The sequence below is a fragment of the Providencia sp. PROV174 genome, assembly GCF_028480685.1.
GTDB lineage: Bacteria > Pseudomonadota > Gammaproteobacteria > Enterobacterales > Enterobacteriaceae > Providencia > Providencia rettgeri.
The window spans coordinates 57,672-173,014 of sequence record NZ_JAMPOT010000023.1 but is presented as its reverse complement, the minus strand read 5'-3'; the positions used below and the strand labels follow the sequence as shown (position 1 = coordinate 173,014).

General features: G+C 40.7%; 97 protein-coding genes (1 of these 97 only partly in view). 48 read left to right on the top strand and 49 right to left on the bottom strand.

The window, feature by feature from the left end:
- Window positions 1-17, bottom strand: the beginning of a protein-coding gene (locus PSE60_RS18580) for a TetR/AcrR family transcriptional regulator (protein ID WP_272666401.1). It extends 523 nt beyond the left edge of the window; only the first 17 of its 540 coding nucleotides appear in the window; the start codon lies at window positions 15-17; its stop codon lies off the left edge, out of view.
- A gap of 95 nt (window positions 18-112) precedes the next feature.
- On the opposite strand from PSE60_RS18580, the gene PSE60_RS18575 reads away from it, so the two are divergent.
- Entirely contained in the window at window positions 113-1,609 is a 1,497-nt protein-coding gene (locus tag PSE60_RS18575; RefSeq protein WP_210835467.1) for an MFS transporter, read from the top strand.
- 91 nt (window positions 1,610-1,700) lie between these two features.
- Here PSE60_RS18575 and PSE60_RS18570 read toward each other — a convergent pair whose 3' ends face one another.
- Window positions 1,701-3,110 (bottom strand): MFS transporter, encoded by a 1,410-nt coding sequence (locus tag PSE60_RS18570; protein ID WP_272666400.1) that lies wholly within the window; start codon window positions 3,108-3,110, stop codon window positions 1,701-1,703.
- A gap of 74 nt (window positions 3,111-3,184) precedes the next feature.
- Between PSE60_RS18570 and PSE60_RS18565 the strand changes: the two genes are divergently transcribed.
- Window positions 3,185-3,847, top strand: coding sequence for a helix-turn-helix transcriptional regulator (locus tag PSE60_RS18565; protein ID WP_210835465.1), 663 nt, complete (start codon window positions 3,185-3,187; stop codon window positions 3,845-3,847).
- Between the two features lie 37 nt (window positions 3,848-3,884).
- Here the strand turns inward: PSE60_RS18565 and PSE60_RS18560 are convergent, their stop codons facing one another.
- The 6 genes from PSE60_RS18560 to nagK form a co-directional block, all read right to left on the bottom strand.
- Window positions 3,885-6,398, bottom strand: a complete 2,514-nt coding sequence (locus PSE60_RS18560; protein ID WP_272666399.1) for a penicillin G acylase — start codon at window positions 6,396-6,398, stop codon at window positions 3,885-3,887.
- 166 nt (window positions 6,399-6,564) lie between these two features.
- Window positions 6,565-7,140, bottom strand: a complete 576-nt coding sequence (locus PSE60_RS18555; RefSeq protein ID WP_371031640.1) for a rhomboid family intramembrane serine protease — start codon at window positions 7,138-7,140, stop codon at window positions 6,565-6,567.
- Entirely contained in the window at window positions 7,140-12,077 is a 4,938-nt protein-coding gene (locus PSE60_RS18550) for a DNA repair ATPase (RefSeq protein WP_272666398.1), read from the bottom strand. The genes PSE60_RS18555 and PSE60_RS18550 overlap by 1 nt, the downstream gene beginning before the upstream one ends.
- A gap of 81 nt (window positions 12,078-12,158) precedes the next feature.
- Window positions 12,159-14,360, bottom strand: coding sequence for a hypothetical protein (locus PSE60_RS18545; RefSeq protein ID WP_272666397.1), 2,202 nt, complete (start codon window positions 14,358-14,360; stop codon window positions 12,159-12,161).
- 75 nt (window positions 14,361-14,435) lie between these two features.
- The gene (locus PSE60_RS18540) at window positions 14,436-15,074 is read right to left on the bottom strand and encodes an OB-fold-containig protein (protein ID WP_004906782.1); all 639 of its coding nucleotides are present in this window, start codon (window positions 15,072-15,074) and stop codon (window positions 14,436-14,438) included.
- Between the two features lie 388 nt (window positions 15,075-15,462).
- Window positions 15,463-16,374, bottom strand: a complete 912-nt coding sequence (gene nagK / locus PSE60_RS18535; RefSeq protein ID WP_272666414.1) for an N-acetylglucosamine kinase — start codon at window positions 16,372-16,374, stop codon at window positions 15,463-15,465.
- Between the two features lie 248 nt (window positions 16,375-16,622).
- On the opposite strand from nagK, the gene PSE60_RS18530 reads away from it, so the two are divergent.
- The 3 genes from PSE60_RS18530 (at window position 16,623) to asd (ending at window position 18,583) form a co-directional block, all read left to right on the top strand.
- Complete coding sequence (locus PSE60_RS18530) at window positions 16,623-16,883, top strand: type B 50S ribosomal protein L31 (protein WP_272666396.1); 261 nt, start codon at window positions 16,623-16,625, stop codon at window positions 16,881-16,883.
- Between the two features lie 2 nt (window positions 16,884-16,885).
- Window positions 16,886-17,026: a type B 50S ribosomal protein L36 gene (gene ykgO, locus PSE60_RS18525; protein ID WP_004906789.1), complete on the top strand. Its 141-nt coding sequence runs from the start codon at window positions 16,886-16,888 to the stop codon at window positions 17,024-17,026.
- A 450-nt stretch (window positions 17,027-17,476) separates the two neighbouring features.
- Window positions 17,477-18,583, top strand: a complete 1,107-nt coding sequence (asd, locus tag PSE60_RS18520) for an aspartate-semialdehyde dehydrogenase (RefSeq protein WP_272666395.1) — start codon at window positions 17,477-17,479, stop codon at window positions 18,581-18,583.
- 70 nt (window positions 18,584-18,653) lie between these two features.
- Here the strand turns inward: asd and PSE60_RS18515 are convergent, their stop codons facing one another.
- The 7 genes from PSE60_RS18515 to dnaA form a co-directional block, all read right to left on the bottom strand.
- Window positions 18,654-19,001: a DUF1622 domain-containing protein gene (locus tag PSE60_RS18515; RefSeq protein ID WP_272666394.1), complete on the bottom strand. Its 348-nt coding sequence runs from the start codon at window positions 18,999-19,001 to the stop codon at window positions 18,654-18,656.
- A 74-nt stretch (window positions 19,002-19,075) separates the two neighbouring features.
- Entirely contained in the window at window positions 19,076-20,659 is a 1,584-nt protein-coding gene (locus tag PSE60_RS18510; RefSeq protein ID WP_272666393.1) for a phosphoethanolamine transferase, read from the bottom strand.
- Between the two features lie 209 nt (window positions 20,660-20,868).
- Window positions 20,869-23,766: an autotransporter domain-containing protein gene (locus PSE60_RS18505; protein WP_272666392.1), complete on the bottom strand. Its 2,898-nt coding sequence runs from the start codon at window positions 23,764-23,766 to the stop codon at window positions 20,869-20,871.
- A gap of 297 nt (window positions 23,767-24,063) precedes the next feature.
- Window positions 24,064-26,478 carry a DNA topoisomerase (ATP-hydrolyzing) subunit B gene (gyrB, locus tag PSE60_RS18500; RefSeq protein WP_210839148.1) on the bottom strand — a complete coding sequence of 805 codons (2,415 nt, stop codon included), beginning with the start codon at window positions 26,476-26,478 and terminating at the stop codon, window positions 24,064-24,066.
- A gap of 18 nt (window positions 26,479-26,496) precedes the next feature.
- Window positions 26,497-27,591, bottom strand: a complete 1,095-nt coding sequence (gene recF, locus PSE60_RS18495; protein WP_198642105.1) for a DNA replication/repair protein RecF — start codon at window positions 27,589-27,591, stop codon at window positions 26,497-26,499.
- A 9-nt stretch (window positions 27,592-27,600) separates the two neighbouring features.
- The gene (dnaN, locus tag PSE60_RS18490; protein ID WP_004906806.1) at window positions 27,601-28,701 is read right to left on the bottom strand and encodes a DNA polymerase III subunit beta; all 1,101 of its coding nucleotides are present in this window, start codon (window positions 28,699-28,701) and stop codon (window positions 27,601-27,603) included.
- 5 nt (window positions 28,702-28,706) lie between these two features.
- Entirely contained in the window at window positions 28,707-30,098 is a 1,392-nt protein-coding gene (dnaA, locus tag PSE60_RS18485; RefSeq protein ID WP_109912543.1) for a chromosomal replication initiator protein DnaA, read from the bottom strand.
- A 759-nt stretch (window positions 30,099-30,857) separates the two neighbouring features.
- Between dnaA and rpmH the strand changes: the two genes are divergently transcribed.
- The 5 genes from rpmH (at window position 30,858) to mnmE (ending at window position 34,723) form a co-directional block, all read left to right on the top strand.
- A complete protein-coding gene (gene rpmH, locus PSE60_RS18480; RefSeq protein WP_004906236.1) occupies window positions 30,858-31,001 on the top strand; it encodes a 50S ribosomal protein L34 in 144 nt (47 codons plus the stop codon).
- Between the two features lie 21 nt (window positions 31,002-31,022).
- Window positions 31,023-31,382, top strand: a complete 360-nt coding sequence (gene rnpA, locus PSE60_RS18475; protein WP_004906229.1) for a ribonuclease P protein component — start codon at window positions 31,023-31,025, stop codon at window positions 31,380-31,382.
- Window positions 31,346-31,606, top strand: a complete 261-nt coding sequence (gene yidD / locus PSE60_RS18470) for a membrane protein insertion efficiency factor YidD (protein WP_036959180.1) — start codon at window positions 31,346-31,348, stop codon at window positions 31,604-31,606. The genes rnpA and yidD overlap by 37 nt, the downstream gene beginning before the upstream one ends.
- Window positions 31,607-31,608: 2 nt before the next feature.
- Complete coding sequence (yidC, locus tag PSE60_RS18465; RefSeq protein WP_004906225.1) at window positions 31,609-33,258, top strand: membrane protein insertase YidC; 1,650 nt, start codon at window positions 31,609-31,611, stop codon at window positions 33,256-33,258.
- 100 nt (window positions 33,259-33,358) lie between these two features.
- Complete coding sequence (gene mnmE / locus PSE60_RS18460; RefSeq protein ID WP_272666391.1) at window positions 33,359-34,723, top strand: tRNA uridine-5-carboxymethylaminomethyl(34) synthesis GTPase MnmE; 1,365 nt, start codon at window positions 33,359-33,361, stop codon at window positions 34,721-34,723.
- 138 nt (window positions 34,724-34,861) lie between these two features.
- On the opposite strand, the gene fdhD is transcribed toward mnmE, so the two are convergent.
- Window positions 34,862-35,692, bottom strand: a complete 831-nt coding sequence (gene fdhD, locus PSE60_RS18455) for a formate dehydrogenase accessory sulfurtransferase FdhD (protein WP_272666390.1) — start codon at window positions 35,690-35,692, stop codon at window positions 34,862-34,864.
- 173 nt (window positions 35,693-35,865) lie between these two features.
- On the opposite strand from fdhD, the gene fdnG reads away from it, so the two are divergent.
- From fdnG to PSE60_RS18405, 10 genes are all read left to right on the top strand, one after another.
- Entirely contained in the window at window positions 35,866-38,913 is a 3,048-nt protein-coding gene (gene fdnG / locus PSE60_RS18450) for a formate dehydrogenase-N subunit alpha (RefSeq protein ID WP_272666389.1), read from the top strand.
- Window positions 38,914-38,924: 11 nt separating this feature from the next.
- A complete protein-coding gene (gene fdxH, locus PSE60_RS18445; RefSeq protein ID WP_004906826.1) occupies window positions 38,925-39,869 on the top strand; it encodes a formate dehydrogenase subunit beta in 945 nt (314 codons plus the stop codon).
- Window positions 39,866-40,522, top strand: a complete 657-nt coding sequence (gene fdoI, locus PSE60_RS18440) for a formate dehydrogenase cytochrome b556 subunit (RefSeq protein ID WP_272666388.1) — start codon at window positions 39,866-39,868, stop codon at window positions 40,520-40,522. The genes fdxH and fdoI overlap by 4 nt, the downstream gene beginning before the upstream one ends.
- Window positions 40,523-41,179: 657 nt before the next feature.
- Window positions 41,180-42,430, top strand: coding sequence for a formyl-CoA transferase (gene frc, locus PSE60_RS18435; RefSeq protein WP_004264573.1), 1,251 nt, complete (start codon window positions 41,180-41,182; stop codon window positions 42,428-42,430).
- A gap of 65 nt (window positions 42,431-42,495) precedes the next feature.
- Window positions 42,496-44,199: an oxalyl-CoA decarboxylase gene (oxc, locus tag PSE60_RS18430; protein WP_272666387.1), complete on the top strand. Its 1,704-nt coding sequence runs from the start codon at window positions 42,496-42,498 to the stop codon at window positions 44,197-44,199.
- A gap of 104 nt (window positions 44,200-44,303) precedes the next feature.
- Window positions 44,304-45,248 carry a transporter YfdV gene (yfdV, locus tag PSE60_RS18425; protein WP_004906833.1) on the top strand — a complete coding sequence of 315 codons (945 nt, stop codon included), beginning with the start codon at window positions 44,304-44,306 and terminating at the stop codon, window positions 45,246-45,248.
- A gap of 75 nt (window positions 45,249-45,323) precedes the next feature.
- Window positions 45,324-46,580 carry a formyl-CoA transferase gene (gene frc / locus PSE60_RS18420; RefSeq protein WP_210836499.1) on the top strand — a complete coding sequence of 419 codons (1,257 nt, stop codon included), beginning with the start codon at window positions 45,324-45,326 and terminating at the stop codon, window positions 46,578-46,580.
- A 223-nt stretch (window positions 46,581-46,803) separates the two neighbouring features.
- Entirely contained in the window at window positions 46,804-48,537 is a 1,734-nt protein-coding gene (locus tag PSE60_RS18415) for a nitrilase-related carbon-nitrogen hydrolase (RefSeq protein WP_272666386.1), read from the top strand.
- Between the two features lie 94 nt (window positions 48,538-48,631).
- Complete coding sequence (locus PSE60_RS18410) at window positions 48,632-49,345, top strand: potassium channel family protein (protein WP_196718927.1); 714 nt, start codon at window positions 48,632-48,634, stop codon at window positions 49,343-49,345.
- Window positions 49,342-50,055 (top strand): YoaK family protein, encoded by a 714-nt coding sequence (locus PSE60_RS18405; protein ID WP_210836497.1) that lies wholly within the window; start codon window positions 49,342-49,344, stop codon window positions 50,053-50,055. The genes PSE60_RS18410 and PSE60_RS18405 overlap by 4 nt, the downstream gene beginning before the upstream one ends.
- Window positions 50,056-50,098: 43 nt before the next feature.
- Here PSE60_RS18405 and PSE60_RS18400 read toward each other — a convergent pair whose 3' ends face one another.
- The 4 genes from PSE60_RS18400 to manD all read right to left on the bottom strand — a co-directional run bounded on the left by PSE60_RS18400 (window position 50,099) and on the right by manD (window position 55,299).
- Window positions 50,099-51,586 carry a mannitol dehydrogenase family protein gene (locus PSE60_RS18400; RefSeq protein WP_272666385.1) on the bottom strand — a complete coding sequence of 496 codons (1,488 nt, stop codon included), beginning with the start codon at window positions 51,584-51,586 and terminating at the stop codon, window positions 50,099-50,101.
- The gene (locus PSE60_RS18395; RefSeq protein WP_004906844.1) at window positions 51,567-52,976 is read right to left on the bottom strand and encodes an MFS transporter; all 1,410 of its coding nucleotides are present in this window, start codon (window positions 52,974-52,976) and stop codon (window positions 51,567-51,569) included. Before PSE60_RS18395 ends, PSE60_RS18400 begins: the two co-directional genes overlap by 20 nt.
- A gap of 61 nt (window positions 52,977-53,037) precedes the next feature.
- The gene (locus tag PSE60_RS18390; RefSeq protein ID WP_210836493.1) at window positions 53,038-54,060 is read right to left on the bottom strand and encodes a Zn-dependent oxidoreductase; all 1,023 of its coding nucleotides are present in this window, start codon (window positions 54,058-54,060) and stop codon (window positions 53,038-53,040) included.
- 24 nt (window positions 54,061-54,084) lie between these two features.
- Window positions 54,085-55,299 (bottom strand): D-mannonate dehydratase ManD, encoded by a 1,215-nt coding sequence (gene manD, locus PSE60_RS18385; RefSeq protein WP_210836491.1) that lies wholly within the window; start codon window positions 55,297-55,299, stop codon window positions 54,085-54,087.
- A gap of 282 nt (window positions 55,300-55,581) precedes the next feature.
- Here manD and PSE60_RS18380 point away from each other — a divergent pair, with 282 nt between their 5' ends.
- From PSE60_RS18380 to PSE60_RS18340, 9 genes are all read left to right on the top strand, one after another.
- A complete protein-coding gene (locus PSE60_RS18380; RefSeq protein ID WP_042851476.1) occupies window positions 55,582-56,328 on the top strand; it encodes an FCD domain-containing protein in 747 nt (248 codons plus the stop codon).
- Window positions 56,329-56,345: 17 nt separating this feature from the next.
- On the top strand, window positions 56,346-57,539 hold the full coding sequence (gene uxuA / locus PSE60_RS18375) for a mannonate dehydratase (RefSeq protein WP_272666384.1): 1,194 nt from the start codon (window positions 56,346-56,348) through the stop codon (window positions 57,537-57,539).
- Between the two features lie 604 nt (window positions 57,540-58,143).
- A complete protein-coding gene (fdhE, locus tag PSE60_RS18370; RefSeq protein ID WP_004906186.1) occupies window positions 58,144-59,079 on the top strand; it encodes a formate dehydrogenase accessory protein FdhE in 936 nt (311 codons plus the stop codon).
- 22 nt (window positions 59,080-59,101) lie between these two features.
- A complete protein-coding gene (gene selA / locus PSE60_RS18365; RefSeq protein WP_272666383.1) occupies window positions 59,102-60,493 on the top strand; it encodes an L-seryl-tRNA(Sec) selenium transferase in 1,392 nt (463 codons plus the stop codon).
- On the top strand, window positions 60,490-62,358 hold the full coding sequence (gene selB, locus PSE60_RS18360) for a selenocysteine-specific translation elongation factor (protein ID WP_272666382.1): 1,869 nt from the start codon (window positions 60,490-60,492) through the stop codon (window positions 62,356-62,358). Before selA ends, selB begins: the two co-directional genes overlap by 4 nt.
- Before the next feature lie 69 nt (window positions 62,359-62,427).
- A complete protein-coding gene (locus PSE60_RS18355; protein WP_272666381.1) occupies window positions 62,428-64,092 on the top strand; it encodes an LTA synthase family protein in 1,665 nt (554 codons plus the stop codon).
- Window positions 64,093-64,312: 220 nt separating this feature from the next.
- On the top strand, window positions 64,313-65,314 hold the full coding sequence (locus PSE60_RS18350) for an NAD-dependent epimerase (protein ID WP_272666380.1): 1,002 nt from the start codon (window positions 64,313-64,315) through the stop codon (window positions 65,312-65,314).
- 44 nt (window positions 65,315-65,358) lie between these two features.
- Window positions 65,359-66,525, top strand: a complete 1,167-nt coding sequence (locus PSE60_RS18345) for a nucleotide sugar dehydrogenase (protein WP_272666379.1) — start codon at window positions 65,359-65,361, stop codon at window positions 66,523-66,525.
- A 200-nt stretch (window positions 66,526-66,725) separates the two neighbouring features.
- Window positions 66,726-67,430 (top strand): lipopolysaccharide core heptose(II) kinase RfaY, encoded by a 705-nt coding sequence (locus tag PSE60_RS18340; RefSeq protein ID WP_272666378.1) that lies wholly within the window; start codon window positions 66,726-66,728, stop codon window positions 67,428-67,430.
- Between the two features lie 49 nt (window positions 67,431-67,479).
- Here the strand turns inward: PSE60_RS18340 and thiM are convergent, their stop codons facing one another.
- Window positions 67,480-68,250 carry a hydroxyethylthiazole kinase gene (gene thiM / locus PSE60_RS18335; RefSeq protein WP_272666377.1) on the bottom strand — a complete coding sequence of 257 codons (771 nt, stop codon included), beginning with the start codon at window positions 68,248-68,250 and terminating at the stop codon, window positions 67,480-67,482.
- A 77-nt stretch (window positions 68,251-68,327) separates the two neighbouring features.
- Window positions 68,328-69,401, bottom strand: a complete 1,074-nt coding sequence (locus PSE60_RS18330; protein ID WP_272666413.1) for an ROK family protein — start codon at window positions 69,399-69,401, stop codon at window positions 68,328-68,330.
- Between the two features lie 318 nt (window positions 69,402-69,719).
- Here PSE60_RS18330 and PSE60_RS18325 point away from each other — a divergent pair, with 318 nt between their 5' ends.
- The 3 genes from PSE60_RS18325 (at window position 69,720) to PSE60_RS18315 (ending at window position 72,776) form a co-directional block, all read left to right on the top strand.
- Window positions 69,720-70,538, top strand: a complete 819-nt coding sequence (locus tag PSE60_RS18325; RefSeq protein WP_210836471.1) for a purine-nucleoside phosphorylase — start codon at window positions 69,720-69,722, stop codon at window positions 70,536-70,538.
- 67 nt (window positions 70,539-70,605) lie between these two features.
- On the top strand, window positions 70,606-71,523 hold the full coding sequence (locus PSE60_RS18320) for a DMT family transporter (protein WP_272666376.1): 918 nt from the start codon (window positions 70,606-70,608) through the stop codon (window positions 71,521-71,523).
- Window positions 71,520-72,776, top strand: a complete 1,257-nt coding sequence (locus PSE60_RS18315) for a nucleoside permease (RefSeq protein WP_210836468.1) — start codon at window positions 71,520-71,522, stop codon at window positions 72,774-72,776. The genes PSE60_RS18320 and PSE60_RS18315 overlap by 4 nt, the downstream gene beginning before the upstream one ends.
- Window positions 72,777-72,852: 76 nt before the next feature.
- Here the strand turns inward: PSE60_RS18315 and PSE60_RS18310 are convergent, their stop codons facing one another.
- The 16 genes from PSE60_RS18310 to PSE60_RS18235 form a co-directional block, all read right to left on the bottom strand.
- Complete coding sequence (locus PSE60_RS18310) at window positions 72,853-73,476, bottom strand: GntR family transcriptional regulator (RefSeq protein WP_004906871.1); 624 nt, start codon at window positions 73,474-73,476, stop codon at window positions 72,853-72,855.
- A 162-nt stretch (window positions 73,477-73,638) separates the two neighbouring features.
- Window positions 73,639-74,430 (bottom strand): carbon-nitrogen hydrolase family protein, encoded by a 792-nt coding sequence (locus PSE60_RS18305; RefSeq protein WP_210836466.1) that lies wholly within the window; start codon window positions 74,428-74,430, stop codon window positions 73,639-73,641.
- A 9-nt stretch (window positions 74,431-74,439) separates the two neighbouring features.
- Window positions 74,440-75,087 (bottom strand): RraA family protein, encoded by a 648-nt coding sequence (locus PSE60_RS18300; RefSeq protein WP_004906874.1) that lies wholly within the window; start codon window positions 75,085-75,087, stop codon window positions 74,440-74,442.
- A gap of 44 nt (window positions 75,088-75,131) precedes the next feature.
- Window positions 75,132-76,442, bottom strand: coding sequence for an MFS transporter (locus PSE60_RS18295; RefSeq protein ID WP_117162976.1), 1,311 nt, complete (start codon window positions 76,440-76,442; stop codon window positions 75,132-75,134).
- Between the two features lie 606 nt (window positions 76,443-77,048).
- Complete coding sequence (locus tag PSE60_RS18290) at window positions 77,049-77,912, bottom strand: hypothetical protein (RefSeq protein ID WP_272666375.1); 864 nt, start codon at window positions 77,910-77,912, stop codon at window positions 77,049-77,051.
- A 636-nt stretch (window positions 77,913-78,548) separates the two neighbouring features.
- A complete protein-coding gene (locus tag PSE60_RS18285) occupies window positions 78,549-78,761 on the bottom strand; it encodes an ogr/Delta-like zinc finger family protein (protein ID WP_164528653.1) in 213 nt (70 codons plus the stop codon).
- 285 nt (window positions 78,762-79,046) lie between these two features.
- Window positions 79,047-81,767 carry a DUF927 domain-containing protein gene (locus PSE60_RS18280; protein WP_272666374.1) on the bottom strand — a complete coding sequence of 907 codons (2,721 nt, stop codon included), beginning with the start codon at window positions 81,765-81,767 and terminating at the stop codon, window positions 79,047-79,049.
- On the bottom strand, window positions 81,767-81,994 hold the full coding sequence (locus PSE60_RS18275; protein WP_210845619.1) for a hypothetical protein: 228 nt from the start codon (window positions 81,992-81,994) through the stop codon (window positions 81,767-81,769). Before PSE60_RS18275 ends, PSE60_RS18280 begins: the two co-directional genes overlap by 1 nt.
- 2 nt (window positions 81,995-81,996) lie before the next feature.
- Complete coding sequence (locus tag PSE60_RS18270; RefSeq protein WP_136134198.1) at window positions 81,997-82,509, bottom strand: host cell division inhibitor Icd-like protein; 513 nt, start codon at window positions 82,507-82,509, stop codon at window positions 81,997-81,999.
- Between the two features lie 69 nt (window positions 82,510-82,578).
- Complete coding sequence (locus tag PSE60_RS18265) at window positions 82,579-83,112, bottom strand: GPO family capsid scaffolding protein (RefSeq protein WP_272666373.1); 534 nt, start codon at window positions 83,110-83,112, stop codon at window positions 82,579-82,581.
- On the bottom strand, window positions 83,109-84,128 hold the full coding sequence (locus PSE60_RS18260; RefSeq protein ID WP_164528649.1) for a P2 family phage major capsid protein: 1,020 nt from the start codon (window positions 84,126-84,128) through the stop codon (window positions 83,109-83,111). The genes PSE60_RS18265 and PSE60_RS18260 overlap by 4 nt, the downstream gene beginning before the upstream one ends.
- 23 nt (window positions 84,129-84,151) lie before the next feature.
- A complete protein-coding gene (locus PSE60_RS18255; protein WP_272666372.1) occupies window positions 84,152-84,988 on the bottom strand; it encodes a hypothetical protein in 837 nt (278 codons plus the stop codon).
- Between the two features lie 80 nt (window positions 84,989-85,068).
- Window positions 85,069-85,314 carry a helix-turn-helix transcriptional regulator gene (locus PSE60_RS18250; RefSeq protein WP_272666371.1) on the bottom strand — a complete coding sequence of 82 codons (246 nt, stop codon included), beginning with the start codon at window positions 85,312-85,314 and terminating at the stop codon, window positions 85,069-85,071.
- Between the two features lie 107 nt (window positions 85,315-85,421).
- Window positions 85,422-86,402 carry a hypothetical protein gene (locus tag PSE60_RS18245; protein ID WP_272666370.1) on the bottom strand — a complete coding sequence of 327 codons (981 nt, stop codon included), beginning with the start codon at window positions 86,400-86,402 and terminating at the stop codon, window positions 85,422-85,424.
- Window positions 86,403-86,429: 27 nt separating this feature from the next.
- A complete protein-coding gene (locus PSE60_RS18240; protein ID WP_272666369.1) occupies window positions 86,430-87,650 on the bottom strand; it encodes a tyrosine-type recombinase/integrase in 1,221 nt (406 codons plus the stop codon).
- Between the two features lie 187 nt (window positions 87,651-87,837).
- Window positions 87,838-88,701, bottom strand: a complete 864-nt coding sequence (locus PSE60_RS18235; RefSeq protein ID WP_272666368.1) for a YicC/YloC family endoribonuclease — start codon at window positions 88,699-88,701, stop codon at window positions 87,838-87,840.
- 123 nt (window positions 88,702-88,824) lie between these two features.
- Between PSE60_RS18235 and rph the strand changes: the two genes are divergently transcribed.
- Together rph and pyrE are read left to right on the top strand one after the other, a co-directional pair.
- Window positions 88,825-89,538, top strand: coding sequence for a ribonuclease PH (rph, locus tag PSE60_RS18230; protein WP_272666367.1), 714 nt, complete (start codon window positions 88,825-88,827; stop codon window positions 89,536-89,538).
- Between the two features lie 112 nt (window positions 89,539-89,650).
- Window positions 89,651-90,295: an orotate phosphoribosyltransferase gene (gene pyrE / locus PSE60_RS18225; protein ID WP_102140560.1), complete on the top strand. Its 645-nt coding sequence runs from the start codon at window positions 89,651-89,653 to the stop codon at window positions 90,293-90,295.
- Window positions 90,296-90,345: 50 nt separating this feature from the next.
- On the opposite strand, the gene slmA is transcribed toward pyrE, so the two are convergent.
- The 3 genes from slmA to coaBC all read right to left on the bottom strand — a co-directional run bounded on the left by slmA (window position 90,346) and on the right by coaBC (window position 92,816).
- Window positions 90,346-90,945 carry a nucleoid occlusion factor SlmA gene (slmA, locus tag PSE60_RS18220; RefSeq protein WP_004906897.1) on the bottom strand — a complete coding sequence of 200 codons (600 nt, stop codon included), beginning with the start codon at window positions 90,943-90,945 and terminating at the stop codon, window positions 90,346-90,348.
- 217 nt (window positions 90,946-91,162) lie between these two features.
- Entirely contained in the window at window positions 91,163-91,618 is a 456-nt protein-coding gene (dut, locus tag PSE60_RS18215; protein WP_272666366.1) for a dUTP diphosphatase, read from the bottom strand.
- Entirely contained in the window at window positions 91,605-92,816 is a 1,212-nt protein-coding gene (gene coaBC, locus PSE60_RS18210; protein WP_272666365.1) for a bifunctional phosphopantothenoylcysteine decarboxylase/phosphopantothenate--cysteine ligase CoaBC, read from the bottom strand. The genes dut and coaBC overlap by 14 nt, the downstream gene beginning before the upstream one ends.
- Before the next feature lie 180 nt (window positions 92,817-92,996).
- On the opposite strand from coaBC, the gene radC reads away from it, so the two are divergent.
- The 7 genes from radC to PSE60_RS18175 all read left to right on the top strand — a co-directional run bounded on the left by radC (window position 92,997) and on the right by PSE60_RS18175 (window position 98,585).
- Window positions 92,997-93,665 carry a RadC family protein gene (gene radC / locus PSE60_RS18205; RefSeq protein WP_004906900.1) on the top strand — a complete coding sequence of 223 codons (669 nt, stop codon included), beginning with the start codon at window positions 92,997-92,999 and terminating at the stop codon, window positions 93,663-93,665.
- A 274-nt stretch (window positions 93,666-93,939) separates the two neighbouring features.
- On the top strand, window positions 93,940-94,176 hold the full coding sequence (gene rpmB, locus PSE60_RS18200; protein WP_004265123.1) for a 50S ribosomal protein L28: 237 nt from the start codon (window positions 93,940-93,942) through the stop codon (window positions 94,174-94,176).
- An 11-nt stretch (window positions 94,177-94,187) separates the two neighbouring features.
- Window positions 94,188-94,355, top strand: a complete 168-nt coding sequence (rpmG, locus tag PSE60_RS18195; protein WP_004265124.1) for a 50S ribosomal protein L33 — start codon at window positions 94,188-94,190, stop codon at window positions 94,353-94,355.
- A gap of 198 nt (window positions 94,356-94,553) precedes the next feature.
- The gene (gene rfaQ, locus PSE60_RS18190; protein ID WP_272666364.1) at window positions 94,554-95,618 is read left to right on the top strand and encodes a lipopolysaccharide core heptosyltransferase RfaQ; all 1,065 of its coding nucleotides are present in this window, start codon (window positions 94,554-94,556) and stop codon (window positions 95,616-95,618) included.
- A gap of 1 nt (window position 95,619) precedes the next feature.
- Complete coding sequence (locus PSE60_RS18185) at window positions 95,620-96,744, top strand: glycosyltransferase family 4 protein (RefSeq protein ID WP_272666363.1); 1,125 nt, start codon at window positions 95,620-95,622, stop codon at window positions 96,742-96,744.
- The gene (gene rfaP, locus PSE60_RS18180; protein ID WP_272666362.1) at window positions 96,737-97,534 is read left to right on the top strand and encodes a lipopolysaccharide core heptose(I) kinase RfaP; all 798 of its coding nucleotides are present in this window, start codon (window positions 96,737-96,739) and stop codon (window positions 97,532-97,534) included. Before PSE60_RS18185 ends, rfaP begins: the two co-directional genes overlap by 8 nt.
- Before the next feature lie 76 nt (window positions 97,535-97,610).
- Window positions 97,611-98,585, top strand: coding sequence for a glycosyltransferase (locus PSE60_RS18175; RefSeq protein WP_272666361.1), 975 nt, complete (start codon window positions 97,611-97,613; stop codon window positions 98,583-98,585).
- Window positions 98,586-98,640: 55 nt separating this feature from the next.
- Here PSE60_RS18175 and PSE60_RS18170 read toward each other — a convergent pair whose 3' ends face one another.
- Together PSE60_RS18170 and PSE60_RS18165 are read right to left on the bottom strand one after the other, a co-directional pair.
- A complete protein-coding gene (locus tag PSE60_RS18170; RefSeq protein ID WP_272666360.1) occupies window positions 98,641-99,879 on the bottom strand; it encodes an O-antigen ligase family protein in 1,239 nt (412 codons plus the stop codon).
- 4 nt (window positions 99,880-99,883) lie between these two features.
- Window positions 99,884-100,840 carry a glycosyltransferase family 2 protein gene (locus tag PSE60_RS18165; RefSeq protein ID WP_272666359.1) on the bottom strand — a complete coding sequence of 319 codons (957 nt, stop codon included), beginning with the start codon at window positions 100,838-100,840 and terminating at the stop codon, window positions 99,884-99,886.
- A gap of 217 nt (window positions 100,841-101,057) precedes the next feature.
- Here PSE60_RS18165 and mutM point away from each other — a divergent pair, with 217 nt between their 5' ends.
- The gene (mutM, locus tag PSE60_RS18160) at window positions 101,058-101,867 is read left to right on the top strand and encodes a bifunctional DNA-formamidopyrimidine glycosylase/DNA-(apurinic or apyrimidinic site) lyase (RefSeq protein WP_102140552.1); all 810 of its coding nucleotides are present in this window, start codon (window positions 101,058-101,060) and stop codon (window positions 101,865-101,867) included.
- Between the two features lie 10 nt (window positions 101,868-101,877).
- Here the strand turns inward: mutM and coaD are convergent, their stop codons facing one another.
- Entirely contained in the window at window positions 101,878-102,363 is a 486-nt protein-coding gene (gene coaD / locus PSE60_RS18155) for a pantetheine-phosphate adenylyltransferase (protein ID WP_004906920.1), read from the bottom strand.
- 191 nt (window positions 102,364-102,554) lie between these two features.
- Between coaD and waaA the strand changes: the two genes are divergently transcribed.
- From waaA to PSE60_RS18140, 3 genes are all read left to right on the top strand, one after another.
- Window positions 102,555-103,835, top strand: a complete 1,281-nt coding sequence (gene waaA / locus PSE60_RS18150) for a lipid IV(A) 3-deoxy-D-manno-octulosonic acid transferase (protein ID WP_102140551.1) — start codon at window positions 102,555-102,557, stop codon at window positions 103,833-103,835.
- Between the two features lie 199 nt (window positions 103,836-104,034).
- Window positions 104,035-105,498 carry a glycosyltransferase family 39 protein gene (locus tag PSE60_RS18145; protein ID WP_272666358.1) on the top strand — a complete coding sequence of 488 codons (1,464 nt, stop codon included), beginning with the start codon at window positions 104,035-104,037 and terminating at the stop codon, window positions 105,496-105,498.
- A gap of 119 nt (window positions 105,499-105,617) precedes the next feature.
- Window positions 105,618-106,595 (top strand): glycosyltransferase family 52, encoded by a 978-nt coding sequence (locus PSE60_RS18140; protein ID WP_272666357.1) that lies wholly within the window; start codon window positions 105,618-105,620, stop codon window positions 106,593-106,595.
- Here the strand turns inward: PSE60_RS18140 and rfaC are convergent.
- Genes rfaC through rfaD form a run of 3 tightly spaced genes read right to left on the bottom strand, consistent with a single transcriptional unit; the run spans window position 106,587 to window position 109,557 of the window.
- On the bottom strand, window positions 106,587-107,549 hold the full coding sequence (gene rfaC, locus PSE60_RS18135; protein WP_272666356.1) for a lipopolysaccharide heptosyltransferase RfaC: 963 nt from the start codon (window positions 107,547-107,549) through the stop codon (window positions 106,587-106,589). The genes PSE60_RS18140 and rfaC overlap by 9 nt on opposite strands.
- Window positions 107,549-108,595, bottom strand: coding sequence for an ADP-heptose--LPS heptosyltransferase RfaF (rfaF, locus tag PSE60_RS18130; RefSeq protein WP_272666355.1), 1,047 nt, complete (start codon window positions 108,593-108,595; stop codon window positions 107,549-107,551). Before rfaF ends, rfaC begins: the two co-directional genes overlap by 1 nt.
- A gap of 23 nt (window positions 108,596-108,618) precedes the next feature.
- A complete protein-coding gene (gene rfaD, locus PSE60_RS18125; protein ID WP_272666354.1) occupies window positions 108,619-109,557 on the bottom strand; it encodes an ADP-glyceromanno-heptose 6-epimerase in 939 nt (312 codons plus the stop codon).
- A 229-nt stretch (window positions 109,558-109,786) separates the two neighbouring features.
- On the opposite strand from rfaD, the gene PSE60_RS18120 reads away from it, so the two are divergent.
- Window positions 109,787-110,983, top strand: a complete 1,197-nt coding sequence (locus tag PSE60_RS18120) for a glycine C-acetyltransferase (RefSeq protein WP_272666353.1) — start codon at window positions 109,787-109,789, stop codon at window positions 110,981-110,983.
- Window positions 110,984-110,993: 10 nt separating this feature from the next.
- Window positions 110,994-112,019 carry an L-threonine 3-dehydrogenase gene (gene tdh / locus PSE60_RS18115; RefSeq protein ID WP_117162983.1) on the top strand — a complete coding sequence of 342 codons (1,026 nt, stop codon included), beginning with the start codon at window positions 110,994-110,996 and terminating at the stop codon, window positions 112,017-112,019.
- A gap of 61 nt (window positions 112,020-112,080) precedes the next feature.
- Here the strand turns inward: tdh and PSE60_RS18110 are convergent, their stop codons facing one another.
- Both PSE60_RS18110 and envC read right to left on the bottom strand, forming a co-directional pair.
- A complete protein-coding gene (locus tag PSE60_RS18110; protein WP_419182218.1) occupies window positions 112,081-113,139 on the bottom strand; it encodes a divergent polysaccharide deacetylase family protein in 1,059 nt (352 codons plus the stop codon).
- A 30-nt stretch (window positions 113,140-113,169) separates the two neighbouring features.
- Window positions 113,170-114,459 (bottom strand): murein hydrolase activator EnvC, encoded by a 1,290-nt coding sequence (gene envC / locus PSE60_RS18105; RefSeq protein WP_272666352.1) that lies wholly within the window; start codon window positions 114,457-114,459, stop codon window positions 113,170-113,172.
- A gap of 435 nt (window positions 114,460-114,894) precedes the next feature.
- On the opposite strand from envC, the gene PSE60_RS18100 reads away from it, so the two are divergent.
- Window positions 114,895-115,332: a rhodanese-like domain-containing protein gene (locus tag PSE60_RS18100; protein WP_272666351.1), complete on the top strand. Its 438-nt coding sequence runs from the start codon at window positions 114,895-114,897 to the stop codon at window positions 115,330-115,332.
- Window positions 115,333-115,343: the final 11 nt, after the last annotated feature.

The following is a 115,343-nucleotide window of genomic DNA, read 5'->3' as shown; positions in this document are numbered from 1 at the left end:
GTTCGTTGACGTCCCATTTAGAAAAACCTCTTTTCAATACGTACGTATGGATTTATATTGTAGCACGATCAGCACAAAAATCATGATCAAATAAACTCATTGAGAGAATTTTATGTTAACCGATTATAAGCGCTGGATAGTGCTTCTATTAGTTTCAAGTGTACTGTTTCTTATCGTTATTGATGTCACTGTACTATATACCGCGTTACCTAAATTAACCCATGATTTAGGCGCTACGTCATCTGAAAAACTGTGGATAATGAACGCTTACCCACTGGTGGTTGCTGGGTTATTACCTGCAGCAGGGATGCTAAGTGATAAAGTCGGCCACAAGCAAATGTTTTTATTGGGGCTACCGTTATTTGGTTTAGCCTCGTTGTGTGCTGCTTTTTCACCAACCGCAACAAGTTTGATTTTGTCTCGTGGCTTTTTAGCTGTTGGTGCAGCAGTAAGTATGCCTGCCACCCTTGCTATTGTCAGGCATGTTTTTTTAGACCCAAAAGAAAGGGCATTAGCTATTGGAATATGGTCTGCGGTTGCATCTGGTGGTGCGGCAATTGGCCCGTTGATCGGCGGTATCTTACTTAACCACTTTTGGTGGGGCTCTGTTTTTTTAATTAATGTCCCAGTCGTCTTATTGGTTATTCCGTTTGCGTGTTACTTGATCCCTAAATGTGGTGGTAACAGCGACAAAAAAATCGACATTTTCGGTTCTATTTTAGTTTTAATTGGCTTAATTGGCGTTATTTATGCGTTGAAGGAGCTCGGAAAACCTTATACAGACTGGCCTGCTGTATGGGTTTCAGGCGTTATTGGGGCTTTCTTTTTGGTGGTATTTAGAAATCGACAAATTAAATCAATATCCCCAATGATTGATTTTACGCTATTAAAGCATCCTAAATTTAATGCAGGGCTGATGATGGCTGTGTTATCTATCGTGGTTATCGTTGGTGTTGAATTATTACTAAGCCAACGTTTACAGCTGGTTTTGGGTTATACGCCATTTGAAGCGGCTTTATATATCATTCCAATTCCATTGGCTTCGGTGATAGCTGCACCATTGGCAGGTATGTACCTTCATAAATTTGGTGAGATCAAACTCACTGTTTTCGGGTTTACTTGTACGTTAATTGGTGTCGTTGGTTTAACGATGGTGTACCAAACTTCGACAGGTATTTTGTTACTTTCATTCCTCTTTCTTATTGGGTTTGGCCTTGGTGCGATATTCACGACGGCATCAACGACAGTGATGTTAAATGCTCCTGATGAAAAAGCAGGCATGGCAGCATCAATTGAAGAAATTGCTTATGAAATTGGCAGTGTCTTAGGTGTAACCTTTATGGGGGGACTAATGAGTGCAATTTATACTTTGAAACTCTCATTACCTGAAGGCTTAACAGTCAGTGATAAAGTTTATGATAGTATTGATGAGGCCTTATTAGTTTCTGAATCACTACCAGCAAATAATGCATCTGCGTTGATAAATCAGGCCAATATTGCCTTTGATCATGCCTTCTTAGGGGTGATGGTGGCAACTATTTTTGTCTTGCTGATCAGTATTATTGTTCTGCCTTATTTTTTACGCTCTAAAAAGGCATTAACGAACTAAACTAGTTTATTTTCAAAACCAATTAGACTTGCTGCTAAACATAATATGTTTGTCAGCAGTCTGAAGGGAGCTTTGGCTCCCTTATACTTTTTTATCTTATTTTGCGGATTAATACGGTTGCGAGTAATGGACTAATTGCAAATAGAGCAAATAACCAGATTGAAGCTTGCTGTGCTCCCGCGATCCCTCCGGGGCTAATTAACCCGCTATTATTGACGACGACTCCCACTAAGGCGGCAGATAGCGCGGTTGCATACAATTGAATGGTAATAATTGAAGATGATGCGAGATTTTCCTCACCCTCTGGCGCATTCTTAAAAACACGTAGTACGAGATGAGGCCAACACACGCCAATTCCTAGACCAACCCCAGCCATGGCGATGAGATAAATAACGAATAATGGCCATGATTCGATAAGCTGTTGATTATGCGTTAGAACAGCAAGTACAATTAAAGAAATAAATATGATGACCGGGCCTGTTCGAATAATTCGGATAACAATAGCCCCTGTTTTATTGGCGCTAAAGAGTGCCCCAACGGTCCAGCCCGCTGCCATTATTGCGGTTAAATAACCCGCAGTGAGCGGAGAAAACAGATGGATGGTTTGTAAGAAATAAGGGACATAAATTTCGGTTGTCATGCCACCAACTAATAAACACATGGTTAAAAATATGACGCCAAGGGGATTCTTGAGCGAATAGGCTCCTGTTGGTAATAAACGTTTGTCATTTTTACCATCGAGTAAGGCAATTGTCAGCAGTATGGCTAGGCCAATTAACAAACCAATAAGGTTCATGAATAAACTATCAGACAAACTTCCAATTGAGATAGCAAGAACGGATATCACTAACAGAGAAATCGCTAAGAATGGAATTTTACTGGTTTTTGGTGCTTGAGTTTGTTTTTTAGGGAGTTGATTGATGACAATAAGTGCTAGAAAAACCGCGACAGGCAATAAAGCCCAAAATGCCCAACGCCAGTGGCCACTTTCAGCAAAAATACCACCAATTGCTGGGCCACAGAGTGTTGCTATTCCCCACATACCTGAAACAACACCCATGGCTCGAGACCATAAGTTTTCGGTAAAAACAATGCGAATTAATGCATAGCTAAGAGCAAATAAAATACCGCCACCAAGTCCTTGTAATGCCCTCCCGCCTAGTAATACCAACATTGATGGGGAAGCTGCGCACCAAATAGACCCTAAAGAAAATAGAATAAGCGCAAATAAATAAGAAAATTTAGGCCCAAAACTGTCTAATACTTTACTAGAAAGGGCAGAACCGACAATGGATGTTGCCACAAATAAAGTGGTATTCCATGCGTAATACTCAAGACCGCCAATATCGTTAACGACACTGGGCAATATGGTTGTTACGATATAAATATTAATAGCATGTAGTGCAACACCGCCAGTTAAGGCAATAGTGAGTAATGCATTGGCGCCACTAAGTAAATCAGCCCACTTGGCTTGAGGTACGGTTGATGTTTCATTGCTCATAGAGAGACCCGCTAGACGGAATGGTGAAAAAAGAGGTATTATACAAGTAATAGCTTGGATAATAGAGTCGCATAATGATTAATGCAAGTAATTACTTTGATAATTTAAATCTAACACAGGCCGTGGATAAGGTTCTTTTTTGTATCAAAACGAAAGGGCCTATTTCTACCGCAGTGATCGCAAATGATTTAAATATGACAGGGGAAGCAGCAAGGCAACACATTCAAAAACTGACTTCGTTGGGGTTAGTTGAGGGTGCGCAGTGCTTATCGCAAACAGGGGCTGGGCGCCCTCGGCAAAATTGGGTGTTAACAGAACTAGGGCATCAACGTTTTCCGGATACTCACGCGCAACTTGCTCTTCAATTGATTGATTCTGTTCGGACTATTTTTGGTGATGAAGGTCTAGAAAAACTGATTATCCAAAGGGAAACAGAAAGCCGAGAAAAATATTTTGCTCGTTGTAAAAATTTACCGTTAGCTGAGCGGCTTGAGGCGTTGGCTGAAGTGCGTAGCGAAGAAGGGTATATGGCGAAGGTTGAACAAGATGATGACAGTTGGTTGTTTATCGAAAACCATTGTCCAATTTGTGCCGCAGCCACCGCTTGCCAAAATTTTTGTCGTTCGGAATTGGCGTTGTTCAGTGATATTGTGGGTGATGATGCTAGCATTGAGCGTGAACAGTACTTATTAAATGGCGCAGGGCGTTGTGTCTATCGTGTAAAAGTTAATAACTAAATACCAAGACACCTTGGTATTTAGTTTAGTAATAGTATTATCTCTCGATCATCAATGTTTCAGTTGACTCTATATGTGGTGCTAGCTCTTCGTTATCAAGCCATAACGGTTTCTTACCAAATTGCTGATATAACGAGAGTTGGTCTTGGTAGTGAGGTGAAGGTTTTCCTTGTGGGGAAATAAAGCCACTTTGCCCTGGCGCAACAATGTCCCATGCACCCACCCCTTTTTCGGTAAACACAATTAGGTCGTTTTCAGTTCCCCGATTATGGTATTCATTTTGATGGAAATTTTCTTGAGGTAAGGCTTGTGGCACACCAAAGAAATTATTTTCACGGAAGGTTAATGCTGTGGCGGGTGTTTGCCAATTAGCTGGGTTATCACCGTATTTTACTCTCATTTTTTGGTAGGTCGCATTCAGTGCTTTTTTAATTACATCATTTCGTGATTGCCCTGAAAATAAATCAATAGGCTGTGGTATTGGCGATTTATCTTCTAAGAGAGATTCATACAGTAATTTTGCGCCTGTACTGATATTTAACGACCCAGTAGGGCCTTCTTGTGTCGTTTCATAACCACTTGCTAGATACCATTTATCAAACGGTGCAGGGATCGTTTGGCCTAGGGTGGCTTTAAGCATTTCTTTTAACCAAATATCGAGGATTGCAGACCCTGGATGAACATAGTGTTTTCCATCACCTGATAACTGGTTTATACCATCCCACTGTTGGAGCAAGGAGACTAATTTGACGGTATTGTCATTTGACGGCAAACCTTGTGTTACTTGAGTTAAAAATGGGGTAAACAAGCGATGATTGAGGTCGACACGGCTAGTTTGCTGTAAAATCGTCCACATATCATCAGCTGTTAACTTATCATAGGCTTCAATGCGGTTATCGATTTCTGTCACTCTATCTGCACTTCCCCATAAGAAGGCAAATAAGTCGCTAGCGGGGTAATTTTTAGCTGGAGAGTTATTCCAGTTGGCGATGTAACCGGATTTGGGATTATAAACTTTAGGATTATTTGCAAAGGGCTGCATCCCTTTCCAGTCCCATTCTCCCGTACCTGATACGGGTAAACGGGGGTCATGGTTAGCTTGGCGTTCAGGGTAGTGCCCGGTATGAGCATAACCAATATTTCCGTCTTTATCCGCATAATACCAATTAATCGTCAGTGCTTGGTTTTGTGCTTGGTCTAGCCATTGCTGCCAGTTTTGCGCCTGCCCTTGTTTTACCCAAGCCATTAAGGATGTCAGCTCTTTGCCATCCCATGCGCGAGCTTTGCTGTATGCGGTGTGAGTGGTATTATCACGCTTGACCACATTACCATGCACAGTGCGGTATACTTCAAAAGTAATGGGTTTTTCACCTTTCACATTTAATGTCTCTTGGCGCGATAGCATTTGTTTCCACTGCCCTTGGTGGAAGTAGCTATTTGGATCTTCAGGTGAAATCTGTTCTGCAAAAATATCAACGCCGTCACCAAAACCAGCTGTAGAACCCCAAGAAATTTGCCCATTATGACCGAATAAAATAGCGGGATAAGCAAACGGTGTATTTCCAACAATATTAAACCCGGCTCCATGTAACCCTATACCGTATGTATAGGCAGGGTTAAACCAACCAAACTGTGGACCATTAAGTAAAATGGCTTTTGCGCCAGACGCTTTTGTTTTTCCAACAAGCCAAACATTACTGGTGGTTGGGTACCCTGCGAGGCCATTAGCACCGCTTTGTTCATATTGTTTAGCGATTAACGCATTATTTTCCTTGGAAGAAAGCGCTATTAATTTTCCTGTTGCATCTTTTGCCGTGCGTTCAAACATGGGAGCAGTAAGTCGGTAACCACTAATTTGATTCAATTGCGCTATATTTTTTGTTTTTTGTGAATTGGAATAGGTGAATTCTTCTGATGAGATTGTTGTCGGTGCGTTGGGGTTATTAAGCCAATTAATTTGGTTAAAAAACGCCACTCCCATTTGTTCACCATACTTATCTTTAAGCGCAGTGAGTAATGCTAGATTATCAATTTCACTATTCATATCTGAAAAGCGGTTTGCCATTGTACCGACCATTATCATCGCAACATCAAAACTCGTCCATTGGGATGGTAAAAAACCATAATCAATGAACTGTTTAGGCATTAAGTCATCTGGTTTAGCATTAATTTGTTTAATCCATGCATTCATGCCATCCGCATAACCCTGCAAAATATCTTGTTCTTGAGGGGACAGTTGTGTGATTTGTTGGTGGATGGAATCAGGCCAATAGTTATTTCTGATTTCTTTATCAAAAGAAATGTAATCTTTACCTAATACTTCGGAAACTGTTCCTTGAGTACTGCGTTTAGCCATTTCCATTTGGAATAATCGGTCTTGTGCCACAGCATAGCCATACCCATAGAAAAGGCTATAAGTATCATTCGCATAGATGTGAGGAATACCATAGTTATCTCGTTCAATTTTAATTTGAATTGACTGAGAAAATGATGGGAGTGATAGTGAACTTAAACTTAAAACAATAGCGGTAGAGATGAGGTGTTTTTTCATTTATTGAGTCTCATGTTGTTATTATTTTTTGAGACTAGCATTGTTGTATTGTTAATGAATGGTTAATTTATGGTTAATTGTTAATATGTGAATCACGATCACAGAAAAGGATACATAAATTTAAATAAATTACAAAAAATGAGTCATAATGGTCTTGGGTACTATTTTAAGGTGAGTGATTGCTGTTTTTTTGATGGTAATGATGACTTAGCCATGCATAGATAACCCCAGCAATAGCCCCAGCTATATGAGACTCTGTTGAGATGTATAAGTGAGTAGGTAACAAGCCGCTGGCCATTGTGCCAAAATAAAAGAGTACCAATAGGGCGATAGCTATATCAACCCAGTTTCGACGGAAAAAACCTTGGGCGATGAGTAAGCCCCATAACCCAAAAACCCAACCACTGGCACCTATATGAATAGCATTACGACCTAACAACCAAACAGCAAAACCCCCAATAACGATAATAAATAGTGATGCAAGCAAATAGGCCTTAATAGTACGGTGTAATAATAGAGCACTTAGTATAATAAATGGGGGTAAATTACTGAATAAGTGCCCCCAATTGCCATGGATAAATGGGGAGAAGAATATACCGATGAGCCCAGCTGTAGTGCGAGGTATAATTCCGAATGAAGTTAATCCTCCTACCATTAAGCTATTAATAAGCTGCATGACAATAAAAATTGCAACAATGCAGGCTAATAGCTTAATGCGAGGATACCCTTGTAAATAGTTCACTAGTGGTTACCCAGTGCTTGTACACTTTCAACAAGCGACGCTAGCTGGCCAACAACGCGATCACCAATATCTGCATTATCTCCACCAAGAGCCTTATTACGCATAAAGTCTTTCTTTATTTGCTGCCAACGTGCTGCATCTTTTTCGGTAAGTGTTCCTCGTAACTCAGCCAGTTTGAGTAAGTTTTCTTCTGCGCCCGTTGTGAGCAGCTGTGCTTCACCTAGGTAGTGGTCATCTAGTACTCTTTCAAGTTCATCATCATTCATAACAGAAGAGACTTTTTCGCTGAGTTTATTCATATTACGGTAGCTACCTTGCAAGCGAAATACGGGTTCTGTTCGGTATTTATCGGATTGCGCTGCGCTGGCGATATAGTGTTGGTTTACTTTCAATACAACATTCCGTAATTTGATTAATTTACTGATTACTGAAGTAATTTCATTAATTTCCGCATCAGAGTATGGGTAACTTAAGGTGTTGGTAGAGACTGATTTCCCCATTGATTTATCGACAAATAAGTACAGGTCGTTCAGGTCTCGTAATGCGAGAGGGGCTAATACTGGGTTTGATGTCAGGCTGTTTTCGATATAGCTAAGAGCAAATGCTTCATCCATACCCCCTAATACTTCACCAAGGTTATAAATATCGGCACGGTTTGCAAGCATGTCAGGAATTCGGAAAACTTCCCCTGACTCGGTATAGGGGTTACCCGCCATCACGACGCAGAATTTTTTACCCCGCATGTCATATGTTTTGGTTTTACCTTTCCAAACGCCTTCAATGCGCCTTGTCCCATCACATAAGGATATAAATTTTTGCAAAAACTCAGGATGGGTGTGTTGAATATCATCGATGTATAACATGACATTATTACCCATTTCTAAGGCGAGATTGAGTTTTTCTAATTCTTGTCTTGCTGTTGCATTAGGTGCTTGTTCAGGGTCAAGAGAGAGTACATCATGGCCAAGTGCAGGACCATTGATCTTCATAAAAATGAGCCCTAAACGGTCAGCGGCATATTCCATTAAGGTGGTTTTACCGTATCCGGGCGGCGAAATCATTAATAGCAGCCCCATGAGATCTGTGCGTTTACCTTCCCCTAAAGCGCCAATTTGCTTCGCCATGTTATCGCCAATGATAGGCAAATAGACGTCGTTTATTAGCTTGTTACGCACAAAAGAGCTTAATGGCTTTGCTTTATATTCATGCAGTTTTAAACGGCTACGTTCTTCATTAACAATCTGTTGGCGCAGGGATTGATATTGACGAAATTCAGGAATAAAACGTTTCCGTTGTCCACGCATCCGACTGAAGTAGTTATCTAAGCTCAATGATAGAGTTTGGTTTTCAATGGTCGGGTGTTCGCCGAGTAACCCGTTAACTTTAAAGTAAAGATCAGCTTCACTAAAGCGTGCTGAAGCTACTTTATCTAAGATAATAATGGCAATAGCACCCGGTATGTATGGAACTAGATGAGCAAATTCAGGGGTTGAGCACAGCCCTTGTAACCAGTTTTGAACTAATGACCAGCGCTGGCCGTAACGAGTCCCTAAATTCTGTTGTGAGCGATTAAAATCAACCCACATATGAGCTTCTTCTAAGCGACTTTGGAGTGCTAAAACTAACTCCCTCGCGTATTTGCTATAGACGAGTTCTATCGGGGTTCTTGCTAGTATAAAACTAAGGTATTCAGCAGCCTGAGTTTGCTCATAGGCTTGGCATTGAATGGGATTATCTTGTAAAAACAAGCTAATTCCAGCTTCGATTTCAGCTTGTAGATCAAGTAATGCATTGTCATTATGGAATAATTGATGAATATTCATGGCTGTTCTTGCACGTTCAGGCCATAGTGCAGGAAAATCGTCATTTTGAACTTGTTGCCAATAAATAGCTGCAATAGCGCGGGCTGTTGGGCTATATCGTAATAGATCAGCACTTTCACCGATTGGCAGTAGTTTTTTGAGTAAAGCAACAGCATCGTGGTCATGAATACCTTTTTCATAACCTTCTTTATAGCGTGGACTTGCAAAATCACGGACAATCTTTTCAAGTTTTTCCGTTGATGTTAACGCATTTTTTAGTATGCCAAAATCTAGCCCTTCTTGGCGTTTTGTTGCGGCATAGATAATTGAATAAGCAAGGTATTCGGCACGATAAACCGTATCAGATTCAGATTCTAATGAAGCGCTCCAATAAGGTTTGAGCTGTGATAGTTGTTCATTTTCTATTGGTTCTTGGAAATCAGTTCCTGTGAGATAAACCCATAGTTGTTCATTTTTCGGTAAAATGGTGAGGTCTAGCTCTTGGGTATTGACACTGAATCGGTGGCGCCCGAGTTTAATGACATTCCCACCATCTTCAAAAATATCTGTTTTATCGCGTAAAACTCGAATGGCTTGGTCTCGAGAGGATTTTAGGCGTGCGTCAATATCATCAGCTTTAACGTTATCGTTAATTTCCCTTAATTTTTCAATTATTTCACGCGTTTTAATTGCGAGAGGGTCAGAAGCAAAGAAGGCATTGAGTTCATCTTGAGACTGTAAACGAGTTGTTCGTCGTTGCAGGCTGTCTAGTAGACGATCGGCTGCAATGACTAAATTTTGTGCACGTCGTTGGCGGTCATCAATAAGAACTTGTTTATGAGATTCAAAGGTTTCGAGTAATTCTTCCCGCTTAGCCAAGATATCATCAAGAAATTCATCATGATTGCTAAATTGGCTTTCGAGCTCTTCTAACTGAACGAGTAATCTTGATAGCTGATCATCACAACGTTCTGGGTCAGTAGCAAGAGACAGTGCATTGGTAATGCCTTGGCTGAATAGCCGGAATTGAGCACCAAATTGTGCGACAGTTTCCACACTGCTTTGTGATTTTCGTTTTTGTTGTAAGCGGGCTCGGGATTGGTTCAGCTGAGCATAGATTTGCGAAATAGCATCAATAATATGAGTTTGTTGTGTGACATCATTGAAACTCAGTGAAGCCATTAGGTTTGAAAGCATATCTAAGTCAGCAGACATTTTTTCCATATCTTTCATGGGAATGTCTAGCTGGGCACTGTTTTGGGCTTTTTCTATTTGTTCTTCGAAAACAGTTAACTGTGTTTTAAAGGGGTGTAAAGCTTTATCACTAGCAAGGAAAACAGCGGTTTCTTGTGAGACATATTGTTGATTTTTCTCTATTTCAGCTTCCATTTCGCTAAGCTTTTTTAAATCCATATAGCGAAATTCACGTAGTGAAATCAAGTGCCCGCGTTGAGCACTTAGGGCATTTAAGCCATCAACAAATTGTTGAATATCGGCCCAGCTTTCAGGCAACGTAAGTGAAATCAGTGATTTTTGGCGGCTAATGGCTTCATTCATTGATTTGGCAGATTGCTGCCGTATGCTTTCGACTTTTTCGTATTCATCAAGAACGAGTTCACTGGTTTGGGTGATTTCTTTGAGCAATTTGCCAATACCAAGGCATTGCTCATCACTGAACCAGTAATAAAGATCCAGTAAATTTTTTGCTTGCTGGCTGAGTTGTTCATAGCGAGCAATAGAAATTTGGCTACCTTCTATTTCTTTGGAAACATGCAATATTTCAGAAATACCACGAACTAAATCTGCATTGCCTATACGCCCTAAAAAACCACTACGAGTCGGTTGTTGGTCGGCAAATTCTTCTGAGTAAAATGGGGTTTGCCAAACTTGCATGGGGTGAACGCGAGTCGCTTCTGCGCCTTCACCTTCAAATAGCACCATTTTTCCATCTTCAAGCATGGCGTAGCCATGGCCAATGAGTGGAATTGATAGTGTTCGTTCAATTAAATTATAATTGAATAGGGCTATGCGCCCTTGATTTGGCGAATAGAAAACATATAGAACATCCTCTCCATTCGGAGAACGACGCAAACGGCGAAAACGCATTCCATCCATAGGTTGTTCAAATGTTTTATAGTCACCATTTTGTAAGTAGTAACCACCAGGAAAAATAATACCGTGGTCTTCTGGTAATTGGATACAAGCTTGCCCGATGGCATCAATGCGTTGTACTGATTGAGATAGCGTGTTGTAAACTAAGTAACGCCAAGTTTCTTCCCGATAAGGTAATACTTTTAGGATAATTAAGCTGCCGGTTTGTGCATATTCAATTTGTGCGTCGTCTAGTGATTGGTTTTTATCAAGAACTGCTTCTCGGTAAATCCCTAAACCATCTTCAGTATTATTTTCACACTTTATGGTTAGATCACCGCCGATAGTTTCAATGAATACAGTGTCAAGAATATTGATGTGAGGGTATCGACCATTAACTGTGTCTTCTCGTGTGGTTTTTTGCCATTCAAAGTCATAGGCTGGTGGGAGGGCAATATCGCGTTCACCCCGGTTATCAATATACTCAATTTTGCGCTTGTCACTGGAGATTGACCAACGAAAAACACGCACATCCGTGATGCGATCGCCAATTTGAAAACTAGCAAGAAGTTTGCCTTCCCGTTCAACAAGTTGCAGTAACTGTGTGTTCTTATAATAGGTATAGAGTTCAGTGAAGTCTTGAACAAAGCGATTATCGCTTAAGAAAGTATCTTCATAAGGGACAGCTTCAACATCAAATTCATCGTCGTTTTCAATTAACCGATATAGTGAAAACACATCTTCGAGGTGTGTTTCTTTTTTCAGGCCGAGGAAGACGTTATAGCCAAATAAAAGCCATTCGCCTACACGGACAATATCCCTTGCTTGGCAATTATTTTCAGTACGAATGCGAATGCGGCCAATTATATCCATTTGGCTTTGGCCGAATTCATCTAACCGCATTTCATTGAGTTGTGCAGCTTTTTGATGAAGTTGTTGCCCTTGGTCGGTCAGGCGTTTGCGTAATATTTCATAAGCACCACCTTCTGCAACGGCACTATCGAGTATTTCTTGTTCGCGATCCGTATCCTGAATATCTGACATTGCGCAGCGAATTCCCTTAACTAAGACAATAAAAATGAAAAACAATAAGGGGTAGGTTCACTACCCCAATGTGCTAAAGGTTTACAGTTGGCCATCCGTTGGTGGAATCGGTTTTGATATGACAGTTTTTGCTGGCTGATTATCCCCTTTAGCTGCCATAAAACCGTTTATAAGATCTTGAACTTCAGGATTTTTCAATAATGCGGCAATATCAACTTTTTTGTCTTCTTTGTTACGATTAATGAGTTTTTCTACATTTTCTTTTGCAAAACTGCTTTTATCCATAAAACCATCAACGGCTTTGCCGAGGCTTAGTGCCTTAGAGAAAGTATTGAAGAAGCTACCATCACCGCCCACAATTTCAATGTTAGTTTTGCTAAGTGCTGCAGCCAATACATCAGCTTGCTCTCGGGCAATCTCTTTATTAGCATCAATAGATGCCATAGCTTGCTCGAACTCTTTCTCAAGGCGCATACGGAACTCTTCGTGAGAACGAGCGGTATCACTGAGGTGATCCATTGATTTAAATTTGTCAGTTAAACCATCAGCTTCAGCTTTCAGGCGTTGGCGGATAACCTCTGCTTGTGCTGAACCTAATTGGCCTTCCCCTCGAGCTTGTGCTGCCAGTTTTTCTTCCAGTACTTTCGCATCAGCCAAGCCTAGTTTTTCTTTGGCATTGGCTTGTTGTTCTTCACCGCGAGCTTGGGCTGCTAATTTTTCTTCAAGGATTTTTGCTTCAGCAAACCCTTGTTGTTGTTCTGCTTTGGCTTTAGCTTCCATTACTTGAGCTTCTGTTAAGCCTTTTTCTTTCAGCCCACGAGCTTCTGCTAACAGTTTCTCAGCCGTAATATTGGCAAGAACAAGCCCTTCTTTTTCTTCTGCCTCTGCGGTAGCTTGGCGAACTCGAGCTTCTGCTAAACCTAATGCCGCGTGTTCGGCTTCAACTCCTTCAGCTAAGCGTTTTTTGGCTTCAGCTTGTTTTGCCGATGCTTCTAACTCTGCTTGTGCCATGGTGCTTATTTCTTCTGCACGGTGCTTAGCACTGGCCTCATCCGCTTCGGCTTTTTTCACTTGGCGAACTAATGATTCTTCGGCTTCTGCTTGTGCGTTAATCACGGTGACTTGGCGCATGCGTTCAGCTTCAGATATTTCACGAACTTCTTTGATTCGTTCTTCTTCTTGTGCCACGGTTTTTTCGACGGCTACACGTTCACGTATAACATTGGAGATATTTTTGCGTTCTTCTTCGAGGGCTTTTTCTTTTTCTATACGCTGTAATTCAACTTCTCTTTCACGGGCAACAATTTCGAGCTCACGTGCGCGGCTCACTCGTTCTTCTTCGATGGCTACAGCTCGAGTACGGTTTTGTTGGGCGACTTCAACTTCGCGCATGCGGTTTTCTTCACGAATTTCAATTTCTTGCTGAGTTTGGATTCGAGCTTGTTCTGATTTTAGGCGCTCTTCTTCTTGAACACGTAAGGTTTCAGCTTGTTCGCGTGCGCGAATATTATCTATTTCACGTTTTTGGCGTGCTTCAGCATCGGCTTGTTGGCGTTCTAAAGCCAAGCTAGCCTCACGGGTTTCAACATTTTTCTTTTGAATAGCCAGCTCTTGGTCACGTTCTTTTTGGTTGGTTTCAATATTGTGAATCGCTGTAATTTCAGTAATTTTACGAATACCTTCGGAGTCAAAGATATTATTTGGGTCTAAGGCTGATTTTGGTGTTTGTTCTAGGTAGTCAATCGCCACATCTTCAAGTGCATAACCGTTAAGATCTTTTCCTATCACATCAACAATGCGATCACGGAAATCTTGTCGGTTTTCAAATAAGGTTGCTAAATCCAGTTGTTTACCTACTGTTTTTAAGGCTTCAGAGAACTTTGCGCTGAATAAAGCACTGACTGCTTGATGGTCTGATGCTCGGTCAACACCGATAGCTTTTGCAACTTTTAGGACATCTTCCGTCGTTTCGTTTACACGCAAATAGAAAGCAACCGTGATATCAGCACGTAAGTTATCGTGGCAAATCAAGCCATCTTTACCTCGACGGTCAACTTCAAGTGTTAACAATGAAATGCGCATGAATTCTTTTTTGTAGATGACAGGGTAAACTAATGCCCCTGTAAAATGCACTTTAGGCTGTGATGACATGTCATTGACAATCAAAGCAGTACCTTGTGGAACTTTGATATAGAAGGCTTTGAATAACCCAAAGAACCCTAAAATAACTAGGATGATCCCCCCGATAATTGTTAAAAAGGGCATTAGTGCAGCCAAGTCCATATTGATTCTCCATTGGTTCTGACGATGACGTCATTTCGATTATGCAAGCAAGATATTTATTTTAAAAAAAAGAAGTTATCCGTGGCGAAATTCATTTTCACTGACAACTTGATAACTGTGCGATGCTGCGTCATAGCTAATGATGACAACATGATCACCGCGTTTTAACTGTTCGGAGGACGGGGCTCGTATTTGTAAAATTAACCCAGCTCCACCATCTTCTAATAGCGCCTCACCATTTTGTTCACTTACTGTTCCCGAACGTACAGTGGCGTATTTGCCGATAAGCTGCTGTACTGTTTTGGGTTTATTGAGACTCACCAATTTTTTGCGCACAGGTTTTAAGCACAAAGCGGTTAAATGAAGAGAGATAAATAGGGTGATCGCAAAAACGGCGAAGCTAACGAGATAGCGTAATAAATCAGTATCAATGAAGCGAATGAAGACATGTACGCTGAAATAACTGATTATCCAACCAAAAAGAGTAAATAACGTGACAATAATGGTGACAGGGATTCCGGCTAAGCCAAGCTTGGTTAACCAGCCAGCAAAACCCGTTGCATCAATACCGGCATCAAATTCGGTATCAAGATTAAATACGTCGATATCCAATAAGCCAAAAGCGGCACATAACCAATAAAATAAAACAATGATTAGCAAACCACTAAAGATAATTGTCGGGAACATCAAACTGTTATGGAAAAACAAACTCATAGGGTTTTCTCTTTATTATTAATGGATTATTGAGCTTTCGTAAAAAGGAACGTTTGTTTAATTTATCACCATAAAATAATTTAATTTAATAATATCTTTTTTAATTAATAGCAGTATCAGACTAGTCTATAAGCACTTTTAATTTTTTGAAGTCTCTTATAGTACTGGTTGTTTATCCAGCCTTATTTGATGAAGTTATTCCTAAAGTGTTATCGATAACAGTAAGACATTAATGAGATAGGATTTTACCATTAATAACTAAGTTGATGATAATCATTCTCAACTATAATAAGCGTGTTTAAAGTACAAAATGGGGAAAAAAATAAGATTAAAGTGATAAATTCGCGCTTCATGGATGAAAACCGTTATGAAGCGCAAAAAAGTAAGATTAGTCTATTAAGTTGAGGAATGCGGCACCTCTTGCGCCTCCAGAGTCACCATAACGTGCTTTTTCGATTGCAGGTAATGTCGCTATGCCATAGAGATATTGTGGAAGCACTTCTGGTAGTTGTTTATAGATCTCTTCAAACTGCGATAATCCTCCGCCAATCACCACTAAATCAGGGTCAAAAACAGTGACAATTTGCCCCATAAACATCGCAAGTAATGACATATAGCGGTTAACATGTTCTTTTGCTTGAATATCGCCTTGTTTATATTGCTCGATAATTTCGATAGCTGAACGTTTTTCATTGGTGAATGAGGAGTAAATACGCTCAAAGCCTGGGCCTGATAGGTAAGTCTCAAAGCAAGCAGTTTGGCCACATCCACAAGTTATTTCAAGGACGTTTTCTCCTAACAATTTGGCTCCACGAACGCTGAGGTTCATGTGGCCTATTTCCCCTGCAATTCCATTTTTACCGGATAAAACCTTACCATTTATAATGAACCCACCGCCTACACCAGTCCCTAAAATTAAGCCAAGTACAGTTGGATAGCGTTTAAAATCTGGGTCCCAAGCTTCTGATAATGCAAAGCAATTGGCATCATTTTCCACTTTCACTGGACGCTGCAATATATTAGCAAGATCATAAATTAAAGGTTTATATTGTGCGGTAGGGACGTTGGTTGTAAAAACGGTTCCTTCAGCATGGTTTACGATACCCGGAACACCAACACCCACTTTTCCTTGGCAGTTAAATTTTTCATCTGCTTCGCGCGTGAGTTTGAGAAACGTATTTAAGAGCGTTTGGTAATCATCTTTAGGTGTGGGGACACGTTTTTGCCAGACCTGATTTAGTTCGTTGTCAAAGACGGCAAGTTCAATTTTTGTCCCACCCATGTCAAAGCCGTAATACATTTTCATCTTCCCCTAATGGTTTATTTATTAAAAAGATAATGTATCTATTTGATAAATAATAAATGATGGAATCTACTAATCTAATTATACAAAAGTTCATTGGAGGATAAATTACTGTTTTGGTATTTATTTTTTATGTGAAATTTTTTCATTGCTTTTCGTCTTAAATATTCTTGAATAAAAAATAATTGCACCACTATTTAAAATGCGTTATTGTTATATTATAACATTACATTTAAGTGGTTATTATGAAACAGGGGATCCATCCACAATACCGTACCGTGGTTTTTCATGACACAAGTGCAGATGCCTATTTCAAAGTAGGATCAACAATAAAGACTGAAAAAACAATTGAATATGAAGGTGAGATATTTCCATATGTCACGCTTGATGTTTCTTCTCAGTCACATCCGTTTTATACCGGTAAACAGAAAATGATTTCTCAGGAAGGTAAAACGGCACAGTTCCAGAAGCGTTTTGGTCGGTTTTTACAGCCAGAGGGTAAATAAAGATGAAAGTACTGAGTTCATTAAAAACGGCAAAAACCCGTCATCCAGATTGCCAAGTTGTTCGCCGCCGTGGCCGAGTGTATGTGATATGCAAAACAAACCCGCGCTTTAAAGCGGTGCAAGGCTGTAAGAAAAAACGCTAGTTATTTAATTCACACATAATTATAAAATTTTTCCTGTATCGCTTTATATTTTATTTGCTTAGCCATTGCAGATTATTGCTCTCTGCCGTGGCTTTTTTTATTTGTTTTTTATCCATTGATTTCTTCGATTATTAGCATGATTACTAATCTTCTTATTATTAGTGATGAAATTCACTTGCGCACTGGTGCATATTTTGTCAAGTTTATACTTATCATCCTTCAAGTTGCATGGGTGTTGACTACGCTCAGACTGACGAATCACATACACATGTATGCTCATCGGATTCTCTTCACTTGTCACTTACCTGCAACTCGAATGATATAACGCAAGATACATCCGAAAAATTTCTAGTTTCAATTTGGGTGAATGATAAAAATGACAGTATCCATGTTGTAAAGTCGGAACTGGAAATTTTTTGGTTGAAATTTAAACGAACAGGGTGAGTAAAAATGAAAAATGTCGGATTTGTTGGCTGGCGAGGAATGGTCGGCTCAGTATTGATGCAAAGAATGGTAGAAGAACGTGATTTTGATGCGATCCATCCCGTTTTCTTTACTACATCACAACAGGGGGAAGAAGCCCCTGTTTATGGTGGCCATCGTGGTGTTTTACAGGATGCTTTTGATATTGATGCGCTAAAGGCATTGGATATCATTATTAGCTGCCAAGGTGGCGATTACACCAACGAAGTTTATCCTAAACTTCGTGAATCAGGTTGGAATGGCTATTGGATTGATGCGGCGTCTTCATTACGTATGAAAGATGATGCGATTATTATTCTTGATCCCGTGAACAACCAACATATCCAAGACGGTTTAAATAAAGGCATTAAGACCTTTGTCGGTGGAAATTGTACGGTAAGTTTAATGTTAATGTCTTTAGGTGGGCTGTTCACTAATAATTTAGTGGAATGGGCATCTGTGGCAACGTATCAAGCGGCATCAGGGGCTGGGGCACGTAATATGCGTGAGCTTCTGGCACAAATGGGGTCTTTGCACACACAAGTTGCTAAAGAACTCCAAGACCCGGCTTCTGCTATTTTAGATATCGAGAAAAAAGTTACAGACTTCACTCGTAGTGGCACAATGCCAACGGATGCATTCGGCGTACCATTAGCGGGTAGCCTGATCCCATGGATTGATAAAGCATTAGAAAACGGCCAAAGCCGCGAAGAGTGGAAAGGCCAAGCAGAAACTAACAAAATTCTTGCGACAGGGAATAATATTATTCCTGTTGATGGTTTATGTGTACGTATTGGTGCGTTGCGCTGTCATAGCCAAGCTTTCACATTGAAGCTGAAAAAAGATATTCCGTTGAATGAAGTTGAGCAATTGCTTGCCTCGCATAATGATTGGGTGAAAGTGGTTCCTAATGACCGTGAAATCACTATGCGTGAGTTAACACCTGCGGCAGTCACAGGTACGCTTAGCACCCCTGTTGGTCGCTTACGTAAACTGAATATGGGCCCTGAATATTTATCTGCCTTTACTGTTGGTGACCAATTACTGTGGGGCGCCGCTGAGCCGCTTCGTCGTATGTTACGTATTTTGCTATAGTTTCTGAACTGTAATCAGTAATTTTATATTAACCTGCACACTAAAATGTACAGGTTTTTTTGTGCCTAAATTAATGACGAGCGGGGTCATTCTGCGGAGGCTGATGTTCTAACTCTTTTGCTAAGAAGTAGTTTAAGAAGGTACGGATCACGGCAATGATACCTAATTTGATAAGGCTATCTAAATCTGGGTCGACGGTCGTTGCTAAAATATCAGCAGCGAGCTGGAACTCTAATGCAGTTGCTAACCAATCACCAAAACAATAACGAGCCTTACGTGATTTCTGGGTGTGCACCCAGACGATCAGGGTTTTTACTAGCCCAATTACCACGCAGATGACTGAAATAGCTTCTAAAAGTAACTGGAGTACGTGAACACTAGACACCAGTAATTCACGTAAAAAAACTAAATCAAACATTAAGACCTCGACTCGATAAGTAAGCTGGATTCATATTGATTAACTATGAGCAAATATTGGCAAAATATCGAGTTTTATTGTGGGTCTATGGTTTCTGAAGGTAATTGACTAATAGATAAAATGTTTCGATTGCCATCAATTACCTGAATGTTTTTATTGGATTGATAACATTTACGTAAAGGCGATAAACAAGCTTGCTGTGCGCCTTGTTGTATATTAAGCCAATCACTGATTAGCCAATAATTATTCGCTGTAGAATAGGGGGACTGCAAATTTTCTGGGTTGATACTTGGTTTACTCGCACTTTGGCTGTACCAAATCAGCAAGGGGATTTCATAGGCTTCTTTTCTTGGGTTGTTAACACCATGATGGTAGTGAATATTGTTATCACTGTCTAAGCGTTGCAATGCGTGATCTGAATAGTACATCAAAGTCGCAGGCTTACTTTCGAGTTGCTGCATAAGGTTTTCGATAAATTTATCGGTATAAGCAATTGAACTGTCGTAGCAATCGTCATCTTCTTGGCCACTAAATGTTTTTAGTTCAGCTTCAGGAAAGCGGTTACAGGCAGGTTCATGGCTACCATATGTATGTAAAACAATGAGTTTTTTCTTATCAGTGGGGTCATTGATAGCGTTATTGAAGTCATCTTGCAGCTCTTCATCATAGCCGACAAATTCGTTCCACGCTTTCTTTTGCGACATAGAGGCAATAGCAGAAATAATACTGGTACGTTTATTGGTTTTGCCTTGGTTGCTGATCCAGTAGGTTTTAAAGCCCGCATGATTGGCTAATGAAATGATATTGTCTGAATAGTGTGATTTATCCTGCATTTGCTCAAAGCGAATATTAGACAGTGAAATAGGAACCGACAAGATAGTCACCGGTGCCGGAGAATACGCTTGTTGAAACGCCAATATTTGTGATTTTCGCTGATTTAAATTAGGCGTTGTATCATATTGATAGCCGTAAAAGCTCATATGGTCACGGCGTAATGATTCACCGATGACAAGTACATAGATTTCAGTATCAGAGGTTTTTTTCTGGTAATTAAAAGCAACCTTTTGTGATGATATTTTTTTTATTCCCCGGTTTTCATATAAATTTTTTACTAAAGCCGCAGCATTGTAGAAGGGGGTATTTAAGAAGTATTTTTCTGTGATCAATAACACGCTATCTGGCTTGCTAAGTAATGATGCATAATAGGCTGGAATGGCTAATAGATAGCCACAAAGTAGCGCCATGCTTATCGCTGTGATACGGCGATTCATGTATTTTGCGCATTGATGAATACAGACTAAATAAGCTGAAAAAACAAACAGATAAAATATAACATAACCAATGTTATAGGAAAGCATTCCTACCGTTTCACTGCTATTGGTATTGATAAAAGTTTCTGCAATCGAAGAAGAAAAGCGGATATCGTGTTTTTGATAAAAGAAAAATGAAACAGATAAATTGAGAGCCCATAGGAGTGAAACAAACACCGTGAAAATTTTGCCAAGCAAAAAACGATAAATGCCCGCACATAACAGTATTATCAGCGCTCCTGAAATTACGATGGCAATATCAGCAATAATGCTAACATCTCCACTGAAAAATACAGGGGTGATAGATATCAATAATGCATAAATTAAAATAATAATTTGGCGTATCATAGTGTTATTTTACGTATTTTTGACCTTACCTGAGGTTATAGAGGCAATTAAAAATAATAAGTTAACATCTAATTAACTTAAGATGTTATTCGTTTATAACATAAAAAAAGGTAAGGTAATCAAAATAATGGCGTAAAAAACTGTAAAATCTCGTGATGTTTAGTCATGACCTGCCCCTCACAACTTGCGAGGGGAGGTGAGATATTGATTTAGAAAGTTACCGCAATTTTGGCATCAATATTGTTATCACTATAATTTTTTGATAAAAATTTATTATAATTAATTGATAGCTTAGCATTTTCTTTTATATTGATATCGGTACCGACTTTTAATGCCATTCCATGGCGTGATGTAGGAACACTTTGTGTCATAAATGAGCTCGTGGTATCGGAAAAATTCATTTTTATACCTCTATTCAAATTCCCATATTGATATTGCCAGTTAAGCTCACCATGCAAACCAATATTTGATGTTTTACCTAGTTTCCATTGATTATCAAGACGTAATCCAACAGTTGAAAGCGTTGTATTGATGCGTTGTTTACGCGCCTGCAGTGATGTGCTGCTGATATTTTCATTAATTGCATGGTTCATCGCGCTGATATAAGTGAGATTGGTAAATGGCTCAATATTCATCCAATTTGAGTTGATTGGATAGGCCAGCTCCATAAATGCCTGATGGGTATTGGTGTAATAGCTTGCAGAGTGACTCGTACCATTACTGATCGAACGTTCAGTATGAATGAGGTGTGAAGTGTGACTAAGCCCTGCACGAACCGCAAGCGGCTGCCATAAAGCGCTACCATAAATGGCTGCATGGTAGTTATTACTATTGCCATGGCCAAGATGGCTAGATAAGTCACTTTGGCTAAAGCCTGCGGCGATACCGAAAGTCATTTTGTCGTTAATAAAACGTCGATTTGCCCCAAGCAATAGACCATAATTTGATGATTGATACCCAGTGGCATTGTTATCGCCAGTTGTTTTATCCCAATCATAGAGCATTTTGACCCACACATTGCCTTTGTTTTCGCTACTCCATGACTCAGACAAGCGAGCTTGTTCAAGGAGTGATTCTTTAATCTGACGGCTATTATTTATTTGGTTGGATAATACGTCTGCATATATTTGCCCAGTGACATCATGAAATATTGCTCGGGCTTGTTGTTTTGTTTGGCTTTTCAATGTACGGTCATAAAGCGTATGGTACGTAGGAAGCGTTTCAATCGCCTTAGCCACGGCGATTTGGTTTTGCGTTGCTGCTGCACTAGAAAATGCCGTGTTATTACGCCCTATTTTAAGAGTGACCTCTTTGGGGGCGTAATTTAGTGTCGTTCCAATAAACTGGTAATTAGGCACAACGGCATCAAATTGGCCATCAACCCCTTTTTGAGCACTTAATATTGTATATTGTGTATTAAATAAGCGGTTGATATCTTGCTTAGAGAGCGGGTTATTTTGATTTTCAAGAGTGACACTGACGGTACCGCCTTTTAATGAGGCTGAGCCTTGGCTGATGACCTTATCGTTTTGACCTGCTGGATTGATTTCAACCACATAATGGCTGCCTGGAGTAAAAGTCACAGAATCAACAATGTTAATTGTGCCAATTGAGTGGCCGGGTGCAACGACGGCACCTTGGTTGGCGGTTAATTGTCGAATGCTTCCATTACCCGTTAGTAAGCCGTGGTGGTTAATATTAACAGAAGCACCGATTTTTCCGCCATCTAGAACCAATATCCCTTTTTGGATATCAACTGCGGAGTTTAAGTGCTTTTTAAGGGTAACTGTTCCGCCATTAATATCGGATTTTTGCGAATATTTATTTTCGCCGGTTAAGACTAAATGGCCTTGATTTACTGTGAAGCCAGCAAAGGTATTATTACCTGACAATACTAATGTCCCTTGGCTTTGTTTCGTTAACTTTCCAGTCCCTTGAATATTATTTTTCCATTCATCTAACTTTCCAAAATTGGCAATATCAAAGTCATTAGTATCTTGATTAATGATAAAGTTTTCATATAAATAAGAGGGACCCTGATAAGCCGCAGGTAAGTTAATTAATCCCCAATAGGAGTTCGGATCATTTTCTTTGATATTCCAACCTGCAATTGATTGGCTTGGATATGCGGTACTGGCTAAAATATGATCCCATTGTGTATTATTCAAGTAAGGGAAACGTAATCGAAGTAAATAACCTGCTGTTTTAGGTATATTTTTAGGCTCGATCATTGATGTATTTTGTATTTCTTTTTTTCCATAATAACCCATGTGGTCATTGGTTATAGGAGTAGAAGCTGTTAGGCAATTTAGTATATTATCTGAACATGATGATGAAATATCATTACGAATATTTTTTGCTGAATCAACAATGAATTTGGTATTTTTCTCATCGGATAGGAGTTGTGACAATAAATAATAATTACCTACACGAGAAGCGATTGTATCAGTGGCAAAGTGTGCGCCAACAATCACGCGGCTTTCACCATATTCAATAGCTCGATTGAACGTTTCACTGCCCTTTTCAGGAAAAATCATCGCCAATACCGCAGCTTGCTTAAAACCATTCCACGTATGACCGCTAGGGTAAGATGAGCCCTGTATTTGTGAATAGCCTGCAATATAGTGACCTTCGTCATCCAATACTTGGTAAGGACGACCGCGTTTAAAATGGTCTTTTAGAATAAAATCAATTGATCTAGTACGCTGTTTTTTTTCATCATAGGCACGAGTACTTGTATCATGTAATAAGCTGATTTCTTTATATTGGTTATGGTCTCTTAGATTAATATCATGTTCGCCAAACAGTATTGTTTGATAACTGTTAAATAAATAACCTGAGTTCTGGGACTTATCTGCGAGTGCTAAACTTTCCCGCTCACCAGTGATATTGATGTATTCGTTACTAATAAGCCTATCTTGCTCAGCAACTTCGCTGCCTTCTTTAGGTGTATTATTAATAATATTATTTTTAATATCTTCAAGCCACGCACCTCTTGTATCAATAATATTTTTCTCTAATTCTAAAATATTAGTTTTTGCTGTTAGAGTATTCATGAATATGAATGGCAATAAAGTCATTGATGCTGAAATAAAAGTTTTTCTCATTATAATTCCGCCGATGCTATTGGTAAAAATTTCATTTTGCGGAGTTTATTTATAATATATTTATTTTTTATGACAGTTATGAAAATAAAAAATCATTATTAATTAAAGCGTTAAGGTTTATTTTTAATTGTTTTATTCTTTGTAAAGTGATTTTGTATTGATTGGTTTAGTTTTTTTGTTTTTTTATTATTGGTTTAATTAAATCGTGAAAATAAGATAATAATTATAGAAAAAATCAAAAAAATAACCCCAAACTTTCGGATGGGGTTATTAAACACTATTTAGTTAGCTGAATAATTAGATATCAATATTCGCTGCTTTTAAGGCATTTTCTTCGATAAATGCGCGACGTGGCTCAACAGCATCACCCATTAACGTGGTGAATAGTAAGTCTGTCGCAATCGCATCTTTCACCGTTACACGCATCATACGACGCGTTTCTGGGTTCATGGTGGTTTCCCAAAGTTGTTCTGGGTTCATTTCACCAAGACCTTTATAACGCTGTACGTATAGGCCACGACGAGACTCACGTGTTAACCAAGCCAGAGCTTCTTCAAAATTACTGATATCTTGGCGACGTTCACCGCGCTTGATATAAGCACCTTCTTCAATTAAGCCGCTGATTAAGTCGCCTAAATGAGTGATACGGCGGTATTCGCTGCCATGAACAAAGTCAAAATCGAGGTTATAGTCGGTATCAACACCATGGGTGCGAATGCGGATCGTTGGCTCGAATAACTGACGTTCACGGTTTTCGTTAATCGTATAGCTATAAGTGCTACCGAATTGTTCGTTATCTTCTAAGCGCTTAACCAGCGTTTTAGCCCATTCCTCTACTTTTTCACTGGTTTTTAAATCATCTTCAGTCAAGGTTGACTGATAAACCAGGCTATTAAGTAGGGCTTGAGGGTAAAGGCGCTCAAGGCGACGAATAATACGATGTGCGGCATTATATTCGACAACCAGTTTTTCGAGTTCTTCACCTTTCATGGCTGGGGCTTCGGCACTTAAATGCAGTTCCGCGCCATCAAGGGCGATAGAAATCAGGTAATCGTCCATCGCATCGTCATCTTTAATGTACTGCTCTTGTTTACCACGTTTCACTTTATACAGTGGTGGTTGAGCAATAAAGATATGACCACGTTCAACGATTTCAGGCATTTGGCGATAGAAGAAGGTCAATAGTAACGTACGAATGTGCGAACCATCGACGTCAGCATCCGTCATGATAATGATACTGTGATAACGCAGTTTGTCAGGGTTGTATTCATCTCGACCAATACCACAGCCTAAAGCCGTAATCAGGGTTGCTACTTCTTGTGAAGACAGCATTTTATCGAAACGCGCTTTTTCTACGTTTAGAATTTTACCTTTTAGTGGCAAAATGGCTTGGTTCTTACGGTTACGGCCTTGTTTTGCAGAGCCGCCCGCGGAGTCCCCTTCCACAAGGTACAGTTCAGATAGCGCAGGGTCACGTTCTTGGCAGTCAGCCAGTTTACCTGGCAAGCCAGCTAAATCTAATGCGCCTTTACGACGAGTCATTTCGCGAGCTTTACGTGCCGCTTCACGTGCGCGCGCGGCATCAATGATTTTACCCACAACGATTTTTGCGTCGTTCGGGTTTTCCAGTAAATATTCAACTAGTTTTTCGTTCATCATCGTTTCAACCGCAGTTTTCACTTCGGAAGAGACCAATTTTTCTTTGGTTTGTGATGAGAATTTAGGATCGGGAACTTTTACTGAAATAACTGCAATCAGGCCTTCACGAGCATCGTCACCGGTTGCGTTGACTTTGCTTTTCTTCTGATAACCTTCTTTTTCCATGTAGTTATTCAATGTGCGTGTCATTGCTGCACGGAAACCTGCGAGGTGAGTACCTCCATCGCGCTGAGGAATGTTATTGGTGAAGCAGTATACATTTTCTTGGAACCCATCATTCCACTGCATTGAAACTTCAACGCCAATACCGTCTTTTTCAGTTGAAAAATAAAAGACAGAAGGGTGGATAGGGGTTTTATTACGGCTTAAATACTCAACAAAGGCTTTGATACCGCCTTCATAATGGAAATGGTCTTCTTTGCCATCGCGTTTATCGACGAGCTTAATCGAAACACCTGAGTTTAGGAACGATAACTCACGTAAACGTTTTGCTAAGATGTCATATTCAAACTCAGTCACACCTTTAAAGGTGTCCATGCTTGGCCAAAAACGAACGCGTGTTCCTGTTTGGTCAGTTTCACCGACAACAGTCAGAGGCCCTTGAGGCTCACCGTGTTTGTAGATTTGTTCGTGGACTTTGCCGTCGCGACGGATAACTAATTCTAATTTTTCAGATAAGGCGTTAACAACTGAAACCCCAACACCGTGTAAACCACCGGAGACTTTATAGGAGTTGTCATCAAATTTTCCGCCTGCGTGCAGAACGGTCATGATAACCTCTGCGGCAGAGACGCCTTCTTCTTCGTGGATACCTGTAGGGATACCACGTCCATCATCCTGTACGGAGATAGAGTTATCGGCATGGATAGTGATCACGATATCATCACAAAAGCCTGCGAGGGCTTCGTCGATAGCGTTGTCGACAACCTCGAAAACCATGTGATGAAGACCTGTTCCATCGTCTGTATCACCGATATACATGCCCGGGCGCTTACGCACCGCATCCAGTCCTTTTAATACCTTGATACTTGAGGAGTCATATGTATTCGACATCAACGTTTCCTGCTCTTTCTATTCCTGAGGTTGAACTTCTATTTTGCCATGTTCTACACTAAACATCTTGCTATTTGCATCTATCATATCATTAACTTGCTCAGGTGTAATGGCACTGACAAACACTTGTGCTTGTGTAGCTTTGAGGCGGGCTGCCAGTAATTGGCGACGGCCTGCATCAAGTTCAGAAGCAAAATCATCCAGTAGATACAGGCATTGTTGCCCGCTCTGATGGGTGAAAAACTCACCCTGCGCTAATCTTAATGCACACATAAGTAGCTTTAATTGACCCCGTGAAAGCATATCTTCAACAGGTGTTCCATTTGCTCGAATACGCAAATCAGCTTTATGTGGCCCTGAAGCGGTATAGGTTAGCGCTCTATCACGCTCAAATTGGCGCTCTAATTGTTCTGAATAATCAATTTCTTTATCCCAACCGCGTTGAAAGGATACTGAGAGTGAAAATTCGGGTAAAAATTGTTGGCAAGTTTGCTCGATATTTTCGGCAATACCTGCAATATAGTCATGGCGCCATTGGCTTATTTGCTCTGAAAGCGGTGCCAGTTGTTTATCCCAATGACGAATTTGCTCATAACGCGTAACTTGCCGTAAAGCGGCATTGCGTTGTTTTAATAACCGTTTTAAATCTGACCATACTGAAAAAAACAGCGGGTCATTGTGAAAACAACCCCAATCAATAAAAGCACGTCGATATTTAGGACCGCCATTTAGCAAAGTAAACCCTTCAGGGGTAATCAGTTGCATTGGCAATAATTTTGCTAGCTCTGCAATTTTATGGCCATCAGTACCGTCTATTCGAACTTTACTGTCACCATCACGGTTTTTGCTTAAACCTAGTGAAAGGTCGTTTCGCTGTTCATCTAAATGACTAAGTTTACCATGAAGAATGAATTGCTCTTGCTCATGACGAATAACCCGGTTCGCTTGAATACTGCGAAATGCACGACCATGGCCGAGTGTATATATGGCTTCCAATATACTGGTTTTACCGCTCCCATTGGGGCCAATTAAAAAATTGAACCCATTAGCAAGGGAGAGATCCGCGTTTTCAATATTTCGAAAATCACGGATCAATAAACGCGAAAGGATCATAAATACCGATTACAAACGCATTGGCATGACAACATACACCGCTGCTTTGCTATCAGCATCTTCAATCTGCACACTGGAAACGGCATCGGTTAACAGAAGTTGCACATTTTCACTTTTTAGTGCATTTAAGACATCTAAGATGTAGCTGACGTTAAAGCCAATTTCCATCTCAGTACCTTGATAGCTAACATCAACAATTTCTTCAGCTTCTTCTTGTTCTGGGTTATTGGCAGTAATACGCAGTTGGTTTTCGCTGAAATATAAACGCACACCGCGGAATTTCTCATTCGATAAAATTGCAGCACGAGAAAAGGCTTGCTTGAGTAAATCACAGCGTGCTTCTAAGGTTTTGTTTGGATTTTTCGGTAGTACTCGGCGGTAATCAGGGAAACGGCCATCAACCAATTTAGAGGTAAAGATAAAATCCCCAACGTGAGCACGAATATTATTACTGCCGATTTGCAGTTGTAGAGGGGTATCACCACCATCTAACAAGCGCATTAACTCAATTACCCCTTTACGAGGCACTATCACTGAATGAGAGGGTAGCGATTGACCAATATCCATTGCACACACGGCAAGCCTGTGACCATCAGTGGAAACGGTTCTGAGCATTTGGTCTTCGGTTTCAAATAGCATACCGTTAAGGTAATAACGGACATCTTGGTGCGCCATTGAAAACTGAGTGGCTTCAATTAAACGTTTCAGTATTGATTGCGGAAGAGAAAACTCCACTTCACTTTGCCAGTCATCCAAGTTTGGAAAGTCAGCGGCTGGCAACGTGGATAATGAAAAGCGGCTACGCCCAGAACGGACGAGCAGTCTGTCATCATTCAGCTCTACATGAATTTCAGAACCTTCAGGTAACCCACGCCAGATATCAAAAAATTTGCGTGCGGGCACGGTGGTTGCACCAATTTCGTGCTCCCCTGTTAGGGCAACATTGGCCATCATCTCCATTTCAAGGTCGGTCCCAGTGAGTTGGAGGGTGCCTTCTTTTACCTGTAATAAAAGGTTACCTAAAATAGGCAGAGTTGGACGCCCACCTAAAGGACCACTAACCTGTTGTAACGGTTTTAATAACTGCTCGCGTTCTATTGTAAATTTCATAGCAATTAAGATGATAATGTTCTGATTAAATTAGAAAAATCTTCTTTGATGTCATGGCTTTCTTCCCGTAATTGTTCAATTTTACGGCAAGCATGTAACACCGTGGTATGGTCACGGCCGCCAAAGGCATCCCCGATTTCAGGTAAACTATGGTTAGTCAGCTCTTTTGCCAGTGCCATTGCCATCTGACGCGGACGTGCGACAGAACGGGAACGACGCTTAGACAGTAAATCTGCAACCTTAATTTTATAATATTCAGCAACTGTTTTTTGAATATTATCAATAGTTACCAGCTTTTCTTGTAGTGCTAATAGGTCACGCAGTGCTTCTCTGACAAAATCGATAGTAATCGCGCGGCCAGTAAAGTTTGCGTTGGCAATCACACGATTTAACGCCCCTTCTAACTCACGAACGTTCGAGCGAAGGCGTTTGGCGATGAAAAAGGCCACTTCACCCGGAAGTTGAATCTCATTTTCATCTGCTTTTTTCATTAAAATCGCCACGCGAGTTTCTAACTCTGGTGGTTCGATTGCAACGGTTAGACCCCAACCAAAACGCGATTTTAAGCGATCTTCCACCCCGTTAATCTCTTTTGGGTAACGGTCAGAGGTCAAAATAATTTGCTGATTGCCTTCTAGTAGCGCATTAAAAGTATGGAAAAATTCTTCTTGCGAGCGCTCTTTGTTAGCAAAAAACTGGATATCATCAATGAGCAGTGCATCTACAGAACGGTAATAACGTTTGAATTCTTCAATCGCGTTGTTCTGTAGAGCTTTGACCATATCTTGAACAAAACGTTCAGAGTGCATATAAACCACGCGAGCGTTGGCTTTATGCTGCATAATACTATTGCCGACAGCATGTAATAAGTGGGTTTTACCTAGACCCGTTCCACCATAAAGAAACAATGGGTTGTAGGCACCACCTGGATTTTCTGCCACTTGCCTCGCTGCGGCGCGAGCCAATTGGTTCGATTTACCTTCAACAAAGTTATCAAAAGTGTGCTTAGGGTTTACATTAGAACGATAAGCAACCTCTGGTTGTACTTTGGCTGAGTTGTCCCAACTCGGTTTAATTGGGGCTGACGGAACGGCAAACGCAGGTACTTGTTGAGTTGTACGTGCTTGTGTTGCTGCCGGTGCGACTGTAATCGGTTTGTTGCCTACCTCAAAGTGTAGTGCAGGCGCGTCAGTTCCACAAAAGTCATTCAATAATTCATTAATATTATTGATGTACTTGTCTCTAACCCAGTCGAGAACGAAACGATTTGGGGCATAAAGTGCCAGCGTATTGTCGTTTAATTCAGCTTGAAGGGGTCGTATCCACATACTGAATTCTGTGGCAGGTAGTTCATCCTGCAATCGGGCAAGACATTGCTGCCAAAGCGAAAGTGACACGTTGGACTCCCCTAAACAAGGTCAATGGAACAAGAAGTACGGATGTAAACAAAGAGTTTCTCGGGCTCATTCTTAGTGCTATGACCCAAAAATATTTTAGATTAACGCTTACTTACTGCATATTACCGATCGATGGATCAGAAATAGACCAGCGATCATACCGCAAAATTAGTCAGAGATCTCCATTCTTTTACACAGTTTTTATGCTTTTTATCCACAGGTAAATGTGATAAGGCCCCCTCTTATAAAGAAGAAATAGACTGGGCTACCTAAATTTATCGTCATTTTTCCACATGCTGGGGATAACTTTAGACGATTTACAGTAAATATTCTGTATGATCAAAAAATATTTTTAGATCTCTTGAAGATCCTTGCGCTTTGGGTCGGAGTCCGTATAATCTTCCTCCCTGTGTACAGTACAGATGTGATTTTTACACGAAACTGAGGTAAACTTGTTGGGCTATATCGCTTTATTTTAACGTTAATGTTAGGTGGAGCGGGGCAAAAACAGGTTTTCAGCCAGTATGCGAATGTAATCATTCGTCGGCTGTCACAACATATGTCGGCAAACCGGTCAGCCAGGCTATAAATAAAAGTGGTTTGATTGCGTCATTTCATTGACGTGACCCCCTATGTTTTATTACAATCCTGCCTCTTTCTATATTGTTGCGATAGAGGCACAGGTGTAAATCAGTTTCCACTGGTTGCCAACGCGTTTACTGAATCAGTAATAAATTTAAAAGTTAGGTAGAAATCGTTATGAAACGCACTTTTCAACCGTCCGTACTGAAGCGCAACCGTTCACACGGTTTCCGTGCTCGTATGGCCACTAAAAATGGTCGTCAGGTTCTGGCTCGCCGTCGTGCTAAAGGCCGCGCTCGTCTGACCGTTTCATCTAAGTAATAAAGCTAGCCCTCTATTCAAGTGGTTACGCTCGCTTTTACCCGGGAGTTACGTTTGTTAACTCCCAGGCATTTCGATAATGTCTTTAAGCAGCCGCAGAGGGCGAGTTCCCCAGAGATAACAATCCTTGGTCGCCTAAACGAGCTGGGGCATCCCCGCATCGGTCTTACTATCGCCAAAAAAAATGTCAAACGAGCCCATGAGCGAAATCGCATTAAGCGGTTAGCGCGTGAATATTTTCGTCTGCATCAACATGAGTTGCCTTCAATGGACTTTGTGGTATTGGTAAGGAAAGGGGTCGCTAATCTCGACAATCAACAGATCACGGAAGCATTGGATAAGTTATGGCGTCGTCACCGTCGCTTGGCTCAAAAATCCTGATCATGCTGATCAGAGGCTACCAACTGGCAATTAGCCCGTTGTTAGGGCCTCGTTGTCGCTTCAATCCTACTTGTTCAAATTACGGAATTGAGGCATTGCGCAGGTTTGGTATGCTAAAAGGGAGTTGGTTAACGGCGAAACGCGTATTAAAATGCCACCCTTTACACGCTGGTGGAGATGATCCTGTCCCACCTAGAAAAACTGATGATAATAGAGAATTATAACGATGGATTCGCAACGCAATCTTCTACTCATCGCTTTGTTGTTCGTGTCGTTCTTAGTTTGGCAGGCCTGGGAGAGCGATAAAGTTGCTCAGGACGTTAAAACTGTTCAAACTTCGCAACAAGCGGATATGCCAAGCAGTGATGCTCAAGCCGTAACTGGCAGTGGGCAAGGTAAGCTCATCACAGTCAAAACTGATGTACTGGATATTCGCATCAATACTCGTGGTGGTGATATCGATGAGGCTGACCTGTTAGCCTATCCTGCGACCCTTCATTCGGAAAGCCCTTTCCGTTTACTGGAAACTAATCCAGGCTTTGTCTACCAGGCACAGAGTGGTTTGATTGGTCTTCATGGTCCAGACAACCCAGCAAATAATAATGGCGAACGTCCGCTGTATAGCGCAGATTCTACAACTTTCACATTAGAGAAAGGCCAAGACGTCTTGCGCGTACCAATGACATTTACTGATAACAACGGTGTTGTGTATCAGAAAACGTACATTGTTAAACGTGGCCAATATACTGTTGAAGTTGAATACAGTATTCAAAACCCAACCGCTCAACCACTGAGTCTCGCTTTCTTCGGTCAGTTAAAACAAACTATCGAGTTACCTAAAGAGCGTGACACTGGCAGCAGCAATTTTGCTCTGCATACCTATCGTGGTGCGGCGTATTCTTCTGATGAAAACAACTATAAAAAATATAGCTTTGGTGACATCGAAGATAAAAACCTCGACTTAACCACCAAAGGTGGCTGGGTAGCGATGTTGCAACAGTATTTTGCAACGGCGTGGATCCCGGCAAGTGCGGAAAAGAGTACTTTCTACACCATTGACCTTGATAAAAAGTCTGCCATTATTGGTTATAAAAGTGAACCAATGACCATTGCAGCTAATGGTGCAGGTACTTATTCATCAACGTTATGGGTTGGTCCTGAAATTCAGTCTGAAATGGCTGCAGTTGCACCACATTTAGACTTAACCGTTGATTATGGTTGGTTATGGTTTATCTCTCAGCCACTGTTTAAACTGCTGAAATTCATTCACGGTTTTGTGGGTAACTGGGGTATTGCCATCATCGTTATCACCTTTATCGTTCGTGGTATTATGTACCCGCTGACTAAAGCACAGTACACCTCGATGGCGAAAATGCGTTTACTGCAACCTAAACTGGCTGCAATGCGTGAGCGTATTGGTGATGATAAACAACGTATGAGCCAAGAAATGATGGCGATGTATAAAGCAGAAAAAGTAAACCCACTGGGTGGTTGTTTACCTCTGCTGATTCAAATGCCTATCTTCCTTGCACTTTACTACATGTTGATGGGTTCTGTTGAACTGCGTCACGCACCGTTCTTTGGTTGGATACAAGACTTGTCTGCACAAGACCCGTACTACATCCTGCCAGTACTGATGGGTGTGACGATGTTTGTGATTCAGAAAATGTCACCTACCGCTGTGACTGACCCAATGCAGCAGAAGATTATGACGTACATGCCAGTCGTGTTCACTATCTTCTTCCTGTGGTTCCCATCAGGTCTGGTTCTGTATTATATCGTGAGTAACTTAGTCACCATCATCCAGCAACAAGTGATTTACCGTGGTCTGGAAAAACGTGGTCTACATAGTCGCGATAAGAAAGAAAAGAAATAAATTGAATTTTAGGTGAGCCTTCTGCTCAGCTATCGATATAATATTAAGGCGGCCATTTAATGACCGCCTTAATTTTTTATAGGAATGACAGAGAAACATCATGCAAATCAACGATACTATCGTCGCACAGGCAACACCTCCCGGTCGTGGTGGTGTCGGTATTTTACGTGTATCTGGCCCGAAAGCGGCACAAGTTGCTGAAATCGTGCTAGGAAAACTTCCTAAACCACGTTATGCGGATTACTTGCCATTTCGTGATGAGGATGGTTCTGTTCTTGACCAAGGCATCGCTCTTTATTTTCCTGGCCCAAATTCATTTACGGGTGAAGATGTGCTTGAATTACAAGGACACGGTGGCCCAGTCATTCTTGATTTATTACTCAGAAGAATATTGACGATTGATGGTATTCGTATTGCCAATCCGGGTGAGTTTTCTGAGCGGGCATTTTTAAACGATAAGCTCGATTTAGCCCAAGCGGAAGCAATCGCCGATTTGATTGATGCGAGTTCTGAACAAGCAGCGCGTTCAGCGATGAATTCTTTACAGGGCGCATTTTCTTCTCATATTCACCAATTGGTGGAAGCACTCACTCACTTGCGCATCTATGTGGAAGCAGCTATCGATTTCCCAGATGAAGAAATTGACTTCCTGTCTGACGGGAAAATTGAAGCTAAACTCAACGAAGTCGTGGCAGATTTAGAACAAGTTCGCTCCCAAGCGCGCCAAGGTAGTTTATTGCGTGAAGGAATGAAAGTGGTAATTGCAGGGCGCCCAAATGCAGGAAAATCGAGCTTGCTAAATGCATTGGCGGGACGTGAGGCTGCGATTGTCACGGATATCGCGGGAACGACGCGTGATGTATTACGTGAACATATTCATATTGATGGTATGCCATTGCATATCATTGATACCGCAGGCCTACGCGAAGCCAGTGATGAAGTTGAGCGAATTGGTATTGAGCGTGCATGGAAAGAGATTGAACAAGCGGACCATGTGCTGTTTATGGTTGATAGCACCACAACCAATGCCTCGGAGCCACAAGAGATTTGGCCTGAATTTATGGCGCGCTTACCTGATGAACTTCCGGTCACCGTAATTCGTAATAAAGCAGATATGACAGGCGAACCGGTGGAATTCATCAATGATACGCGTTATCCGTTAATTCGTTTATCTGCACGCGAGGAAAAAGGCATCGATTTGCTGCGCGATCACCTGAAAGAAACCATAGGCTTTAATAGCAATACAGAAGGTGGTTTCCTTGCTCGTAGTCGCCATTTACAAGCACTGAATGCAGCCGCTGTTCACTTAGAACAGGGCTATGACCAGTTAGTGAATGCTCGCTCCGGTGAGTTATTAGCGGAAGAATTACGTTTAGCTCAGTTAGAACTCAGCGAAATTACCGGTGAATTTACCTCTGATGATTTATTAGGCCGTATTTTTTCAAGTTTTTGTATTGGGAAGTAATACGGTATCATCTAAAACCTACACGTCATACCGTGTAGGTTTGTTTTATCGGTAGTCCCCTTCATTTTTCCTGCCTTAATTCGCTATTAAGCTATTCTGACTTCTCTTAATCTAAAATGATTATCTTCAGTTGGAAAGTTAATCCCTTACCCGACTCGGATGGGTAAACACCGTCGCTTTACCTTGACGGCAAAAGCCGACTAGCGTCAAGTTGGCTTTCTCTGCTACCTCGATAGCGAGCGCGGTAGCGGCGGAAACAGCAAATAGAATTTCTGCACCGCAACTGGCGACTTTTTGTACCATCTCGTAACTGGCACGGCTGGAAACCAGTACTGCGCCGTGTTGCCATTGGTTACGATGTTTCATGCCTAACAGTTTATCAAGTGCCACATGACGGCCGACATCTTCACATCCACCGACTAATTGCCCTTCTGGTGAAATCCATGCGGCGGCATGGGTACAACCGGTCAGTGCGCCAATTTCTTGCACTTTTTTCAATTCATGTAATGCATTATCGAGGTGCGAGAGAGAGAAGGTTTGGGTGAAAGGTAAGGGGGCGATCGGTTTGAAAATTTCATCGAGTTGTTCAGTGCCACAAATACCACAGCCCGTACGCCCTGCTAAATTACGGCGACGTTCTTTGAGTTCCATAAACCGACGGCTAGATAATTCAACCTGTACTTCAATTCCGCGGTTGCAACCTTCCACGATATCAATTCCACGAATTTCATCACCTGACTGTATTATCCCTTCAGAAAGTGCGAAACCGACTGCAAAATCCTCAAGATCTTTTGGCGTTGCCATCATTACCACATGGGATATGCCATTGAAGACTAAAGCGACAGGAGATTCTTCTGCTACATAGTCATTTACGGGTAAATTCAGGTTGCCTTTTTGTTGCACAGTTGTGTGATTTAAGCCAATCATTTTGGTTAATTTGGAGTCATTTGTAGTATTTGTTTCATACATTAGATGAATTCCTAGCATTAATGATACATAATATTAATTATGGGTAAAAAGAATTTACACCATTTGCCGGGCAATGAACCTGGGACGTAAGGAAGACGTTGAATAAAAACAGTTTACCTGATTATCGCGATTGGCGTTAGGTAAACATGAGCAATGTAAATGAGGAGATCCCCATGCAAGTCAGCAGAAGGCAGTTCTTTAAGATCTGCGCTGGCGGTATGGCAGGTACGACGGCAGCGGCCTTGGGTTTTGCACCCGCCACCGCGTTAGCGTCAACGCGCCAGTATAAATTACTGCGTGCGAAAGAGACCAGAAATACCTGTACCTACTGTTCTGTCGGCTGTGGGCTGTTAATGTACAGCCTCGGTGATGGCGCGAAAAATGCAAAAGAGAGCATTTTCCATATTGAAGGGGACCCGGATCATCCGGTAAACCGTGGTGCACTTTGTCCGAAAGGTGCTGGACTTATCGATTTCATCCACAGTGAAAGCCGCTTGAAATACCCTGAAGTACGTGAGCCGGGGACTAATGAGTGGAAGCGTATCACTTGGAACGACGCATTTGATCGTATCGCTAAGTTAATGAAAGAAGACCGCGATGCGAACTTTATTGAGAAAAATAAAGACGGTGTGACGGTTAACCGTTGGCTAACCACCGGTATGCTTTGCGCATCGGCGGGAAGTAACGAAAGCGGCTTTGTAACACAAAAATTCACCCGCGCTCTCGGCATGCTTGCCGTTGATAACCAAGCGCGTGTCTGACACGGACCAACGGTAGCAAGTCTTGCTCCAACATTTGGTCGCGGTGCGATGACCAACCACTGGGTTGACATTAAAAATGCAAACCTAGTTGTCGTTATGGGTGGTAATGCGGCAGAAGCGCATCCAGTCGGTTTCCGCTGGGCGATGGAAGCTAAAATCCATAATAAAGCCAAATTAATTGTTATTGACCCACGCTTTACCCGTACTGCGGCAGTGGCGGATTTTTACACGCCTATCCGTTCTGGTACAGATATCGCGTTTTTATCAGGTGTTATCAAATACTTACTGGATAATGAAAAAATTCAGCGTGAATACGTGGAAGCGTACACCAACGCCAGTTTAGTTATTCGTGAAGATTATGGTTTTGATGACGGCCTGTTTACAGGTTATGACGAAGAAAAACGTCAATACGACAAAACCACGTGGAACTATGAGATGGATGAAAACGGCCTTGCGCTGCGCGATCCAACTCTAAAACACCCACGTTGTGTGTTAAATCTATTAAAAGAACACGTCAGCCGTTATACACCTGAAGTGGTGAATAACATCTGTGGTACGCCAATTAAAGATTTCTTGCAAGTCTGTGAGTACCTTGCAGAAACGAGTGCTAAAGATAAAACAGCATCGTTCTTATATGCATTAGGTTGGACTCAACACACCGTGGGTGCGCAAAATATTCGTACCATGGCGATGATCCAATTACTGCTGGGTAATATGGGGATGTTAGGCGGTGGTGTAAACGCACTGCGTGGTCACTCCAATATCCAAGGTTTAACTGACTTAGGTTTACTGTCGCAAAGCTTACCGGGTTATTTAACCTTACCATCAGACAAACAAACCACATTAGAAAGTTACTTAGCTGCAAACACGCCAAAAGCAACGGTTGAGGGTCAAGTTAACTATTGGGGTAACTACCCGAAATTCTTTGTCAGTTTGATGAAGACTTTCTACGGAGATAAAGCGCAGAAAGAAAATAATTGGGGTTTTGATTTATTACCTAAATGGGATCAAGGTTACGATGTATTGCGCTATTTTGAGATGATGGATAAAGGGGAAGTTAACGGCTATATCTGCCAAGGCTTTAACCCATTAGCGTCATTCCCGAATAAAAACAAAGTCGTTAAGTCGCTGTCAAAACTGAAATTTTTGATTACCGTTGACCCACTGAATACGGAAACGTCGAATTTCTGGCAAAATCACGGCGAAATGAATGATGTGAATCCGGAAGAAATCCAAACTACGGTATTCCGCCTGCCATCTTGCTGTTTTGCTGAAGAAAATGGTTCGATTGTTAACTCGGCACGTTGGTTGCAGTGGCACTGGAAAGGTGCGGATGCCCCAGGTGAAGCGATCAGTGATGGTGAAATTCTGTCTGGTATTTTCCATCGTCTACGTCAACTGTATGCCTCTGAAGGCGGTGCGGTACCTGAACAAGTTCTAAGTATGACTTGGAATTACTTCGACCGAGATAATCCAACGCCAGAAGAAGTCGCTCAAGAAAACAATGGTTATGCTTTAGTTGACTTGAAAGACGCTGATGGCAACGTTCTGGTGAAAAAAGGCGAACTGCTGAGCTCGTTTGCCCAGTTACGTGATGACGGTACCACTGCGAGTGGCTGCTGGATATTTGCAGGTAGTTGGACGCCAAAAGGCAACCAAATGGCTAACCGTGATAACTCTGACCCAACGGGTCTGGGGAACACATTAGGTTGGGCATGGGCGTGGCCTCTGAACCGCCGTGTGATTTATAACCGTGCATCAGCAGACCCAATGGGTAAACCTTGGGATCCGAAACGTCAAATCCTTGAGTGGGATGGCAGCAAGTGGATAGGGATGGATATTCCTGACTATAGCAATGCCGCACCGGGAAGTGGTGTTGGTCCGTTTATCATGCAGCCAGAAGGTATGGGACGTCTATTCGCACTGGATAAAATGGCTGAAGGCCCATTCCCAGAGCACTACGAACCAATTGAAACGCCGTTGGATACCAACCCATTACATCCAAAAGTCGTATCAAACCCTGCAGCTCGTGTGTTTAAAGATGACTGGGCGCAAATGGGTAAAGCGACAGAATTCCCTTATGTTGGAACGACTTATCGCTTGACTGAACATTTCCACTATTGGACAAAGCATGCCTTGTTAAATGCCATCATTCAGCCGCAACAGTTCATTGAAATTGGTGAACGTCTGGCGAATGAAAAAGGTATCAAACAAGGTGATACGGTGAAAGTCAGCTCTAAACGCGGTTATATCAAAGCGAAAGCTGTGGTGACCAAACGTATTCATACGCTGAAAGTGGCGGGTAAAGATATCGATACCATCGGTATCCCTATTCACTGGGGCTTTGAAGGCTTGGCGGTGAAAGGCTTTATTGCTAACACGTTAACGCCGTATGTGGGTGATGCGAATACTCAGACACCGGAATTTAAATCGTTCCTTGTCAATGTGGAAAAGGTGTAAGGAGATAAATTATGTCAATGCAATCTCAGGACATTATTCGTCGCTCTGCCACCAATTCCCTGACTCCCGCACCTCAGGTGCGGGACTATAAGGAAGAAGTTGCAAAGCTTATCGATGTGACGACCTGTATCGGCTGTAAAGCTTGTCAGGTCGCGTGTTCCGAATGGAACGATATCCGTGACAAAATCGGGACTAACGTTGGGGTATATGATAACCCAACCGATTTAACCGCTAAATCATGGACGGTAATGCGCTTCTCTGAAGTGGAAGAGAACGATAAATTTGAATGGCTGATCCGTAAAGATGGCTGTATGCACTGTGCTGACCCAGGCTGTTTGAAGGCATGCCCTTCGGAAGGCGCGATAGTACAGTACAAAAACGGTATCGTTGATTTCCAATCGGAACATTGTATTGGTTGTGGCTATTGTATTGCGGGTTGCCCGTTTGATGTACCGCGCATCAACCCAGAAGATAACCGCGCCTACAAATGTACGCTGTGTGTTGACCGTGTTGAAGTTGGTCAAGAGCCTGCGTGTGTGAAAACGTGTCCAACCGGCGCTATCCATTTTGGTAGCAAAGAAGACATGATTAACATGGCAGGTGAGCGTGTTGAAGAGCTGAAAACCCGTGGTTATGCAAACGCAGGTTTATATGACCCTGAAGGGGTTGGTGGTACGCACGTGATGTACGTTTTACACCATGCAGATAAACCGCAGTTGTATCACGGATTGCCGGAAAACCCGACAATCAGTCCTACCGTTACTTTCTGGAAAGGTATCTGGAAGCCGTTAGCAGCGGTTGGTTTTGCTGCGACATTTGCGGCGGCCATCTTCCACTATGTGGGTATTGGTCCGAACCGCGTCTCCAAAAAAGATGAAGAAGAGGCTTTAGAAGATTTGCATAATGCAATGTCATCTGACACTTCGAAATCAAAAGAAGGGGAGGATCAGAAATGATGCCAGATGATAACGACAAAATTATCCGCCATAAACCGATTGAAAGGATCAATCACTGGGCGGTTGTGATTTGCTTCTTGTTCACTGCAATCAGTGGGCTTGGGTTCTTTTTCCCATCCCTCAACTGGTTTATGAACATTTTAGGCACGCCACAACTGTCGCGAATTTTGCATCCATTTGTGGGTACGGCGATGTTCTTTCTGTTCGTATTTATGTTCTTCCGCTATTTCCACCATAACTTCATTAATAAAGAAGATATCAAGTGGGCAAAAAATATCGGTAAGGTGCTGAAAAACGAAGAAGCTGGTGATGTCGGCCAATATAACCTCGGTCAAAAAGGGGTGTATTGGGTGGTGACTATTTGCTTATTAGCGCTGGTGGTCACGGGAGTGATTATGTGGCGTCCTTATTTCGCAGATTACTTCCCAATCCCTGTTTATCGCGCAGCGATTCTTATTCACTCGCTCTCTGCGATTGCGCTGATCATTATGATTGTGGTCCACGCTTATGCCGCGATTTGGGTAAAAGGTTCAGTGCGTGCGATGGTTGAAGGTTGGGTGACTCGTGGTTGGGCTAGAAAGCACCATCCATTGTGGTACCGCCAGCTTTTGGAAAAAGAAAAACAGCAAAAACAGCAACAAGAGAAAAACTAAGTTTTATTATTATTGTTGTTATCAAACCCACAAATGACTAATGTTATTTGTGGGTTTTTTATATCTAAAAAATATAAACATTCAATTTATTTGAAAGAAAGAAAATTAGATATATTTATTAGATGACCTGTTTACGATTTATTATCATTATAGTTAATCAAAATAAGATTAATAAAAACACTCATCAAATATGGATGCTCTTATTTCGCGTATAATTTACATTATTTTTAAACCAAGAATAAACAAATAAACATTTATTCGTTTTTATTTTATGTGAAAAAAAGATGCTAACCATTCAACTTATTGATAATAAACTATTTTTATAATTGTTATTTCTTTGTGAATAGCTATTGAATATTGATATTAGATCAATAAATAGCTATCTTAAATGGGCGTTATTGATTAATTCGATATTTTGTTTCTAATTGCAAGTTTAAGTTGAATTAATATGCTGGCGTTGAGTTGTTTTAAGAATGTTATGGTTTACATATATTAATGGAATTAATTACTGGACATTGGTGATATTATTTAATAAAAATAGTCATGTAGTTAGTAATAAATATAAAAACCATCATATATATAAATATCTTTTTAACGCAGCTAAATAATTGAACCGTCTTACATTCCTTTTACGACAGCTAAATAAAGAGGTAACACATGGATCTTCCTTTACAAGGTATTAAAGTACTGGATTTCACCGGTGTACAATCAGGGCCATCTTGTACTCAAATGTTAGCGTGGTTCGGCGCGGATGTTATTAAGATTGAACGTCCGGGAGTTGGAGATGTCACGCGCAATCAATTAAGGGATATTCCTGATGTGGATGCGCTGTATTTCACAATGCTTAATAGTAATAAGCGCTCAGTAGAATTAAATACTAAAACACCAGAAGGTAAAGAGGTGATGGAGCGGCTGATTAAGCAAGCCGACGTCCTCGTTGAGAACTTTCATCCAGGTGCAATTGACCATATGGGTTTCACTTGGGAACACATTCAAGAATTAAATCCTCGTTTGATTTTCGGTTCCATCAAAGGTTTTGATGAAGACTCTCCTTATGCCGATGTTAAAGCCTACGAGAACGTTGCCCAAGCCGCAGGTGGTGCTGCCTCCACGACAGGTTTTTGGGATGGCCCACCATTAGTGAGTGCCGCAGCGTTAGGTGATAGCAATACGGGTATGCACTTGCTCATAGGCTTACTTGCAGCGCTATTACACCGCGAGAAAACAGGCAAAGGTCAGCGAGTGACTATGTCGATGCAAGATGCTGTACTCAACTTGTGCCGAGTCAAACTTCGTGACCAGCAACGATTAGAGAAAATTGGCTACCTTGAAGAATACCCGCAATATCCAAATGGTACGTTTGGTGATGCTGTTCCTCGTGGCGGTAATGCTGGTGGCGGCGGCCAGCCAGGTTGGATTTTAAAATGTAAAGGCTGGGAAACTGACCCAAATGCTTATATTTATTTTACTATCCAAGAACAGGACTGGGAGCAAACCTGTGTCGCTATTGGTAAGCCTGAATGGGCAACTGACCCTGCTTACAATACACCAAAGGCTCGTCAACCTCATATCTTTGATATTTTTGCTGAAATTGAAAAATTCTTAGCAGATAAAGATAAACATGAAGCGGTCGAATATTTGAGTAAATATGGTGTACCTTGCGCCCCTGTACTCAGTATGCGTGAAATTGCACGAGACCAATCGCTGCGTAAGAGCGGAAGTATTGTTGAAGTTGAACAGCCAAAACGCGGGACTTACTTGACGGTGGGTTGCCCGATGAAATTCTCCTCATTTACACCTGATATCAAAAGCGCGCCATTGTTGGGTGAGCACACAGATCAAGTCCTAACTGAATTAGGTTATAGCGCAGATGAAATTGCAGCAATGCGCGCGAACAAAGCGATCTAATTTTAAAAATGGGGAGTGACTTATCACTCCCTTTAATCTTTTAATCAGTTAATTATGAGGTAGACATGTCTGCTGATCAAACCCAAAACCTGACTGATGGTATGCATATTATTGTCGATGCGCTTAAAAAAAATGGCATTGATACAATCTACGGTGTTGTTGGAATTCCAGTGACTGACATGGCAAGGCATGCACAAGCTGAAGGTATTCGCTATATTGGATTTCGCCATGAACAATCCGCGGGTAATGCGGCTGCAATTAGTGGTTTTATCACCCAAAAACCGGGTATCTGCTTAACGGTTTCGGCGCCAGGTTTTTTAAATGGTATGGTGGCGCTGGCTAATGCAACCACCAACGGTTTTCCAATGATTCAAATCAGTGGTTCGAGCGACAGAGCGATAATTGATTTGCAGCAGGGTGATTACGAAGAATTAGACCAAATGAACACGGCAAAACCCTTTGTAAAAGCGTCTTACCGTGTGAATAAACCCGAAGACCTTGGTATCGCACTCGCGCGAGCAATCCGCGCTTCGGTATCAGGCCGTCCAGGTGGAGTTTATCTTGATTTAACAACGGAAGTGTTGTCTGCCGTGATGGATAAAGACGCGGCGGATAAAACCATTTTTACAGTAGAAGACCCTGCGCCAAGACAAATTCCATCACCCGATTCAGTGAATAAAGCCCTTAAGCTGCTCGCCTCAGCTAAGCGGCCATTAATTATTTTGGGTAAAGGCGCCGCTTATGCTCAAGCGGATGACAATATTCGTCAATTTATTGAAACGACGGGCATCCCTTATTTACCGATGTCAATGGCAAAAGGGCTGTTACCAGATACGCATCCTCAGTCAGCGGCATCTGCTCGCTCATATGCCTTATCCAGTGCGGATGTTGTGGTGTTAATGGGAGCTCGCCTTAATTGGTTGCTTGATCATGGTAAAGGTAAACACTGGTCACCAGAAACTCAATTCATTCAGTTAGATATTGAACCTTCTGAAATTGATAGTAACCGCCCAATAATCGCACCTGTTGTTGGTGATATTTACTCAAGTATCGAGTCTTTATTGGCAGGGCTCAAATCAATCCCCGTTAAATCTCCAACGGAATGGCTCGCTAGTATTGATGAGCACAAGAAAATTAATGTCGAGAAAATGGCAGCTAAGTTAAACACTGACACTTCTCCTATGAATTACTTTAACGCCTTACGCGCAATCCGCGATGTGCTGGTCGATCACCAAGATGTTTATGTCGTTAATGAAGGTGCTAACACGCTTGATAACGGACGAAATATTATTGATATGTACCAACCACGTAAACGCTTAGATTGTGGAACCTGGGGCGTAATGGGCGTTGGAATGGGCTATGCAGTTGGTGCAGCTGTAACCAGTGGTAAGCCTGTTGTAGCGATTGAAGGCGATAGTGCATTCGGCTTTAGTGGTATGGAAATTGAAACGATTTGTCGTTACAAATTGCCTGTCACTATTTTGATTTTCAATAATGGTGGGATTTACCGTGGTGATGGCGTAAATCTCCATGGTGACCAAGACCCTTCCCCTACAGTTTTAATGGGTGGAGCGCGTTATGACAAAATGATCGAGGCTTTTGGTGGCATTGGTTATCAAGCAACAACGCCAGCAGAGATACAGGAAGCCTTGAAGGCAGGTTTAACATCGGGTCATCCAACCTTGATAAATGTCGTTATTGACCCTGCAGTTGGAACGGAAAGTGGCCATATTGGTAATTTAAATCCGAAGTCTGTAGTGAAAAATTAACGCAGTATCACGTTAACTAACAAAGATTACCTTACGCGGCTCATTTTTAATGAGTTGCGTACGGAATCTTATTGCCAAAATAGGTGGGTCTTATGGCTGATTTTATGTATAAGATTTTTATGAGCGACCTATTACCTATCATTATTATTATGGTATTAGGTTATGTGAGTGGTAAACGAAATGTGTTTACCAGTGACCAAGCGAAAGCATTTAATAAGTTGGTATTAAATTACGCATTACCTGCTGCATTATTTGTGTCTATCGCGCGTGCTAATCGAGAAATGATATTTGCAGACGCTAAATTGACTATTATTTCATTTGTGGTCTTGCTCGTTTGTTTCTTTTTCTCTTTCTTTAGCTGTAAATATATTTTTAAACATAGTCGTGGCGAAGCTGCGGTATGTGCATTAATTGCAGGTTCTCCGACAATTGGTTTCTTAGGGTTTGCGGTTCTAGACCCTATTTATGGTGAAACCGTTTCAACGGGATTAGTTGTTGCCATTATATCCATCATCGTTAATGCCATTACAATTCCTATCGGCTTGTTCTTACTGAACCCATCTGATGCAGAAGGGAAAAAAGGCGGCGGCGGTATGGATGCATTAATCTCAGCCTTTAAAGAACCTGTCGTATGGGCTCCGGTACTCGCGACTGCACTGGTACTAGTTGGTGTGAAAATTCCAACTGTTTGGGACCCGACATTTGATTTAATTGCGAAAGCAAACTCCGGTGTTGCGGTATTTGCTGCGGGTCTGACATTAGCCGCGAATAAGTTCGAGTTCGATGGTGAGATTGTCTATAACACGTTATTAAAGCTAGTGTTAATGCCAGGGTTAATGTTGCTGGCGGGTATGATGTTTAATATGGGTACAGAGCAACTGCAAATGATGGTATTAGCCGGGGCGTTACCACCAGCGTTCTCTGGAATAATTATTGCAAGTCGCTTTAATCTGTATACCCGAACAGGAACAGCATCGCTGGCCGTGAGTGTGCTTGGTTTTATCATCGCAGCTCCAGCGTGGATCTACATCTCTCGACTTGTTTCATAGAAAGAATAAACGGGTCAAAATGAGTTGCCATGGCGTGAGAAATGACGCCATGGCTGTTTTGTAAAAAGGTGAATTATGACTTCTTCAAAACCGCTTGATGGGATACGTGTTCTTGATTTTACGGGAGTCCAGTCAGGCCCATCTTGTACACAAATGCTTGCTTGGTTCGGTGCTGATGTGATCAAAATTGAACGCCCAGGGGTTGGGGATGTGACTCGTAACCAATTACGAGATATTCCAGATGTCGATGCGTTATATTTTACGATGTTAAATAGTAATAAACGCTCTTTAGAGCTCAATACCAAAACCCCAGAGGGAAAAGCCGTGATGGAGAAATTAATACGTCAGTCTGATGTATTAATTGAAAATTTTCATCCGGGGGCTATCGACCATATGGGGTTCACATGGGAGTACATTCAAGAACTTAATCCACGGTTAATTTTTGGCTCGATTAAAGGGTTTAATGAAAATTCGCCCTATGCGAACGTTAAGGCCTATGAAAATGTTGCTCAATCTGCGGGAGGTTCCGCATCAACGACAGGCTTTCCGGATGGCCCTCCAACGGTAAGCGCTGCGGCATTGGGGGACAGTAATACGGGTATGCATTTATTGATAGGCATACTGACAGCATTATTACACCGTGAAAAAACAGGTAAAGGGCAACGTGTTACGATGTCGATGCAAGATGCGGTGCTTAATTTATGTCGTGTGAAATTACGTGATCAACAACGTTTAGAAAAACTCGGTTTCTTAGAGGAGTATCCTCAATATCCCAACGGAACATTTGGTGATGCGGTTCCCCGTGGGGGAAATGCGAGTGGGGGTGGCCAGCCGGGCACGATGCTCAAATGTAAAGGCAGTGATGTTGATCCAAATGCCTATATTTATTTTATTAATCAAGATCATAATTGGGAAAATACCTGTGATGCAATTGGGCGCCCAGAATGGAAAACTGACCCTGCTTTTGCTACTACACAGGCACGTGCAAGCCATATCCAAGATGTATGGGATGCAATCGAAGAAATCGCCAAAGACAAAGATAAACATGCACTAACCGACTATTTTGATCAGTTTGATGTGCCATGTTCCGCAGTATTAAGTATGAAAGAAATTATGGAAGACCCTTCTTTGCGTCGTAGTGGCTCAATTGTCGAGGTTCAGCAACCAAAACGAGGCTCATATTTAACGGTGGGTTGCCCAATGAAGTTTTCAGCGTTTATCCCTGAAATTAAAAGTGCTCCATTGCTAGGGGAACATAATAACGAAGTGTTAAAAGAGCTTGGTTATAGTGATGAACAAATTATGGAAATGAAAAAAAATAATGTTATTTAATTAATAACATTAAATTCGCTCTTAATATGATTCTCTAAAAAAGAAAATTAATATTAGCGGCTATATTTAGATACTCGATGTACTCAAATATAGCCGCTGCACTCAAGCTATTATTACCTAAATTATTTGGAATTATAGAAATATTCTTCCTGTTTAATATTTATTTTTATTAATAGCAAAAATTATTTATTTACTAATAAATTCTTTGAATAAGGATTATTGTATGAGTATTGCTGAAATAAAAAAAAGTAGTAAGGTGGCAGCCGTTGATTTTATTCCTGCATGGGGAGATTTAAATGGAAATATTCAACGTTTAGTTGAAGCGGCAGAAAAAGTGGCCGCTCAAGGGATAAATTATGCCGTATTTCCAGAAACGGCTGTGAGTGGTTATTTATTTTCGGACTCTACAGAATTAGCGCCTTATTTAGATACTATCCCTGGCAAAACGACCGCTGCAATACTACCCGTACTGGCTCGAACAGGAATGTATATGAGTGTGGGTATCGCGGAGCGCGATAGCGAAACTGGGCTGGCTTATAATTCAGCCGTTTTGATGGGGCCGGAAGGCATTATTGGTAAATATCGTAAAATAGGCCTAAATTCTCAAGATCAAAAAGTGTTTGCTCCGGGTAATACCGGCGTCAAAACCTTTGAAACACCGATTGGCCGTATTGCATTACTAATTTGTTATGATGATACCTACTGGCAATATGTACGTTTAGCCGCATTAGAAGGGGCACAAATCATTGGTTGGCATTCAGTATCCGACCGTATGATGCCTAACGCGAGTCCTGCTGAAATGCTTGGGGATCACTCAACCGTTGCGCATGTACAGCATATGAGTACTTTCAATGGTGTCTGGGTAATTTGTGCAACACGCAGTGGAATTGAAACTAACCCAATTACCAAAGGGCAGCTCTATTATAATGGTGGTTCGAGCGTATGGGCACCATCAGGACATAAAGTGGCTCAATCTCCAGTGCTTAGCCCATTAGAGTTAGAACCGGGATTAAATGGCATATACAGTGCGATGATTGACTTAGATGAAGCGGATAAACAGCGCGATGCATTACTGGCGAAGCGTCGGCCTGAATTATATTTCCCAATGCTTGCTTTTCATCGTAGCCCGACAGATATCAATGCCACATCAACAATAACGCAAACAACGCTGATTGCGGCGCAGTGGGAAAAATCGCTTTCTAAGCTAAACTCAGTCCTAGTGGGAGAAAATGAGTTGCTGGTTCTTCCTGAGCTTTCTGCGCTACCTTATACCAACGATCCCAACATTATTTTGTCTTATGCCGAACAACAAGGGGGCACTTTTGAGCAAACATTGAGTCAGGCGGCTCAAAAGGGGAAAGGGTATATTGTTGGAAGCTACCCTGAAATTGAAACGGATAAATTGTTCCATACGGTGGTGCTTGCAGGGCCATTAGGGGAAATATTAGCGCGCTATCGCGTTACACATCTTAATGAGCGAGATAGTGGCTGGGCAACAGCGGGTAGTTCTGTGAGTGTGACAGCAACGCCAATTGGGCGTATTGCACTGGCGGCTGCACATGAATTAGATGTTCCTGAATTAGGGGGGTTATACAGTACGTTACGCGCTGATATCCTTGCTGCACCAGCCGGTATCCCGAGTGATTTAAAAGTAGAAATTGATAGCCATCTTTTTTCGGTTGAAGAGCCGCCGACAGGACGTGCCGATTTTATCCCTTATGCCATCGCGACATTAAACCAATTATGGGTGGTTTGTGGAGGACGAAACGAACGTGATTCGACGTCAGCGGCTATTTATGGGCCAGAGCCTGTCGTGCTTACTCCAACCTTAACCGCACAACGAGGGGCTGAAGATGTACGTTTGCAAGCTCAGGTACCTGCTCCTTTTACGTGGATTAACCAAGAACGATTGGTGAGTGGCCAGCAAGCTATTTGGTTTCCCCCGTTAACACAGTAATGTTTATATTTTCCCGTTGTTGTTAGAAAAATAGCAACGGGATCTTATCATGAATAAAAGCCCTATTAATGGCTTCAATAATTAGATTATTAATATGCTGACTTTTCGACAGTTTGGTAGTCAAGAAACGTGGATTAAAACACTTCATTTTTTAGGGATTGTGGCCTCGTTGGTTTTAATAGCGAGTATTTCTATTGAAACCTTTAATCATGACCCCTTTCTCAAGCGGTCAATTTATTTTGATATTCAATTTTGGATCTGCATTTATTTTACATGTGATTTTTTTATTTTTTTATTTATTTCAAAAAACAAAAAAAAGTTTGTCAAAAAATACGCGATTATCGTTTTGTTATCTGTTCCGTATTTAACCATATTGGATTACACATCGATAAAATTTACTGAGGAGCAAATTTATCTTATTCGGTTTATCCCCTTATTTCGTGGTGGTGCAGCGTTTGTCATGCTTATGATGATGGTTGTAAAACGAAATACGACAGCATTATTTTTATCTTATATGATTTTGTTATTTTCAACGGTCTATTTTATTAGCTTAATTTTCTACATTTTCGAACGGGGTCTTAATGTTGATGTTAAAACGTATGGGGATGCCATTTGGTGGGCGGCAATGACTGTCACCACATTGGGTTCAAATATTATCCCAGTGACGAGTGCTGGTAAAGTCATTACCACTATTCTGGCGGCTACTGGTATGACGGTTTTTCCTATTTTTACGGTATACATCACCTCGATTATTAGTCGACTAAGTCAGTCAGAAAAAGAATCATCAAGACAGGTAAGTAAACTATGATTTCCTCTCCTAAAGTCCCTTTTATGCAGTTACCCACGATCGCATTTTTATTAGCTATTGCATCAGGAATGCTTGATGGGTATGCCTTTTTTACGACTAAATCATTCGCTACTTTTCAGTCAGGCAATATTATTATGTTAGGTTATGAGTTTGCTAAGCACGGCCTAACCGCAGTGATGCCTTATATTATTTCTATTATTTCCTTTGGTGCGGGAGCAATGCTGTTGGCATGGATCCGTTATCGCTATAATACTGATGAAAAAACCTGGACATTTACGTTATTGTCATTGGAAATTGTCCTTTTATTATTACTTATTATTTATATTTTCTTATTTAACGTGCAGTCAAATGGGTTTCATGCTGTTTGGGCTCTTTCTTTTATTGCGGGAATGCAAGGTAATGCGTTTCATAAGATTAATGGCATGCTATATGGCAATATTGCGGTGACCTTGAATGTGCAACTGGGCTTTAGTTCATTGGCAGAGTCTATTGCATTTAAAGGTCAAGAAAGAAAAAGTGCATTATATAAAAGTTATTGTTATTTTCTGACACTATTGGGCTTTGCTGGCGGGGCTTTCATGATGGTGTTATTAGCTGATTATGCAAAGGAATATGCTTTATTTGCCACACTAATTCCATTGTGTTTGATATTTTTCTTTGGACATCAGTTTTCGAAAGAAAATAAAGGAATGCCAATAGATTCAAACTAGTTTGGATGAAAGAGGCGGGGAAGCCCCGCCTGCTAAGATGTTGTTATAGGTCGTGCTGGTGGTTGAGCGCTTCAACTGTTTTTTTGGCACCGTTATCACGTAGTGAAAGGTAGAATGCAGTCACCTTTTCAGTAAATAACGAATTATTAACCAGTTCGTCGGTAAACAAACTGTTGAGAGAAAGCAGTGCGCGAACACGGCTTTCATCATCAGTGCTGTTTGCAACTAGCTCAGCCAATTTTACAGCCTGTGGGTCGCTGACTTGAATTTCTGCGCCATGATCATCTTTTCCGCTGACATAACGCATCCATCCCGCAACCGCTAAGGCTAAATAATCAAATGATTGGCCGTTTTTAAGATGAATTTGGATAGAGTCGAGTAAACGTTGAGATAATTTCAGCGTTCCATCCATCGCGATTTGCCAAGTACGATGTTTCAACCCCGTATTTTTGAAACGCTCAATCAGGGCATTAGCATAGGCGGGTAAATCCACATTTTTGATGGATAACGTTGGTGCTTGCTCATTGACCATCAGGTGATAAGCCGCTTTTTCATAAGCGCTATCCTGCATGCACTCATTAATGTATTGGTAACCAGCCAAATAACCTAAATATGCAAGAAATGAGTGGCTACCATTTAACATGCGCAGTTTCATTTCTTCAAATGGAATGACATCTGTCACTAATTGAGCGCCCGCTTTTTCCCACTCAGGACGGCCCGCGACAAAATTGTCTTCAATCACCCACTGGCGAAATGGCTCACAGGCAATGGCGACTTTATCGACGATAGGGCCCAGTTGAGATTGAATTTTCTCTGCAGTGTCTGGTGTCATGGCAGGTACAATTCTATCCACCATGGTAGATGGAAAAGTGACGTTGGCTTCAATCCAATTGGCCAGTGTGACATCCTGTTTTGCGGCCATCGCTAAAATGACATTTTTCGTAATATGGCCATTTTCAGGCATATTATCACAGGACATGACTGTAAATGGCGCAATACCTAGTGCTTTACGGCGTTTTAACGCCTCAACAATCAGGCCCGGCAATGATTTAGGGGTATCTGGTGAGGCTAAATCATGTGCGATAGCGGGGTTAGAAAAATCAATCGAGCCTGTCGCGGGTACATAGCAATAACCTTTTTCAGTAACAGTCATGGAAACGATGGCAATGTTAGGGTCTAACATGCGATTGATAACAGCATTAATTCCGTGAATGGTTGGGTGTAATGCTTCTTTTACCACCCCCACCGTACGGGTTTGCCAATTATCGCCTTGCATTTCAACTACGTTATAAAGGCAATCTTGAGCGAGTAAATCTTCAATTTGTTGCTCGCCACCGACTAAATTGACTTCGCAAAAACCCCAATTACTCTGCTGTTCTGTGGCTAAAATATCGGCAAAGATGGCTTGGTGGGCGCGATGGAACGCGCCGAAACCTAAGTGAAGCATTTTTACCTTTATCTGCTCCCTATCATAGCTTGGTACTTTGATAGTCGCAGGTAATTGGTTTAGGTTATTGGTTGACAGTTGCATATTTCACTTTACCTTTTTGTTGTTCAGCCTCTTCAACAGCATCCAACGTACTGGTTAAATCACGATCTTTCACTTCAGGCATAATGATGGCGCTGATTAATGAAATGGCAGAGTAAATGATGATCATGATGGCAATTGGCCACCAGCTTCCGGTGACGCTACAGAAAATACCTGCTAGAACTGGGCCTAAGCCAGAGGCAATTAAGCCACCAATTTCTTTGGCCACAGCCATACCGGTGAAGCGGTTACGTGAGTTGAACATTTCAGCCATCGTAATATTTTCTAAGGCAAATAATCCGAGTACTGAACAGTTATGAACGATAATAATACAGATGGTAATTAAGCTAACGCTGTTCGCACCATCGACGATGACAGATAACATCGGGTAGGCGAGCAACATGGCAGATAAACTAAGAATAATATAAGGAATACGACGACCAAATTTATCGGATATCAGACCAATCACAGGAATAGTTAGGAAACCGACAACGGAGCTGATCATGATCGCATCAGTTGGAATACTCTTATCAAACAATAGGCTTTGAACCAAATATCCTGCTAAGAAAGTTTGAATTAACCCAGAGTTACCTGCTTGACCGAAACGAATGCCAGTCGCTAACCAAAATGCTTTAGATTTAAACATGGCAAAGAAACTTTCCTTCGGTGGTGTTTGTACTGCAACTTTGGCTTCTTGTTCTTCCGTATTTTGCACTTTCTCAAATACAGGGCTTTCTTTCAGATTCAGTCGTAACCATACAGCAAACAGCATTACCACGAAGCTTGCCAAGAACGGTACACGCCAGCCCCAAGCCAGTAAGTCTGACTTATCTAACCAGAAGAACATGACTGCCCAAATCGCAGTTGCGCTTAATGTGCCACAGTTTGTTCCCAGACCCACTAATGAGGCCACAATACCACGGCGGCCTTTTGGTGCATATTCTGCCAGCATGGTACCTGCGCCTGAAATTTCAGCGCCTGCCCCTAAGCCTTGAATAATTCGCAAGAGAACTAATAACAGCGGTGCGAGGATACCTACCTGTGCGTAGGTTGGTAATACCCCGATTAATGTAGTACACACCCCCATCATAGTGATGGTGATAAAGAGTACTTTTTTACGACCGATTCGGTCGCCCATTTGACCAAAGAAAATCGCACCAACAATACGTGCGACATATCCGGCACCATAAGTTCCCATCGCAAGAATTAATGCCATTGAAGCGGATTGTTCAGGGAAAAATATTTCATGGAAAACAAGTGCTGCACCTAACGAGTAAAGCTGGAAATCCATAAACTCTAGAGCGGTTCCTAGCCAGCCTGAAACTGCAGCTTTGGTTAGATCGCCAGAACTGCGTTCCACTTTCCCTGATGGGTCAATTGACTGAGTATTCATATTATTATCCTATTAATCACGTAGGGTAGTATCCAAATTGGATTTATTTTTTTTAATTAAATTAAAAGGTTAAAAGAATTTTACAGCAGGTTTTCTGGTCTTTTTCAAAGGTTAAGATTGCCTCTTGTGCTTCAGTGAATGGGAACTGATGCGTCAAGATTTTCGTTGGGTCAATTTTTTTAGATTCTATCCAGCTAATCACCTCAGGGAATTTTTTGGCATTCAAACGTGAAGAAAACAATGAAATCTCTTTGCTGGTGATACTTTGCTGTGTAACGGCACTTGCTTCACTTGAAAAGCCCATAATAGAAACTCTTGCTGCGGGGGAAGCAATCAAGATGGCTTCTTGTAAGATAGCGGGATGGCAAGCGGCATCAAGTACTAACGTTGGGCGAAGCCCCAGTGCTTTGAGTTGCTCTGGTAGTGGGGTTTGTGAGTTATCAATGACAATATCAGCACCACAATCTTTTGCTCTTGCTAAACGTTCAGCCACACGGTCAACCATAATCAAGGTTTTGACTTGATAAACCCCTTTGAGAACCTGTGCGCAGGTTAACCCAATCGTACCCGCACCATAGACTAATGCGATGTCATCTTGAGTTGGGTGAACATGCGAAGTCACGTTGGCGGCAATAGAGTATGGCTCAACGGTAACGGCACATTCATCGCTGATTGAATCAGGAATAGTATAAGCATTGGCCGCAGGGACATTGACATATTCAGTGAACCCGCCATCAGTATGAACACCCAATACTTCTAGTGTTTCACACACATTTGGTTTACCAATTGAGCATGGGTAACAATGACCACAGCTAAGGACTGGGTCGATAGAGACACGTTCACCAACGCGTTTACTGTCTACGTCTGAACCCACTTTTTCAATGACACCGAAAAATTCATGGCCAATCACACGTGGATATTTTGCAAATGGGTTATGGCCACGGTAGATATGGCTGTCAGAACCACAAATACCGGCTAAGCGAACTTTTATTTGTACTTGATTTTCAGCCGGTTCAGGAACTGAACGTTCTTCAATCAATAACGTATTGGGTTCTTTAATTACTACCGATTTTACAGCTTTCATATTTGACTCCGAATAAAATAAAAATTACCAGTTCCACAACGTGCCGTCTTCGAGACGAGCGACTGGAAGATAAGCTGGGTTGTACGGGTATTTCGCTGCCAGTTTTTCATTAAAATCGATACCTAAACCGGGCTTATCACTTGGGTGCATATAACCATCGTTGAACGTCCAGTTGGTCGTAAATACGGACAACATTTCTTCTGAATAGCCCATAAACTCTTGAACGCCGAAATTGGGTACCCAAAGGTCAAAGTGTAAGGCGGCAGCATGGCAAATTGGGGATAAGTCAGATGGACCATGAGAACCAGTTCTGACTTGGTAAAGTGAAGCAAAATCAGCAATTCGGCGCATTCCCGTGATCCCACCAGCATGCGTGATTGTGGTGCGGATATAATCGATGAGTTGCTCTTCAATCAATTGTTTACAATCCCAAATGCTATTAAAAACTTCACCTACGGCGATTGGGGTGACGGTATGTTGACGAATTAATCTAAAACAAGCTTGGTTTTCCGCTGGTGTTGGGTCTTCCATCCAAAATAATCGATAATCTTCAATACTTTTACCGAAGCGAGCCGCTTCAATAGGGGTCAAGCGATGGTGCATATCGTGTAAAAGGTGCTCATTGAAGCCATATTTGTCCCGAACGGCTTCAAACAGTTTGGGCATAAAGTCCAGATATTTTTCGGTTGACCAAAGTTGTTCTTCAGGGTGATGGCCTTTTGTGGCAGGTTCATAAGCAAGGTTTTTTCCTTTACTCTGTCCATAGGTGGTTGCCATTCCTGGAATGCCACATTGCACACGGATCGCTTTAAAACCTTTTTCTTTATATTTTGCGTAGTTATCTAGTGTTTCAGCAATATCGGTACCCGTGGTGTGGCAATAAACCATCACTCCTTCACGAGAAGCGCCACCGAGTAACTGATAGACCGGAAGGTTGGCAATTTTGCCTTTAATATCCCACAGTGCCATATCAATCGCAGAAATGGCGGACATCGTAACTGGGCCTCTACGCCAGTAAGCTCCCTTATAGAAGAACTGATAAATATCTTCAATTTTATGTGGGTCACGGCCTATTAGCTGAGGACAGAGGTGATCTTGAAGATAGGATGCTACAGAGAGCTCTCTCCCGTTAAGGGTGGCATCACCTAATCCATATACGCCTTCATCGGTCGTAATTTTTAATGTGACAAAATTACGACCGGGGCTACATACAAAGACTTCTGCTTTTATGATTTTCATTTTGGCCCGAATCCCTATTACGTGTTAACCAACTGATCAACCAAATTACCGTAAAATACTCAAAGTGGTTTATTTATTGGTTGACCAAATTCTCTTTTTTTCACTCTATCAATCGGTAAATTAAAAAACAATGACTAAAAAGACGACAATAAGTGAATCTGATCACAAATTGGTTAACTAATTTTGCGGAAATAGTGGATAAATTGGTTGACCATTGTAATGAGGGACGATAATCTACAATGGAAGAACTAAATTTAATTCGACAACGCGTTGTACATATATATGAAAACTCAATACCGCTCGTACCAATACCTAGGTCAGCAGTTAAAAGAGCTCATTGCATCTGGTGAATATCCGATAGGAAGTCGTTTAATGCCAGAGCGTGAGATCGCTAAAAAATATGATGTTAGTCGCTCATTGGTACGTGAAGCACTCATCATGTTGGAAATTGAAAAATTGGTTTCTATCAAGAAAGGTTCTGGGGTTTATGTCATTAATCATCCAGACCTATTGATTGATGAAATTAAAAGTTTAGATCATGGCCCTTTTGAAATACTGCAAGCTCGCCAAGTGATTGAAAGTGCGATAGCTGCATGCGCTGCTTTGTCAGCAACAAAAGCTGATATCCAAGAGATCCGCGCATTATTAGAAGATGAGCGAATTAAAGTCGCAAATAATGAAAGTGACGATGCTAATGATCATAAGTTCCACGTGTTAATTGCTCGCGCAAGCAAGAATGACATGATGGCGAAGATTATTGATGATATCTGGGCTGTGCGGTTACAAAGCCCTATGTGGGATAAGCTTCACGAACATATTGACAACACAACTTACCGAAAGAAGTGGTTGGTTGATCATGAAAATATTTTAAATGCACTACAAAAACGTGATCCGGAGTTGGCTAAAAAAGAGATGTGGCAGCATTTAGAGAATGTCAAAAATACGCTAATGCAGCTTTCTGATTTTGATGACCCCAATTTTGATGGTTACCTATTTGAAACAATTCCTTATCAGACTATTTTTGAATAATCGAAGGAGAAGTACTCATGGAGCATACGTGGCGTTGGTACGGTCCTAATGACCCTGTTTCTTTAAGTGATGCTAGGCAAGCAGAGGCGACAGGTATCGTCTCTGCGCTCCACCATATTCCTAACGGTGAAGTTTGGAGTGTCGAGGAGATTTTAAAGCGTAAGGCTATCATTGAAGATGCTGGGTTAGTTTGGTCTGTCGTGGAAAGTATTCCTGTTCACGAAGATATTAAAACTCAACAAGGTAATTTTGATCTCTATATTCAAAATTACCAACAGAGTATTCGTAATTTAGCATCCTGTGGTATTAAGACCATTTGCTATAATTTTATGCCAATTCTAGATTGGACGCGTACTGACCTTGCTTACACGCTACCGGATGGCTCCAAAGCGTTACGGTTCGATAATATTGCTTTTGCTGCGTTTGAAATTCATATTTTAAAGCGTGAAAATGCGGCAGCGAGTTATTCAGAACAAGAAGTTAAAGAAGCAGCTGAGTATTATGCCAATATGTCATCTGATGACATTGAAAATCTGATTAAAACCATCATCGCAGGGCTACCGGGTGCGGAAGAAGGTTATACATTAGACCAATTCCGTGAGCGCTTGGCGCTGTATAATAATATTGATGAAAATCAGTTACGTGAGAATTTACGTTATTTCTTGCAGAAAATCGTTCCTGTCTGTGAAGAAGAAAATGTGGTTTTAGCTATTCACCCGGATGACCCTCCACGCCCAATTTTAGGCCTGCCACGTATTGTTTCTACCATTGAAGATATGCGGTTTATTAAGCAAAGCTGCGATAGTATTCATAATGGGTTTACTATGTGCACAGGTTCTTATGGTGTACGAGCCGATAACGACCTAGTAAAAATGATTAATGAATTTGGTGATCGCATTCATTTCACACATTTACGTTCAACAGTGAGAGAAAATAACCCAAATACCTTCCATGAAGGCAATCATATTGCAGGTGATGTTGATATGTTTGAAGTGGTCAAAGCCATTTTAGCGGTTGAACAGAAACGCTATGCTGCGGGGCTTGCACCCATTCCAATGAGACCAGACCATGGCCACCAAATTTTAGATGATTTGAAAAAAGTGACCAACCCAGGCTATTCCGCTATTGGGCGCTTAAAAGGTTTAGCGGAAGTTAGAGGTTTAGAGCTTGCAATTAAGCGTATGTATTACCCTGAATTACTGAAAATCTAAAACCTAATTCGTTGTTAACAATATTGGCTTTTTATTTGGTATTTTGATGATACCAAAGGGACTGTTATACCCCTAAAGAAGCAAAACTGTTATTTCATTGTTACGCGACCGAATAGTATTTGGTCGCGTATTCTATTGACCATAAATGCTTTTTATATTTATTTTTATCTAAAAGGTACAGTAGATATGATATTAAATATATTTATGTTTTTATTTATTTCTTATTGAAGAACGGCAATAAAAAACACCTTGAGATAAGAGTGAAATACCTATTCCTGTTGCAAATAGAAGGCTGCTTGCAGCATAAGCTTGTAGTCATAACCACTTCAAACCATAACTTCAGAATTTTTATCCTAGTGATAACAATTTATTTATATCAAATAAAACAATCATCATCCTGATTTACATTTACCTTGATCTACTCCGGGTTAATGGAAGGGATAATTCAGGGGCTAGAGTAGCCTCAAGATGACTTTTGTTTTATCCTGAACATTAGAGAACCGCTTTCGCGGATATAAATATGATGAGCAAAAACGCTTTCGAGAAAATAAATAGCCTTTTCTCGGGAATTGTCGTTATAAAAAAATAGAAAAGAGAGAACGCAATGGGTATTCGTATCGTTCCTAAAGAAGAGTTAGGACAAGAAAGATTGAAAGAAAAAGGAATTGGTTTTATTCCACCAGTTCTGTTTCCTAACTTAAAAAGCTTATATCAGCGCCGTGCTGAGCGACTTAAAGAACTTGGTGCGGGAGAACATCCTTTTGCAGATTATCTGAATTTTGCCGCTGAAGTGGCAACCGCGCAACATAATGCACAGCATGATAATCCATTAGAAATGGATATGGCATCTATCCTTGAGCGTTCAACAAATACCAATAATTCGCCATTGGATGCAAAAACATTTCCACGCACAACACATTGGCACAAATTATTGACGGCAATTATTGCCGAATTAATGCCAGTCGTGCCTGAGTCTGTACGCCCTGCGTTAGAAAACCTGAATAAAGCGTCTGAAACAGAACTCGAAGCCATGGCAACTGCGTTGCTAAATGAAGAATTTGAAAAAGTGCCTGCGGATAAATCGATGTTTATTTGGGCTGCATTATCGGTGTATTGGGCACAAATGGCAGCAAATATCCCGGGTAAAGCGCGTGCAGAGCATGGTGACCATCGTCATTTCTGTCCTGTATGTAATAGCATGCCAGTGTCGAGTATTGTGCAAATTGGTACATCACAAGGTTTACGTTATTTGCACTGTAATTTATGTGAAACTGAATGGCATATGGTGCGCGTAAAATGCAGTAACTGTGAGCAAACGGGTAAATTGAATTATTGGTCATTAGATGATGAAAATGCAGCAGTTAAAGCTGAAAGCTGTGGTGATTGTGGTAGCTATCTGAAAATCCTTTATCAAGAAAAAGAAGCTAAAGTTGAAGCTGTCGCTGATGATTTAGCGTCAATTATTTTAGATGCTCGCATGGAAGAAGAAGGTTTTGCACGTAGCAGTATTAATCCGTTCTTGTTCCCTGGTGAAAAATAAGCGGTAAAAGAGAATCGTGACTATGGCTGAATCAGACTTGGTTTTATATCGCCAACTTCCTGCGATTGATAAATTATTGCAACTCGATGAAGTGCAAATATTGATTGAACAATCAGGGGCTCACTGGGTCACTGCATGTTTACGTGAGATGCAAGAGCAAGCTCGAACCTGTATTGCACAGGCAGGGAAATTACCTGCCTGGCAGGAAGATTGGGTAAAAGAGTTAGTTCAACGCCATCAAGCTTTAGGGCAAAGTGCCCTAAAAAACGTGTTTAACTTGACCGGTACGGTGTTACATACCAATTTAGGCCGTGCGGTAATGTCGACCACAGCCGTGAATGCGGTTAGCCAAGTGATGAGTTCGCCTATCACATTAGAATATTCTCTAGATGGCGCGATGCGAGGGCATCGTGACCGTGCGATTGCTGATTTACTGTGTGAGCTTACTGGCGCAGAAGATGCGTGTATTGTTAATAATAATGCTGCTGCAGTTTTATTATTGTTAGCAACGGTTGCGAATGGCCAGCAAGTTATTGTTTCTCGTGGTGAATTAGTTGAGATTGGCGGGGCTTTTCGAGTGCCTGATGTCATGGCTCAGGCTGGCTGCCAATTAGTTGAAGTGGGAACAACAAATCGGACCCACTTACGTGACTATGAGAATGCGATTAATGATCAAACGGCACTATTAATGAAAGTGCATACCAGTAATTACAGTATTGAAGGATTTACTGCTGAAGTTGAAGGTGAAGAGCTTGCAGAGCTAGGTAGAAAGCACCAATTACCAACGGCAATTGATTTAGGCAGTGGTTCGATGATTGATATGACGGCTTATGGGCTACCCGCAGAGCCCATGCCACAAAATTATCTTTCTCAAGGCATTGATTTGGTTTCAATTTCTGGGGATAAACTTCTCGGTGGTCCACAAGCAGGGATTATTTTAGGGAAGAAGAAATGGATTGATGCAATTCAAAAACATCCATTAAAACGTGCTTTACGGGTTGATAAAATGGTTTTAGCTGCACTTGAAGCAACGCTAAAACTGTATTTAACGCCCGAAAAACTCACAACAGAATTACCCACACTACGTTGGCTAACACGAGATCCTGAAACTATTCGTGATAGCGCAGAAAGTATCGTTGTTGCCCTACAAGCCTTTTACGGGGACAAATTCATTGTTGAAGTTGAGCATTGCCTCTCACAAATAGGTAGCGGCTCACTTCCTATCGACCGTCTTCCTAGCTTTGCGGTAACCTTTACACCGTTAAATGGAAAAGGTAGCGCATTAGAGCAACTCGCTACGCAATGGCGTCAGTTACCTCAACCCGTGATTGGGCGTATGAAAGAAGGTAAATTGTGGCTTGACCTGCGCTGTCTTGATGATGAACATGCGTTATTACAGGCTTTACTTTCATGATTTTTGCGACTGCAGGCCATGTTGACCATGGTAAAACCTCATTAATTCAAGCTATTACTGGCGTAAATACCGCACACCTCCCCGAGGAAAAAAAGCGCGGAATGACCATTGACCTAGGGTATGCCTACTGGCCGCAACCAGATGGTAGCTCGATTGGTTTTATCGACGTTCCAGGACATGAAAAATTTTTAGCCAATATGTTGGCTGGGATTGGCGGCATAAATCATGCGCTTTTGGTTGTCGCTTGTGATGATGGTGTGATGGCGCAAACCCTTGAACACCTTTCTATTTTAAGACTAGCGGGCTGTGAAAATGTCAGTGTCATACTGACGAAGGCTGACCGAGTTGACCATTCGCGAATTGAGCAGGTTACGAAGCAAGTTACCTCTGAGTTGGCTCAGCAAGGTTGGCCAGATGCAAAACTATTTATTACGTCTATCGAAGATGGGCGTGGCATTGATGCGCTGCGGATATATCTGCAACAGCTTCATCAGCAAAGTGGTTCACATCCCAATATCCAACGTCGTTTTCGTTTAGCCATTGACCGCGTTTTTTTGGTTAAAGGTGCAGGGATTGTGGTGACTGGTACCGCGTTAGCGGGAAAAATTCAAGTTGGCGAATCACTTTGGGTGACTGGGGCGGATAAGCAAGTTCGTGTCAGAGGTATTCATCGGCAAAACCAACTATCTGAATTCGCTGTCGCGGGGGACCGTGTGGCTTTAAACTTGACAGGTGATATTGATAAAGAAAATATCACTCGAGGTGATTGGTTACTTGCAGAGCAACCTGCGTTTATTGCGACACGGGTTATTGTCGAATTGGAATGCGATACATTAATTAAGCACTGGCAGCCTGTGCATCTCTATCATGGTGCAAGCCATATCACTGGCCGAGTATCATTATTAGTGGAGCAAGGAGAAACCCCTGTTCTCGCAGAATTAATTTTAGATACCCCATTATGGTTAGTAGAGAATGACCGGTTAATCATTCGTGATATTAGCGCTCGCCAAACGTTAGGTGGGGCTCGAGTGATACGTTTGGTTTCCCCACGCCGAGGTAAAAGGCTCCCAGAGTTTTTGGATTGGTTATCTAAGCTTTGCCGAGAACAAGACGAACTGGCTCACTTTAAGTTACAACTTCCACAAGGTGAACTTAATTTACGGGATTACAGTTGGGCGCGGCAACTCACCCATGAAGCATTAGATAATTTATTAGCAAAAACGGATGTGGAACGGGTTGGCAATCACGTTTTATCCATGTTTAAAACGCAAATAGCGAAAGAACATATCGTTCAAACTCTTGAAAAATTTAATGAAATACACAGTGACCAAATTGGTGTTGGCAAAGCACGTTTAAAACGTATGGCTCTGCCTTCAATGAGTGAGGCATTAGCCTTTAAATTCATTAATGACCTAATTACTGACAATGTTATTAAGCAAACACGTGGCTGGCTACATATGCCTCAACATGGGTTGGTGTTTGATGTGCAACAGCAGTTGATTTGGCAACAAATATACCCACTATTTTCACGTAATGAGGCGTGGTGGGTGCGTGATTTAGCATTAGAAAGTGGTTATGAAGAAGACACGATGCGCCGCGTGTTAAAAAAGGCGGCACAAATGGGGTTAATTACGGCAATAGTTCGTGACCGCTATTATAGTCATGAACAAATTAATTATTTTGCTTCACTTATTCATCGTTATTGCTTGGAAAATGAAGCTATTTTTGCGGCTGATTTTCGTAACGAATTAGGGATTGGCCGAAAACTCGCGATTCAAATTCTTGAGTTTTTTGATAAAAGCGGTTTTACTCGTCGTAAAGGCGATGGTCACCATTTACGAGATAAAGGCATTTTCGTTGAATAAATTGAGTGTTTTAATCCGTTATAGTAGTGCCTCATAGCAACCTCCAATATTAAACTTGTGGTAAAACTAATGAAGAAAAAGTTATTTGCAGGCTTTTATCTGGCATTGATCTTTATTGGCTCCCTTTTCTTAGTCTTTGAAAAAGGTAGTGTAATTTATCCTGCACTCATATCGGTCAGTGTATATGCCGTTTTATTCGGTATTTTAATGGTGCTAACAGCCCGCTGGTTATTTTCTGCGATTATTACCAGTACATTATTTATCATTATTAAATTCCTGAACCAGTTAAAAGTTCATTATTACAAAGAACAACTCTTCTTTAGTGATATCAATATCATGACGGACACTTCCAATATGGGCACCTTGGGCCATTACTGGTTAGCGGGTGTCGCATTGGTTGGGTTCCTTATTTTATTAATCATTAATGGGGTTATTAGCTGGCGGTTGATCAAACCAAGCAAATCAAAAATGACTCGCTTTATTGGTGTCGTTCTTATTATTGCAGGTTACTTTGGTATTAACTTCACAAGCTCACATTATTATGACAGATGGTCCCAGACGTTGCCAAAAGGCCGGGGGACAGTGACCAATATTATTATGTCAGCACAAAATGCGAGTTATCAATCCCCTGAATTTGCCGGTTCAGCCGATTACTTTGTGGAAAAAGCGGCCACTATCTCCCTAGAAAATAATGCGGTATCAGAAAAACCAGACATCGTTTTATTACTACAAGAATCTACGGTTGACCCACATATTTATGATTTACCTGAAGGAACCAAACTTCCCGATTTATTTATGTTCCAGCAAGATAATGGCGTAAGCGCGCATAGTCAGATGCGGGTGCAAACTTTTGGTGGGGGAACTTGGTTATCTGAATTCTCCGCCCTAACAGGCTTAAATAGCGATGATTTCGGTGCGCAAAAAAGCGGTGTATTTTATTTTATCGTTGACCACCTTAAAAATAGCTTATTCAAAGAAATGAAGGCCAACGGTTATTATACCGTGGTACTTACCCCCTTTAATAAAGGTGCATACCATTCCGGCCATGCCTATGAAACGCTTGGGGTTGATAGAATTATTCAACCACAAGAACTTGGTTACCCAGGAAAATTACAAGATAACTTATGGACGATCAGCACCGATGATATGCTGAAATACGTAAAAGAAATCTTAGCTCAAGAAACAGATAAACCTGTATTTATTTTCTCTCTTACCATGTATGAACATGGCCCCTATAAAGAGAGTCATAGTGATGACTATGGCATAAAAGATAAAATTAAAAATCCAGATGCTGCAGGTGAATTTAGCCATTACATGGACAAAATCGTAACTTCAGATGCATCAATACGTGATTTTGCAGACTTTATTGAAAAACGTGAGCGTCCGTTGATGTTCTTATATTTTGGTGACCATCAACCAGGCATTAGTTTAAATCAGTATAATTCTTCATTTTCATCCCCCGCTTATTTAACACAATTTACCTTACGGGATAATTTGAAATCAGGCGCGGTGATAAAAACGGGCCAGTTAACTGATATTTCCTTCTTAGGCGGTATCTTATTGGAAAGGGCAAATTTAAAAATTTCCCCATTTTATGAGGCCAACATCAAGATGCGTCACTTATGTGATGGCAAGCTGAATGATTGTGAAGACCAGAAGTTACTGGATAGCTACCGTAACTATGTTTATAAAATTTTAGATGCAGCCAATGCCAATAAAGGCGATATTCATTAGTATGTGATTATCAGCCGTAGATATTTACGGCTGATACCTTCTTTTTATGATTCCCCACCTAGAATATTAATATTTTCTTAAAATTTATTATTTTTTACGATTTTTGGTTTTCATAACAAAACCATTTGTTATTTTTTTTGTCTTAATTTTAGTTAATTTTTCTGTGAATTAGGTGCTCATTTAGAGCTTTAGAATGGTTTAACGCTAGAAGACAATCAATATGAAATATTTGGTTACGGGAAGTGCGGGTTTTATTGGTTTTACGCTTTGCCAGCGTTTATTAGAGAATGGGCATGAAGTTGTCGGAATTGATAACTTAAATGCGTATTATGATCAGGGGCTTAAACAATCCCGTTTACATTTATTGGAGCAGTTCCCTTTATTTCGCTTTATTCATCTTGACCTCACTGACCGTGAAACCGTTCGGGTATTGTGTACCCAAGAACAATTTGACCGAGTCATTCACTTAGCGGCACAAGCGGGTGTTCGTTACTCGTTGGAAAACCCATTTGCTTATGCAGATAGCAATTTGACCGGCCATCTCGCTATTTTAGAAGGCTGCCGTCAGGCAAAAGTGAAGCATTTGGTCTATGCCTCTTCAAGTTCGGTGTACGGCGTAACCGATAAGACGCCATTTACCACGGACATGGCAACCGATCACCCTATCTCACTGTATGCTGCAACAAAGAAAGCCAATGAATTAATGGCGCACTCATATTCACATTTATATCAGTTGCCGACTACAGGGCTGCGCTTCTTTACGGTTTATGGCCCATGGGGGCGCCCAGACATGGCTTTATTCAAATTTACGAAAGCTATTTTGGCGGGCGAGCCTATCGATGTCTATAATAACGGCAATCTCAGCCGTGATTTCACTTTTGTTGATGATATTGTCGAAGGTGTGATCCGTATTTCAGATATAATTCCACAAGCAAACCCGAATAACTCTTCGGCATCACCAGCAGAAAGCAGCGCGCCATATCGAATCTATAATATTGGTAATGGGCAGCCCGTTAAGTTGATTGAATTTATTTCTGCACTGGAAAAAGCACTGGGTAAAGAAGCGATTAAAAACTTTTTACCTATGCAAGCGGGTGATGTGTACACCACTTGGGCGGATACAGAAGACTTGTTTAATGTAACAGGTTATCGCCCACAAGTTTCTATTGAGCAGGGTGTTCAAGCATTTGTGGATTGGTATCGTTCTTATTACCACCAATAATATCAATAAGCTGTAACATCCTTAGCAGGATTTGAGAGGCAAGTTTGAAAATAGCAATCGCAGGAACCGGCTACGTCGGCCTATCTAACGCCATGTTGCTGTCACAAAACCACGAAGTGGTCGCCGTGGACATCATCCCTGAAAAAGTGGCGATGTTAAACAACCATCAATCACCGATTGTTGATGCAGAAATTGAGCAGTTTTTAACGGAAAAGACCCTCAATTTTCGTGCTACAGAAGATAAAACAGAAGCCTACACAGGGGCTCAGTACGTGATTGTGGCGACACCAACTGACTATGACCCCAAAACCAATTATTTTAACACCCAGTCAGTTGAATCTGTTATTCATGACGTGAATGGCATTAACCCTGCAGCGACGATCATCGTGAAATCCACTATTCCGGTGGGCTTTACTGCACGTTTACGTGAAGAATTTGGTTATACCAACGTGATTTTCTCCCCTGAATTTTTACGTGAAGGCCGCGCTTTGTGGGATAACTTGCATCCTTCCCGTATCGTGGTGGGAGAGCGTTCAGAGCGCGCAAAAATTTTTGCGGATTTACTGCTTGAAGGTGCAATTAAAAAAGACGTTCCCGTGTTATTTACCGATGGCACTGAAGCCGAAGCCATTAAACTATTTGCCAACACCTATTTAGCCATGCGTGTGGCGTACTTTAATGAGCTCGACACCTATGCAGAAAGCCGCGGTTTAAATGCACGCCAAATTATTGAAGGGGTTTCTTTAGACCCACGTATTGGCAGCCATTATAACAACCCCTCATTCGGTTACGGTGGTTATTGTTTACCAAAAGATACCAAGCAACTGTTAGCTAACTACGATGACGTGCCAAATAACTTGATTAACGCCATTGTGGAATCGAACCGTACTCGCAAAGACTTTATTTCGGATGCGATTATTGCCAAAGCACCACGTAAAGTCGGTGTTTATCGCTTAGTCATGAAAGCAGGCTCTGATAATTTTCGCGCCTCTGCGGTACAGGGTGTGATGAAACGCATCAAAGCGAAAGGTATCGAAGTGGTGGTGTATGAGCCAGTCTTAAAAGAAGAAGAGTTCTTCCGCTCTAAAGTTATTCGTGACTTAGAGACTTTCAAAGCAGAAAGCGACATTATTTTAGCCAACCGGATGGTGCCTGAGCTGGAAGATGTGGCAGGGAAAGTCTATACCCGCGATTTATTCGGTAACGACTAAGCGGTTTTTATGAGAGTAAGTTGGCGCTATGGTGACTTGCTCTCATAGATAGAGCTGTACAGCTTTTCTAAAACCTTACCAATTTTGTGGCATATCGCACAACTTACCTATTTTTAGACGCCATTTTGCAACAATCGCTAAGAAATGTCGTTTGCCATTTGCTAGCATCCGTCAATTGATTAAAAATTGGCTATTTTGTTATGCAGAATATCATAAAAAAACAAAGAGACGGTTTTCTCACCTTTCAAAAAGAAGGCGAGATAGATTTTTGGCAAATTGTTAAAGATTATATTGATGGGAATGTCACGGGTAAGAATTTAAGCAGCGGAAATATTGATAGGAGTGTTGCTCGTATTCATGTAAATGGGCAAAACTATATTATTAAATGTGAGAAAGAACGTGATAAGCGCATTGAAAAACGGTTAATGCGCATTGTTTCAGGCCCTTTTTACTCTCAGTTATTAATGCGATTAGTCTCTGCTCAAAATAAAGGTTGTATGGTAACCAATGACATCTATTTCGTTGCTGAAAAAATGGTCGGTCGTGAGTCAGTAGAAACATGGATTATTGCGGAATATGTGGAAGGAACGGTTTTATCTGAACTGGATGATATTACGCCTTACTATGCAGAAATGAAGTCTGTCATTAACCAATTACATAACTATGGTTTATCTTCTAATGATATTCATGCAGGGAACTTTGTTGTCACCAATGAGGGGCTAAAGGTTATTGATTTATCAGACTATGGTAATTTTGCTATTTGCAAAGCTAATGATTTAATTGCATTACAGCGTTTTTATGATATCGAGCCCGATAGCAAAAATTTTGCTTATCGTTTTATTCGTTTTAGAGATAACTTTCGTCATTGGTCAAGAAAAATAAGAGGAAAGAAAACTCGGCTTTAGTGCGCTATGCCAAGTTTTCATCACAATATAGTTATCAATGACAATAAAGCTATTGATAAAGCGCATCTAAAAATTTAGGGATAAAACTGCCCGTCCCATGGCAGCGCTGAGTTGCGGTTTCTCCGGCTTGCTTCATGATAGCGCAAGCAGCGGCAACATTTTGCAGCCTATCACCAGGTAGAGCACAACAGGCAGCAACCACCGCAGAAAGAGCGCATCCCGTACCGACCACCCGAGTCATTAAAATATGGCCGCCAGTCACCGCAAAGGAGCGTGTTCCATCGGTGATATAATCCACTTCACCGCTTATCGCAACAATAGTCTTAGCTTGTCTCGCTAATAATTGTGCTGCGGGGAGTGCATCATCAGTGGAGTTAAGGGAATCAACGCCTCTGCCACCTGCACTGCTTCCTGCTAACGCCATAATTTCAGAAGCATTACCGCGAATAGCGGCAGGCTTGAGTGTCAACAATTCATGGCAAAAATGTGTACGAAAGCTGAGCGCACCTGCAGCGACAGGGTCAAGTACCCAAGGTTTTTGTGCTTGATTGGCACTGTTAACCGCACATTTCATCGCATATCGACACTCTGTTGTTAATGTGCCCACATTAATGAGTAAGCCATGTGCGATAGCGGCAAACTGCTCAGCTTCTTCGGGTTCAATCACCATGGCTGGGGAGCAGCCGAGTGCTAATAGGACATTGGCAGTGAAGGTCTGAACAACATCGTTTGTCATGCAATGAACAAGAGGGGATTGAGAATTAAGTTGCTGTAGTACCAGTGATTTTGTCGTGTTACTGATGTGTTCAAATTCTAACATGATCCCCTCATTAATAGTGATAGAGTATAGGTTTGTTGATTTATTCTACACTCTATCTGTTTTAATGAAAGAACCGCTTAATCAGCAAGGTACTTCTCCATTACCATTCCACCAGCACCCTGAGCAACAATTTCATATGAATCATTGGCGGGATAAATGCGTGTCTTAATATGAGGAAAAATAGCGAGTTTTTCGTCAATCGACTTTTTGGTCATCTCAAAAAAATGATTTTTAGGTGTTAGGGTGCCGCCGCACACCACCACATCGGCTTGCGTCGTTAAAATAGCATTAGCGATGGCGATACCATAATAATAGGCCGCTTCACCCAGCGCTTCGAGGCACAGGGCATCGTCCAATGTGAGAGCTTGGAAAATAGTATGGTAGCTAATTTCAGACTCATTATTAACTAATTCATTGATTATTGAATTTTTACCCAGCCTGAGTTGCTGGATCACTCGTGATTTAATCGCAGACAGTGAACTATATTGCTTTAAACAGCCAAATGACCCACATTCACAGCGCTGGCCATTAATATCAATCGTTGTATGGCCAAAGGCTTGAGCTGTACTAATGGGGGCCGGAGCGTATTGGTTATTGATAATGGTGCAACTGCGAATATCAGTATCACAAGTTGTGAATAAAAATCGTTGACTATCAGAGGTATAGCGCAAACGATACTCAGCAAAAGCCGCAAAACTAATCCCACTTCCGAGTAACACAAAGCAAGGAACTTTACTGGAAATGTAGTCGTGAAGTTCTTTTATTCTTGCGTGGTATTGATGATATGGCAGTTTATCACGTTCTAAAATATGGTCGATGGCGATGCCGATACCCAACAAGCTTTCTACGCTAAGTCCATGTTCAGCTAATAAAATATCTAATTTGTTGAGCAGATGAACTATCATGTTTTCTGCGGTTTCTAGATGCTCATATTTCACTTTTACCATACCTAAAATGTCCAATTTTAGGTTTTGCAAAACAATCGTTGAATATATATCACTCATTTCAATGCCAACAAGATAACCATCTGCGGCATTAATATTATAGAGGATTGGTTTACGTCCACCAGTCGACTCTCCGAGCTCAGAAGTCGAAATTAAGTGATTTTTCCCCAATTCGTCGAGTAACCGAGCACAGGTTGCTGGCTTCATGCTAGCGAGTGATGTCAACGTCTCTGCCCTAATGGGGCCGTGGTTTAAAATTAACCGGTAAAGAGTTTTGAGTTTTTGTGTTTTTGAATTTTTTGAGGTGCGAAATTCATTTAATAGTGTATGTAACAAGCGCCTCACTCCTTTTCATTCCGACTCTATCGATAAAGACTAGCAAATATACGCATAAGATTCTGCTTTATGTGACACATCATATCGAAATACTTTTTATTAAAATGAGATTAAGATCGCTGTTCTGTTTCTAAATTGCTTTATGATCGATTTTAACAATTTTTAGTCGATGTCAATTTGGAGACAACCATGCATCATACAAAAGATATTCTAGAAAGCTTGAGTTTTATTCAGTCTCGTACAGATATTAAACCAACAGTGGGTATTATTCTGGGTTCAGGACTCGGCCCATTCGCGGATACATTAGAAAATGCAGTGCATATTCCTTATAGCGAAATTCCACACTTTGCCAAATCTGAAGCAGTAGGGCATGCCAATGAATTGGTGATCGGTACCATCGCAGGTAAAAATGTGGTTGCCATGAAAGGCCGTTTCCACTACTACGAAGGCTTTACCCTTGACCAGGTCACTTTCCCTGTACGTTTGATGAAAGCGTTGGGTGTCGAAAAATTGATTATCACCAATGCCTGCGGTGCGGTAAATACCGACTTCAACCCAGGTGATCTGATGATTATTACCGATCATATTAATTTAACTGCAAATAACCCACTGATGGGGCCAAATAACCCTGAATTAGGGGTGCGTTTCTTGGATGTCAGTGAGGTGTATAACAAAGAATTACGCCAAACAATCAAGGATGTAGCGGCTGAACAAGGTGTTTCTGTCCGTGAAGGTGTTTATGCATGGTGGACAGGCCCAACTTACGAAACTCCTGCCGAAATTCGTATGATCAGAACCTTAGGCGCAGATGCTGTTGGTATGTCTACCGTACCAGAAGCTCTGGTCGCTCACCATTCACAAATTAAAACAGTGGGCATTTCCTGCTTAACCAATATGGCTTGCGGTATTTTAGAACAGCCTCTTAGCCATGATGAAGTTATTGAAACAGCAGAGAAAGTTAAAGCGACCTTCTTGAAATTAGTAACAGGTGTGATTGAGCGCTTCTAGTTTTTTAGACTCTTTTTATCAAAATAATATAAAGATGGCCATGACGCTAAATAAGGTGAATATTGAAATGAAATTTAAAGGTCTAATTTTAGTTTCTTTAGGCGCTTGTAGTTATGGCATCCTTTCAACACTCGTCGTGTTGGCCTACCGCGCAGGGTATTCCTTGAGTGATGTCATCGGTAGCCAAACGGTATTAGGTGCGATTTTACTGTGGTTTTTTGTTGTCGCAGGCGCATTAGTTAAAAAAGTACGTCTAGTATGGCCAACACGCCGGCAAGGCCTATTAATGTTACTCACTGGGACGACAACCGGGTTAACCGGGCTTTTGTATTATGCATCATTGCAATATTTATCCCCTGCACTTGGTGTCGTACTCTTTTTGCAATTTACATGGATGGGGGTTGCAATTAACGCATTTATTGACCGCAAAATTCCTCCCGTAATGACCATGGTGTCAGTTGTGGTGATATTAATTGGGACAGTATTAGCGACAGGTTTGTTAAACAGCTCAGGGATCGTGTTTCACTGGCTTGGTGTGCTATTAGGATTATGTGCAGCATTATCGAACGCTATTCGTGTTTACGTCAGTGGAGCATTAGCGGTTAAAACAGATCCTATGATGCGTTCTGCAATTATGGTAACAGGGGGCGCAATTTTGACATCAATTGTTGTTCCGCCAACATTCTTATTGAGCGCATCAACGTTTCAATCTCTATTTTTCTCATATGGATTACCTCTGGCTTTCTTTGGTTCTTTCTTCGGTATGTGGATGTTTGCCAAAGGTACTCCACTGATCGGTACCAGTTTAGCGACCATTGTTAGCTCAATGCAGTTACCTGTCACGATTTTATTATCTGTAACAGTATTGCATTTACCTCTTGAATTCATTCAGTTTGTTGGTGTTGCTGTCATCCTTATGGGTGTTGCCATTGCTGAGTTGAAAATAAAAACAAATAAATATAACTCCAAACGGAGCCTTGTATGAATATTAAATCCCGCTTGAAAATCATGCTTTTCCTGCAATATTTTGTTTGGGGAAGTTGGTTAGTTACACTCGGCTCGTACATGATGAAAACATTGAGTTTTTCAGGTGCAGAAGTCGGTATGGTGTATAGCTCAAAGGGTATTGCTGCCATTTTAATGCCTGGGCTTATCGGAATCATTGCAGATAAATATATTCCAGCAAATCGTTTATATATGATTTGCCATTTGATTGGGGCTGCTGCATTGTTTTATGCCGCAACAGTCACAAGTTCAACTATCATGTTCTGGGTGATGTTAATTAATGCAATGGCCTTTATGCCAACAATTGCACTCTCAAATAGCATTAGTTATTCATCATTAAGTCAATATCAGCTCGATTCAGTGAGTAACTTCCCACCTATTCGTGTGTTTGGTACGGTAGGCTTTATTGTTGCAATGTGGAGCATTAGCTTATTGAAATTTGAGCTAAGTAGTATGCAGCTTTATATTGCAGGTGGTTGTTCATTGCTTTTAGCGCTTTATTCACTAACTTTGCCAAAAATTGAAGTTAATAAAAAAGCGATTTCAAGTAGCTGGATCAGTAAGCTAGGTTTAGATGCTTTGGTGTTATTCAAAAAGCCCATTATGACGGTATTTTTCTTATTCGCTATGTTACTTGGCGCCGTTTTACAAATTACCAATACGTTTGGTAATCCATTCTTGCATGACTTCGGCCTGAACCCGCTATACCAAGATAGTTTGGTGGTACAGTATCCATCGATATTATTATCGATCTCTCAGATGGCTGAAGTGTGTTTTATCTTAGCAATTCCATTTTTCTTGAAACGCTATGGCATTAAAACGGTCATGTTATTAAGTATGTTCGCTTGGACACTACGCTTTGGTTTCTTTGCGTTTGGCGACCCATCAGCCATTGGTTTGATGTTCTTGATCATGTCGATGATTGTTTATGGCTGCGCATTTGATTTCTTTAATATTTCAGGCTCTATCTTTATTGAAAGAGAAGTGGATACGCGTATGCGCGCGAGTGCCCAAGGCTTATTCATGACGATGGTTAACGGTGTTGGGGCCTATTTTGGAGCGATATTAAGTGGGTTGGTTGTCGACTATTACACAGTGGATGGTATTAAAGATTGGCAAATGATTTGGTTAGTTTTTGCTTCTTATACTGTTGTATTAGCAATAATCTTCCAATTTACGTTCCATTATCACCATGATAAAGACGCAGCATTGAAAGAAGCCAAATCTAGCTAAGATAAATCGTTATAAATAATATTCAATTTAAGAGAAAACCATAAATTTGGTTTTCTCTTTTTTGTTAGTTTTAACATTAAACATAATTACGTTTACCGCGTAAAATATGCTCAGTCAGCGTTTCTTCCGCAAGGGTAAATTCTTTTGCTTTGAGTTGCTCAACCAATTGCTGATGTTGGCGTGTAGATTCATAATAATATTCATTGCGATAAATAGGGTCGGGCTGAAAATAGACTCGCTGGCGAATATTGTCCGCTAAATCTAAGAAAACTGAGTTATCCAATAATTCTAAGAAGAAACGGTGGAATCGTTCATCTTCTTTTATCCAACCTTGATAGTCATTTTCCTTCAATAATTCATTTTGCTGCTCAATAATGGCCTCTAAAATAGAAAAATGCTCATTAGTTAAATATTCACGCACTAATTTAATTGCATGAGACTCAATTGCTAAGCGTAAATCATAATTATCTCGAGTCTCTTTTAACGATAGTTTCTGAATAAAAACACCTTTTCGAGGGATAATTTTGACTAAGCCTTCATTTTGCAATTGATATAAGGCTTCGCGAATTGGGGTGCGGCTCATACCGAGTTCTTCAACTAAGCTATTTTCAGAGGTATAACTTTCCTCTCCAAATTGCTTACTGAGAATTTTATGCTTAATTGCGGTATAGGCTTGTTGGCTTAGTGGTTTATCTTTCATCAGGATCTTGTGTTAATAATAGAAATTTTAGTGAGTATAGAAAGGAATAGACTGGTATACAAGTAATGCACTAGTTTTATATTATTTAGGGCGCTGTTAAATTTTGGTGGGTAATTGAACTTAACTTGTTGAATAAACCAGCATCCTTGCCAGTTTTTTAGACTAATACAGTTCAGGGCGCCGGTTTTGCATGCAAGGTAATTTTTCTCGTGTTTCTGCCGTATGCTGCGTTGATATTTCAGCAAAAAATAGTGTTTCATCGTAGCCAGCAGAGGCAATGGTTACGCCAAGCGCATCACAAACAAGGCTGCGGCCAATAAAAATGTTACCAGTTTGGTCACATGCACAGACAGGAATTGTGTTCTCCAAAGCGCGTGCTTTAACTAATGTTTGGTAATGCTCCTCTTTAAGTGGCCCACTTACCCATGCCGTAGGAACGAGTATAAGGTCTGCGCCAGCTAAGGTTAGTTTTCGAGCAACTTCTGGGAAACGCAACTCATAACAGACTAAAACGCCAATTTTGCCAAATTCAGTTTCCACAGGTTTTAACGCATTATTACTTTGAATAATGTTGAGGGATTCCTGATATGAGAAGGCATCGTACAGGTGTGTTTTTTGGTAATGATAGATAAGCTCACCTTGGCGGTTCAACATAATTGTTGTGTTGAATGCTCTTTTCGGCTCATTCGGGGCACTTTCATAAATTCCACAAGTCACATAAATACCGCATTGTTTAGCGGTTTTTGCCAACTCAGAGACAAAAGGACCATCAACAGACTCTGCGACATCGGCATAGCTAATACCGCTATCTGCAGGAACGAATGCCATAAACATTTCCGGCAATAGGACGAGGTCGGCACCACCTTGAGCGGCTTTTTGTATAGCGTCACAGGCCTTTTTTAAATTTAGAGCTTTATCTGGGCTACTGGCAAGCTGAGCAATTGCAATTTTCATGGAGTCTCCTTATTCAAAAAATTTAGCTGCACCTGAAATCGCTGCTAATGTTTCACCAGCATCAATACGTTTTTTAACATCAATTTCAGCATGCTGAGCATTAAGGGCTCGTTGGCGATATTCTTGCAGGGTAACCTCATCGGCGACTAAAATGCCATCACCATCTGCGATGATTAAATTACCAGGGTGAATCGTTACACCATCTATACTAATTGGCACATTAATTGCGCCTTCAATACCTAAGATTCGCGTCGTCAACGGGCTCACTTTACGTGCATAAATAGGAACACCAATCTCACGTAATGCTTTGATATCAGTGACACAACCATCAATAACTGCGCCAGCAATTTTCTTTGCCCGTGCCATGTAAGAAACCATTTCGCCCCAACAAGCACGATCATAATCCCCAGACATATCGATACAGACAACATCGCCTTCTTGCACGATGTCGAAAACCTTATGTACAGCAGATGAATCCATATGTGGAATACGTACGGTTACAGCATTACCAATAAATTGGCATTGTTCAATTTGTGGGCGTAATGTTTTGAGAAAACCGAAGTCAGTCATGTGTCCAATAGTTGACGGGCAAACATCACGGCAACTTTCGATAACTTCTGGGCTAAAACAGGCAACTCGAGGATTTAATGTAAACATAGGGACACCTTTATTTATTGAATATAATGTGTTTTGGGTAAAAATTAGTCAGGATTAACGGCAGCAGCTAAAGGTTTATCAGGCTGAATGAAAAACCAGCAAACAATCGCTAAACTGATAGGTATCACATTGAAAAGTAAAGCGACGGTCCAACCAAAATGCTGTGCAAGCCAGCCACATAAAATAGGGGAAATAACACCACCGAGATTACCCCACAAGTTCATCCATCCACTGACAGAGCCAGCATATTGGCGGCCTTTATCCGCTGCGATTGCCCAAGAGGTCACAACTGGTAATCCTAGAGAGCCGAGCGCAAGAGTTAGCCATGCAACACTGGCGATGGCACTTTCAGTTTGAGCAGCACCGCAAATCCCCACGATAAATAGAATAAAACCAGCAATCGCGATATAGCCCCTAGCGACTAACTGCGAGTACCCTTTGTTGAGTAACCAATCAGAAATTGAACCTGCAGTGAGTACTGCGATACAAATTGCTAACCAAGGAAAACTGGCGGCTACGCCCATTTGGGTTAATGAAAAGCCTCGCGCTTCTTGTAAGTAGGTGGGTAACCAAATCATGAATAAAGTGGTCATATAGGCAACAAAAAAATATTGGAAGCCAACAGCCCAGAAAGGACGTTCTTTCATAAATTTGCGCCAAGGGGCTTTAACATCAGTACCGCCTTGCTCACTAATTGTTCGGCCTTCATGGATGAATGCGATTTCACTTTGAGAAATTTTAGGGTGTTGCTCAGGCTTATTTCTGGCAAAGAAATACCAAACCATGCCGATAAGAATGCCAATCACACCAAATATATAGAAAACGGCATGCCACCCGAATGAAATCATAATAAATACGGTAAGGGTGGGGGCAATCACAGGCCCAAAATAGGAACCGGCAAGTAAGAAGCTAGCAGCTCGTGCCTTTTCATTTTGGCGAAACCACCATGTATTAAAAACGGCATTTGCAGGGTAGAGCGGCGCTTCTCCAACGCCGAATAGGAAGCGTACGATGCATAGCCAAATATAGGTAGGAGCCACGACAGTTAAGATGGTAAATGCAGACCAAATATAGAGGCTAATAGTCGCGATCAGTCTGCTACCAAACCGTTCTGCAAGTATACCGCTTGGGATTTGGGCTAGTGCATAGCCAAGAGAAAATAATGCCCCCAAAAAGCCAAATTGAACTTTGCTCATTCCTAAATCGGTCATCATATGTTCGGCCACAATGGAAATATTGGCGCGGTCCATATATGCAATCAAACCGATAATAAAAAATATTGCTGCTAATCCCCAACGTAAACGCCCTGGTGAGTCTTTCGTTGTTGGTGTTACAACAGAATCATTATGTGACATAGAGTTACCTTTTTATTGGTTTGTCGAGGTAATCAACCTTATTGTATTTATATTGAATTCAACTTGTATACAAGATGGATGTTAATAAGCAGTTATTGAGGTGTCAAAGATCTGTTTTGTTATCTGTGACTGAACTCAAAACATTTGATTAATTTATGAGCGAGATCTTATTTTTAGGAAAATAGACAGATAATAAATTTTATGGTTAAAAATCAACTTGTTATTATTTTTTTGGGGAAGAAAACGATTTAATCGACGTTACTAATTATTTGAGAAAGAATAATTAATACTGCTTCGGTAAAAATTTTTTCATATCTTCGAAGGGGTGTTGTGGAATATAGCTTCAAAAATCGTGATAACTAGCACCTATTTCGAGTTAATTTGAGAATATCTCCAAAAAAAAGCCAAACGATAATTAAGGTCGATTGGCTTTTTATGGATTAAAATCGTCAAAGAGTGATTATTCAATATTCTGAATTTGTTCATAGAATAGCGCCTTTAATCCTATGCTACGACTGAGTTCTAGGTGCTTGTGTTTTTTAAGGGGTACAATAAGGGGTACATTAAGAATAGGCGTAACTTATAAAAGTTTACGCCTATGATATTTTAAATATAATTTGAAATATTTTGCTGTAGCTGTTGCAACAAATTAGTTCTGTCTGGGGTGTTATCTATACTAAATGAACTAACAGCATAATGACCAATTCTTTCTAGTTGTGCGACTTCCAGATTTGCATTTACTGGACTAGCGCAGACAGCATTTGCTGCTTTTGCTTGTTCATCCATATCATTCATGACTTTAATTTGCTCTTCTATATTAATTGTTGATTCATGCTTAGTCATTCTGACCTCCCCACCAGTGAAAATATCTCCTCCTTTCCTATCGCATGCATGATAAGCTGCGCTAGATTCATCGAAGGTTAACTCTCTAGGTTCATTGCTTTGTATTAACTCTAGCATACCTTTCTTCTTTAATCCTAGATTATTAGCACGAATGATACACCGAATTGGCACTTGAGCTTCAGGATTCAGTTTATTCTTATTATATTCCTTAGAAAATTTTCCTGAGCCAATAGCATAGAATTTTTTTTCTATAGCTGGATCTTTAGAAATCCTGAAAATTTCAGGAGAGCTAGTCACTGGAAGTGGCGGTGAGTAGGCGAACAACTTTAACTCGTTGTTTTCGTACCTAATCATAAAGAATTGCATAGTGTTATTTTTGGCTAATTGAACTAACGTATCAAGCAAAAATACACTTTGCTCTTTACTTTCATAGTGTTTAAGAAACTCTTTAAAGATTAGGTTTGCACCTGCAAAACCATACATAACACCATCAAGAGTTAAAGCCTTAAAATAATTTAATGAATCAAATATCTTTATAGGTAAGCCTTGTTCATTAATCCATGAAACTCTGCTATCACAAGCAATACATGCATTTTTATCATTTTTTCGAAAAACAGTAGTGGTCAACTTAAATACCTCAAATGATAACTCAAAGCAAAATAAGTAGTTATGCTTATAGGCTGAATATTAATAATTTCAGTCATTATATATGATTGAACTATTGTTTTGAAATATAAAATTATCTTATTGATTTAATTGGAATATAAACTCAAAAAAACAACTTTATGTTCTAAAAATAAAAGTTGATAATGTCAAAGGTGATTTAGTCATTTTGTATAAGAAGTCAAATAAAAACTCACGTCAAATCCACTACACCGCACCCGCCTGCACAATTTGGATCATAAAATTATTTCAGTTTTAAAATTCTACAAAACATATTGCCAAGCCGCGCCAATACTAGGGCATTGCCGAAAATCTCAAACTGAAATGTGTGAAAAGATTTTCAGTAAATTTCAGTTTTCATATGCGGTGCTCTGAGTGGGTGATAGTGCAATCATTTGAAATAAAATGTTTTTTCTATTTTGCGTGAGATTTTTACTTGAGCGTATGCACCGCATAAAAACTGAAAAGCCAGTGTTTATGCGGGTTGCGGAGAATTGAAAAACTGAAATCGAATGAAATTTATTTTGCCAAATGACACTTTACGTTTCAGTGACCACTTTAAAAAATTACTGAATGATAGCCATGTAAAATACAAATCAATCACAACGGCAAAATAGGTTGGTTACTGGCTGACTTCAAATTACTTGGTTGTATCGTGTGTGAAAAAGTCAGAGTTAACATGTAAGTATGACCACATTCAAAGTCATTACAGGAACAATAAATATGAGGAATGTTATCAACTCCCTCCATTTGAATTTTTCGAATTGTTGCCTGTTCACCACAAACAGGGCAGTACACTTTCATTACTCGCATAGTTAATCACCTTTGCCTTAATGCCTTCCAGAATAAAGCCAATTAAATACATACCTTGCTATTTTAAAGGGTAACAGGTGTAACAAGGGTTACAGCGTTGAATAATAAGAACTTATTTTGTTACACTTTCAAGAAATCAAGGTGTAACAGGTGTAACAACCGCTAACGTGTTACACCTTGTTACCCATTTAAAAACGAAAGGTGTAACAGATAAAAGCCTTTAAAATCATATCTGTAACCCTTGTTACACCTGTTACACTAAAAATATAAGATGGTCAGTTTTAATTAGAGAATATCCGCTGAACCGAGGACTTCACTGTTGAAGACGTACACCCGTTTCACCCCTATTTCTGGTAGGCGTATACTGGTTTGGGCTTTCCCATCTTTCCCTGTATCAAGCCAGCCTTTTTCAATACAAAGGCGTACAACTTTGCGTGAATCAAAACCTTTGCAAATTTCTTTCCATGCCGTCGGTAATACGTAAAATTGAATTGTTGGCTCTTGGTTGCAAACACCTTTCTCAACACGACGAAAACCCATCATGTTCATCGGGCGGCTGTTTTCGTCATACCAATCAGCAAAGCGGCTAAATTGATTCCGTGAAATAAAATCGGTGATTTGTTCTAACGCGGTCATATCTTCCTGATTAGCCGTATGACCACGTTCATTCATCCATGCATCTAAACAGGTTTTTGCGGCTGTAAAGGCTTCACCTTCTTTCCAGCCTGTAATCCCCGCTAATGTGGCAATTTCTCCCGCCATCGCCACAAGCGCAAAACGCGTGATAGCGCGACCAACTTGATTCCCTGCATTTTCAGGTGTCAATTTAGCGGTGTACTCTTTTAATAACGCTTTAGCCGTACTGGAAATAAACGTTAAATCATTGGTGAGATATTTCAGCCAATCACGGAACGGAGAGCCATGATATTTCGTGACAGCTTGCTCAAGGTGCTCCGCTAAGGTTTTACCACTCGCAAACTGGTGCAAATCCTCAAATACACCGTGTTTACCCGAATCACTGGGGATTTGTATCATACGGACTTCAACCCCTGCATAGGTGCGTTCGCCCGCATTGGCGGCATGTTCAACCAATGACAGTTCGCCTGTTGAGAGAAACAGTAGGTTCCAGCGATTTGTTTCTCTGACGCTGCCGTCTGTTTTTGCGCGGGCTTTACCTTGACCGTTTGCCAGCATGTAAGCAATGTTACCCGCTTCGCGTCCGTCCACTTCGCGGATTTCATCCAGCATTAACGTCGCGTCATTACGACGACAAGCCGTTCCCTCAAGCGCGTTACCTGTTGCCCGCCATGTGTACCAGTAATCCGTACCACCACAAACCGAAGCCGCCACTTTCATCGTGGTGGTCTTACCGTCTGTTGATTCGCCTTTTAAATGGTAGCCACCGCCCCCCACACCGACTAATTTTAATAATGACGATGCAAAGGCAAGACTCACGGAAAACGCCAGCCTAGCGTTTCCTACGCAATATTTGCCAATGTGCTCCCGCCATTCGTCACTAGTACCTGCCACCCGAAAATCTTTACCTTGTACACTGGAGGTTTGCAAAATAACGGAATCTGCCCCTGTTCCAACCACTTCATCCTGCAACACATACACGTTGCCATGCCAACCCGTTTTATTTACGCAAGTGACTTTTTTCTCTGGTCGGCACAATGAAATATATTCCATTAAATGCGCGCGCGCCTGTCCCGAAATATTGATATACGAAAGCCCGTTCACCAAAAGGACACGGCGTAATTCTTCACCGCTGCCGCTTAACATTTCCATTGGCATTGCCCATTTACGGCAATTTCCGTAGGTATCATCCCATTCCAATAAACGCCCGTAATTACTGCCGTCTGCATCACAGGTGATCGCGGTGACTTTTATCGGGCTACTGATTTTGATGTTTCTAACCTCGGTGTCACCATCCGATTTATTCACCAATTTGTCATACCACAAATATTCTTGAGTCAGCCTAAAGCCTTGTGGCAAATAGGCTTTATCCTTGCCGCAATAAGTCATTTCCTCAAAAAAGGCTTCTTTGACTTTAACGGTGTTGTTTTCTTGTCGGTAATCATCCCAATCTGCTTTGTAATGGGTGGGTGGCAACGTGATCCAACCGTCAACCGCTTTAGCCGCTTTTTCTGCCCACAATTTGCCTGTATTTTCTTTCCCATCAATATAATCGTTATCCCCTGCAATAATGATTTTTGCCAGTGGATAGCGTTCGCGTAGCTGCTGGGCGACTTTCACAAGGTTAGTCGCGGCAACCGCTGCCACAATAAACGAATCAATCACTTTTGATAGGCTTAACCCTGTTGCAAAACCCTCTGTAATCACGATTTGCTCAAGGGATTCTTGTGCCTGACCCGACACAATAATAAAGGAGCCAGAGAGCGCAGAACCAGATAACAGGGCTTTCTCACCCGTTGGGCTGATTAGTTGCCCGCCTTTCACCAAAAACTGGTTATCCACCAACGGCAATAACATTGAACCTATTGGAAATTTCAGCTCACCTTGTGTATAGTGTTGCTGAATAATTAAGCATTGGTGATTGGTTAAGCCCTTATTTGTTAGGTACTGGCTTTCCCCTGAAAGAGACAAGGTTTTCAGTTTTTCAAATGACTCAATGCCCCGAGTAGCGCTAGCCTTTTTTATCTGGGTTGGCGCTATTTTTTTGAATTCAGGTAAAAGCAGTATTTTATTAATTTCTAAACAGGCGGCTTTAATATCTTGTCCTGTCACTAATTTGAGTAAATCCAACCCATCACCGCTGCCACAGTGATTACAAAACCATGTACCTTTCCCGTTCTTATCATCAAAGCGAAAGCGGTCTTTGCCACCACATTTCGGGCAAGCCCCGTGCTTATGATTATCAGGAACGGTGACACCCAAATTATTTAAAATATATCCCCAACGACCATTCGCAGATTTAATAATGTCGCTCACTGATGGAGTGTGTGTTTGTGCCATTGAGGAATTTTGATGAGTTTGATTGTTCATTATGTAATGTCCTTATTCATCAAGCTACTTTCAGTAATCACCTGCTCAACTTGCTCCGCTAAACATTCCATAACTGCTGCCATACCCTCACTGGATACATGGTGAGATCCACTAATCACATTGGCTTCGAGTAAATCAGAGAGAAAAGACGCTATTTGTGCGGCTCTTAACAGTTGTTTCTCACCTGTGGGGGAAATGACCGTATTTCTTAGAGGATTGTTTTTCATGATTATTCCCCTTTTATTGATTGCACAGGTAAACGGCCTGCGAATAAAAGAATAAAATCACGAACAAGTAGACTTCTTGCGCTTTGTTCAGTTGGTGCTATTGCTGAAAGGCGGCACGGTTTTGCAGTGACATCTGAACGTTTTACACACAAGAAAAGAAATTTAAATTGAGTTTGGGTAGGGATAGCCATCATGATGATGTTCTCCTTGTACTTAATTAAGGAGTCACCACCAGAGTTTCCACGCTCAATAGGGGTGGTGACGTTATCAGAGGTGGAAATACTGGCGTACAAGGTAACCAGCCACCCTTTCGGGTGCTCCAACAACGCCACCATTGAATTCGAATAGGCGCAATTCGCCATACGGTTGGCATTATTTACGACATAAAAAAAGACGCATTGGGCGTCTATTGTCGCCTTGTACATATTCAGGTTTCCACGCCTGACGTTAGATTTTGCTAACGCATAAGAACTATAGCCCAACCTTTTAGATAGATGCAACTTTTTTATTTCCATGATTGAAGCCAGCTTGATGTGCTGTTGATAAATAGAGTAAATAGCCCAGCGAAAATCTGGGCTAATGCCTTAACCTGCTGAAATGGCAGAAAACCATCGGTTTTTAGTGCCTTTTAATCCATCCGATAAATTAAAGACGGTGGGCGAACTGAGCGAAAGACGGCTCTTTTTACGTGAAAAATGAGAGCGGTTAATGCTGAATTCTAAACGGTTTGTTCCCACGCTGGATGGGCTATCCGTGACAGCCAGCCCACCAAGATAAAAAATGCCTTTTTGCCCGCGAAAATCTTCTTCCACTTCAATTGAACAAAACAATTTTTGCCCTTGCTTGTTGTATTCCATCAACTTCAAATTGGGTCTTAAGCGTGCATAGAGTTTGGTTTCTCCGTTACTGTCTTCCGCTTTAACGGCTAACACTTCGCCCAAATTATCCAGTTTCCGATTATGCTCTTCCCAAATGAGCGCGGTGTAATAGGCAGGGTCATAATTTTCAGCGATACTCAACAACCATTCAGATTTAATTTCGCGTCTATCGAATGTTTGCCCCGATGTAGCAACACAAATCCATACAGTCGTTAATTGAGGTTCAATTCTTGCACTCATAATGAAAATACCCCTTCTTCAATCTGGATGGCGTTTTCATCAATGGCAGCGTAAAGATTCCCATCTCCTAAGCCATAGCCCTCATTACGTAGATAGCTATGCTCATACACTTTTCTATCATCCACAAATTCAGCACGAAAACGACGTGTATGCTTTTGAGTGTAGATATGTAAATTATCAAGTGTGGTAACCACCAAACGACGACCAGGCATAAACGGTGGAATAATGGCAAAACGCCCTGCAACAGTACTTAATGCCATCTGGCTTGCTTGAATATCTGCGGGTTTATCGGATGCCGCGAACAATTTCTCACGGTATAACCCTGCTAACTCAGCCCCCACCAACACCACTAAACGCGGGTCTTCACGGTATTCTTCGGGGATTTTTTTCATAATGAGATAGTTAGCCATTGCATCTAAATTCGGGAAAGCACCGTCTTTTCCTAATAAAATTTTATCGGTCACTATTTGCGAACCTTCGTTAAATTCGGCTGCGATTGCGTGCCAGCCTTTATTCACATCCTGACCGCGTTTATAAACCTCGGGCTTCGTGGGATAACCGCAAAACTCACCATTAAAACCGACGCGTATCATGTCCAACGAAACGGCTTTAGAAAATAATTCTGACATCACTTTAGTAAAATGTTCATCATCCCCGCTGCCGCTATTGGCAATCATGGACATCTGCTCAAACGAAATCGCGGCACAGGTATCTGTTTCCTCTAAAACATAAGGCATACCTTCAAAATTAATATTCTTATGGAATCGTGTCGCGATAGTACGCCCTGTGTGAAGCGTATTATCACCAAGGTTAATGGTATTTCCGCGTTCTTCGCTAACATCTGCCAGCGTTAATTGATTCATAAACCAACTGGCATCTGAAATAGCGACACGTAATAAATTTTCAGAAGGCTCAGAAATGGAAAACATCTGGCTATTTTCAGATAAATAATTAGCCCCACGGGTAAAATTGGCGTGAAAAGTCATTGCCACATCTGGAATAGTGGTCACGTACATAATGTGTTCCTTATATTTTTAATTTAGAAATATTCTAATTTATCTTGAATTCTATTTTGATTATTAACCATAGAATCAACATATTCTTTGGCGGTTAATATTTCTTTTAAATACGGTTTTTCATTACCGTAATAATGTTTGTAATATTCCCATTGATACGATGGAGTAAATAATAAATCTCTTTTATCTGTCGGTGGCGCACAATTACGGATAACTGAATCTATGCAACGTTCAAATTCACACATTGCATCCACAATCAGCTTGCACGGTCTTTCATGTGACCAATTCATATCAGACAATAATGAGTTTAAATGGCACTGTTGGTTTGGTAATGCATTTAATAAATCAGATTTAATTCCTTTAACTTTTTCTGATATCATCCACTCAATAACAGGTTTTAATAAACCGTAAAGCCCATTAATTTTATTGAGTTTATCATTTTCATTCTTAACATGGCTTTGTTGCCGCTCTACCGCCCGATAAGCATCCTCAGCCCAAGTTTTTGCGCTTGGTTGGTGGGCAGGCTTCTTGAGCTTTCCATTTTCTAGGTTTGACATGTATTCTGTTAAACTATTCAATTCTGCTGTTTCCTTTTCAGATAGTTTTGAATAATTAGAAACAATGCCTTCACCTTGCTTTATCAATAGTTTTATTTCTTCTAAATTAGGTATTAAATTATCAAAATCAAAGTTAGTTAACGCACAAAATTTTTGTATCTTACCTTTCATTTGAGATAATCGATATAGTTCAATTGCGCGTATAATAAACCCTGTTTCTTTACTGCTCTCATTGATAGAAATAAATTGATAATTAAATAGATAAGAAAGTTCATTGTCTTTATAATAAGATGGTTTTTCCATTTTTATACCTTAATTACTGATGTGATAATTTAATGTGAAAATGTACACGTGAATTTAATTGCTTATATCTAAGAGTAATATTAAATCGATTGTCGTAGTGATTTTTTATTCTCCACCCATTCACGTATTTCTGCCGCATCAAATACAAAAAAACCAGCATCTAATTCGAATGGTAATGGAATTCTCTTTTCTTTAACCCATCGATGTAATGTTGAGTCTGATATTCCCAAAAAATCAGCGGTATGACGCATTCTGGCATTGCCATTTATTGGGTAGGGCGTGTTTATTTTAGCACGAGGTGCGCGTTTGTTTGATTGCTTCTCCATGTGTCTGCCTCTCTGTGAATGACGTACACATTAAAGCCTTATTGATTAAACAAAAAAATAGGTGTGAAACGTCATGCATATGACTGATAACGTCACACACCAAAAATTTATTCACTTTTACAGCCTAATTCATCTAAATATTCGCTAATAATGAGCCTTAGTCTTGAGTCGTCTTTTATTGGTAATTCATTGTCATCAAAAAGCCTTGCAGCGTGATAGTCTAAACATTTAGAAATTCTGGATATTATTAACTTCCCGTCGCTAGTTCTATAATTTGTTGAGTCATCATTAGGGTTGTGTGGATATAGAGCAAATAGTTTAGTAATAGCTTTATGTATTTTTATTCTATTTTCTTTTGCTTTTATTATTGTGTGATGCTCATTTTCAATTGGTTTTATTTTTTTATAATCATTGAAAGTGTTTCCTGTTGCTAATTCATGACCAATTCCCTCGTGAATTTTATTTATTTGTTTTTTTGTTATAAATAAATCATCTGTAGTTAATGCTAATTCTTCATTTTCATTTTTACTATCAATTGGGAATTTTTCTTCATATGAGCTTGCTGCGAAATAATTAAATTCTCCCGGTTCGCCTATGTAGTCAATTTCGGAAAATACGACCTCAGATAATTTTAATTGTATTTTTCCATATAATTGTAATTCGTGAAAAATATTTCTATAAACTCCATTTATACCCCATACCCCCATTAAATAAGCACCTCTTTTATAAGAGTTTTTTTCATCTTCTATATCATATTTTTCATCTGCGTTTCTCATGGGTTCTAATTCACTATAGCTTCCATCTCTTACTGTAGGATTGCCTAAAAGAGATTTTCTAGCTATGTCTTTACAAAATAACTCCCATTCATTTATTTCCATAAAAGCCATGGGAAGCATCATAGTTACCTTATAACCATATGGGAAAATGCATAATTGTATTTTTCTTACCTCAGCAAAATGTAGTAAATCACTTACATTGCATTTTAATAGCTCTGATGCTCTTGATAATGAACAATACTCCATTTCAGGAATTCCATTAATTGACCATACGTTGTCTTTTTTTGCACTACTAATGTTTTTCTTTTTCATGTTATATATTCTTTTGTCTGATTGTGATTATTTATCCAGTTTAACTAATAAATTACACCATTCTTCCAATGCTTTTTTTCGTTCGTCAAAGTAATCATGTCGATTGTAGATGCCTTCAACACCTTTTATACGATGGTTTAAACAACGTTCGGCAACAAAAGGATCAATACCTAATTTGGCTAAGTGTGTTCTCATTGTTCGCCTAAAATCATGAATAGTAAAATTAGGGATATCTTTAGGTAGTACATATCTAACTTTAGACAAGGCTACAGGTAAGGTAGATTCTTGAATGTGAGGAATCATTCGGTTTTGCATTTTTCTAGCAGGTAAAACATATTGACTACCACATGCCATAGACTTTAATTCCATGAACCATTTAATTACAGTAGGGCATAACGGAATATCAATAGCATCTCCGTTTTTACTACGTTCTGCTGGAAAATGCCAAACAGTATTGCTGAAGTCGAATTCTTCCCAGCGGGCTGCGCACAACTCCATTTTTCGTAATCCTAATGCTAGCAATATCTTAAAACTGATTTCATTTTGACGGCTAATACCTGCGGCTCTAAGTGCTTTAAAGAAACTAATCAATTCATCATTTGTTAGCCACCTGTCGCGGGATATTTCTTTACCACCTGCGTCTGCCACTTCAAATGCTGAGCATGGGTTTATTTCAATTATCTGGCGTTTTATAGCATAGTCGAACATACGTCTAAGCCAGCGTAGAACATCGGTTGCCATAGTTGGTGCTCCTCTATCCACAATACTTTTGAGCATTTCATCAATATGGCGAGGTTTAACATCTTCGATTTTCATGTGACCAATACGAGGATTAATATCTTTGTCTATGCGTCTACGTAAAATATCTGGGTGTTTCCATCTGGGGAGTATTTGGCGTTCAAAGTACTCTGCGGCAAGGTCTGAAACTTTGATTGCATTTTTGTCAGCTTCAATTTTTGCAAGTGCTTTAGCTTTGCGTTCTTGCTTCTCACTAGCTACGTCGTAGCCCAAAGATACTCGGGCAGATAGTTCTTTTGTTAGTTCTCTGGCTTTTGATAAAGATAGGTCAATGTATGAACCTAATATCATAACTCGTGCTAATCCAGCGAATTTATATCTAAAGCGCCAGACAGGGTGTTTATAGGTTTTTCTATAGCATAGATATAAACCATTACCATCAGCTTTACCTTCAAAGCGTTCACCTGATTTTATCCATGCTCGTATTTCTTTATCAGTGAGTTTTGGCATTGTTAATTTCCAATTTTGAATTAGCAATGTACCCCTAGAGTAATATAATAATCATAAGAGGTACACTATAGGGGTACACGTCAATCATGCGCTATTGTGAAGTGTTCTGCAATGCTCTGAAAGTAAAAAAGCCAGAAAACACAGTGATTTTCTGGCTTGGTGATATGCCCTGAAATTCTGAGAAAGGTTATTCGATGTTTTGAATTTGTTCTCTCATTTGCTCGATTAATACTTTGAGTTCAACTGCAGAGGTTGTAACTTCGCTATTAATTGATTTTGACGCTAACGTATTAGCTTCGCGGTTGAATTCTTGCATCATAAAGTCAAGGCGGCGACCAGTTGCCTCTTTTTTCTTCAAGATATTACGCGTTTCTTTAACATGAGCTTCTAGTCTATCCAGTTCTTCTGCAACATCAACACGTTGAGCCAATAGAATAAGTTCTTGTTCCAGACGGTTGTTATCCACTTGAATATCAGCTTCTTCTAACTTATTTTGTAAGCGTTCACGTTGCCACTGTAAAATTTCTGGCATATGTTGACGCACTTTTGCGACTTCAACTAAGACGCCATCAAGGCGTTGTTCGATGAGCGCATGCAATGAAGCACCTTCAGCTTCACGGCTTTGAATGAAAGCATCAATAGCTTCATCTAAGCCCGCCAGTAATTGCTCGCTGATGATATCTAAATCTTGTTCGCCTGCTGACATCACACCCGGCCAACGCAAAATTTCTAATGGGTTTATTTCACCTTCATGGCTGTAATTTTTAACCCAATTCGCAGCGCTGATTAATTGGCGTGCTAATTGTTCATTTAGGATTAATTCACCACGATTTGCACCGTCTAACTCAAAGCGTAGACTACATTCTACCTTTCCACGTGTTAGGCGAGAACGCAGACGTTCGCGAATGACGGGCTCAAGGCTTCTGAATTGCTCAGGTAAGCGAATATACGTTTCTAAATAACGTTGGTTCACGGAACGCAGCTCCCAGGCCGCATTCCCCCATTCACCCTTGATATCCCGACGGGCAAAAGCGGTCATACTACGGATCATAATTCGTTCCCATTATCGTAAAGATTTAGGGGATTATAACGCTATGCAGGATGACAGGATAGGCATTATCGCTTGAACAACGTATAATGCGTCCCAATTTGAGTTGATAATGGAGATAACACCATGCGCCCAGCAGATAGACAAGCAGACCAAATGCGCCCGATTACCATCACGCGCAACTATACTAAGCATGCAGAAGGCTCTGTTCTTATTGAGTTTGGCGACACGAAGGTGTTATGTAATGCAACTGTTGAAGAAGGGGTTCCTCGCTTTTTAAAAGGGCAGGGGCAAGGTTGGGTTACAGCGGAGTATGGCATGTTACCGCGCGCAACAAACTCACGTAATCAGCGTGAAGCTGCACGAGGAAAACAAACAGGCCGTACGATGGAAATCCAACGGTTAATTGCTCGTTCTTTGCGTGCAGCGGTTGACCTTAAAAAATTAGGTGAATACACCATTACTTTAGACTGTGATGTTATTCAAGCGGATGGCGGTACACGTACAGCCGCGATTTCTGGTGCTTGTGTGGCACTTGTTGATGCGCTGAATAACATGGTTGAACAAGGTAAAATTGCAAAAAGCCCACTAAAATCAATGGTTGCTGCCGTTTCGGTTGGAATTGTAAACCAAGAGGCTCTATGTGACCTTGAGTATATTGAAGATTCTGTAGCGGAAACCGATATGAATGTTGTCATGATGGATGATGGCCGAATGATTGAAGTGCAGGGCACTGCAGAAGGCGAACCGTTTAGTCATGAAGAGTTATTAGCCCTATTGGCGTTAGCTAAAACAGGTTTAAATACCATTTTTGAAGCTCAGCGAGAAGCGCTGAAGTAAGTTAATCATTAATTAGGCGGCTGAAAAGTCGCCTTTTTTATGCCTGCTGGTTCATCAACGAGTGTGCCAGCTTTGAGAATAGATAAATAATCATCAACGAGGAGAATGACCAATGAAAGCCTATCAGCGCGATTTTATTGAACTTGCCATGAAAAAACAGGTACTTAAATTTGGTGAGTTTACGCTGAAATCAGGTCGTAAAAGCCCTTATTTTTTTAATGCGGGGTTATTTAATACAGGGCGTGATCTGGCACTTGTCGGTCGTTTTTATGCACAAGCATTACAAGATAGCGCAATTGAGTGTGATGTCATTTTTGGTCCAGCGTATAAAGGGATCCCCATCGCAACGACGACAGCGGTAGCACTTTCTGAGCACCATGACATCGATATGCCATACTGCTTCAACCGCAAAGAAGCTAAAGACCATGGGGAAGGCGGCGTGTTGGTAGGAAGTCCTTTACAAGGGCGTGTTGTAGTAGTTGATGATGTGATTACCGCAGGGACGGCAATTCGTGAATCAATGGAAATTATTAAACAACAACAAGCCACGTTGAATGGTGTTCTGCTATGCCTTGATCGCCAAGAAAAAGGGAAAGGTGAAATTTCAGCAGTACAAGAGGTTGAGCGTGATTATGGTTGTAAAGTTTACTCAATTATTACCATGAACGATTTAATCACCTATCTTGCTGAAAAGGAAGGTATGCAGGAACATTTAGCGGCTATGAAGGCTTATCGCGAACAATACGGAATTGAATAAAAAAAAGCCCTCGCCCAATGATGGGCGGGGTGAGTAGTATAAATAATCGGTTATTGTAACTGAGCTAGAATTAAAGGCCAGCGCGATTCAAACTCGACGGTTGGCCGATAACGAAACTCAGAACGCACAAAACGAGAGAGCATCCCTTCACAAAAGGCTAGTAACTGAGAAGCAAGCAATGACTCATCATGAATAAACCCATGGCCATCACGTATTTTTTTCTCTTTTAACACCTGCCGTAATTGTGATTCTATACGTTCAAATAATTGGTTAATACGATCTTGCAGCCTATCTTGCTCAAACATTAGAGCATGGCCTGTCATTATACGCGTTAGCCCAGGGTTTTTCTCAGAAAACCCAAGTATTAGGGCAAGTATTAGTTTAATTCTAATTATCGTATCTTTTTCATCAGTTAAAATCAGATTAATACGCGAAACCAATGAGTCTTCAATAAACCCAATAAGGCTATCGAACATTTTCATTTTACTCGGAAAATGACGATATAGCGCAGCTTCTGATACACCAACCGTAGCAGCAAGTTTTGCTGTTGTAATACGTTGGCTGCCATCACTACTTTCTAACATTAACGCAAGAGCCTGTAAAATCTCATCACGTCTGTTACGTTTTTGTGTTATCGCTTTTTCTGCCATGTCTAATAAGACCCCTGCTAAAACAGCAAAACAAACTATCCAAAATTTTGCTCTTAGTAAAGAGAGTTTCGAAGCAAAATGGATTTAAAAAATGTTTAAAATATAAGTAATGTTGAGCAAGCTTCCTGAAAGAAAATATGCGGCTGATTGTTTTTATTCATAAAGATAGAACCTAATTTAGGTTCTATCTAGCATATTAGTTATCAGGATGTTCTATTTATTGACGGCCAGAATGACCGAAACCGCCAGCTCCACGCTCAGTTGCGTCAAAATTATCAACAATATTAAATTCCGCCTGAACAACCGGGACAAACACCATTTGTGCCATGCGTTCGCCAGGTTCAATGGTAAAAGCTTTGTCACTCCGGTTCCAGACAGACACCATGAGCTGGCCTTGATAATCGGAATCAATGAGGCCAACGAGGTTGCCCAGTACAACGCCATGTTTATGACCTAAACCGGAACGAGGTAAGATGACCGCAGCAAGACTTTCATCTGCAATGTGAATGGCTAAACCTGTTGGAATAAGCTCTGTTTGACCTGGTGCCAAATCGATTGGTGCATCAAGGCATGCACGTAGGTCTAAACCAGCAGAACCAGTGGTGGCATAGGCTGGTAGAGGAAATTCATTACCGATACGGCTATCAAGGATTTTTAGGTCAATTTTTTTCATAACGTTGAAGTATCTCGTCAAGTAAATAGTGGCTTAATTCGTTTTTATTACAGTGAGGCAAACGGATATCACCGTTAGCATCAAAAAGATGTAACGCGTTGTTATCGCTATTAAATCCGTTATCTGCTAGTGAGACGTCATTGGCACAAATGAGGTCGAGTTGCTTTTGTTGTCGTTTTTGGCGTGCATATTCTTCCACATTTTGGGTTTCAGCTGCAAACCCAACAACATATGGCCTATTGTGTTTTAGGTTTCCGACACTAGCCACGATATCTGGATTTTTGATAAGTGTAATCGAAACTTCATCACCTTGTTTTTTTATTTTATTTTCAGCAATGTTTTTTGCGCGATAATCTGCAACTGCAGCGCAACCAATAAAAATATTTTGTTCAGCAATGGTTTGATGCACTTGTTCATACATCTCTAAGCCACTCATGACATCAATCCGGTTAACCCCTTCTGGTGTTTCAATATTTACAGGGCCCGCAATCAAAGTGACGTCGGCACCACGTTGACTGGCTGCTTTAGCAATGGCAAAACCCATTTTCCCCGAACTATGGTTACTAATAAAGCGAACTGGGTCTAGCGCTTCCCTTGTTGGGCCAGCAGTGATCATTAATTTGATGCCTTGTAAGTCGAGTTTAGGGGTAAAAAACTCACTGGCTAGACGAACAATTTCTAGTGGGTCAATCATGCGACCAGGGCCAATATCACCACAGGCTTGGCTGCCTGCATCTGGCCCCCAAATCATACATTGGCGTTGTTGCAGTTTGATTAAATTTTCTTGAGTTGCTTTTGCTCGGTACATTTGTTGGTTCATTGCTGGCACAAGTGCAATCGGTGCTGCGGAAGCAAGGCAAACTGTTGTGAGTAAGTCATTTGCCATTCCTGCACTGAGGCGAGCAATTAAATCCGCAGTAGCAGGCGCTAGAATAATAAGGTCAGCCCATTTAGCCAGTTCAATATGTCCCATAGCCGCCTCAGCGGCTGGGTCTAGCAGGTCATCAGAAACAGGATGTCCTGAAACGGCTTGCAAGGTTAAAGGCGTAATAAAGGCTTTTGCACCTTGAGTCATCACAATACGCACAATCGCACCTTTATCGCGCAAACGGCGGGTGAGTTCAGGGATTTTGTATGCAGCAATGCCCCCACTAATACCAATAACTATCTGCTTACCTAATAGTGACAGTTGATTCATTATTTTTATCCAATTCGGTCAACATGGGAGGCATATTACCACAGAGAAGCGAGAGGTGGCGCGCTCGATTTTTCATCACAGTACTATTTTTGCGAAGCGCTACGCAAACCCTTATGAGAGCGGTTGTGAATGTTTTTTAGCCTAGATAAAAAGGAAGCAAGAGATTTAGGGACAAAGAATATGATGAGTGAACATCTAGACCTACCACCAAGAGAAAAGCTACTCGCATACGGGGCTGCTGCGTTATCTGATGCTGAGCTGCTCGCTATTTTTCTGCGTACAGGGAGTCAAGGCGAACCCGTTTTACAGCTTGCGAAGCGTTTAATACAGGAGTTTGGTTCAGTATATTTGCTTCTACAAGCAGACTACGAAAAACTCAAGCAATGTAAAGGAATGGGGAGTTGTAAATTTACCCAATTACAGGCGGTGAGTGAATTAGCTCGCCGTTTTTTCTCTGAACAATTTTTACATGAAGATGTGATGACTGGGCCTGAGCAGTTGAAAGCAAAGTTGTTGGATTTATTTGCAGGGCAAGAGCGTGAAGTTTTTGTCGTGATATTTTTAAATAATAAAAATCAAATTATTTGTCATGAAGAGTTGTTTAAAGGTACTTTAAACAAAGTTGAAGTTCACCCCAGAGAAATCATTCGCTTTGCCATAAAAATGAACGCAAACGGGATTATACTCGCCCATAACCATCCATCAGGTAACCCGGAACCAAGCGTAGCAGACAGGCAAGTGACAGAGCGTATCCAACGTGCTTGTACTATTATGGGGATTAAACTGCTTGACCATTTTGTCGTTGGCCATAAGCAATGTGTGTCATTTGTGGAGCGAGGATGGCTATAAAATTATTTTTTTGCCTAAAAAATGACAACTTTCTTTGCGTTGGGCTTGAGTGAAAACGATGGAAAGCGTATACTACGCCACCTTTAAGGATCTTGGGTTTGGCGAGAAGGGCCTATCTCAGTAAATTTTTACGTTTTAGTAAAGTAAATCTTTATTTAGGTATCAACGGTTTTTTCAGTCAATGAAAGTTTGCTGAGATGGGCTCCTAAGCCTGACGAGGCGGCCATACCCAGAACAAAAAAGCTCGAGCTGATTAGATTTTTGGAGAATAGACATGTCACGAGTCTGCCAAGTTACTGGCAAGCGTCCAATGAGCGGTAACAACCGTTCACACGCATTAAACGCGACCAAACGTCGTTTTTTGCCAAACCTGCACTCTCACCGTTTCTGGGTTGAGTCTGAGAAACGTTTCGTAACACTGCGTGTATCTGCTAAAGGTATGCGTGTTATCGATAAAAAGGGTATTGATGCTGTTCTTGCTGAACTGCGTACCCGTGGTGAGAAGTACTAAGGAGCTAAAAAATGGCTAAAGGTATTCGCGAGAAAATCAAGCTAGTCTCTTCTGAAGGTACAGGTCATTTCTATACCACTACGAAGAACAAGCGCACAATGCCAGAAAAACTGGAACTGAAAAAATTCGATCCAGTTGTTCGTAAGCATGTGATCTACAAAGAAGCAAAAATCAAATAATTTTGCTTTCTGCGTTAAAAACTCAGCTTCGGCTGAGTTTTTTTTTACCTAAAATTTGGGCTGTCGCGGATATGCGCATTCGAAGCTATGACCATGATTATGAAAGTAGTAACATAGTGAGTATTCATTGAATTAATAATGATATTTGTTGTCGAATGACTATTGTCTTTTACATATAGACTTGATTAAGAGTGCCTGGTGAAAAAACAGTTTAAAAAAATTCTTGTGATCAAGATGAGGTTTCATGGGGACATGTTGCTGACAACACCCGTTATCAGCTCATTAAAACACCGATATCCTGATGCTAAAATTGACGTTTTGCTTTATCAGGATACTATCCCGATTCTCTCTGAAAATACTGAAATTAACGCTTTATACGGCATGGCGGGGAAAAAAAGTAGTGGCCTAAGTAAAGCATGTAATTTTATTAAGCTACTGCTAAAGCTGCGTAAAAATAAATACGATTTAGTTGTTAACCTCGCAGATCAGTGGATGGTGAGTGTATTAGTTCGGGCTATTCCTGCTGACACAAAAATTTCCCATCAATTTACCCATCGAGATTCTAAATACTGGCGTAATAGTTTTACGCATTTGACAGAACCTGAAGGCGAACACGTTGTTCTGAATAACCTATCAGTGCTCAAGCCGTTAGAAATAAAAGAATTAAAAACGCATCTAACGATGTCTTATTCAGAGCAGGATTGGAAAAATATTGATGAAAGATTACTAAGCTTAGGTGTCCATAGCAGCTATGTCGTCATTCAACCAACAGCACGCCAAGCTTTTAAGTGTTGGGATAATGAAAAGTTTTCAGCGGTCATTGATGCATTGCAGTCTCGTGGTTATCAAGTAGTTTTAACTTCGGGGCCGAGTAAAGAAGATTTGGAGTGTATCAGCGATATTGCAAATGGTTGCCAAACAACGCCTGTTACTGAACTTGCAGGAAAGACTTCATTTCCAGAATTAGGCGCACTGATTGCCCATGCCGCTTTATTCATCGGTGTTGATTCAGCTCCGATGCACATTGCTGCAGCAGTCAAAACACCAATTGTGTGCCTTTTCGGTGCGACAAATCATGTTTTTTGGCGGCCTTGGAGTGAGAATAGTATGCAATTCTGGGCTGGAGACTATGAACCTATGCCTCCGCGAGATGAACTTGACCGCAGTAAAAAGTATTTATCTATTGTCCCTGCATCCGATGTAATTAAAGCCACAGAGAAAATATTGCCGATGAATATTCGCTCTATGATGACAAGGTATTAACATGAATCTGGCATTTTGCTTATATAAATACTTTCCGTTTGGTGGGTTACAGCGGGATTTTCTACGTATTGCAACGGAATGCCAATCACGTGGGCATCACGTACGTGTCTATACCCAATCATGGGATGGTGATAAGCCTAGCGGCTTTGAAATTATTATCGTGCCGGTGACATCAAAAACGAATCATGGACGAAATGCACAATATTGTGACTGGGTTTTGGCACATTTAAAGCAGCATCCTGCTGAGCGGGTAATTGGTTTCAATAAAATGCCAGGGCTGGATATTTATTATGCAGCAGATGTCTGTTATGCACAAAAAGTCGCTGAAGAAAAAGGCTTTTTTTATAAGCTGACGCCTCGTTACAAACACTATGCCGCATTTGAAAAAGCTGTTTTTGCAGTGGGAAAACCGACACAATTACTCATGTTAACGCCACATCAAATTAGTCATTTTAAAGAGCATTATGGGACTGAAGATGTGCGTTTTCATATGCTGCCTCCTGGTATTGCCCAAGATAGAAAGTATGATAAGCAGGTTGCGAATGCTAAAAAAGTTTATCGTGAAAAAAATCAAATACCTGAATCTGCATTTTTAGTATTGCAGGTGGGTTCTGACTTCAAACGTAAAGGCGTCGATCGGACCATAAAAGCCATTGCGGCATTGCCCGATGATATTAAGAAAAACACGCTATTGATGGTAGTCGGTCAAGATAAACCAGTGAAATACCAACAGTTAGCGAAGACGCTAGGAATCGGCTCACAAGTCTCTTTCTTTAGTGGACGTAATGATATTGCAGAATTAATGGCTGCAGCCGATATATTAATGCATCCGGCTTATCAAGAAGCGGCAGGTATTGTGTTATTAGAGGCAATTACCGCGGGTTTACCGATTATTGTCACAGAAGTGTGTGGATATGCTTCATTTATTAGCCAAGCCAAATGCGGTATTGTGGTAAATGAGCCCTTTGAACAAACGGTTCTGAACTTGGCTCTAAAAGATAGTTTAAAAAATCCGGCTCAATTAGCACAATGGGCAAGTAATGCGCGATATTTTGCCGATACAGAAGATTTGTATAGTTTACCAGAAAAAGCCGCAGATATTATTTTAGGGGAAGCGAATGATTGAGTTAAAACCCCCTTTCAGTGAATTGTGGAAGAATAAAGATCCATTTATCGAGGCGGATAAGCTACAAGGTGAAGTTTTTCGTGCGTTAGAATCGCGTAAAACTCTGCGTTTTGAACTTGAGGGACGCAGCTATTTTATAAAAATTCATTATGGGACGACACTAAAGGAAGTTCTTAAAAATCTATTTTCTTTTCGGTTGCCGGTATTAGGAGCCGATAGAGAGTGGAATGCTATTCATCAACTGACTCAAGTGGGAGTTGACACGATGAATGGTCGAGCTTTTGGGCAAAAAGGGATTAACCCTCTTCGTCGCCACTCCTTTATTATTACTGAAGATTTAACCCCGACGGTGAGTTTGGAAGATTATTGTGCAAATTGGCTAGATAACCCGCCAACTTTTAGTACCAAACAAATGATTATTCGTCGAGTTGCGAAGATGGTGCGCAAAATGCACGCAACGGGTATTAACCATCGTGATTGTTATATTTGCCATTTTTTACTGCATTTGCCATTTACGGGAAATGAAGAACAGTTAAAAATATCAGTGATTGATTTGCACCGGGCACAACTCAGAAATTCGGTTCCAACCCGTTGGCGCGATAAAGATTTAATTGGTTTATATTACTCATCATTAAATATTGGGCTTACTCAGCGTGATATTCTTCGTTTTATGAAAATCTATTTTGGCTTATCGCTGCGAGTTATTTTGCAACAGGAAAAACGTTTAATCCACAAAGCGGGCTACAAAGCTAAACGAATCGAAAAAAGAAGTGAAAAGTATCGTTTATAACTAGTGTATGGGTTACATGAATATGAAACTATTACTTATCATTTAGATGATTGAAGTTGGTAAAGGAAAACGAAAAATGATAAACCACGAAATGATCAGAACTCAAATTAAGATTAATGAAAATGATGTGAGTGAAGACAACTATTTTCATATAGCGTATGGTGTTGATGATAAATTTCTCTATGGAGTAGGAACGTCGATTTCATCGGTGATGATTAATAATCAGGATACTCATTTCCATTTTCATATCTTTGTCGATAATTTAAAAGATGAAAATCTTTTTCGTGGACTAGTTGCAAATAGCCAACATAAAATCACTATTTACTTAATAGATAACGAAAAGTTTAAAAAGTTGCCACTTCCTTCGCAAGCTTGGAGTCATGCAATTTATTTTAGATTAGTAATTATCTCGTTTTTATCGACAAAAATTGACAAACTTCTTTATTTAGATGCAGATATTATTTGTAAAGGAAATTTATCTTATTTAAAAGAATTGGAATTTAATAATGATGTTTTCTTGTATGCAGTAAAGGATAAATTTATTAGCGATAAAAAAACACTGCCAATGGATATGGATAAATATTTTAATTCCGGATTTCTGTTTATGTCAATTAAACGAATGGCGGAAAATAATATTCCTAATCGTGTTATTGAATTGGTAAGTGAAAATGACTTTACACATCCTGATCAAGATGCATTGAATATTTTATTAAATAATAAGCTTGTTAATATTAGTGAAAACTTTAATTTCATGTTCTCGCTTGATTGGTATATTACCAGTAAAGGACATATTACCAAAATTCCAGATGAAGTCGTTTTTATTCACTTTGTTGGTTTAACTAAACCATTTCATGAATGGGCTAATTTTTATCAAGAATACGCCTTTTTTGAAGTGGCTAGAACTCACTCTCCATGGAAAAATGTACCATTAATGAAACCTGAAGGGTATAAACAATTATCTCGTAAAAAATCACATTTAAGAAAAAATGGCGACTATATCGGGTTTATAATTACCACAATAAAATATTTAGTGAAAAAAATCATTAAATAATCTGTAATACAGTATTGATAAAGCCTCGTAATTGTTCAGAATACGAGGCTTCATACTATCTAGATAATACTTTTTTAATCAAAATAGCAGTTAATATATTGTACAAGATGAAGATGTCGATAAAAATAAATTCAAACAAGCAGTAAACTAAAAAATAGCCAATAGATGATACAAATATACCTACATTAAGTATATTTTTTTCTATCCTAATATCTTTGAATAAATCTTTCATGTTAATAAAAAATGCGATTAGGAATAAGGCTAACCCTATAAAACCGATATTGTAAGTGATATTTAAGAAAAAAGGCTCATCATTATTGTAATGGTAAGTTTTTCTCTTCTGTGAATAGCCCATGCCTCCTTGGTTCTTTGGTGCATTATTATCAAGCAAAAATTGATTGTATGCGACGGAACCATACCCAATACCAACGAGTTGATTGGAGATTGAGTTCATAAAAATGGGATAACGAGTTTCAATAATTTTATCGCGTTTGGAAGTAATGTTTTCTGAGTATAACGATTGATTTATTTTATTTTTAACTTGGGGAATTGTTAAGTATGTTGCTGTTAATATTATCGATGCTAAAGTACCAAAGCTAATCATGCTTATAAGGAGTCTTTTATAACTTTTTGATAACAAGAATAAAATTATAATAGACTCAATCACTACAGAAAGAACTCCGCCTCGGCTGCCCGTATATAATAGAAAAATAAAAGCTAAGAGTGAGAGTAATAACATTACGATTTTTAATGATTTTTGTTTAAAAAGAAACAAAGCACTAAATGTAAATGGAAATAACAATGTCATATAGTGAGCAAAGCCAAACCTAAGTTGTAGATATAAAGGTAAATCACTATCTTTAAACTGCTTTAATATTGGGATAATAAATAAGGTGAAAGCGAGGGTACAGATCAGAGCATAGGTAATCGTTTTACTTGATTTTGGCAATTCGCTTTTGAAAACGACTAAGAATAAAGAAATAATAACGACGTAACGCCAGTCATTAAAAAAAACTTTTAATGCGGCCAATGTAAAATCAGTATATGTGAAAAATAGTGCACAAAATAACCCCCAGGCACCAAAGAGAAACAACATTTTCCGAGTTTTAACGATAGTGAGTATATCATGCCAAGGGTTGGTTTTATCTTTTACTGCGGTATAGATAGTATATAGTAGCAATATGACCGCGGAAACATTCAATACCCCTTGAGTATCATTGGTAAACATCCCTAGTATGACTAGAGAAAGCAGTAAAAAAGGGAGTTGAGCCACAGCATAACTGTTATTTTTCACGACATTACCTATTTTTGGTACGAAACTGACAATATTGTTTTAAAAAAGCTAATTGAAGTCTATCTTTTAATTTTAAATATTTTTTGAAAATACACGTTGCTTGTTTTATTTGGTATATCTCTTCATGAGTAAGAGGTGCTGCTGTATTTCTGGATATAGATTTTTTCAGTAAGTGTAACGTTTCGGACAGTGTTTTGCTCAACATTTTCGTTACTTCATCACCATAAATAAGCGCAATAAAGGAAAGCTCTGCCATTACATAAATGAGGCTATTAATATCACTTCGCCTAAACGTTTGGGTAATACTAGTTTCATTAACACGATAATGAATTAATGTTTTGTTAATGCTATAAATATTTTTGCTTTTTAGGTAAAGCTTTGGGGTTGTTGCCATATCTTCATAGAGAACTCTATCGGGATAGTGTATGCCAATGAGTTTAAATAAATCACTTTTATATATTCTAGACCAAGCAAACCATTTTTTATTTTTGAAAACGGGGTATAAGTCTTGAATACAGTCTATTGTTGTTGCCCCACAATAGTGAGTGGTTGGAATGATTTTTGTTTTAGATGGCTCGCTATCTTCGAACTTTACGGTATCAAATTCAATAATATCATAAATAGAGTGTGAGATAATGGGGGATATATTTTGATAAAAATTGTCATCAAAATAGTCATCTGCATCTAAAAATGCAATATATTCACCAGAAGCAACAGAGATACCGTGATTTCTGGCTTTAGATAACCCGCCATTTTCTCTTTTAATGTAGTGAATATTCTTATTATCATATTTATGTAATATATTATGAATGATATTTTCGCTACTATCCGTTGAACCATCATTAATAATTATTAATTCAACGCTGTTATCCATAAATGATAATACAGAGGCCAAACATGCCTCAATATATTTTTCTGAGTTATAGCAGGGTACAACGATAGATAACTTAATATTTGTCATAAAAAACATACCAGTTTTTAAACTTAGTGCTATGGTCAAATATCAATTATATTGATGGAAAGGTGCTTAAATGTAAATACGTATCTTATCATTTGTTCCTATTGGTGATGATACAAATGTGTTATCAGCCAGTCTGCATTATATTTGAATTTATAACATAGCCGTGGTTTAGTAACATAAATTTATTATGAGTAGCATAAATAGCTGGGAATAGATAATGCCAGAACTACCCGAAGTTGAAACCAGTCGTCGCGGAATAGAGCCACATTTAGTTGGTAATACAATCTCTTACGCCATTGTACGTAACGGTCGTTTACGTTGGCCGGTTAGTGAACAAATTAAAAGTTTATCAGATGAAGCGGTTTTAAGTGTCCAACGTCGAGCCAAATATTTGCTGATTGAATTGCAAAAAGGTTGGATTATTGTTCACTTGGGAATGTCTGGTAGTGTGCGTATTCTGACCGAAGAATTGCCTGAAGAAAAGCATGACCATGTGGATTTAGTCATGCGAGACGGTAAGGTTTTGCGCTATACGGATCCTCGCCGGTTTGGCGCTTGGCTCTGGTGTGATGATTTAGAAAACAGTTCGGTACTTGCACACTTAGGGCCTGAGCCATTATCAGACGCCTTTAACCCGCAATATCTTTATGAATTAGCGCAAAAGAAAAAAGTGGCCATTAAGCCATGGTTAATGGATAACAAAGTGGTTGTTGGTGTGGGTAATATTTATGCTAATGAAGCATTATTTGCGACAAAAATATCACCTGAAAAAATTACAAATACCTTAACGTTAACTGAAATTACTGAACTAGTGTTGCAGATCAAAAAGGTGTTACAGCGCTCTATTGAACAAGGTGGTACGACACTAAAAGATTTTTTACAGTCGGATGGTAAACCGGGCTACTTTGCCCAAGAATTGTTTGTCTATGGAAAAAAGGGTGAACCTTGCTCAATGTGTGGCACGCCAATAGAAAGCATTAAACAGGGGCAACGTAGCACCTTCTTTTGTCCACAATGTCAAAAATAGTGAAATCTTGCTATTTTTTATTGAGTTTCTTTAGCATTGCCTCAGCAACCACTGGGGGTAGGAAAGACGAAATATCACCATCGTGAAGTGCAACATCCTTGATTAATGAAGAAGAAACAAAGGATAAACTTTGCGATGGTAATAAAAATACGGTTTCCAAGTCAGGCACAAAATGGCGGTTCATATTCGCCAGTTGCCATTCATATTCAAAATCTGCGACAGAACGAACGCCACGAATAAGAATATTGGCGCCATTTTTTTGCGCAAAATTAGCCATAAGCTCAGAAAACCCAACAACTTCAACATTATCAAGGTGAGAAGTCACTTCTTTAGCAAGAGCGACGCGTTCATCAAGGGAAAACATCGGGTTTTTTCGTTGGCTATTAGCAATAGCCAACAGGACATGGTCAAACATTGCTGCTGCTCGGGTAACAATATCAACATGTCCTGATGTTACTGGGTCGAACGTACCAGGGTAAATAGCCTTGTGTATCATGATGATAGTATCTCGTTGTTTGTATTATCTATTCGAAAAAATAGCATGAATAAGCGTTAACAGTATCGGCTATCTAGTAGGGTTGCAACTGTAGATGAGATTTTACTGCTATTTTTAGGTGCATATTCTACACACTTTTATTTGCGCTTTATGATAAGATAGCGCCAATTTTGGTAAGTGAATCAGATCGAATGTTATTGCTGCGTCTATATCAGGTACTTCTTTATCTTATCCAACCATTTATATGGGTTCGCCTATTGCTGCGCAGCCGTAAAGCGCCTGCGTATCGTAAACGCTGGGGTGAGCGATACGGCTTTTGTGCGGGAAAAGTAAAACCTCAAGGCATTTTATTACATTCAGTTTCTGTCGGGGAAACCCTCGCAGCCGTTCCACTAGTCCGCGCACTTCGCCATCATTATCCGTCTTTGCCAATAACAGTAACCACGATGACGCCAACAGGCTCAGAGCGTGTGCTTTCTGCATTTGGTGACGACGTCGACCACGTTTATTTACCCTATGACCTTCCTGGCTCAATGCACCGCTTCCTGAAACAAGTTGACCCAAAACTTGTGATCATAATGGAAACTGAGCTATGGCCAAACATGATTAACCAATTGCATAAACGTAAAATTCCATTGGTTATTGCAAATGCAAGACTTTCTGAGCGTTCTGCTGCAGGGTATCAAAAGCTGGGTAGCTTTGTGAAACGAATGCTTCGTAATGTCACTATGGTCGCAGCACAGCATCAGGAAGATGGTGAACGTTTCGTTCAATTAGGGTTGCGGCGAATGCAATTGAGTGTCACTGGGAGCCTGAAGTTTGATATCTCTGTGACGCCTGAATTAGCTGTTAGGGCAATAACTTTACGGCGCCAATGGGCGGCGCATCGCCCCGTTTGGATAGCGACCAGTACTCACGAGGGTGAAGAAGCGATTGTCTTAGAAACACATCAAAAATTATTATCTCGTTTTCCTGATTTATTGTTAATTTTAGTCCCTCGCCATCCAGAACGCTTTGCCAAAGCAGAAGAACTAACTCAAAAAGCCGGTTTAACCTTTATTCGTCGCAGTGCGAATACGATTCCGTCCGCAGATGTTCAAGTGGTGATTGGTGATACCATGGGTGAACTGATGCTGTTATATGGAATTGCAGACATTGCTTTTGTCGGGGGAAGCTTGGTCGAAACTGGGGGGCACAACCCGCTCGAAGCGGCTGCTCATGCGCTACCCGTGTTAATGGGGCCTCACACATTTAATTTCAAAGATATTTGTGGAAAATTAACTCAAGCAGATGGCTTAATTACGGTGACAGACAGTGAATCAATGGTCCAAGCCGTGACCAGTTTACTTTCTGATGAAGATTACCGGTTATATTATGGGCGTCATGCCGCCGAGGTTCTTCATGAGAACCAAGGTGCTCTTCAACGATTATTAAAACTGTTGCAACCCTATTTACCTCCGAGAGAGCAATAAAGCTAAGTAATGTCTTTTTTTGAGTATTAACTTGAACATTACAGCAATGAATTGCGAATATTTTATGGCACATCCTAGTATTGCATTTAAACTATAGTAGACTGCGTCGTTTATTATAGAGTCATTCGATTTGGTTTATTACTATAAGGGTAGTATCCAAATGGAATGTTGGAACTTTTGCTTATCTTTCTAAGACTATATGCCAGCCACTAATCAATCAATTTCAAATAAATATGTTTATTTATGGGTCATAAGCTATGCCATTGTTTGGATCTTAGCGAGTTTTTATTTCGACCCAACCGTACCTTATGACACAGTAGAAGCAGTGAACTGGGGAATGAATGGAGAGTGGGGATCACCTAAAAACCCATGGTTTGTTGGCGTGATGATGTGGCCTGCAATTTATCTTGATATCTCCTACAGCTTTTATTGGTATTTTAGCCATTTTGTGGGTATTGCATTTGGCTTACTTGGGGTATGGAAGCTAGCTTTTCGTTTGACTGGGCGTCGTGATTTCGCTTGGTTTGCAATGCTAATGTTGAATTTATCTGGTGTCATTAATTTCGATATCATTCCTTATAATGATAACTATATTTTAGTGACATTATGGCCTTGGGTTATTTATTTCTTTTTACGTGCTGTTGATGATAACCCAGCATGGTGGTTACCATTTGCCTTATTTGCGGGTCTTGCAACTATGGGTAAATACTCAACCTTGGCGCTAGTTGGGTCTGTTTTCTTATTGACCCTATTTGTAAAACAAGTTCGCCAAAGCTATCGTCATCTTGTTTTTTACCTAGCGATAGTTTTGTGGTTTGCTTTGGTATTGCCAAATTTCTTTTGGTTGATGGCAACGGATTTTTCGGCTTTCAAATGGGTAGATTCACAAATCGACCCTGGGTTTAATCTTCACACCACACAAGCCGCACTTAGCGTGTTTTATCCGTTAGTGATTGCTGCGATTATTGTTTATTGCAGTGGTGGAAAATTAGGGTGGCCTAAAGCGTTGCCTAACCGCATGGCTAACTTTATCCTTCTTTTTCCTCTGGTTGTGATATACGGCTGGTTCTCTTTTCACGATGGCGGTCGAATCACAGAATGGTTACAGCCATTTATGGCTATTAGTGCACCTTTATTTGTTGGTTCAATAACCGTGATGCCAAGAAAATCATTTAAGAAGTCATTGGTTGGTTTTGCCATTTTTGGTGTTTTAGTGGTGGCTGGTTATATCACGGTTCAGGCTGCGAATATCCGTGGAGCAGGGCAAAAATTTATTGGCGTAAAAACCTTGATAGCAGACGGGGAACAACGTTGGTACCAGCGCTATGGCACACCGGTTAAATATGTTGGCGGGGAAGATAACCAATATCAATGGTTTATTATTTATGGGAAAGATAGGCCGCATGTGGTCCAACCTTGGTCGATGGAAAAACATATGCCGCCAAATGTGTACAACCGGGATATTACTGAAGCCGAAATTCGTCAACATGGTGCATTATTGCTGGGCAAGAAATACGATGATTGCGCTCATGAAAACTTTGCCAAGGTGCGTAAATTCTGGCCACAGTTTACGATAGAAAAAGAAGATGTGATTTATCGTTCTGAACCTGATGCCGCCCCTGAAACGATGTGCTTTGGGTTTATTGCGCCGGAAAAACCCTAGTTATACAATATACAAAGAAACATAGTGAATATAGGAAGGAAAAGGCCATTTATTTTGAAATGGCTTTTTTACTTTCTATGCTAATATGTACGGAAAAGTTAGAAAGTGAAAAATAGGATATGTACTTATTTATTTGTACAACAATTCTTCATATTAGAATTGTTAATAAGCTTTTAGAAAAAATAGATGACCCTATAAACGCAGTTGTTTTGTTCATCGGTGATACTGAAAGCCCGAAAGTTGTGCATTACCTTAACACGTTGATTGAGCCAAAATGTAGATGTATTTTATATAATGACCAACAAATCAACGTAAGAAAGCCGTTTAAAACGATAAGGCGTAGCCGACTCACTAAAAATATTATTCAGTTATTACCATCCGTAACTTTTCAACAGGTCTACCTTGCTTGTGTTGAACTTCCCTTAGCGCATCATATCTTGTCTTCTATACAGTTTAGACAATTAGTAACTTTTGATGATGGTTTATACAATTTATGCTCATCTAAGCGATTAGAAAAGGTTAAAAATATTAATTTATCTAAACGGTTAGCACGTTCAATATCGGGACGAAAATACCATACGGATAGAGTTCTAAAAGAGTCTGTAAAGCACTACACGATTTTTAATAACTTACAAAATATTATTGATAATACTGAGTATATTGAGCTTGCCCCAACACCCTCTAAAAAAGGGAATGAACAAGGTACTATCGGTATATTACTTGGAACTGTGTATAGTGAAATTTGTACTAGTGATACCGCACAGCAAGAGTTAGTTGAACAACTTAATCGGTTGATTCGAGAGAGAAGAATCGGTTTGTATATTCCTCATCCTAGAGATACAACAACTGAATTGCGAGATATAAAAGTCATAACAACAAACCTTTCTGCCGAAGATGAAATTATGACTTTAATTGAAGATGGGTATTCAATTGAGTTGTACGGGTTTTCCAGTACAGTTCAGTGTATTCTCAGCTCAAGTAATGCAGTCAAAAGCTATAGTTTGCAATTTTCAGGTATGACTGAAGAGTACAGACAGGTAGAGTTAGAATTGTCACAATATTTATTCGGTTTTACGTCAATAGATCTTTCAAAGTAAGCCAGTGAGCTGCTGATACACCTTATCAGCAGCAATACTTGCCATCGAATTATCAACTGACCTAATTTCATGCTGCCCTTGCCCATATCCCCCAATCAAGCCGGGGTCAGTAGGCCCAAACAGGGTAAAATTAGGTTTATCAAGTGCCGCTGTTAAATGGCTAAGCCCAGTATCGACAGAAACCACCGCTTTAGCGTTTGCAATTTGCTGTGCAACTTCAGCTAACGTGAGTTTAGGTAAGACCTCAACAAAATCAAAGCCTTTTGCTAATCGTTCTGCTCGTTGCTGCTCATGAGGTGCTCCCCAGGGCAATTTAATTTTGATACCACTTTCGGCCATCAGTCCAATGAGTTCTCGCCAATTTTCTTCAGGCCAATGTTTATCATCACGGGTAGTTGAATGCAAAAAAATGACATAAGGGCTTTGATGCTCTTCTGCTGACTGTAAAAAGTGTCGAGCAATCGCGTAATCGCCTTGTTGTGTTGGGCAGGTGTAACCAAGACTTTTGGCAAATAACTGGCGAATACGTTCAACGGCATGTTGTTGTTTACTGATAGCATAACGATAGTCATAAAAGAAGCTGGCTAATGGTTCGCGAATACTATGGCGGTCATAGCCATGTTTATCGCCATGCGCTAAGCGGGTGACAAGAAAAGCGCTCTTTAATAACCCTTGTGCATCAATGACAGCGTCATAATGTGTTGCTTGTAATTTCTTGCGAAATTCAGCACGTTCGGCTCTGATCGGCGCAGAAAACCAATTTTTTCGCCAGCGGCGAATGGCCACTGGGATCACTTGGTTAATGGCACTGTGCCATGTTGGAATTTGCGCGAAGCCTTCCTCAACGACCCAATCGAATTGAATACCCGATATGGCTTGCTGTGCATCGGTCAGTGCAGGTAATGAGTGTAAAACATCTCCCATTGAAGATGTCTTGACTAATAATACTCGCATCATTCAATACCTATATTTAACCGAGCTAACGCATTGATAACTAATTGAGGTTGGATATCAATCAAACTTTGATGATAACCACTTTCACCGTCACCTTTACGCACTTTGTGATACCCCGTAATTAGGCGGATTACTTCTGCTTTATCTGATAATGGCGGGGTAAAATCAGGGCTACTTGGGCCATACAGGGCGACAAGCGGTTTACCTAGCGCTGCCGCGACATGCATCAAACCAGAGTCATTACTGACAACTGCAGTACAGGCATCAATTAGATTAACGGCTTGTTCTAAAGATGTTTTTCCTGAAAAATTATGGCAATGTAATTTCGCATCATCGGTCAGCTCTAAACGGATGGCTTCACCTGCCTCGTGGTCTTTTTGTGAACCAAATAGTAGTACTTGATAGCCTTTTTGGCTAATCAGTGTTTGAGCAAGAGAGGCGTAGTGATAGTGAGGCCAACGTTTGGCGGGGCCGAACTCTGCGCCTGGGCAAAAACCAATAATAGGGCGAGAACCATCAACCCCAAAAGTTTGCAGGGTTTCAGTAACTTCTTGCGGCACCGTCACTAGTTTAGGCGGTAAAATGGGCGTCGGAATATCGGAAGCTGATTTAATAGTTTGCTTATCATAAGCAAGAGCAACATATCTCTGCACCATTAAAGGAAAAGCTTCTTTATTTAGTGGACGAATATCATTGAGTAGGCCATAGCGCATTTCTCCACGCCACCCCGTTCTTTTAGGGATTTTTGCAAAGAAAGGCACAAATGCAGACTTTAAGGAATTTGGTAACACAATAGCTTGATCATAGCCATTTGCCCGCAAACTCTTACCTAATCGACGACGTTCCCCAATTTCCAAAGCACCATGTCCGAGAGGCATAGGAATGGCTTCGTTAACCTCGGGCATTTTGGCGAGTAAAGGACGGCACCATTGTGGTGCCATCACATCAATCTGTGCATGGGGATGTAAGGCCTTGATCGTACGATAAAGGCTTTGTGACATCATCATATCCCCTACCCATGAGGGGCCGATCACCAATATTTTCATAAATGATTCTTCAGAAATAAGCGTTATGCGTCTTTATTGAGCAAATGCATATATTCGGTGACACCTTCTGCAACCGTTTTAAAGGGGGCAGTATAGCCGGCGGCACGTAGCTTAGTGAGGTCAGCTTGTGTGAAGCTTTGGTAGCGACCTTTTAATTTTTCAGGGAATTCAATATATTCGATAGCCACATTTTTATCTTTGTGGAATTCAGTGACTGCATCAGCAACGGCTTGGAAAGATTCCGCACGCCCTGTTCCGCAGTTAAAAATACCTGAGACATTATTTTCCCAGAACCATAAGTTTACCGCGGCCACATCACCCACATAAATAAAGTCACGGCGGAAAGTATCGCTCCCCTCGAACAGTTTTGGACTTTGCCCTTCATTAATTTGTTTATTTAAATGATAAGCAACGCTTGCCATACTGCCTTTATGGTCTTCATTTGGCCCATAGACATTGAAATAGCGGAAACCACAGACTTGTGAGTTAGTTTCTGGCAGGATTTCACGCACATATTGGTCAAATTGGAATTTCGAATAACCATAGACATTTAATGGTTTTTCGAATTGGCGCTCTTCAATAAAGTTATTGCTACGACCACCATAGGTTGCAGCGGAAGAAGCATACAAGAATGGGATTTCGCGATCTAAACAATAGTGCAGTAACTCTTTCGAATACTGATAGTTATTGTCCATCATATACTTGCCATCCCACTCCGTGGTTGACGAGCAAGCACCTTCATGGAATACCGCATCGACATCACCGAAATCGTCACCCGCAATGATACTGCCAATAAAATCTTCTTTATCTGCATAATCCGCAATATCAAGGTCAACAAGGTTAGCGAATTTAGTCCCGTCTTTCAGATTATCAACGACTAGGATATCTGTACGGCCGATTGCATTTAGGGCTTTAATAATATTGCTACCAATAAAACCAGCTCCGCCAGTGACTATGATCATTGGGTATACCTCAAATGGGTTAAGAAAATAGAATCGTAATTGGTGACTATAATAACATCTCTTGGCGCAGACGGTAGCATTGATAGAAGAGAATTGAGCTGACACTTAAATGAGAACAAGGGAAATATCGTGATCTTGGCTACAAACTTGACTTATTTATGCTGTGAATATCGCCACGTGTAGAGACTATTATTAAACTCTATTAATAGTCACTTTACAGGAAGAAATCATGTCAGAAAGATTTTATCAGCAGATTCAAGAGCAATTGGTACAAATTGAAGCCGACGGATTATTTAAAAACGAACGCATTATTACGACTTCACAAGATGCTGACATTGAAATTGCAGGTGGCCAGCGAGTTATTAATTTCTGTGCTAACAATTATCTTGGTCTTGCAAACCACCCCGAACTCATCAAGGCCGCTAAACAAGGAATGGATAGCCATGGTTTTGGGATGGCGTCTGTACGCTTTATTTGTGGAACGCAAGACAGCCACAAAGTTTTAGAGCGCAAATTGGCGGATTTTCTGGGTATGGAAGATGCGATTCTTTACTCATCCTGTTTTGATGCAAATGGTGGGCTGTTTGAAACCTTATTAGGACCTGAAGATGCCATTATTTCAGATGCATTAAATCATGCGTCAATTATTGATGGGGTTAGGTTAAGCAAGGCTAAACGTTACCGTTACAGCAATAATAATATGGTGGAATTAAAAGCACGTTTAGAGGAAGCCAAAACGGCAGGGGCTCGCCATATTTTGATTGCCACAGATGGTGTGTTCTCGATGGATGGTGTCATCGCAGATTTAAAATCCATTTGTGACCTTGCCGACGAATACCAAGCATTGGTGATGGTGGATGATTCACATGCTGTTGGTTTTGTTGGGGAAAATGGCCGTGGTAGCCATGAGTACTGCGATGTGATGGGGCGTATTGATATTATCACGGGGACATTAGGTAAAGCCCTTGGCGGTGCATCTGGTGGTTATACGGCAGCGAAAAAAGAGGTCGTTGAATGGCTGCGTCAGCGTTCTCGACCTTATTTATTTTCGAACTCACTCGCTCCTGCGATTGTAGCTGCATCTATCAAAGTGATCGATATGATGAAAGAAGGTCACTCATTACGTGAGAAGTTATGGCGTAATGCTGTGTTATTTAGGGAAAAAATGACAGCAGCCGGTTTCACCTTGGCTGGAGCAGACCATGCCATCATCCCAGTCATGTTAGGCGAAGCTAAACTCGCCCAAATTTTTGCAGAAGAGTTACTTGATGAAGGTATTTATGTCACGGGCTTTTTCTATCCTGTTGTGCCGCAAGGTCTGGCACGTATTCGCACTCAAATGTCTGCAGCGCATAGTGAGGAGGATATTTTACACGCTGTTGATGCATTCACCCGCATTGGTAGAAAACTAAAAATAATCAAATAAAAGGTCTTTTATGAAAGCACTGTCCAAACTGAAAGCTGAACCAGGTATATGGATGACGGATGTTCCGAAACCGGAACTCGGGCACAATGATGTGATGATCAAAATTCGCAAAACGGCAATTTGTGGTACGGATGTACATATCTATAACTGGGATGAATGGTCACAAAAAACTATTCCTGTCCCAATGGTTGTCGGTCATGAGTATATAGGGGAAATTGTTGCAATTGGGCAGGAAGTCAAAGGCTTTAAAATTGGTGACCGAGTGTCAGGGGAAGGGCATATTACTTGTGGCCATTGTCGGAATTGTCGCGGCGGGCGTACCCATCTTTGCCGCAATACGATTGGAGTAGGGGTTAACCGAGAAGGGTGTTTTGCTGAATATTTGGTGATCCCCGCATTTAATGCTTTTAAAATTCCCGATAACATTCCTGATGAAATAGCGGCAATTTTTGACCCATTTGGTAATGCAGTTCATACGGCACTTTCTTTTGATTTAGTGGGGGAAGATGTGCTGGTTTCAGGAGCAGGGCCTATTGGTATCATGGCAGCCGCAGTGTGCCGACATGTGGGAGCACGCCATGTTGTTATCACGGATGTGAATGATTATCGACTTGAACTCGCGAAAAAAATGGGGGTTTCCCGTGCAGTGAACGTCAGTCGTGAAAATTTAAAAGACGTGATGAACGAATTGGGAATGAAAGAAGGTTTTGATGTTGCATTAGAAGTTTCTGGTGCGCCAGCCGCTTTTCAGACCATGCTAGACACCATGAACCACGGTGGCAGAATCGCACTATTAGGGATTCCGCCTGCCTCAATGGCAACGGATTGGAGCCAAGTGATCTTTAAAGGGTTATTTATTAAAGGGATCTACGGTCGAGAAATGTTCGAAACATGGTACAAAATGGCGACACTCATTCAATCTGGTTTGGATTTATCACCAATTATCACTCATCAATTCCCGATTGATGAATTCCAAAAAGGCTTTGATATCATGCGTTCAGGCCAAGCAGGTAAAGTGATTTTAAACTGGGATTAAATTTTTATCATATCCATTCCCCTTCTTAGCTTTTGCGCTAAGAAGGGAGAACGAAAAAGACTTACTGCTGTTGTTTGAAGAGCGGGCGCTTTTGCGCTTTATCGCTCGAAACTAACAAAGGTTGTAAAGCCTTATCGTTATAAATACTCTCAACAACAAACATAATAAAATCAATTCCCTGTCGCTCAGATGACGGTAATGTAAACTCACATATACCGAGCTCTTGTGGAATAATCATATTTTCGGGTTGGCTAACAGTTTCAGGTTGCCCAATGGCAGCTTCTTCGGTTGGTGCTGTTTTTATTGTATCTTGTATCGATTGCTCGGCTTGAGGCTGTGCCTTTTTCGCTTCTTCAGATAACATTCTTAATGATGTTGGCTGTTTAGTTTTAGATTGAGGGCTCAATAGGGCACTAACGGCAACTAATTCAACATCAGCAGGAAGTTGGGCAAGGTATTTTTGCAAGGCTCGAACAGTAGAGGGGTGTGGATGGCCAATGGCAACCGCACTGCCGTGTTTACGTGCATAAGCAACGGCTTTATTCAACTGAGTGCGCGTTTCTTCTTCCGATTGGTGGTTATCAATAAAAATATGGCGACGTAACGTGGGAACGCCGTATTCCTTGGCGGCATTACCTGCTTGGGTATTGCCAATAGTCACGCTATCGAGGAAAAATAAGTTTGATTTTGACAGGCTGTGCATCACATGGCGCATTCCTGCCAAGTTAGACGTCATCTCACTTCCCATATGGTTATTCATGCCTTTTGCATAGGGAACCCGGCTTATCGCATTCTTAATAATACGGTCAATTTCCTCTGCACTCATCGATGGGGCTAATGTGTCTTTCTCTAATGGTTGCTTGCTCAATGGTTTCATTGGCATGTGGATGAGAATATCGCGTCCTTGCTGATGCGCTTTTTCTGCGACTTCACGGCCATGAGGTGAGCTTGGCAAAATGGCAATAGTCACCGCTGGGGATAAGGCTAAAATTTGGTTATCTTCCTTGACGCGATATCCAAAATCGTCAATCACAATCGCTAATTTTGCAGCACTCACCGGTAGACACATCATCAATAATGAGAAGAGAATGAGTGGCCGAAAGGGTAGGTGCTTCAACATAACGTTATCCTAATTAATTGAATTTAAAATTTATCGTCCTAACCATGGACGAGGGTTCACGGTTTTACCTTGTCTGCGAATTTCAAAATAGAGGGCCGGACGTTCTTGGCCGCCACTGCTACCCACTAAGGCGATAGGTTGGCCTGCTCTAACCTCTTGGCCAACATTCACTAAGGCACTTTGGTTATAACCATACAGGCTCATATCCCCTTTACCGTGTTCAACGACGACAACGAGCCCATAGCCTTGTAACCAGTCAGCCAGTAACACGCGCCCATCGGCGATGGCCTTGACTTGCGTTCCTTCATTAGCGGCGATAACCATGCCTTTCCAACGTAACTCACTGGAAATGACATCACCATAGTTATGGAGCAATGAGCCGCGAACTGGCCAGATAGCTTGCCCTGCAGGGCGCCCTAAACCACCAGTACGAGACATCAGAGAACGTTCACTCTCTGACGGTTTATAGGTTGAGCCTTTCTGTTTGGCTTGACGTTCTTTTTCAGCGACTTGTGCGCGAATACGTGCCGCTTCTTTGGCCTCTCGCTCTGCTCTGGCCTTAGCTTCACGTTCGGCGCGAGCAATTTTGTCGCGTAATCTCGCTTCGTTTTGTTTTAGAACAGCAAGATTTTTTTGGTCTTCTTTTAATGTACTTTCAAGAGCGTTTAAGGTTTTTTGCCGCGAAGAGCGTGCATTATCCAACTTTCGTTTTTCTTGTTGTTGGCGAGCTAGCGTTGTTTTTTGTTCGGCCTGTTTTTTTTGTTCGAGTTGTTTTTGTTCTTGTAGCTCTTTAGTGGTTTCTTCTAAAGCGGCAATATTTTTTTCGCGTGCCTGATTTAAATAGCTGTAATAGGCCAAAATACGTTCTTCTCGCTGGCCTTCTTCACCTTTGAACATGAGGGTTAACCCTTGGTGTTTACCTAACCGGAAGGCAGCGTCTAGTTGGTCAGATAATAATTTTTCTTGTTGTTGTTTTTTGGTTTGTAGCTGCTTGATATTGCTATTTAATGAAACAATTTCTTTATCTAATTGTTTTAGCTGATTTTGAGTTTCATGCAGGCTACGCCCTGCGGCAGAAATGCTTTGCTCTTGTTGTTTAAGTTGTTCAAGCAGTGCTGAGCGCTTAGCTTGTTGTTCTTTTACGCTTTTTTCTTTTTCAGCAATACTTTTGAGTAAATCATGTAATTGCCCTTTATTTTCAGTGATCTGGTTGGCAAACACAGTTTGTGTTGGGGCGAGCGCAAGCAACCCTAACCCAAAGAGAGCGCTAATAGCCTGACGAATAAATGAAATTTTCATTCGATGATGTGTATTGGCCATCGTGATAAATCACCTCAATTAAATGCAATAACTGATTATTTCATCTGCAAGTGATGGTTTCCAGCACTGTCTAACAAATAGTATTGAAAACATTTATAAATTCGGACTTTTGCCCTGAATCGGAACTATATTAAGTCAAATAACACAGTTTTATTATCACTGATTTATTTTGTATAGCCAGTATTCAATACTTTTTTCTTATTCATTGCCTATTTGAAGCATGACTTAGACCTGTTTCGCACGTTTATGATAAAATATTTGCGTACCGCTTCGAAACTGAAAAGCGATTTTTTTCAGTGAACGGTGTTAATTTTGCGTGCCTTAGCGCAAAAAAAATAAGCTAGTTTGCGGGAATTGGCTGTAATTAGCTCAACACAAAGGTATACTCAGAACCCTTTGATATTCGTTTTTAACTAACGGGAGTGATTGCCCCCCATGATCCAAGAAATCATGCAATTTGTAAGCCGGAACATGTTATTGAGTCTGGTTTGGATAGCGCTATTAGTTGCTGTGGTTGTTATGACCTTTAAAGGCCTTTTCTCTAAAACGAAAGTGATTGCTCGTTCACAAGCGATTACACTGATTAATAAAGAAGAGGCGGTTGTTGTCGATTTACGTTCTCGCGATGATTTCCGTAAAGGGCACATTATTGATTCTATTAACTTAACACCGTCTGAAATTAAAGAGAATAATTTAGGTGAATTAGAAAAACACAAACAGAAACCAGTGATTGTCGTTTCTGCGAGTGGTATGGAATCAGGTAAACCTGCTGAACAGCTGGCACAACACGGTTTTGAAAAAGTCTTTGTCCTGAAAGAAGGGATCTCTGGCTGGGCAGGTGAAAACCTTCCTTTAGCGCGTGGTAAGAAGTAAGTGAAGATATC

Coding starts and splice junctions, on each gene's coding strand:
- PSE60_RS18575 (WP_210835467.1), top strand. CDS start 113: ATGTTAACCGATTATAAGCGCTGGATAGTGCTTCTATTAGTTTCAAGT.
- PSE60_RS18570 (WP_272666400.1), bottom strand. CDS start 3,110: ATGAGCAATGAAACATCAACCGTACCTCAAGCCAAGTGGGCTGATTTA.
- PSE60_RS18565 (WP_210835465.1), top strand. CDS start 3,185: ATGATTAATGCAAGTAATTACTTTGATAATTTAAATCTAACACAGGCC.
- PSE60_RS18560 (WP_272666399.1), bottom strand. CDS start 6,398: ATGAAAAAACACCTCATCTCTACCGCTATTGTTTTAAGTTTAAGTTCA.
- PSE60_RS18550 (WP_272666398.1), bottom strand. CDS start 12,077: ATGTCAGATATTCAGGATACGGATCGCGAACAAGAAATACTCGATAGT.
- PSE60_RS18545 (WP_272666397.1), bottom strand. CDS start 14,360: ATGGACTTGGCTGCACTAATGCCCTTTTTAACAATTATCGGGGGGATC.
- PSE60_RS18540 (WP_004906782.1), bottom strand. CDS start 15,074: ATGAGTTTGTTTTTCCATAACAGTTTGATGTTCCCGACAATTATCTTT.
- nagK (WP_272666414.1), bottom strand. CDS start 16,374: ATGTATTACGGCTTTGACATGGGTGGGACAAAAATTGAACTTGCCGTC.
- PSE60_RS18530 (WP_272666396.1), top strand. CDS start 16,623: ATGAAACAGGGGATCCATCCACAATACCGTACCGTGGTTTTTCATGAC.
- ykgO (WP_004906789.1), top strand. CDS start 16,886: ATGAAAGTACTGAGTTCATTAAAAACGGCAAAAACCCGTCATCCAGAT.
- asd (WP_272666395.1), top strand. CDS start 17,477: ATGAAAAATGTCGGATTTGTTGGCTGGCGAGGAATGGTCGGCTCAGTA.
- PSE60_RS18515 (WP_272666394.1), bottom strand. CDS start 19,001: ATGTTTGATTTAGTTTTTTTACGTGAATTACTGGTGTCTAGTGTTCAC.
- PSE60_RS18510 (WP_272666393.1), bottom strand. CDS start 20,659: ATGATACGCCAAATTATTATTTTAATTTATGCATTATTGATATCTATC.
- PSE60_RS18505 (WP_272666392.1), bottom strand. CDS start 23,766: ATGAGAAAAACTTTTATTTCAGCATCAATGACTTTATTGCCATTCATA.
- gyrB (WP_210839148.1), bottom strand. CDS start 26,478: ATGTCGAATACATATGACTCCTCAAGTATCAAGGTATTAAAAGGACTG.
- recF (WP_198642105.1), bottom strand. CDS start 27,591: ATGATCCTTTCGCGTTTATTGATCCGTGATTTTCGAAATATTGAAAAC.
- dnaN (WP_004906806.1), bottom strand. CDS start 28,701: ATGAAATTTACAATAGAACGCGAGCAGTTATTAAAACCGTTACAACAG.
- rpmH (WP_004906236.1), top strand. CDS start 30,858: ATGAAACGCACTTTTCAACCGTCCGTACTGAAGCGCAACCGTTCACAC.
- yidD (WP_036959180.1), top strand. CDS start 31,346: ATGGCGTCGTCACCGTCGCTTGGCTCAAAAATCCTGATCATGCTGATC.
- yidC (WP_004906225.1), top strand. CDS start 31,609: ATGGATTCGCAACGCAATCTTCTACTCATCGCTTTGTTGTTCGTGTCG.
- mnmE (WP_272666391.1), top strand. CDS start 33,359: ATGCAAATCAACGATACTATCGTCGCACAGGCAACACCTCCCGGTCGT.
- fdhD (WP_272666390.1), bottom strand. CDS start 35,692: ATGTATGAAACAAATACTACAAATGACTCCAAATTAACCAAAATGATT.
- fdxH (WP_004906826.1), top strand. CDS start 38,925: ATGTCAATGCAATCTCAGGACATTATTCGTCGCTCTGCCACCAATTCC.
- fdoI (WP_272666388.1), top strand. CDS start 39,866: ATGATGCCAGATGATAACGACAAAATTATCCGCCATAAACCGATTGAA.
- frc (WP_004264573.1), top strand. CDS start 41,180: ATGGATCTTCCTTTACAAGGTATTAAAGTACTGGATTTCACCGGTGTA.
- oxc (WP_272666387.1), top strand. CDS start 42,496: ATGTCTGCTGATCAAACCCAAAACCTGACTGATGGTATGCATATTATT.
- yfdV (WP_004906833.1), top strand. CDS start 44,304: ATGTATAAGATTTTTATGAGCGACCTATTACCTATCATTATTATTATG.
- frc (WP_210836499.1), top strand. CDS start 45,324: ATGACTTCTTCAAAACCGCTTGATGGGATACGTGTTCTTGATTTTACG.
- PSE60_RS18415 (WP_272666386.1), top strand. CDS start 46,804: ATGAGTATTGCTGAAATAAAAAAAAGTAGTAAGGTGGCAGCCGTTGAT.
- PSE60_RS18410 (WP_196718927.1), top strand. CDS start 48,632: ATGCTGACTTTTCGACAGTTTGGTAGTCAAGAAACGTGGATTAAAACA.
- PSE60_RS18405 (WP_210836497.1), top strand. CDS start 49,342: ATGATTTCCTCTCCTAAAGTCCCTTTTATGCAGTTACCCACGATCGCA.
- PSE60_RS18400 (WP_272666385.1), bottom strand. CDS start 51,586: ATGCAACTGTCAACCAATAACCTAAACCAATTACCTGCGACTATCAAA.
- PSE60_RS18395 (WP_004906844.1), bottom strand. CDS start 52,976: ATGAATACTCAGTCAATTGACCCATCAGGGAAAGTGGAACGCAGTTCT.
- PSE60_RS18390 (WP_210836493.1), bottom strand. CDS start 54,060: ATGAAAGCTGTAAAATCGGTAGTAATTAAAGAACCCAATACGTTATTG.
- manD (WP_210836491.1), bottom strand. CDS start 55,299: ATGAAAATCATAAAAGCAGAAGTCTTTGTATGTAGCCCCGGTCGTAAT.
- PSE60_RS18380 (WP_042851476.1), top strand. CDS start 55,582: ATGAAAACTCAATACCGCTCGTACCAATACCTAGGTCAGCAGTTAAAA.
- uxuA (WP_272666384.1), top strand. CDS start 56,346: ATGGAGCATACGTGGCGTTGGTACGGTCCTAATGACCCTGTTTCTTTA.
- fdhE (WP_004906186.1), top strand. CDS start 58,144: ATGGGTATTCGTATCGTTCCTAAAGAAGAGTTAGGACAAGAAAGATTG.
- selA (WP_272666383.1), top strand. CDS start 59,102: ATGGCTGAATCAGACTTGGTTTTATATCGCCAACTTCCTGCGATTGAT.
- selB (WP_272666382.1), top strand. CDS start 60,490: ATGATTTTTGCGACTGCAGGCCATGTTGACCATGGTAAAACCTCATTA.
- PSE60_RS18355 (WP_272666381.1), top strand. CDS start 62,428: ATGAAGAAAAAGTTATTTGCAGGCTTTTATCTGGCATTGATCTTTATT.
- PSE60_RS18350 (WP_272666380.1), top strand. CDS start 64,313: ATGAAATATTTGGTTACGGGAAGTGCGGGTTTTATTGGTTTTACGCTT.
- PSE60_RS18340 (WP_272666378.1), top strand. CDS start 66,726: ATGCAGAATATCATAAAAAAACAAAGAGACGGTTTTCTCACCTTTCAA.
- thiM (WP_272666377.1), bottom strand. CDS start 68,250: ATGTTAGAATTTGAACACATCAGTAACACGACAAAATCACTGGTACTA.
- PSE60_RS18330 (WP_272666413.1), bottom strand. CDS start 69,401: ATGAAGCCAGCAACCTGTGCTCGGTTACTCGACGAATTGGGGAAAAAT.
- PSE60_RS18325 (WP_210836471.1), top strand. CDS start 69,720: ATGCATCATACAAAAGATATTCTAGAAAGCTTGAGTTTTATTCAGTCT.
- PSE60_RS18320 (WP_272666376.1), top strand. CDS start 70,606: ATGAAATTTAAAGGTCTAATTTTAGTTTCTTTAGGCGCTTGTAGTTAT.
- PSE60_RS18315 (WP_210836468.1), top strand. CDS start 71,520: ATGAATATTAAATCCCGCTTGAAAATCATGCTTTTCCTGCAATATTTT.
- PSE60_RS18310 (WP_004906871.1), bottom strand. CDS start 73,476: ATGAAAGATAAACCACTAAGCCAACAAGCCTATACCGCAATTAAGCAT.
- PSE60_RS18305 (WP_210836466.1), bottom strand. CDS start 74,430: ATGAAAATTGCAATTGCTCAGCTTGCCAGTAGCCCAGATAAAGCTCTA.
- PSE60_RS18300 (WP_004906874.1), bottom strand. CDS start 75,087: ATGTTTACATTAAATCCTCGAGTTGCCTGTTTTAGCCCAGAAGTTATC.
- PSE60_RS18295 (WP_117162976.1), bottom strand. CDS start 76,442: ATGTCACATAATGATTCTGTTGTAACACCAACAACGAAAGACTCACCA.
- PSE60_RS18285 (WP_164528653.1), bottom strand. CDS start 78,761: ATGCGAGTAATGAAAGTGTACTGCCCTGTTTGTGGTGAACAGGCAACA.
- PSE60_RS18280 (WP_272666374.1), bottom strand. CDS start 81,767: ATGAACAATCAAACTCATCAAAATTCCTCAATGGCACAAACACACACT.
- PSE60_RS18275 (WP_210845619.1), bottom strand. CDS start 81,994: ATGAAAAACAATCCTCTAAGAAATACGGTCATTTCCCCCACAGGTGAG.
- PSE60_RS18270 (WP_136134198.1), bottom strand. CDS start 82,509: ATGGAAATAAAAAAGTTGCATCTATCTAAAAGGTTGGGCTATAGTTCT.
- PSE60_RS18265 (WP_272666373.1), bottom strand. CDS start 83,112: ATGAGTGCAAGAATTGAACCTCAATTAACGACTGTATGGATTTGTGTT.
- PSE60_RS18260 (WP_164528649.1), bottom strand. CDS start 84,128: ATGTACGTGACCACTATTCCAGATGTGGCAATGACTTTTCACGCCAAT.
- PSE60_RS18255 (WP_272666372.1), bottom strand. CDS start 84,988: ATGGAAAAACCATCTTATTATAAAGACAATGAACTTTCTTATCTATTT.
- PSE60_RS18250 (WP_272666371.1), bottom strand. CDS start 85,314: ATGGAGAAGCAATCAAACAAACGCGCACCTCGTGCTAAAATAAACACG.
- PSE60_RS18245 (WP_272666370.1), bottom strand. CDS start 86,402: ATGAAAAAGAAAAACATTAGTAGTGCAAAAAAAGACAACGTATGGTCA.
- PSE60_RS18240 (WP_272666369.1), bottom strand. CDS start 87,650: ATGCCAAAACTCACTGATAAAGAAATACGAGCATGGATAAAATCAGGT.
- PSE60_RS18235 (WP_272666368.1), bottom strand. CDS start 88,701: ATGATCCGTAGTATGACCGCTTTTGCCCGTCGGGATATCAAGGGTGAA.
- rph (WP_272666367.1), top strand. CDS start 88,825: ATGCGCCCAGCAGATAGACAAGCAGACCAAATGCGCCCGATTACCATC.
- pyrE (WP_102140560.1), top strand. CDS start 89,651: ATGAAAGCCTATCAGCGCGATTTTATTGAACTTGCCATGAAAAAACAG.
- slmA (WP_004906897.1), bottom strand. CDS start 90,945: ATGGCAGAAAAAGCGATAACACAAAAACGTAACAGACGTGATGAGATT.
- dut (WP_272666366.1), bottom strand. CDS start 91,618: ATGAAAAAAATTGACCTAAAAATCCTTGATAGCCGTATCGGTAATGAA.
- coaBC (WP_272666365.1), bottom strand. CDS start 92,816: ATGAATCAACTGTCACTATTAGGTAAGCAGATAGTTATTGGTATTAGT.
- radC (WP_004906900.1), top strand. CDS start 92,997: ATGATGAGTGAACATCTAGACCTACCACCAAGAGAAAAGCTACTCGCA.
- rpmB (WP_004265123.1), top strand. CDS start 93,940: ATGTCACGAGTCTGCCAAGTTACTGGCAAGCGTCCAATGAGCGGTAAC.
- rpmG (WP_004265124.1), top strand. CDS start 94,188: ATGGCTAAAGGTATTCGCGAGAAAATCAAGCTAGTCTCTTCTGAAGGT.
- PSE60_RS18185 (WP_272666363.1), top strand. CDS start 95,620: ATGAATCTGGCATTTTGCTTATATAAATACTTTCCGTTTGGTGGGTTA.
- rfaP (WP_272666362.1), top strand. CDS start 96,737: ATGATTGAGTTAAAACCCCCTTTCAGTGAATTGTGGAAGAATAAAGAT.
- PSE60_RS18175 (WP_272666361.1), top strand. CDS start 97,611: ATGATAAACCACGAAATGATCAGAACTCAAATTAAGATTAATGAAAAT.
- PSE60_RS18165 (WP_272666359.1), bottom strand. CDS start 100,840: ATGACAAATATTAAGTTATCTATCGTTGTACCCTGCTATAACTCAGAA.
- mutM (WP_102140552.1), top strand. CDS start 101,058: ATGCCAGAACTACCCGAAGTTGAAACCAGTCGTCGCGGAATAGAGCCA.
- coaD (WP_004906920.1), bottom strand. CDS start 102,363: ATGATACACAAGGCTATTTACCCTGGTACGTTCGACCCAGTAACATCA.
- waaA (WP_102140551.1), top strand. CDS start 102,555: ATGTTATTGCTGCGTCTATATCAGGTACTTCTTTATCTTATCCAACCA.
- PSE60_RS18145 (WP_272666358.1), top strand. CDS start 104,035: ATGCCAGCCACTAATCAATCAATTTCAAATAAATATGTTTATTTATGG.
- PSE60_RS18140 (WP_272666357.1), top strand. CDS start 105,618: ATGTACTTATTTATTTGTACAACAATTCTTCATATTAGAATTGTTAAT.
- rfaC (WP_272666356.1), bottom strand. CDS start 107,549: ATGCGAGTATTATTAGTCAAGACATCTTCAATGGGAGATGTTTTACAC.
- rfaF (WP_272666355.1), bottom strand. CDS start 108,595: ATGAAAATATTGGTGATCGGCCCCTCATGGGTAGGGGATATGATGATG.
- rfaD (WP_272666354.1), bottom strand. CDS start 109,557: ATGATCATAGTCACTGGCGGAGCTGGTTTTATTGGTAGCAATATTATT.
- PSE60_RS18120 (WP_272666353.1), top strand. CDS start 109,787: ATGTCAGAAAGATTTTATCAGCAGATTCAAGAGCAATTGGTACAAATT.
- tdh (WP_117162983.1), top strand. CDS start 110,994: ATGAAAGCACTGTCCAAACTGAAAGCTGAACCAGGTATATGGATGACG.
- PSE60_RS18110 (WP_419182218.1), bottom strand. CDS start 113,139: ATGTTGAAGCACCTACCCTTTCGGCCACTCATTCTCTTCTCATTATTG.
- envC (WP_272666352.1), bottom strand. CDS start 114,459: ATGGCCAATACACATCATCGAATGAAAATTTCATTTATTCGTCAGGCT.
- PSE60_RS18100 (WP_272666351.1), top strand. CDS start 114,895: ATGATCCAAGAAATCATGCAATTTGTAAGCCGGAACATGTTATTGAGT.